Below are 113,185 nucleotides of genomic sequence, written 5' to 3' on the forward strand. Positions count from 1 at the left end.
CAGCCGGCGAGCAGGCCGTGGGCTCGACCATGTAATGATCAGCCATGACCAGAAAGCGGCGGTTGAGCTGGTCAATCTGCCGCGCCGTTCGCAGGTGATCCCCAATCACAAGCTAGCGGGCATGGGTGGGGGCACTCACGTTACGGTTGGCGTTGATCCCCGCACCGGCAACCTGATAGCCTTCACTGACGGCAGGATTGCCACGAACGCGCCTTCAGTTGCCAACCTCGGCGCGCAACAGGCACAGTTGATGGCAGCGCGCAGCGCTAGAAGGAGGGTGCGATAATGGAAGGGCGAACGGAAACTGACGCATGGCTGAAGGCGCTCACCATCGCCTTCTACGCCTTGTGCGACCAGCTAGAGCGCAAGGGGGCAATTAATCAGGACTTAGTGGCGGATGAAATGGCGCGCTACGATCCCGGCGATGACGACCGCCTCGCCGCCAATATGCAGGGAATTATGGCGTCGCTGCGCGCTCGCCCGTTCGCATTGCGCGGGCCGACGCTGGACGTGATCGAGGGCGGGAAGGCTGACTAAGTTACCCATGTGTAACCCAGCGCAATTGGGTAACATTCAAATTAGCTCTAACCCTTTGTAATTTGGCGCGCCCGGCAGGACTCGAACCTGCTGCCTCAAGATTAGAAGTCTCGCGCTCTATCCAGATGAGCTACGGGCGCGCGCCGGATGGGGCATTAGCGCGCTTTGCGTCCCAAGGGAATCGCGCTAACCGTTCCGGCGATGGAAAACACCGCCACGACGCAAAGCCCGCCCGATCCCGCCGCCGCCTTCGACCGCGATCCCGCAGACGGCATCCTCGCCACGGCCTACGCGCCGGCGACATTCCGCTTTTATGATCTGGTGATGGCGGGCTTCGTCACCATCCTGCTGCTCTCCAACATCATCGGTGCGGCCAAGCTGACCTTCGTGAGCGTGCCGTTCTGGCCGCAAGGCTGGTGGCCCGCACCCGACGGCACCTTCATCTACGGCGCCGGGATCCTGTTCTTCCCGCTGGGCTACGTGATCGGCGACGTGCTGACCGAGATCTACGGCTTTGCCAAAGCCCGCCGCGTGATCTGGGTGGGCACGGCGGCGATGGTTTTTCTGGCGTTCATGTCGTTCATCGTCACCGCCCTGCCCCCGTTTGCCGGTTGGGAGTGCGCGGCAAGCGGGTTCGGGGGTCAGCGTCCGCCCACCACGACCGCCGACTCCGCGATCCCTGGCGGGGCGATCTGCCAGATGACCTACGAAAGCGTGTTCGGCAGCACCTGGCGCATCGTCGCCGGATCGATCATCGCCTTCTGGGCGGGCGAGTTCGTCAATTCCTTCGTGCTCGCCAAGATGAAGGTCTGGACCAGGGGCCGCGCGCTGTGGAGCCGCACGATCGGTTCGACCTTCTTCGGGCAGGCGGTCGACAGCCTGATCTTCTATCCCGTCGCCTTCCTCGGCATCTGGACGACTGAGGCCGTGCTTACCGTGATGATCACCAATTGGGCGCTGAAGGTCGCGTGGGAAGCCGCGCTGACGCCGGTGACATACGTGGTGGTGAACCGGCTGAAGAAGGCCGAGGGCGTCGACCTCTACGACATCGAGACCGACTTCTCGCCCTTCGGCAGCGAAGAGAAGCGCGCCTAGAGCACGATCTGTTCGACGATATCGACCCGCCAGCCGAGCCCGAGCCGGCCGGCGAGGAGCTTCATGTCTTTCTCGGTCGGCTGGCCGAACAGCGCGGCGTGGCTGGCGGCAAGTTCGAGCACCAGCGCGCCCTCCTCGACCTTGAGGCGACTGACTTCGAGCGAGCGGGCCGACTGCGCGCCGAGCCTGCGCGCGAGCCACAGCGCAAGGCCCCAGCGCACCGCTTCCTCCAGCGCCTCCTCGCTGGCGAGCGCGCGCACTTCGGCGGGGAAGGCGAGCTGGTTGCCATTGGCCGCCACAGCCGCAGCGAGCATCGCGCGGCCCTTGCCATCGAGCCCGATCCAGCGCTTGTGCAGTGCCCAGTTGATCGCCTGCGGCAGCCGGATGTTGGGCTCGATCTGCATCGAGGCAAGCGCGAGCATGGTCGCTGCAAGGCGCAGCCGCTCGCTCCCGTGGTCGCGCGCGGGCGCGGCATCGAGGGTCCAGGCGGCCATCCGCGCCGCGAGCGTCGGCTGGGTCCCGCGCTGACTGGCGAACACCGCCACCCCGGCAAGCAGCGGGTCCTGCGTCCGGGTATGCTCGGGCAGGCGATCGTAAAGCAGCCCTTCACGCAGGCCCCAGGAGGAAAACACCACCCGCTCGGGCGCCAGTCGCGCCAGCAGCGCTTGCAGCAACACCGCGGCATCGGGGAGCTTTTCGGCGCGCATCGTGCTGATGCGTTCGCGGGTCCTGAGCGCGTCGGTCTCGCTCGCGGAAAGCGCAAGCGCCAGCTCCTGCGCGCCGGCGGCATCAAGCTCGAAGCCGTGCGGATCGCTCAGCGGCCAGCCCCTTGCGGCCATCGCATAAACCGCCATCGCCCGCCAGGTGCCGCCCACCAGATAGAGCGTGCCGTTATCCGCCGGGGGATTGGCGGCCAGATCCCAGCCGCCCTTGCGGATCGCCTTGTCGAGCGACTTCTTCATGTCGGTCCGGTTCTTGCCGCGATGTTCGGGCAGGCGCAGCGTGCCCAAGGGCAGCGAGCTTGCGTCCGCGCATGTCCCCTGTGCGACGCGCACCAGTTCGAGGCTGCCTCCGCCGAGGTCGGCGACGATCCCGTGCGCATCGGGAAAGGCGCCGATCACGCCGTGGGCGCTGAGCAGCGCCTCTTCCTCGCCCGAAATCACCCGCGGCTTCAGACCGATCGCGCGCAGTTCGGCGACGAATTCAGGGCCGTTGGCGGCATCGCGCACCGCTGCCGTGGCAACGGTCTCGATGTCCTTGATGCCCATATCGGCGAGCAGCAGTGCAAAGCGCCTCAGGCCGCGCAGTGCGAGCGCCATCGCCTCGTCCGCCAGCCGCCCCGTCACCGCGATCTCGCGTCCGAGCTTGGCGGTGACCTTCTCGTTCAGCAGCACCGTCGGCGCGCGCATGGTGCCGCCATAGACGACAAGGCGCACCGTGTTCGATCCGATGTCGATGATCGCACGCTCGCCCCCGGCGCCGCCCAGCGCGCCGTTGCGGTCTGCCCGCCGCTTGCCCCAGATCATGCCACCGCGCCCCGGCGCAAGCTGAGCTTGGGCACCGCGCCCGCCTCCAGCGATCCGCCGCGTCCCGACAACGACGGGTTGGTCATGAAATAGCGATGGCAGTTGAACGGCTTGACGCCCGCCTCGGTCTCGACCCGCGAATAGCTGCCGTCGGGATGCAGCCACCAGCTCTGCTCGCTGTCGAGCATGTTGGCGAGCAGCACCTGCTGGAGCACCTGATCATGGACCGTGCGGTTGAGGATCGGGATCAGCGTTTCCACCCGGCGATCAAGATTGCGGCTCATCATGTCGGCAGAGGCGATGAACACTGCGGCATGGGCGGATGGCATGGGGTGACCATTGGCGAAGGCATAGATGCGGCTGTGTTCAAGGAAGCGGCCGATCACGGATTTGACGCGGATGTTCTCGGACAGGCCGGCGATCCCGGGCCGCAGACAGCAGATCCCGCGCACCACCAGTTCGACCTGCACCCCGGCATTGCTCGCGGCATAAAGCCGGTCGATCACGCCTTCATCGGTCAGCTGGTTGCACTTCAGCCAGATCGCGGCGGGCTTGCCGTCCTGCGCATTGGCGATCTCGGTGTCGATGCGGTCGTAGATTTCCGTGCGCAGGTCGATCGGCGCGATGTGCAGCCGCTCCAGTGCGTGCGGTTCGACATAGCCGGTGACGAAATTGAACATCTTGGCCGCATCGCGCCCCATCTTGGCATCGGCGGTGAAGAAGGAGAGGTCGGTGTAGATCTTGGCGGTGACCGGGTGGTAGTTGCCGGTGCCGAAGTGGCAATAGGTGCGGAAGGTATCACCCTCGCGCCGCACCACCATCGCAACCTTGGCGTGGGTCTTCCAGTCGGTGAAGCCGTAGATCACCTGCACCCCGGCCCGTTCGAGCGCGCTCGCCCATTTGAGGTTCTGCTCCTCGTCGAAGCGGGCCTTCAGCTCGACCACCGCGGTGACCGATTTGCCGGCCTCTGCCGCCTCGATCAGCGCGCCGATCACCGCCGACTGGCTGCCTGCGCGGTACAGCGTCTGCTTGATCGCCACCACGTCGGGGTCGGCGGCAGCCTGCCGGATGAAGTCGACCACCACCTCGAAGCTTTCATAGGGGTGGTGGACGACGATGTCCTTCTCGCGGATCGCCGAGAAGGCATCGCCGTCATGCTCGCGGATGCGTTCGGGGAAGCGCGGGGAATAGGCGTCGAACTTGAGGTCGGGCCGGTCCTCGCGGACGATCTCGGCCAGCCCGTCGATGCCGATCATCCCGTCGGTCTTGATGAGCGCGGCCTCGTTGATGCCGAGCTGGTCGAGCAGCAGGCTTTCGGCCGCCGGATCGAAATCCTCGTCGATCTCGAGCTGGATGACCTGCCCCCGGCGGCGGCGCTGGATCGCGCTGCGGAAGGTGCGCACCAGATCCTCGGCCTCTTCGGCGATTTCGATGTCGCTGTCGCGCAGCACCCGGAACAGCCCGTCGCCTTCAATCGTGAAGCCCGGAAACAGCGCCTCGGCATAGCGCTGGATGAGCCGCGCGATCGAGATGTAGAGCGCCCCGCCCTTGCCGGACCCTGCGCCGGTCACACCGTCGGGCACGCGCACGAAGCGCGGCAGGGCGCTGGGGAGCAGCACCATCTCGATCAGCTGTTCGCCGGTCGCCTCGCGCTTGAGGGTGAAGAGCAGGCCCATGCCTTCGTTCTGGACGAAGGGGAACGGGTGCGCCGGATCGAGCGCCTGGGGGGTGATGATCGGCAGGATTTCATTGAGGAAATAGCGCCCCAGCCACTTGTGCACCTCGGGGCTCACGCGTTCCTCGTCGGCGACGTGGATGTCGGCCCCGGCAAGCCCGGTGCGCAGCTGGCGCCAGATCGCCTGCTGGCGCTGCGAGAGGATCGCGAGTGTCTCGCGGATCGCGGTCAGCTGCTGGGCGGGCGAACGCCCGTCGATCGAGGGGGCATCGAACCCGCGCTGCACCTGGCCGACGAGGCCGGCGACGCGAATCATCATGAATTCGTCGAGATTGCTGCCCGAAATCGACAGGAACCGCAGACGTTCGAGCAGCGGATAGGCCTCGTTGCAGGCCTCGGCCAGCACGCGCTGGTTGAACTGGAGCCACGAAAGCTCGCGGTTGAAATAGGGGGATTCGTCCGGCCCCAGAACCGCCATCTGGGTTGTGCCCGCCGCAGCGGCCGCGGGCGCGGGATCTGTGCCGGTCGGTGACGTGCTCATCGCTTCCCTGTCCTGCGCGGTGCCGCCTGTGTGCGGGCCGGGCTTTGTCCTGCGCGCCATGATGCGCCGGGCGCGCATGTGTTCGCAAGCGGCTTACGTGTAAATGCGGATGCGGGGATTGTCACATAATCGTCAAGCAGTTCGCACCGGCCAGCGCGAATATCAAACAAGCGAGCGGCTATCCGCGATTGCGGTGATCCCGCGCTTGCCGTTGGCATCGCGGCCGAGCTGGACGATCACGTCGATGACGCTGGCGGCATAGGCGATGGTGTCCGAACGGGTCAGGCCGATGCCGGTCTGCATCACCATCAGCGAGAGCTGCTCCAGCGCGCCCCGCAAGGAGTTGGCGTGGATCGTCGAAAAGCTGCCGGGGTGGCCGGTGTTGATCGCGCGCAGGAAGCTGACGCTCTCGCTCCCTCGCAATTCGCCCAGCACGATGCGATCGGGACGCAGGCGGAGCGCGGCCTGGAGCAGTTCGTTGGCGGTGACCTTGGCCTCGCCGAGTTCGCCCTTGACCGCGACCAGCCCGACCGCGTTCTCACCCGGGAACCGCAGTTCGGGCGTGTCCTCCACCAGCACCACGCGTTCTTCGGGCGGAATTTCGCCGAGCATGGCGTTCAAGAAGGTGGTCTTGCCGGTGCTCGTCCCGCCCGAGATCAGGATCGTGCGGCGCGCGCGGATCGCGGCGCGCAGGTAGGCGATCGGCTGGGCCTGCGGATCGGGCAGGTCGAATTGCATCTCGCCGACCAGCGGCCCGGTGTCATAGGCGTCCAGGGGCAGATCGAGCCGGCGATGGCGGCGGATCGCCATGACCCAGTGCTTGCGGCTGGCGGGGGGCCCGCAGAATTGCACGCGCGCGCCATCGGGCAGGGTTGCGCCCAGCAAGGGGTGTTCGCGGTTGATCCCCTGGTGGCTGACCCGCGCGACCTGTTCGGCAAGGCGCTGTACCAGCCGGTCATCGATCTCGGGCGTATCGAGCCGCTGCATCCCCGGGCTGGCGGCGTCCTCGATCCACACCTCGCCCGGGCGGTTGACCATGATCTCGGTCACGGTGTCGCGTTCGAGCCAGCGGCGGAAGGGCGCGAGATAGGCGTCGAGATAGACGCTGCGCTCGGGCGAAAGCGGCGTGCTGGCCGCCGTGCCCTCCGCCGCTTCCAGCCGGTGGATGTCCGCGGCCATGGCCGTCAGCCGCCGACCGCGGTGAAATCGAGATCGCGCGCGGTGTAGACGCGGATCGGCTCGCCCGCGCGCACCTTGATGGTGGGGCTGATCGGGCCCTGCGATTGCACCGCCGAATTGGCCGCGTTCTGCGCGCTGCTGCCGAGCAGAGCGCCGCCGATGCCGCCGGTCGCCACCGCGCCGAGGCCGCCGACCACCGACAGCAGCAGGCCCGATCCGAAGCGCTTGAAGAAGTGGCTGTTGACGTCGCCCTCGATCCCCGTCGCCCCGTCGAAGCTGACCGCCGGCGAGGCGAGGTTGACCGACACGCCATCGGGCCGGATCAGGCGTGTCCAGATCACGTAGGCACGGCGCTGGCCCTGCTCCACCCCGGCGCGGTACTGGCCGATCAAGCGCGAGGAGCGCGGGACGAGCACGCGCTTGCCATCGAAGCTGCGCACGTCCTGGTTGACGACCGCGCGGACATAGCCGGGCACATCGGTGTTGATCGCGGTCTCGAGGATCGCGGGGATCAACGTGCCCTCGGTCACGGTGGTCGAGGGGTTGGCCATCGCCCGCGCCTGCGCGGGCGCACCGCCGACGCCGCCGATGCTGCTGGCAAAGGCCGATGCGCCGCCGGTGCCGCCGACGCCCGCTGCGGGGGTTCCCGGCGGAGGCGCCGAGGGTCCTTCGGCCAGGCGCAGGCCCCGCGCCGATCCGCCATCGAACACCGTGATCGGGCTGTTGTACGGATTGGCCGCGGGCACGCTCATCGCGCCCGGATTGCCCGAATAGACCGGCATCGGCGCAGGATCGGCCTGCGGCACGACCGGCACGGCACCCGGCTGGACCTGCGCGGGATCGGTCACCGGCTGCAACTGCACCGGCGCCTGCTGGGCCGCCTGCGGTGCAGTGACGGCGGGGTTGCCGATGCCCTGCGGCTCGGCGGTGCGCGCGGCGTTCATCGCCCAGAAGGTCACCGCGCCGAGCAGACCGACCACGGCAACGCCCGCGGCAAGGCCCGCACCGTCACCCTTGGCCTTGCGGTCGGTGACCGCGGGGAAAGCCGCGCGGCTGGCAAGATCGATGATTTCGGCGCTCTCGCGGGTGCGCGGATCGACCGCCCCGTCATTCCCGTCTCCGCCACCCTTCTTGGGGGGCAAACGCATGGCCAGACGCATCAGATGCTCTCCTTGGCAGTTCGTATCGGTTGAACGGTCATTGCTTGCCCTTCCCGCGCGGGCCGGACAGCGCCGCCTGCCGCGAGGACGGCGGCATCGGGCCGGTGTTGGTGAGGGTCGCCGTGTCCTTGCCCGAGCGCAGGATGATCTGCGCGGGCACCCCGTCGACGACAACGGTATCACCGCGCGGCGTGTAGTTGACCGGGCCCTCGTCGCCTTGTGCATTGGTGATGAGGATCGCGGGGATCGGCGCACCGGGCGCCCAGGTCAGGAACACCGACTGGCCATCGTCATAGGTGCGCGCGGGCAGCAGTTCGGGCGAACCCGCGCTTGCCCAGGCGAAGTTGAACTTGGCCGGATCGGGGGCGGCCGCCGCGGATGGCTGCGGCTCGGCGGCCGCGCGGATCGCCTGCGCCTCGGCCTCGGCGATCGCGGCAAGGCGCGCTTCCTCGGCGGCCCTTTCGAGTTCGGGATAGCGGAATTGGAGAACGTAAAGCGCGTCGGCCCTGGGGCTCGCCACCAGGTCGAACAGGTAGGTCCGCTTGTCGGTCACCACCGTCATGTTGGTGCGCGCGGCAGGCTCCAGCGGCTTCACGAACAGGATCGTCTGCGCCTTGTTGGGCTGCACCTGCCAGGCCGCGCTGTCGCCGATCGCGACGTTCTCGATGATCTCGTCGGGGGCGAACTTGATGGTGGTCTGGACCTTCACGCGGCCATCGATGCGGACCACGGCATCGGCATTGTAGACGAGCGTCTGCAACCGGCTGTCCTGCGCGGCGGCAGGGGCGGCAAGGGGGCAGGCGAAGGCGAGTGCGAGGCCCATGAGGAGCGCGGCGCGGGTCATTGGTATGTCTCCGAAGGCGTCGTCGGCTTGGGGGCGGGCGCGGACGGGCCCGAGGCAGAAGTGGAGGTGGAGGTGGAGGTGGAGCGGAAGCGGTTCCCGATACCGCGGGTGCGCGCCGGGGCAGCGCCCAGCGCCGCCGCCTGCCCGCCCGTGCCGGTCGCAGCGATCACGCGGGTTTCGCGCGCCGCGCCGCCTGCCGCATCGGTGTCATTGGCGACCACCACCTGCGGCGGCGGGGCGACATCGGCACGGCGCGCGGTTGCAGCAGCGGCGACGGCCGGGGCGATGTTGGTATCGCGCGGCGCGCCGGCCGGGACCTGCGGCACGGCGACGGGGCGCGGGCCTTCGGCGGGGCGCTCGCGCTCCTTGCCCGGCACCAGGCCGAACACCTGCCAGCCGGCCACCATCGTCGAGGCGACCTTCAGCGCCAGCAGCATCAGCGCGACATGCACCGCGCCGATCAGGAAGAACGCCATCGCTGCTTGCTGGTCGATCTTGCCCGGCACAGCGACCAGCGCGGCGAGCACGGGGACCGAGATCTCGAGCATGATCGATCCGCCCAGCACCGCAAAGAGCGGCGCCAGCGCCATCATCGTCAGCCCCTTGAGCCAGCCAGTGAACAGCCCGCGCGTGCCGTCGAACAGCGCCATCACCACGAAGATCGGGCCGAGCGCGAGCAGCAGCGCCAGCGCAATGCGCGCGGTGACCAGCATGCCGACCGTGCCGAGCAGCAGCAGCATCGCCCCCAGCCACATCATCCCGGGCGGCGAAAAGGCGCTGATGTTGGAGGTATCCCCGCTCGCCTGCTGGATCGCGAGGAACACCACGTCGAGCTTCTGCGCGAAGACCATGGTGGCGGATTCGTTCTGCGTGCCCGTCAGGATGCCGGCGATCTGGTCGGGCCCGCCGATAAAGATGTTGTAGAACACGCTCGAGAAGGCGACGAAGCTGGTGGCGAAGGTCAGCACCAGCCCCAGCGTCATCATCTTCGGGACAAGCGCGCGCACCGAGATGTTCGAGCGGCCGAGCATCAGCGAGATGCCGAAGAAGCCCACGTAGAGCCCCAGCAACACCGTCAGCGCGAAGGCGAGCTGGCCATCGTCGCCGAACAGGCGGTTGAAGGCCTGTTCGCTGACGCCGCTGGCGATGCAATCGACCGCCGTCAGCGCCGCCGAAACGCCGGTGCCCATCGCCTGCGCGGCGGTATCGCAGCTCGCGCTCATTCGGCGGCCTGCCACATGGAGTCGTCTTCCGGGTCACCCGGACCGTCCGGCCACGCCCTCCCGGTTAGCGGCGGATACCAGGCCGAGGGCGAATCGCCGACCGCCTCGCGCAGCAAGTCGAGCCGCCGCACCGCGCTTTCGCGGCCCGACAGGATCGTCAGCACTTCCGGCGCGCCCGACAGGTCGAGGCGCACCACCACCGACGCATCGGGCTGGCGCACCAGGAAGCAGCGCGAATGCGCAGGGAGGCTGCGGATCAGGGCGAATTCGTGGGCCGTGAGGCCGAAGCCGTCGCAGTAATCCTCAGGCCGCGCGCGGCTGTTGGGCATGAACACCATCGTCGCGGTCTGCTCGACCAGTGCGGTCGCAATGCGGCTGTCGAGCGCGTCGCGCGCCGACTGGGTGGCAAAGCCGACCAGCGCATTGCGCTTGCGCAGGGTCTTGAGCCAATCGCGGATGCGCGCGGCAAAGACCTCGTCGTCCAGCGCCTTCCAGCCTTCATCGATCAGGATCATCGTCGGCAGCCCGTCCAGCCGCTCGTCGATGCGGTGGAAGAGATACATCATCGTCGGTGTGCGCAGGCGCGGGTTTTCGAGCAGCGCGGTCATGTCGAAGCCCATCACCCGGGTTTCGAGATCGAGCCGGTCGGCGGCATTGTCGAACAGCCAGCTGTGCTCGCCCTCACCGATCCACGCACCAAGCCGGTCCGCAAGGTCGCCCGGCTTGGGACGGCGCGCGCCTGCCAGCAGCTCCTTGAAGTGGCGCAGGCGGCGCAGCGAGGGATCGTTCGCGTAGGTCGCATCGACCGCGGCCGAGAGCGTCGCGAATTCCTCGGGCCCGTCGGCCTTGAGCAGCACGGCGAGCCAGTCGCGCAGGAAGGCGCGGTTTGCCGGCGTGTCCGACAGCGCAAGCGGATTGAACCCGGTCGGCTCGCCCGGCGCGATGCGGTCATAGCGCCCGCCGATCCCGCGGATGAACAGCTCCGCCCCGCGATCCTTGTCGAACAGGATGGTGCGCGGTTTGAATTTTTGCGCCTGCGCGGCGAGGAAATTCATCACCACGGTCTTGCCCGAGCCGCTCGGCCCGATCACCGAAAAATTGCCGAGGTCGCCGTGGTGGAAATTGAAGAAGAACGGCGTCGCGCTGGTCGTTTCCAGCAGCGTGACCGCATCACCCCAGTGGTTGCCGGCAGCCTGCCCCAGGGCAAACCCGTGGAAGCTGCCGAAACCGGCCATGTTCGCCGAGGAAATCAGCGCGCGGCGCACGATATACTCCTCGTTCCCCGGGAACTGCGCCCAGAAGGCGGGTTCGAGGTTGGTGTCCTCGCGCACCGCGATCGCGCCGGTATCCGCGAGCGCGGCCGCGCAGGCGGCCATCGCGTCGTCGAGTTGGGGAAGCGTGGCGGAGCGCACCAGCACGGTCAGGTGATGATCGCCGAAGCCCACCGCCCCGTTGCCGAGCAGATCGCGCGCGGCGAGCATGTCGGCGCGTTCGGCCGCGGCCTCCTCGTCCACCGAGCGCGAGCGGCGCAGCGCGAGGTCGATCCGCTCCTTGGCCGTGGTGCGCTCGTTGGGCGCGTAGCTTTCGGTGACGACCATCTCGTAGGGCAGGCGCAGCAGGTTATCGAGCAGGCCGGGCGAGGTCGCCTCGGGGTAATCCTTGAGGCCGAGGATGGCGGCGAAATCGGGCGCGGCGCTGCCGCGCAGCTCCATCGCATCCAGCCCGAAGCTCGCGCGGCGATAGGGCAGCATGTGGCCGATATCGGTCTCGGGGCTCGGCCGGCGCACCGGGCGCATCTCGCCGTTGTAGAGCGCGGAGAGCAGTTCGAGCATTTCCGAATTGGTGCCGCCACTGGCCGAGCCGGGTGCCTGGTAGTCCCCCAGCACCGCCGCGCCGTAATTCTGCAAGGATGCGACCAGCCCGGTGATCGCTGCCTTCAGGCTGCGCAGGTCCTTGGGATCGGCCTCCGGCTCGTCCTGTCCGGCGCGGCTGAACATCTTCGAAAGGCGCTCGGGCAGCCCGGTCTTGCCGCGCGCGGGCCGGCGGATCAGGGTGACGAACTGGTCATTGATGAACAGCGATCCGCCTGCCAGCCGCTGCTTCCAGCGCGCATCGATATGCCGGCTGAGCGCATCGGGGAACTCCGCGTCCAGCTCCACCTCGACCCGGCGGCGGATGACGTGGTGATACATCACGAAGCGCGCATCGAGCGTCGAGCGCAGCATCACCTCGCGCGTGGCGGCGTGGGCGTTCAGGGCATCGCTGTCCTCGGTCTCGAACAGGAGGCCGGGCACCTGGATCGCGCTCATCACCGAGCCATCGCGCAGCAGCACGGTGTTCTCGTCGACAAGGCGCGCATAGGGCAGGCGGTCGCCGACGCGGGCTTCCCTGGCGCTCCACGCGGCGGCTCCGATCCACTTCACCATGAGGCCCACCTTACCATGTCAGGATGTCCTTAAGGCGCATAGGAGTTGCACCCCCAGCGCTTGAAATTGGGCACGCGCGGGCACTTCGAAACCTTGGTGATCCACAGGTCGAAGATGCGCGGCTCGCGCAGGGATGCGAAATAGCCCACGCCGTGCATCACCGCCGGGATCAGCAGGAAGCCGAGCAGGAAAAGCCCGTTCTGGATCAGCAGGTTGCGCAGGATCAGGAAGGCGATTGTCGTCACCATCATGTTGATGATGAAGAAGTTCATCGTCACGCCCGCGAACATCTGCGGGCGGGTGAGCGCGCGGTGCACCGGGTTGCGGACGAGGTCGCTCATCAGACGCCCTTCAGCCTGCCGCGGCCTGGATACCGGCGACGATGGTGGTCGCGCCGAACAGGATGAAGACGCCGATGATGACGGTCGCGCCGAAGCGCCAGTTCATCCGGCCGGTGAGCATCATGAAGCCGATCGCGGCCACCGCCATCACCGCGATGGTGGTCGCCACCGTGCCGAGCAGCGTGCCCTGGAGCCACAGCAGCGCATTGTTGATCGGGCCCGAACCGGCCGGGTCGGCATTCTGCGCGAAGGCAGCGCTGTGCGCCGAGACAAGCGCAAGCGCGGCGGCGAGGCGGGCGGGGATACGGAATTGCGACATCATGTCTTTCCTGGTTTTCTCACATAGCGGTGCGGCGGCGCGGACGATCACCGGCCCGGCGCGCGCGCATGGTTGGACAGCCGCCCCATGATGGCGGCGACATATTGCTTCGTTTCGCGGATATTGGGAACGCCGCCCGAACGCTCGACCCGTCCGGGACCGGCGTTGTAGGCGGCGAGCGCCTTCTCGATATCGCCGCCGAACCGGTCAAGCTGTTCGCGCAGATACCGCGCCCCGCCCTCGAGATTGGCGAAAGGGTCGCGCGGGTCGACCCCGAGATAGCGCGCGGTGCCCGGCATCAGCTGGGCAAGGCCCTGCGCGCCGACGGGCGAGACCGCGTTCTCGTTCCAGCGGCTCTCCTGCCACACCACCGCTTCGAGCAGCGCGGACGAGAGGTCGAAGCGGGCGGAAAGCTCGGCGATCTTGGCGGCGTATCGCTGCGGCACCCCGGCAGCGTGGCGCGCGGGATCGGCGATGGCGTAGTCGGGGACGCCCGAAGCCCCGGCGAGCACGGGCAGATCGGCGGGCCCGGCGGCATTCGCAGGCGCGGGCGCGGCGTCCTGCCCGGCGAGCGGACCTGCCACCCAGCGGGCACCGCCAGCGTCCAGTTCCAGCACATCGGCGCGCGCCTGGCCTGCATGGCCGAAAGCAAGCCCGGCACCTGCAACAATTGTCATGACGCGGCAAGCCGCGGCGAGAATCATGTCTCGGCCCTCCAGAGTGTCCCGCTTTGTCTATCCTAAATGACAGACAGGTGACAGTACGAGGAAAGCCCCGGGGCGATGGCAGCGGATAGCCGGGACCCATCCTGCCGCTTTTTCGCGCAGGTGTGTCCCGGGCTCCACATCAAAGGATCATTGATCGCGCAGGCTCAGCTGGCCGGTCACGGCGCCAGCGCTGCGGAATTCGCCGCGATCGAGCATCTTGAGCGCCTTGCGCGCCAGCCGCCGCGAATCGGTAGCGGTGCCATCGGCGGTATCGAGCTCGATCACTTCCTCGTAGGCCAGCGCCTGTCGGAAGGCCTCGCGGGCGCGAACCTCGTCTCCGGTCTGGGCATAGGCGATGCCGAGATTGATCAGCACCGCGGCATCCTGCGGATCGGCGGCGCTGGCCTTCTGGAGCGCGGGAATGGCCTGTTCGGCGCGGCCGGCAGCGATGGTGCGCGCAGCGAGTTCGGGCGCGGCGTCGGGCGCGAGCTGCGCGGCGCCCGAGGGGGCGCCGGGAAGCGGGTTTGCAGCGGCAAGCGCCAGGGCAAGGAAGGCAACGGACATCGGCATGACTCCTCTTCAGCAGACACGCATGATGCCTGCGTCGCGGAGGGAATGCAATATAACTGTAACATTGGCTTTTATTTGTAATTTGATGGGCTATGTATCTGTTTTTGATAGATATTCATGTTACACGGGACAGGCCATCGCGGACTGTCCCATGGCGGAGGTTGGTCATAATAGTCTTTCTTCGGTCATATTACAGCAAATGCCACGCGGCTGTCATGCTGCAAGAATTCTGTCACGAACACCTCCTAGCGAGCCTCCAGCGCCTACCAAGATGCGCCTAACTCGATTCTCGGCTCAAGAGGGGACCCACGCTCGTGAAAAACATCCAACGCACTCTGATCCTGGGTTGCAGCCTGGCCGCTCTGGCGGGTTGCGGCGCAGACGAGATCGTCTCGCCCGGCACCGGCGGCAACATCATCATCAACAATCCGGCGCCCACCCCGACTCCGACCCCCACCCCGACGCCGACCCAGACCCTGGTCACCCCGGCTGCCGGCTGCCCGACCATCAACTCGACCGGCGGCCTCACCGACAGCGGCACCATCTCGGGCCCGACCGGCACCTACCGCGTTTGCAGCCTGCCGGCCGTGATCAACGTCAGCGACACCCTGCCCTACATCCAGGGTCTCCTCTACGCGCTTCCGGGCCGCGTCGACGTTGGCGTGGACCGCGGCTTTGCGAGCACCGGCAGCACCGTCACCCTGACCGTCGCGCCGGGCGTGATCGTGTTCGGTTCGACGGGTCGTTCCTACCTGCTCGTCAACCGCGGCAACGCGATCCAGGCCAACGGCACCGCCGCTCGTCCGATCGTCTGGACCAGCCGCGACAACGTGCTCGGCCTCGCCGATGACACCTCGATCGGCCAGTGGGGCGGCGTGGTGCTGACCGGCCGCGCGCCGGTTTCGGATTGCAACAGCGGCGGCGTGAACACCGCAGCCAACCCGACCAACAACGCGACCTGCCAGCAGTCGCTCGAAGGCGAGCCGGTGACCGTCAGCTTCGGCGGTGGCAACTCGGCCGACAGCTCGGGTTCGTTCACCTTCAACCAGATCCGCTACTCGGGCTTCAGCCTGGCACCGGGCAACGAATTGCAGTCGCTGACCACCGGCGGCATCGGTTCGGGCACCACCATTGCCAACCTCATGTCGTTCAACAGCTCGGATGACGGCCTTGAATCCTTCGGCGGCACCGTGCGCATGCGCAACGTTGCCGTAATCGGCCACGACGATGACGGTCTTGACGTCGACACCGGCGCGCAGTTCGATGCGCAGTATGTCGTGGTTGCCCAGCGCAGCCTCGGCGACAACCTGATCGAGCTCGACTCGCCCGACGGCGCGGCGACCCCGATCGGCGCCCTGCCGCAGACCGTGATGCGGGTGTCGAACTTCACCTTCATCGAGCGTTCGACCAACAACGACCAGGTCGTGCGTGCCCGCGGCGGTGCCAAGCTGGTGCTCGCCAACGGCGTGATCGACACCAACACCGAAACCTGCGTCCGCATCGACGAGGCCGCCACCCAGGCCGCCGGCCCGCAGTTCAACAGCGTCGTCGGCGATTGCGATCCGGCTGCGCCGGTCCGCGGCACCGCCAACGACGCCACGACCAACGCTGCCGTCGCCAACGCCTTCGACAGCAACTCGAACATCGCCTTCACCATCACCCTCACGGGCTTCGTGAACGGCACCGGCGAGAACGGCCGCACCGCTTTCAACGCCAACACGCTGTCGACCTTCTTCGAGACCACCACCTTCATCGGTGCTGCGAACGATGCGGCCGCCGCCAGCGCGCGTTTCGGCAGCTGGACCTGCAACTCGGCGACGCTGACCTTCGGCGGCACCACCAACCTGTGCAACAGGCTCCCGGTCTACTCCTGATCGCGCCTTTCGAAGTAAGGGGAGGCGCCGCACCTGCGTGCGCCTCCCCTGTTTCGTAATACCGGCCGCCCGTCGGCCAAATCGTTCAAAAAAGGCCTATTCATGAGGGGGTCTAGCATTATGTCGACCGGCAAGCGCCTGGCAGGGCTGCTGCTTCTCACCACGTCGCTCACGTTTCCGGTAGCGCTTCACGCGCAGGATGCCGAGCCGACCGACGCGCAAGCCGAAGAGCAGGCGGGCGATCCGCTGGCCGGCGACGTCCAGACCACCGAAGAACAGGCGATCGAAGATCCCGAGATTTCGGTCCCCGGCGGCGAGATCGTCGTCACCGGCCGTCGCAACCGCAATCCCGAACGCAATTCGACCCAGGTCCTCAACGTCCTCACCGAAGCCGACATCGCCCGCACCGGCGAAAGCGACATCGCCGGCGCGCTGAACCGCGTCACCGGCCTGTCGGTGGTCGGCGAGGGCCGCGTCTTTGTGCGCGGCCTTGGCGACCGCTACTCGCTGGCACTGCTCAACGGCCTCCCGCTGCCGAGCCCCGAGCCGCTGAGCCGCGTCGTCCCGCTCGACATCTTCCCGACCAGCGTGGTCGCCTCCAGCCTCGTGCAGAAGACCTATTCGGCCAACTACCCGGGCGAATTCGGCGGCGGCGTGATCAACCTCACCACCAAGGCCGTTCCGCTCGAGGATTATTTCGACATCTCGTTCAGCGGCAGCGGGGACACCGAGACCACGTTCGAGAACGGTCTGACCTATTTCGGCAGCCGCTGGGACACCTTCGGCTTCGACAACGGCAACCGCGATATCCCCTCGTTCCTCCAGCAATATTTCGACAGCGGGCTGCGCCTCGGCGATCTGCCGGTCAACTACAGTGCGACCAACCCCGCGCAGCTGACGCAGGAAGCCATCGCCGCGCAGCTGCTGCCGACCAACCTCGTCACGCTCCAGCGGCGCAGCCGCCTGCCGGCCAACTTTTCGGCCAATGCCACCGGCGGCCTGTCGATCGACCTGTCCGACGACATGACCTTCGGCATTGTCGCCACCGCAGGCATCCGCAATACTTGGCGCAACCGGTCGGTGATCAGCCAGGTCGGCAACACCGACCTGACCGCGCTCAACGAAGATTACACGACCTTCGTCACCGACAACAAGGTGCTGGTCAACGCGATGCTCGGCTTCGGGCTCGACTTTGGCGAGCACAAGGTGCGCTGGACCAACCTCTACATCCGCGACACCCTCAAGACCGCGCGTCTCCAGCAGGGCACCAACTTCACGCTGGGCCTCGACGGCTTCGATGTCGCCAACCAGCAGACCGCCTGGTTCGAACGCCAGCTGGTCGACACGCAGCTGGTGACCGAGCTGGATTTCGACGCGCTCAAGGTCGACCTGCGCGCAGGCTACGCCCGCACCGACCGCGAGGCGCCCTTCAACGCCAACATCCGCTATACCCGCACCAACCGTGCGGATAGCCCCTTCGGCAACTTCTTCGTCGCCTATTTCAACCAGGAATCCGACACCGGCGTCTCGACTGTCGCGTTCGAGGATTTGCAGGAAGACCTGTATTTCATCGGCACCGACGTGTCCTACGAGCTTGCCTCGGGTCTCGATCTGACGGTCGGTGGCACCTATAACGACACCGCCCGCGCTTCCTCGAACCGCGAGTTCCAGCCGCGCATCCAGGCCGATATCTCCAACCCGGTGCTCGGCCCGCTCGGCCCGTCGACGATCCCTGCCCTCGGCCTGCGCCGTCCGGGCGACATCATCAACGGGGCGACCATCGCCGGCTATGAAGTGTCGCTGACCGAAGTCACCGACTTCCCGGCCTTCGATGCCGCGCTCAAGGTCTATGCCGGTTACGGGCAGGTCCGCTGGCTGCCGACCGAGACGATCACGATCGACGCCGGCGTGCGTTACGAAGATGCCGAACAGACGGTCGCGCTCGACCAGACGATCTTCAATACGCCGATCACCAACTCGATCCCGACCAATCTGAACAACAACTACTTCCTGCCCGGCGGGACAGTGACCTGGCAGGCGACCGACAAGCTGCAACTGCGGCTTGCGGCCTCCAAGACCATCGGCCGCCCGCAGTTCCGCGAACTGGTCGAACAGACCTACTTCGATCCGGAATCGAACCGCCGCTACCAGGGTAACCCGTTCCTCAACGACACCGAGCTGCTCAACCTCGAAGGGCGCGCGGAATATTACCTGACCTCGAAGAACCGCCTGACGCTTGCCGGCTTCTACAAGAAGCTCGACAATCCGATCGAATCCTTCGTGTTCAGCCAGTCGGGCTTCGGCAACCTGCTGACCAGCTTCGCGAACGCGCCTGCTGCCGATCTTTACGGTGCGGAAGTCGACCTGTCCTACGGGATCGACCTCTACAATGCGGGCGGGTTCTTCGAGACCAAGCAGATCCTGATCCTCGCCAACTACACCTACTCGAAGTCGAGCCTGTCGGTCGCGGCGGGAGATCTGACCTTCCACCCGCTGGGCGGTCGCCAGACCGGGCAGCTCGCTGCCAACCAGCTGTTCCGCGACGGCGCCCCGCTGGTCGGCCAGTCGGACCACCTCGCCAACATCTCGCTCGGGATCGAGGACACCGAGAAGGTCCAGCAGCTGACGCTGCTCGTCAACTACGCCAGCAAGCGCGTGGTGAGCCGCGGCTTCAACCAGCCCGACGTGATCGAGAACCCCGGCTTCACCTTCGATGTGGTGGGCCGCACCGATATCAGCCTCGCCGGCCTCGCGCTCGAGCTGAGCCTCGAGGCGCGCAACATCTTCGGGCGCGACCACCTCGAATTCCAGCAGCTCGGGACGAACCGGGTGGAGTTCAACACCTATCAGGTGGGCACGTCCTTCTCGGTGGGCCTCAAGGCGCACTTCTGATCCGGCGCTGACCGCAAACGCAAAGGCCGCTCCCTTCGGGGGGCGGCCTTTTGCTTTGGGGGGCATTGCGGGCCGGAGCGTGGCTGCCTTCACAACTTGCCGGCAGAGCGCGGCAGCGAACCCGCAAGCGCGATGGCGCCCGCGCCGAAGCGGCCGCGCTTCGCGTCCTCAGTTCAGATCGAAGACATAGCCCAGCGAGCGCACCGTGCGCAGCGGGTTGCCGCCGCCGGCCGACTTGATCGCCCGCCGGAGCCGGCCGATCCACACATCGACCGTGCGCTCGTCGATCGGCGGTTCGCGCTTGCCGAGGCCGTTGATGAGGTCCTCGCGGGTCAGCACCCGGTTGGGATTTTCGGCGAGGAAGCGCAGCAGGCGGAATTCGTTGGGTCTGAGGACAATCGGCGCCTCGTTCCAGCGCGCCTGCAAGGCCGCCATGTCGATCGTCAGCGCGCCGAGCTCGAACCACCGCGTCGCCTGGCGCTCGACCCCGCGCGATTGCAGCGCCAGCACCCGGTCGAGCACCGCGGTGCGGGTGAGCGGCCCGATCACGTAGTCGTCCGCCCCGGCGCGCAAGGCGCGGCGGCGGTCCTCGGGGTCGTCTTCCTCGAGAACCATGGTGACATGGGCATCGACCGTGCGGGCATCGGCGCGCAGCCGGCGGCACATCTCAAGCCCCGCCAGCTCGGGCATCACCCAGTCGACAAAGGCCCACATCGGCCCCTCGACCAGCCTCCGCGGCCCCTCGGGCCCCAGCCGGTCGAAGGTGAAGCGGCGCTGGTCGTGAACGAAATCCTCAAGGCTTTCGCCCAGTTCGCTCGTCAGGAAGATATTGACGACATCCATATTTCAGCCAGCCCCGTTTTTTGTCGGAGTGGCGCAAGGGTGTGACGCGTTTGTGACTGGTTTTCAGTTGTAGGTAATCGTCCGGGACGAGGCTTGCGGACTGTCCCGGATGAGGTCAGGCGAGCGTCAGCCCGCCGTCGACCACCAGCGTCTGCCCGGTGATGTAGGCCGAGAGCGGCGAGGCGAGGAACAGCGCGGCGCCGGCCATGTCCTCAGGCGTGCCCATGCGCCTCAAGGGGATGCGTTTGAGGCTCGCTTCGAGCCGTTCGGGGTGGTCGGTGGTTACTGAGGTGAGCTTGGTCGGCACCAGCCCCGGGGCAATGCCGTTGACGCGGATGCCGTCCCTCGCCCAGGCCTCGCCCAGCGTCTTGGTGAGGCTCGCCGCGCCTGCTTTCGATGCCGCGTAAGCGGGGGTGCCGATGGTGGATTTGAACGCGGCGACGCTGGAGACGATGATGATCCTGCCCCCGGCCTCCGCCAGCGCGGGGTGGAAGGCGCGGGCGGCGTCCATCACCGAATTGAGGTTGATGTCGATGACCTGATCCCAGCCCTCGCGGGTGAACTCCTGCCGACCGTAGCGCACGGTGCCCTGACACAGCACCAACACATCGAGCGGGCCGAAATCCGCCGCCAAACGCCCCGCCGCCTCGCGGTCGGTCAGATCAAGCTGGCGGTAGTCGAGGCCGGTGAAGTCGGAGTCTTCGGCCTCGAGATAGTCCCCGAAATCGGGCCGCGTGCCGGTGACAGTCACGCTCGCCCCGCGTGCGCCGAAGCCGTGCGCGATGCCGTTCCCGATCCCGCTCGACCCGCCGATGACGAGAACGCGCGCACCGGTGAAGTCGAGGGGGTCGGTCATGGTCAAATGCTCCCTCAGATCGACCGCGAGATCACTTCCTTCATGATCTCGTTGGTGCCGCCGAAAATCCGCGTCACGCGCGCATCGCGCCACAGCCTCGCGATGGCATATTCGTTCATGTAGCCCGCCCCGCCGTGGAGTTGCAGCGCGGTGTCGCAGCATTCCCACTGGAGGTCTGTGTGCCACAGCTTGGCCGCGCTCGCCTCGTCGGTGGTGAGCTCGCCCGCGAGGTGCTTGCGGATCGCCCAGTCGAGGTGCGCCCAGCCCACTTGCAGCTTGGCCTTGAGGTCAGCGAGGGTGAACTTGGTGTTCTGGAACTCGAACACGGTCTTGCCGAAGGCCTTGCGGTCCTTGGTGAACTTCACCGCTTCATCAAACGCCCGCTGCGCCGCGGCCTGCGCGCCGACCGCGATGCCGAGGCGTTCCTGCGGCAACTCTTCCATCAGATGCACAAACCCCATGCCTTCCGCGCCGAGGATATTGGTCATCGGCACGCGGCAATCGTTGAAGAACAGCTCGGAGGTGTCGGCGGCGTGCTGGCCGATCTTGTCGAGATTGCGCCCGCGCTCGAAGCCGGGGGTGTCGGCGTCGACCAGCACGAGGCTGATGCCCTTGGCGCCCTTCTCGGGATCGGTCTTGGCGACCACGATCACGCAATCGGCGTTCTGGCCGTTGGTGATGTAGGTCTTCGAGCCGTTGATGACGAGGTGGTTGCCGTCCTTCTTCGCCGTGGTGCGGATGCCCTGCAGGTCGGAGCCTGCGCCCGGCTCGGTCATGGCGATCGCGGTGATGATGTCGCCGCTGACCATGCCGGGGAGATACTTGGCGCGCTGTTCGGGGTTGCCGAGGCGTTCGAAGTAATTGGCGGTGATATCGTTCTGGAGCGTGAAGCCCGCGGAAGATCCAAGGTAGGAGAGCTCCTCGGTCAGCACGCAATTGAACCCGAAATCGAGGCCGAGGCCGCCGTTTTCTTGCCTGACCGTCATGCACAGCATCCCGGCATCGCCCATCTTCTTCCACACGTCGCGCGGGACGATGCCGTTCGCCTCATGCTCGTCCATGTGCGGGGTCAGGCTTTCCGCGAAGACCTTGCGGACAGTGTCGCGGAAGGCCTCGTGGTCTTCGTTGTAGGCGGTGCGATAGGAGGTCGCGAGCATGGGGGTTCTCTCCGGCAGATGGGTTTTGATTTGCCACGATAGAACAGGGGGCGAGCGCGGGGGTCAAGCGCCAAAAGTGCAAGCGTCCCGGTCAATGCGGGATGAAACCGCGCCAGAATTCCTGCACGGCGGACGACCGGGCGACAGGTTCGAGAAGGATCATCCCCGCATTCGCCATCACCGCCAGCACCGTGGCAGGGTGCCGCAGCTTGCCGAACCGCCACGCGAACAGCAGCGTCAACGCGATGATGATCGCCTGACACAGATACAGCGGCACATCCATCGCGGCCTTGTTTTCCGGCACGAAGCCATAGGCCATGATCCAGACGTTCTGCATCCCCCGGCCGAGCGCGGGCATGATCAGGATGAAGGCGGTCGAGGCCATCCACCAGCCGTGATCCTCGGGCGATTTGCGCGTCACGATCGCCATCCCCACCGCGGCCGCGAAGGCGCTGATCAGCAGCATTTCGCTCTGCATGATCCAGAAGAAGAACCACGGCTCGAACGGCCCCCAATCCTGCGGATTGTCCCGCACGGAGTTGGCAAAGACGATGTCGCGGAACAGCTGCGAGATCGACAGCAGGATCATCGCACCTGCCAGCAACAATCCGAACAGGCCCCATGTCCGGTGCGCAGCGATCTTTCCCTTGGCCACAAACCGGGGCTGGAGGATCAGGAAGGCGTACCAGACGGTCGCGTTCCAGTAATGGACGTGTACGGCCCAGGTGTTGCTGGCGAAGTCACCCCAGTAATCCATGGCAATGCCGAGTTGCATGATCACCATCACGGCGATCATCCAGATCCACAAGGGCCGCAGATTGTCCATGTCCCATCCCCCCGGAGGGACGGGTATCACAAGCAGGCTTACCCCACAAACGCCCGCTCGATCACGAACTGCCCCGGCTTGCTGTTCGCGCCCTCTTCAAACCCGCGGCGTTCCAGATCGGCGGCGTGGTCCTTGATCATCGCCATCGAGCCGCACAGCATCACGCGGTCTTCGTCGGGCACGAAGCGTTGCGGGCCCTTGGACTGTTCGAACAGCCGGCCATCGTCGATCAGCTGCTGGATGCGCCCTTGTGTGCGGAAGCTTTCGCGGGTCACGGTGGGGACGTAGATCATCCGCGCGCGGTCTTCGTCCTCGAGCAGCGGATCGCCTTCGAGCTTCGATTCCAGCAGCTCGCGATAGGCGAGCTCGTTCACATTGCGCACGGAATGCACCACGATCACTTCCTCGAACATCTGGTAGACCTCGGGATCGCGCACGAGGCTCATGAACGGCGCAAGGCCGGTGCCGGTCGAGAGCATGAACAGCCGCTTGCCCGGCAGCAGCGCGTCGGTGACGAGGGTGCCGGTGGGCTTCTTGCCGAGATAGATCGGATCACCCACCTCAATGTGCTGGAGCCGCGAGGTGAGCGGGCCGTCCTGCACCTTGATCGACAGGAACTCCAATTCCTCGGCATAGGACGGCGAGGCGACCGAATAGGCGCGCAGCAGCGGCTTGCCGTTGTCACCGGGCAGCCCGATCATCACGAACTCGCCCGAACGGAAGCGGAAAGCGGCCGGGCGCGTCATCTTGAGGCTGAACAGCCCGTCGCACCAGTGGTGGACATCGGTGATGGTCTCGACCGAGAGCGCGGCGCTTTCGGTGAACTGGTCGCGGGTGAGAGCGGTTTGGGTCACAAGGGGCCTCGAATAGGGGTGCGCGCCGCCCGGCAGGGGCGGTCAGGATGGCGGCGCCAATGAACCAGCCAGCCCCGCGCTTCAAGCTAGATTAGCGATAGGGCGTGAAAGCGGGCCTTCCCTTGTGCTGGATCAATTCCACCCGGCCGCGTTGTAGAGCTCCACCGCGCGGGCCTCGTTCCGGCCGATCTCGGCCGCGGCGAGGGTGTCCGCCTTGAAGGCGCCGAGCTTCCCGACCGCCGAGGTCGGCGCGACGCCGGTTGCGGCGGGATATTCGTTGTTGCCGTTCGCCAGCAATTGCTGGGCCTTGTCCGAGCCGAGATATTCGAGGAGCTTCACCGCGTTCGCGCGGTTGGGGGCGGTCTTGACCAGCCCCGCGCCGCTCATGTTGACATGGGTGCCGGTGGTCGCCTGATTGGGGAAGATGATGCCGATGCTCTCGAGCACCTTGCGCTTTTCCGGCGTGTCGAAGCGGGCGAGGTAATAGGTGTTGACCAGCGCAATGTCGCACTCGCCCGCCGCCACGCTTTCGATGTTCGACATGTCGTTGCCCTCGGGCGGGCGCTGGAAATTGGCGGCGACGCCCTTGGCCCAGGCCGCCGCCCTGGCCTCGCCGTCATGGGCGATCATGCTGGACAGCAGGGCGATGTTGTAGGCGCTGGAGGAGGAGCGCATGCAGATGCGGCCCTTGAACTCCGGCTTGGCGAGGTCCTCGTAGGTCGCAAGGCCCGCGGGCGCGCCCTTGGCCTTGTTGTAGACGATGATCCGCGCACGGGTGGTGAGCGCGAACCAGCGGTTCTGCGGATCGCGCAAGGCGGCGGGGATGCGTGTCGCCAGCACCTGCGATTCCACCGGCGCGAGGAACCCCGCCTGCTCGGCGCGCCACAGCCGGCCGGCATCGACCGTGACGAACAGGTCGGCCTGGCTGTATTCGCCCTCGGCCGCGATCCGCTCGATCAGCGCGTCGGCATCGGCTTCGAGGCGGTTGACCTTGATCCCGCTGGTGCAGGTAAAATCCTCGTAGAGCGCAAGGTCGGTGTCGTAGTGACGCGAGGTGTAGACGTTGACGACGCCCGCAGGCGCGGCGCAGGCGGTCTTGCCCGCGGTGCTCTCGCTCTGCCCTGCGCAAGCGGACAGGGCGGCCAGACTGACGCTGGCGAGGGCGGCGAGGATCAGGTGCTTCATGTGGGGCAGGCTTTCGCGGGAGAAGTTGTTGCGAATGACTTGCAATATTATCGCCCGCCGCGCAAGCCCTATCCGCGCACGAACGCCCGCACGCTCCCGGGATCGGGGATGACACTGTAGGTCCGCGCAGGATCGACCGGCAGTGCGGTCTCGACCGTGATCGCCGCCCCGTCCGCACCGCCCAACAGCACGCGGGCGCGCGGGCCAACCGGGTGGATATCGCGCACCCGCCCGCCGCGCACATCGGCGACCGGCATCAGGCGGTCGGCCTGCACCAGAAGGTCGAGCCGGCTCGCCCCCTCGGGCAGATCGCCCATCAGGCTGACGAAGGGCCATAGCCCGAAGGCGGTGTCGAGGCCTCCTTCGGCGACCATCCCGGGCACCACCTGCGCGCCCGAGAAGATCGCGCCCACCGCCGCCGTGGCGGGGGCTTCGTGCAGTTCCAGCGGCGTGCCGAACTGGACGATGCGGCCCGCCTCCATCACCGCGATCCGGTCGGCAATGTCGAGCGCCTCGGCGGGGTCATGCGTCACCAGCACCACGGTCGATCCCGCCTCGCGCAGCAGAATGCGGCACTCGCGCCGCAAGGACCGGCGCAGCACGATGTCGACGCTGGCGAAGGGCTCGTCCATCAACAGCACCTGCGGCCCCGGCGCCATCGCCCTTGCGAGCGCGGCGCGCTGCTGCTGGCCGCCCGACAATTCATGCGGGAACCGCGCGCCCATGCCCGCAAGCCCCACCCGGGCGAGCCAGCCGTCCGCCTCCCCCGCCTGCTCGCGCGGCAGGCCGAAGGCGACATTGGCGGCAAGCGTCATGTGCGGGAACAGCGCGCCGTCCTGGAACACCAGACCCACCGGGCGCGCCTCGGGCGGAGGATTGCGGTGCATGTCGGCCAGCACCTCGCCGCCCAGCGCGATCTCCCCGTGCTGGACCCGCAACAAGCCCGCCGCGAGGCCCAAAAGCGTTGACTTCCCACAACCCGACGCGCCAAGCAGGCAGGTGATCTCGCCGCCGGGCGCGGTGAAGCTCACATCCTCCAGCGCCCGCACCGCACCGTAAGCATGGGCAATATGACGAAATTCGAGGCTCAATGGCGCTGCCTTCAGTTCTACCGCTAGGCCGCCTTAGGCAAATTGCAGGCGTCCCTGCAAGCAGCGCGGCGCGGGCGGAAGGCTGGACGCTCGCCGCGCTGGTGCTGGCCGGGCTCGCAGGGCTGCCGATTGCCGCGATCCTGTGGTCGGCGAGCGGCGGCGGCGGCGGGGAGGCCATCGGCGCGCTCGCAGGCACGGTGCTGCCCGCCTATATCGCCAACACCGGGCTGCTGATGCTGCTGGCCGGCACGATCGCGGGCGTCACCGGCACCGGCACCGCATGGCTGGTCGCCGCGACACGCTTCCCCGGGCGCGGCGTGCTCGGCTGGGCGCTGGTCCTGCCACTGGCGCTCCCCGCCTATCTTGCCGCCTATATCTACGCCGGCATCCTCGACTTCGCCGGGCCGGTGCAGAGTGCCCTGCGCGGCTGGACCGGCTGGAGCGCGGGCGATTACTGGTTCCCCGACATCCGTTCGCCCGGCGGCGGGGCCTTCGTGCTCGGCTCGGTGCTTTACCCTTACGTCTACCTCCTCGCGCGCACCGCCTTTGCGACCCAGAGCCGCAGCCAGTTCCGCGCGGCCCGCAGCCTCGGCGCAGCGCCCGCCCGCGCCTTCTGGAGAGTGGCGCTCCCCGCCGCGCGCCCCGCCATCGCGGGAGGCCTCGCGCTCGTCCTGATGGAGGTCCTCGCCGATTTCGGCGTTGCCGAATATTTCGCCATCCCCACCTTCTCGACCGGCATCTTCCGCGCGTGGCTGGCGATGGGCGACAAGGCCTCCGCCTTGAAGCTTGCCGCGGTCATGCTGCTGTTCGTGATCGCGCTGGTCGCCTGGGAAGCGCGCACCCGCGCGGCGCGCAGCGACAGCCGGGACGGGCTTGCCGCGCAGCGCAGTGACGAGCCGCTGGTCGACCTCTCCCCCGCAGCCAAGGCGCTCGCCTTGCTCGCCTGCCTGGTGCCGGTGCTGATCGGCTTCCTCATCCCGGCCGGCTATCTGCTCAGCCTCGCCCTCACCCCGATTGCGCAGGCCGCTGCGGGAGACCTCGCCACCTATCTCGGCGGCAGCCTGTGGCTCGGCAGCATCGCCGCCGCAGTCTGCGTGGCGGCCGCGCTGGTGCTCGCCTTCGCCCGCGCGCGCTCGGCCTCGCGGCTGACGGCGGGCGCGATCAGGCTGGCGACGCTCGGCTATGCCCTGCCCGGCGCGCTGCTTGCGGTAGGCCTGCTCGCGCCGCTCGGGGCGTTCGACATCGCGCTGACCCGCTTCGCGCGCGATCAACTGGGCTGGGACGGAGGCCTGCTGCTGACCGGCACCAGCGCGGTGCTGGTCTATGCGCTGGGCGTGCGCTTCATGACGGTCGCCTACAACACGGTCGGCGGAGGCCTTGCGCGCATCCCCCCGGGGCTCGATGCCGCCGCGCGCAGCCTCGGCGCGCGGCCATCGCGCGTGCTGGCGCGGATCTACGCCCCGCTGCTCGCCCCGAGCCTTGGCGGAGCCGCGGCGCTGGTCTTCATCGACACCCTGCGCGAGCTGCCCGCCACCCTGATCCTGCGCCCCTTCAATCTCGAAACCCTTGCCACCCGCACCTATCGTCTCGCGGGCGACGAGCGGCTGGTCGAGGCGGCGATTCCGGCGCTGATCTTGCTCGCGGCGGGGCTGCTCCCTGTTCTCGTGTTGAACCGTCTGGGGAAACGTTAATCAAATCTGTCAGGCCAGCCTGTCACTTTCCCTTGTCCAACGTCACCCAAAGGTTCACAAGCGCGAGCAATGGCACGCTTCCCCTTCTCCGCAATCGTCGGTCAGGACGAGATGAAACAGGCGCTGCTGATCGCGGCGGTGGACCCTGCGATCGGCGGGGTGATGGTGTTCGGCGATCGTGGCACGGGCAAGAGCACCGCGGCGCGCGCGCTCGCGAGCCTGCTCCCACCGATCATGGCGGCGGACGGCTGCCCCTATGGTGCCTCCAAGGAGGATCAGGCGCGCTATCCCGAGGTGTGCGGACGCGGCAAGCTGGTCAAGCGCCCGGTCCCCTTCGTCGACATGCCGCTGGGCGCGACCGAGGACCGGGTGATCGGCTCGCTGGATCTGGAACGCGCGCTGCGCAGCGGCGAGAAGGCGTTCGAGCCCGGGCTGCTGGCCAAGGCGCATCGCGGCTTTCTCTATATCGACGAGATCAACCTTCTGGAGGATCACCTTGTCGACCTGCTGCTCGATGTCGCGGCCTCGGGCGAGAACGTGGTCGAGCGTGAAGGCCTGTCGGTCCGCCACCCGGCCAAGTTCGTGCTGATCGGCAGCGGCAATCCCGAAGAGGGCGAATTGCGCCCGCAGCTGCTCGACCGCTTCGGGCTGTCGGTCGAGGTGCGCACCCCCAAGGATATCGAGACCCGCATCGCCATCATGAAGCTGGTTGCCGAGAACGAGGCTGACCCGGAAGGCTTTGCGGCGCGCTGGGCCGGGGCGGACGAGACGATCCTGGGGCGGGTCGCCAAGGGCAAGGCGCGCCTGCCCAAACTGACCCCGGGCGAAGATGTGCTGCGCGATGCCGCCGAGCTGTGCCTTGCCGTCGGCGCGGACGGCCTGCGCGGTGAGCTGACCCTGATGCGCGCCGCCCGCGCGCTGGCGGCGCTCGAGGGGGCGAAGAAGGTTGGCCGCAAGCACCTTGTTGCCATCGCACCCCTGGCGCTCCGGCACCGCCTCAGGCGCGACGTGCTCGACGAGACGGGCTCCACGGTGCGCATCACCCGGGCGATTGCCGAGCTGTTCGGATGACCTCCCCCGACCCCGCCGACCCGCTGGAAGACGCGGTGCTGGCGGCGCAGCTGTTCGTGCTGGCTCCCGCCACCTTCAAGGGTCTGACCCTGCGCGGCCACAGCCCCGCGCGCGAGGCGCTGGTCGCGGCGCTTGCCGAAGCCATGCCGCTGCGCCGCCTGCCCGGCCATGTCGATGACGAGCGGCTGCTGGGCGGGATCGATCTGGCCGCCAGCCTCTCCGCCGGACAGCCGGTGCGCCAGACCGGGCTGATCGAGGAGGCGCGCGGGGGCGCGCTGGTCGCCGGGATGGCCGAGCGGATGGACGCCGGCATCGCGGGGCGGCTGGCGCAGGCGCTCGATGAGGGCGGCACGGCGCTGGTCCTGCTCGACGATGCCGCGGAAGACGGGGAAGCGCCGCCCGCCAGCCTCACCGAACGCCTCGCCTTCGCCTGCGACCTCACCCGCTCGCGCCGCTGGCAGGGCGTCACGCTCGCCCCGCCCGCTGGCGCGCTCGCCACGGTAGCGCCGCTGGGCGATGACGCCCTGCGGGCGCTCGCCGCCGCGGCCGAGGCGCTGGAGGTGGATGCCCTGCGCGCGCTGATCCTTGCCGGGGAAGCCGCGCGCGGCCTTGCGGCGCTCGAGGGGCGCGCCGCGGCCGGGAAGGACGATCTGGCGGGCGCGGTGCGGCTTGTGCTTGCGCCGCGGGCCACGCGCCTGCCGCCGCAGGAGGCCGCCGCCCCGCCCCCTGATGGCCCTCCCCCTGATGGCCCTCCCCCTGAAGGATCGTCCGACGACCAATCCGACAGCGATCAGCAGCAACAGCCCGAGCCCGACCTGTCCGAAATCCTCGTCGCGGCCGCGAAGGCGGCGATCCCGGCGGGGCTGCTCGAACAGCTCGCAGCTGGCAAGGCCCCGCGCCGCGCGCAGGGCAACGGCACCGGGCAGAAGCGCAAGGCGGCGACGCGCGGCAAGCCGCTCGGCGCAAGGCCGGGGATGCCGCGCGGGGGGCACAAGCTGGCGCTGATCGATTCCCTGAGGGCCGCCGTCCCGTGGCAGGCGGTGCGGCGCAGGGAACAGGGCGGCGATGCAGGCTCTCCGATCATCATGCGCAAGGAAGACCTGCGCATCCGCCGCTTCGAGGCGCGCAGCCAGCGCGTCACGATCTTCGCCGTCGACGCCTCGGGCTCGGCGGCGGCGGCGCGGCTCGCCGAGGCCAAGGGCGCGGTCGAACTGATGCTGGGCCAGGCCTATGTCACCCGCTCGCAGGTCGCGCTGGTCGCCTTCCGGGGGACGAGCGCCGAACTGCTGCTGCCCCCCACCCGCTCGCTCACCCGAGCGCGCCGGACGCTTGCCGAACTGCCCGGCGGAGGCGGCACGCCGCTCGCGCTCGGGCTCGGCGCCGCACGCGAAGTGGCCGAGGCGGTCATCGCCAAGGGCCTGAGCGCGGCACTGGTGATCCTCACCGACGGGCGCGCCAATATCGCCGCCGACGGCTGGCCGGGCCGCCCGCAAGCCGCCAGGGACGCCGAGGCGGCGGCGAAGGCCATCGCCGCGCGGCAGATCGACGCGCTGGTGGTCGACATCTCGGCCCGCCCCGGCCCCGAGGGCGCGGCCCTCGCGCAAGCCTTGGGCGGGCGCTTCCTCGCCCTCCCCCGGGCCGATGCGCGGATGCTCAAGCAGGCGATCGACGCGGTGCAACCCCTCGGCAAGGCGGCATGAGCGCGCTCGACTGGAACCGCGACGGGCTGATCTGGCCGCACCGCGAGGCAAGCCGCTTCGTGCCGGCCGGAGCGGCGCGCTGGCACGTCCAGGTGATGGGGAGCGGGCCGCCTTTGCTGCTGCTCCACGGCACCGGCGCCTCGGTCCATTCGTGGCGCGGCCTGATGCCGCTGCTGGCGCACAGCCACACGGTGATCGCCCCCGATCTTCCCCGCCACGCCTTCACCACCGGGCACGATGCCTATGCGATGAGCCTGCCCGCGATGGCGTGCGAAGTGGCGCGCTTGCTGGCGGCGCTGGACACGCAGCCCGCCGCGATCATCGGCCATTCGGCAGGGGCGGCGATAGCGCTGCAAATCGCGCTGGACCACGGCTGCAAGAGCCCAGTCATCGGCCTCAGTGCCGCCTTGCGCCCCTTTCCGGGCGCCCTCGCGCAGATCTTCCCCGCCATCGCCAAGACGCTGTTCGTCAACCCGCTGGTGCCGCGCATCTTCACCGGCAGCATCGATCTGGTCGGCGGCGCGGAGAAGTTCCTGTGGCGCTCCACCCATTCGCGGATCGATCGCCAGGGGATCGCCTGTTACGCGCGGCTGCTCAAGCACCCCGGCCACGCCGGCGGCGCGCTCGCCATGATGGCGAACTGGGACCTGCCCGCCCTGCGCGAACGGATGGGCGAGGTGCGCAACCGCGTCCTCCTGCTCCACGGCCAGAACGACCCCGCGATCCCCCTCGACTGGGCGAGGGACGCGGCCCGATGGCTTCCCGACGCGCGGCTGGACGTGATGCCCGGCCTCGGCCATCTTGCCCACGAAGAAGCGCCCGAGGCCACCGCGATCCGCATCGCGGCGTTCCTTGCAGCGGCGCAGCAGGAGAGCACTCAGGCATGAACTTCGGCTGGATCGAGATCGGGCTGTTCTACGGCGTCGCTGTCGCCTTCGGGCTGTGGCAATATGTGGCGATGGACAGGAAGCTGAAGCAGACCCGCGCAGAGCGGGCCGCAAAGGACGCGGCCGAGCGCGACGGCACCGATCCGCCCGAGGCCTAGCCAGGCGGCAGCCTGCGCGGATTGACAACCTTCGCCTCGCCCTATATTTCGATAATTATCGAATCATTGGAATAACCAAGTGCAGGCCAACACCGTCATCCGCGCCATGGGCGCCCTTGCGCAGGAACACCGCCTCGCCGCCTTCCGGCTGCTGGTGCAGGCCGGCGCCGAGGGCATGGCCGCCGGGGCGATTGCCGAAAGGCTGGGCCTGCCCGCCTCATCGATGAGCTTCCACCTTGCCCAGCTTGCCCATGCCGGGCTCGTCACCCAGCGGCGCGAAAGCCGCTCGATCATCTACGCGGCCGATTATGCCGCGATGAACGGCCTGATGGCCTACCTCACCGAAAACTGCTGCGGCGGCCTGCCCTGCGAGGATGCCGCCGCCTGCCAGCCTGCCAGACCCGAGGAGACTGCCTTGTGAAGCGCTTCCACCTGCATGTCGGGGTGACCGACCTCGATGCCTCGATCGCCTTCTACACCCACCTGTTCGGCGCCGCGCCCGCCGTGACCAAGGCGGATTACGCCAAGTGGATGCTCGAAGACCCGCGCATCAACTTCGCGATCTCGATGCGCGAGGGCGCTGCAAAGGGCATCGAGCATGTCGGATTGCAGGTCGAAACCGGCGAGGAGCTTGCCGAGGTCTATGCCCGGCTCAAGGCCGCCGACCGCCCGGTGCTGGAAGAGGGCGCGACCACCTGCTGCTATGCCAGGTCCGAAAAGAGCTGGATCGCCGATCCCGACGGCGTGGTGTGGGAAGCCTTCCTGACCAGCGGCGGCAGCACCACCTATGGCGGCAGCCCCGATCTCGACCAGCTGGCCAATGCCGATGCGGCCACCGGGGCCTGCTGCGTGCCGCAGGCCGCTGCCGCTCCGGCCACGCCGGCCGCGACCACCACCGGCTGCTGCTGAACACACATCGCGGGGGCGACACATGAACATTCTGGTGCTGTGCACGGGCAATTCCGCCCGCTCGATCCTTGGCGAGGTGATCCTCGGCCGTCTCGGCGCGGGACGGGTGACCGCCTTCAGCGCGGGGAGCCAGCCCAAGGGCGCGGTCCATCCCGGCGCCCTGCGGCTGCTGGCGGCGCGCGGGATCGATCCTTCCGGCCTCGATTCCAAGAGCTGGAACACCTTTACCGGCCCCGATGCGCCCGTGATCGATCTGGTCATCACGGTGTGCGGCAGCGCGGCGGGCGAGGCCTGCCCGGTCTTCCCCGGCACGCCCCTGCGCGCCCATTGGGGCCTGCCCGATCCGGCGGCGGTGACGGGGGATGACGCGGCGGTCGATGCGGCCTTCGCGCAGACCTGGGACTGGCTGACGATGCGCGCCGAGGCCTTTCTGGCGCTCCCTTTCGAGACGATGGCGCGCGATGCCTTGCAGGCGGAGCTGGGGGCCATCGGCGCGATGGAAGGCGCTGCGTGAACCGCGCGCTGTTTGCCGAGGCCGTGGGGAGCTTCTTCCTGTTTGCGACCGTGGTCGGATCGGGGATCATGGCCGAAAGCCTTGCGGGCGGGAATGTCGCGGTCGCGCTCATTGGCAACACGCTGGCGACAGCGGCGATGCTGTTCGTGCTCATCACCATGCTGGGGCCGGTGTCGGGCGCGCATTTCAATCCGGCGGTGACGCTGGTTTTCGCGCTGCGGCGCGAGATCGGGGCGGGGCTGGCGCTCGGCTTCGTCGCCGCGCAGCTCGTGGGCGGCGTGCTCGGCGTGTGGACCGCGCACCTGATGTTCGATCTGCCGGTGCTGCAAGTCAGCGACACCGCGCGCAGCGGCGCCGGCCAGTGGACGGGCGAGGCGGTGGCGACCTTCGGGCTGGTGCTGACCATCCTCGCCACGATCGAGGCGCGCCGCGAGTGGGTGCCGGCGAGCGTCGCACTGTTCATTGCGGCCGGATACTGGTTCACCTCCTCGACCAGCTTTGCCAACCCCGCGATCACGCTGGCGCGCAGCGTTTCGGACACCTTCGCCGGGATTGCGCCGGGCGACGTGCCGGGCTTTGTCGCGGCGCAGATCGCCGGCGCGCTGGCGGGGCTGGGTGCGGCGCGGCTGCTGTTTCCGGCGGGCGCCGGTGCCGACGCCGGGCAGGACCGGGCAGGCAGCGCCTGACCGGCAGGGCCTGACCGGAAGGGCCCGGGCGCGCCGGCCTTGCGTGCGGGGGGTGCAGGACGAAAAACCGCTTTCCTACAAGGCCTTCGCCTGTCAGCTTGGGCGCATGACCCCTGCATGCCTCTTCCCCCGCCGCGCCGCCACGCATGTTGGTGCGCGTGTTGGTGCGCGTGTTGGCGCGGGGGTTGGCGCGGGGGTTGTGCGGGCGCCTGCGGGCGGTCTGGCAGGGCGCGGGATTTCCGCTCCAGGACAGTGTCTCATGTGTCTCCTACACGCCCGGCGGCCGGGCCGCGCCGGGCTCAGCGGGTGCGGCGCGGCATGCGGTAGGGGAGCATGAACTGGACGAGGCGGCTCGAGAAGCGGCGCATGTCGAGGCTCTCCTGCACCGCCACCACCTCCTCGCCCATGAAGCGCGAGGCGAGTTCGGAGCGGGCGTAGAAGGGGGTGTCCTCCCAGGTGCGGCGCACCTCGGCGACGCCGATGTCGGAACGGGTGCGGCGGGTGATGCCCCACGTGCTCGACGGGAGGGCGGCGATGGGGGGCAGCTCGACCGGCTCGGGCACGCCGTGGCGGTCGAACCTGAGGGCGCTGGCGAAGAGCGAGCCGTCTCCGCGCTCGCCCTCGTAGCACACCAGCGCGCCCGCCTTGAGGTGTGCGCGCGACCAGTGCCAGGTGTTGAAGCCGGTCTCGAGCGGCTCGGCCCCGCGGTTGTGATCGAGGTAGGCCTTGCCGCTCCACCGGCAGGCGGGCGAGGTCATCTCGACCTCGATGCGGGCGCAGGGCGCCAGGCAGTGCCAGATGTGGCTCTGCCGCGGATCGAGGGCGAAGGCGGCGGTGTTGAGCATCTCGGGGTAGACCCGCACCGTGCCCGCGACCTTGCGCTGCCAGGGGACGAACAGGCGGGTGTCACCCTCGATGATGTCGATGGCGAGCGCCCCGCCCTCCCAGCGCACGGTGCTGGGGCCGATGGCGAGGGTGGCGGCGTCGCGCTGGACGGCGCTGTGGCCGCGCTCGGTCATCACCCAGCGGTGCTGGGGGCCGTAGAGCGCGACGTTGAGGCAGGCGTGGTCGAGCGGGTCGTGGCGGCCGGAGCGCTTGTAGTAGGGCGAGAACACCGAGCCCAGAAAGGCGATGATGGTCAGCCCGTGCTGCCCGTCGTCGGAGATGGCATCGACATACCACCAGGTGTAGCCGCCGGCCGGGATCGTCTCGTCGAAGCGAGGTCCTTCGCGATGGCTCTCGCGGCCAGCTGCCCGGACAAGGCTGCCATGGGGACGCCGGCCGCCGGATGGGTCGCCCCGCCCGTGCAGTAGAGCCCGGGCAGCCGGGTCCTGGGCCCCTGCCGCTGGAAGGAGGCCGCCCAGCCGTGCGACGCTCGCCCATAGAGGGCGCCGCCCGTCGCCGGGAAGAGGTGCTCCCAGTCGGTAGGGGTCATGAGCCGATGCGGGAAGGACGGCTCCAGTGTCAGGCCGCAGCGCTCCAGCGTGGCCATCATGGCGCTTGTGCATCGCTCAGTCTCCTCGGGGGTGTAGGTGTGGACGTCGCCGTCGGCCGGGGCGTTGACGATGATCTGGAGCCGCTCGCGGCCCCCAGTCGCAGAGCCGGGCGGCGGCGCGGCATGGTGGTCCGCGCCGCGGTCGATGGCGCAGACGTAGACGGTCGGCTCGCTCGGGGATCGCCCGGCGCCGATCTCGGCGAACTCGCGGGCGTAGTCGCGCGAGAAGAAGACGTTGTGATGGGTCAACCCGGCCCCGCCCGTCCCGGCATGGGCATACCAGACCAGCGCGGAGAGCGAGCGCTTGGCCGGCGGGATCGCGGGGACGGCGCGCCGCGCAGCCGCGCCGAGCCGTCCGGTGGCGAGCGCGGAAGGATCGCCGTTGCAGATGACGGTGTCGGCAGGGATGACCTCGCCCGAGGCCAGCCGGACGCCGCTGGTGCGGCCCCTTGCCGTCAGCACCTCGGCGACCGCAGCGCCGCAGCGCACCCGCGCGCCCTGCCGCTCGGCAAGGCCGGCGAGCGCCCTGGCCAGCGCATGGATCCCGCCCTCGATCAGCCACACCCCGCGCGCTTCCAAGTGCGCGATCAGCATCAGCGTTGCGGGGGCCTTGAACGGCGAGGAACCGCAATAGGTGGCGTAGCGCCCGAACAGCTGCTGCAAGCGCGGATCGGCAAAGTGTTCGCCCAGTGCTGCCCACATGCCATCGAAGGGCCGCATCGCCAGCATCTCGGGCAGCCTCGCCAGCCCCATGTGCCACATCATAGGCAGCGGGGTCGAGGCCTTGTCGCCGTGGAGGAAGGGGTCTTCGAGCACTTCGAAGATCCGCCGCGCCTCGGCCGCGAAGGCGGCATAGCCGCGCGCGGCTGCGGGTCCGGCGAAACTGCCGACCGCAGCGACGCTCGCGTCATGGTCGGAGAAGAGATCGAGATGGCCGCCCGCATCGTCCCACCAGTGGCGGGCGAGCACCTCGGCCTTGCGCACGGTGACATGATCGTCGAGCCGCGCACCGCAGGCGGCGAAGACCTCGTCGAAGACGCCGCGATAGGTGAAGACCGTCGGCCCGCCGTCGATCTCGGCGCCGTCCACCGCGACGCGGCGCGCCTTGCCGCCGACCCAGGCCTCCTTTTCGAGCACGGTCACATCGCACCCGCGCGCGGCAAGCAGCGCGGCGCTCACCAGCCCGCCGATGCCAGCTCCGATGACGACGACTCGCCCGTTCACTGCCCTCGCTCCCGTCGATCCTCGCGATTATCATTGACCTTACGCGGCTTGCTGTCCAATTATTTAGACATATGGCCTGCAAAGCACCCAAGAAGTGAACCGTTGGGCCGCCTTCAGGCTCGGCTATGTGGCGCGCCGCAACCGGGTGTTCGCTTCCCCGCGATTCCAGCACTGGGCCGCCCGCCTGCCGCTGATCCGGTGGATCGCGCGCAGCCGGGCCAAGGGCGCCTTCGATCTGCTCGCTGGGTTTGCCTATTCGCAGGTGCTGCGCGCCTATGTGGAGGGGCGGCTGTTCGACATCCTCAAGGACGGGCCCCTCGGCGCAGGCGCGATCGCTGCGCGGATGGGGCTGCCCGAGGATGCCGCCCTCACCCTGCTGCGCGCCGGCCGCCCGCTGATGCTGTCGGAAGAGCCCGCTCCCGATCACTGGACACTGGGCGAGCAAGGCGCTGTTTTCGCGTCCAATCCCGGTGTACAGGCAATGGTGCGTCACCACCGCCTGCTCTATGCCGATCTCGCCGATCCCCTCGCGTTGCTGCGCGCCGACCGCAAGGAGCCGTCCGCGCTGTCGCGGTACTGGACCTATGCCGGCGCGCTCCAGGGGGTGACCGAAAGGGGCGAGGACACCGCCGAATATTCCGCGCTGATGGCCGCATCGCAGCACTTTGTCGCCGACGAGGTGCTGGCGACCGTGAGCTTCGGCAAGGTCGCAAGACTGCTCGATGTGGGCGGCGGACACGGAGCGTTTCTCCGGCACATCGGCACGGCATGGCCGCATCTGAAGCTCGGCCTGTTCGATCTGCCCGAGGTCGCCGCTAAGGGCGCGCAGCTGCTGGGCGAGGCGTTGGGGCCCGCCCGCGCCACCCCGCATCCCGGAAATTTCTTCAGCGATTCCATACCACAAGGCTATGACATGGTATCGCTTGTCCGGATCCTTCACGATCACGACGATGCCCCGGCGCAGGCGCTGCTTGCCAATATCCACAAGAGCCTTGCCCCCGGCAGCCGCCTGCTGATCGCCGAGCCGATGGCGCGCATTGCGGGCGCCGAGGCGATGGGAGAGGCGTTTTTCGGGCTCTACCTGTGGGCGATGGGCTCCGGCCGCCCCCGCAGCCCTGCCGAGATCATCGCCATGACCCGCGCGGCAGGGTTTGCATCCGCGCGCTTCGTCGCAACGGCGCAGGCCGTCAACGCAAGCGTGATCATCGCCACGGCCTGAGCATAATTTGTCCAAGTTGTTTGACAGTGTGGAACGTAAGGCGTAGCACACAGTCGGGAGAACGTAGCTGCGGGGTTTTCGACTCGGCGTTCGCGCCTCGAATCCACCCCTCAGGGAGACCGAGGACATGAACACACTGGCCGTCATTCTCGAAGCACCGGAGCGCCTCGCTCTCCGGGCGCTTGAGATGAAGCCGGCGGAAGCCTCGGACGTGCTTGTCGAAATCGCCTGGAGCGGGATCAGCACCGGCACCGAAAAGCTCCTCTTTACCGGCCGCATGCCGCCCTTCCCGGGCCTCGGCTATCCGCTGGTGCCGGGTTACGAATCGGTCGGCCGCATCATCGATGCTGGACCCGATGCCCGCGCCAGGATCGGCGACTGGGTCTTCGTTCCGGGAGCAAACTGCTACACCGATGCGCGCGGCCTCTTCGGCGGCACGGCGCGCCGCGTGATAGTGCCGTCGGCGCGGGCGTTGCCGATCCCCGAACACCTCGGCGAAGCCGGGGTGCTCTGTGCCCTCGCGGCGACGGCACTTCACGCGATCAAGGGCGGCTTTGCGCGGCGCGAGGCGCTGCCCGATCTGATTGTCGGCCACGGCGTCCTCGGCCGGTTGCTGGCGCGGCTGACGCTGGCGCTGGGCGGCGCGGCCCCGACCGTGTGGGAAGTGAACCCCGCCCGCCGTTCGGGTGCCACCGGATACGGCGTCATCGATCCTGCCGCCGACGAGCGCCGCGATTACCACGCAATCTATGACGCGAGCGGGGACGCGGGCCTCATCGACGATCTCATCATGCGCCTTTCCAAGGGCGGCGAGATCGTGCTTGCGGGCTTCTATTCCGAACGCGTCAGCTTCGCCTTTCCCGCCGCCTTCATGCGCGAGGCGCATTTCCGTGTCGCCGCCGAATGGCAGCCGGGCGACCTCGCCGAAACGCGGGCGCTGATCGAATGCGGGCGGCTCGACTTGAAGGGTCTCGTCACCAACCGGCGCTCTGCCGCAGAGGCGCTCGACGCCTACCCCCAAGCCTTCAGCGATCCCGATTGCCTGAAGATGGTCCTCGATTGGAGCGAATGCTGATGTCCGTGCTTGATACCCAGGCGGCCAACCTTCGCGACGAGGCAAGCCACGAACCCGATCCGGTCCACACGGGCGAGGTGAAGAGCGAGACGCAGATCATCGCGATCTACGGCAAGGGCGGTAGCGGCAAAAGCTTTGCGCTCGCCAACTTGAGCTACATGATGGCCCAGCAGGGCAAGCGCGTGCTGCTGATCGGCTGCGATCCCAAGAGCGATACCACCAGCCTGCTGTTCGGCGGCAAGGCGACACCTTCGATCATCGAGACTTCGAGCCGCAAGAAACTCGCCGGAGAGGAAGTGCGCATCGAGGATGTGTGCTTCCAGCGCGACGGCGTGTTCGCGATGGAACTGGGCGGCCCCGAAGTCGGCCGCGGCTGCGGCGGGCGCGGGATCATCCACGGATTCGAAACGCTCGAGAAATTGGGCTTCCACGACTGGGGCTTCGATTACGTCCTGCTCGATTTCCTCGGCGACGTGGTGTGCGGCGGCTTCGGCCTGCCGATCGCGCGGGACATGTGCCAGAAGGTGATCGTGGTCGGCTCGAACGACCTGCAATCGCTCTACGTGGCGAACAACGTGTGCCAGGCGGTCGAATATTTCCGCAAGATGGGCGGGAACGTCGGCGTTGCCGGCATGATCGTCAACAAGGATGACGGCACGGGCGAGGCCAAGGCCTTCGCCGAAGCGGTCGGCATTCCGGTGCTCACCGCGATCCCCGCCAACGAGGATATCCGCCGCAAGAGCGCCAATTACCAGATCATCGGCATGCCCGGCGGCGAATGGGCGAGCCTGTTCGAACAGCTCGCCGAAAATGTCGCCACCGCCCCGCCGCTGCGCCCCACCCCGCTCGATCAGGACGGGCTCCTCGGCCTGTTCAGCGCCGATGTGACGGGCGGCAATGTCGAGCTCGTTCCCGCAACCCAGGCCGACATGCGCGGCGGTGCGTTCGAAACCCGCCCGAGCCTCGAAGTGGTCTACGACGAGGCATGAGCGACCACGGCGCCTTTGACGCACCCCGGCGCGCGCCCGACCGGATCGACCTCGATCCGGATGCGGGCGCATGCGCGTCGAAGGACACCATGACCGAGGCCGCCCGCGCCGCCGGCAAGAGCGAGATCCTCGATCAATATGCGGCCGATTACCCCGTCGGCCCGCATGACCAGCCCCAGTCCATGTGCCCCGCCTTCGGGTCGCTGCGGGTGGGCCTCAGGATGCGGCGCACCGCGACCGTGCTCTCGGGCTCGGCCTGCTGCGTCTATGGCCTGACCTTCACCTCGCACTTTTACGGCGCGCGGCGGACGGTGGGCTATGTGCCCTTCTCCAGCGAGACGCTGGTCACTGGCAAGCTGTTCGAGGACATCAAGGAAGCGGTCGAGGGACTCGCCGACCCAGAGAACTACGACGCGATCGTTGTCACCAACCTGTGCGTCCCCACCGCGAGCGGCGTGCCGCTGCGTCTGCTGGGCAAGGCGATCAACGGCGTGCGGATCATCGGCATCGACGTCCCCGGCTTCGGCATCCCGACCCACGCCGAGGCCAAGGACGTGCTCGCCGGCGCGATGCTGCAATATGCGCGCGAGGAAGTGATGGCGGGCCCCGTTGCCGCGCCGCGCGAACGCTCCGACCTGCCGAGCGTTGCTCTCTTGGGCGAGATGTTCCCGGCTGATCCGGTGGTGATCGGCCAGATGCTCGCGCCCCTCGGGCTTGCCGCCGGCCCCGTCGTGCCCACCCGCGAATGGCGCGAGCTTTATGCCGCACTGGATTGCGCCGTGGTCGCCGCGATCCACCCCTTCTATACCGCCTCGATCCGCGAATTCGAAGCCGCGGGCCGCCCGGTGATCGGCTCGGCCCCCGTCGGCGCGGATGGCACCGCGGCCTGGCTGCAAGCGCTCGGCGACACGATGGGCCTGCCGCAGGCCAAGGTCGACGGCGTCAAGAACGCGATGGTCGCCGCCTGCAAGGGCGCGCTGGCGAACATGCCGGTCAAGGGGCGGATCACGGTCTCGGGCTATGAGGGCTCGGAACTGCTGGTCGCCCGCCTGCTGGTCGAAAGCGGCGCGGATGTGCGCTATGTCGGCTCGGCCTGCCCCAAGACGAAGTGGTCGGATGCCGATCGCGAATGGCTCGAAGCGCGCGGTGTCGAGGTGCGTTTCCGCGCCAGCCTCGAACAGGACATCGCCGCGGTCGAGGAATATCGCCCCGATCTCGCCATCGGCACCACGCCGGTGGTGCAGCACGCCAAGGCCAAGGCGATCCCGGCGCTCTATTTCACCAACCTGATCTCCGCGCGCCCGCTGATGGGGCCGGCAGGGGCAGGCAGCCTTGCCACGGTCATCAACGCCGCGATGGGCAACAAGGCGCGCTTCGATGCGATGCGCGATTTCTTCGAAGGCGTGGGCACCGAGCATGCCGCAGGCGTGTGGGAAGACCTCCCCGTCGACCGGCCCAAGTTCCGCAAGAAATATGCGGCCTTGAACGAAGCGGCGCGCAAGGCGTCGGAGGCGGTGGGAACATGACCCTCGTCCTCGATCATGATCGGGCAGGCGGCTATTGGGGCGCCACCTACGTCTTCACCGCGGTGAAGGGGTTGCAGGTGATCATCGACGGCCCGGTGGGCTGCGAGAACCTGCCGGTCACCTCGGTGCTGCACTACACCGACGCCCTGCCCCCGCATGAACTCCCCATCGTCGTCACCGGCCTTGGCGAGGAGGAGCTCGGCAAGACCGGCACCGAAGGCGCGATGAAGCGCGCCTGGCAGGCGCTCGATACCGAACTGCCCGCGGTGGTCGTCACCGGCTCGATCGCCGAGATGATCGGCGGGGGCGTCACCCCCGAAGGCACCAATATCAAGCGCTTCCTGCCGCGCACCATCGACGAGGACCAGTGGCAATCGGCTGACCGCGCGCTGACCTGGCTGTGGACCGAGTTCGGCCCCAAGAAGATGCCCGAGAAGCGCGACCGCCGCGACGGCGAGAAGCCCCGCGTCAACATCATCGGGCCCTCCTACGGCATGTTCAACATGCCCAGCGACCTTGCCGAGATCCGCCGTCTGGTGGAGGGCATCGGCGCAGAGGTCGGCATGGTCTTCCCATTGGGCAGCCACCTCGCCGATATCCGTGACCTGGCGACCGGCGACGCCAATGTCTGCATGTACCGCGAGTTCGGCCGCAACCTGTGCGAAACGCTCGAGCGGCCCTATTTTCAGGCCCCCGTCGGCCTCAGCCAGACCACCAAGTTCCTGCGCGCGCTGGGCGCCGAGCTCGGCCTTGATCCCGAGCCCTTCATCGAGCGCGAGAAGCACACCACCATCAAGCCGCTGTGGGACCTGTGGCGCTCGGTCACGCAGGACTTCTTCGGCACCGCGAGCTTCGGCATCGTTGCCAATGAAACCTACGCGCGCGGCATCCGCCACTTCCTCGAGGACGACATGGGCCTGCCCTGCGCCTTCGCATTCTCGCGCTGTGCGGGGGTGAAGCCGAAGAACGAGGACGTGCGCGCCGCGATCCGCGCCAATCCGCCGCTGGTGATGTTCGGCAGCTATAACGAGCGCATGTACATGGCCGAATGCGGCGCGCGCGGCATGTATATCCCCGCAAGCTTCCCCGGCGCCGCGATCCGCCGTCACACCGGCACGCCCTTCATGGGCTATTCGGGCGCGACCTATCTGGTGCAGGAAGTGTGCAATGCGCTGTTCGATGCGCTGTTCCACATCCTCCCATTGGGGACCGAAATGGACAAGGTCGAGGCCACGCCGCTGCGCGGCGAGGCGCAATTGACCTGGGACAATGACGCCAAGGCCAAGCTCGACCAGCTGGTCGAGGCCCAGCCGGTGCTGATCCGGATTTCCGCCGCCAAGGCCTTGCGCGACGCGGCCGAGCGAACCGCGCGGGCGCGCGGCGAGACCACTGTTACGGCCGACTGTCTTGCCGACAGCCTGCTCGAAGGAACGGGAGCATGACGATGATGCACCCCGCCCTTCACCACCCTTTGTCGCTGCTGCGGGTCATCCCCGCATCGGCACAAGCCCATGCCCCCACCAATAAGGGGGCTCTCCAATCCACGTGGGGGATCACGCGGGGATGCCGACGGGGGCCTTCGGGCTCCCAATCACACCCAACTGAACGGAGACAACCCAATGAATGAACGCATCGGGACTCACCTGACCCCTGAAGAGGCTCAGGAAATCCACAAGGGCTTCATGGGCACCTTCACCATCTACGTGGTGATCGCCCTCGTCGCTCACGCGCTCGTCTGGGCCGACAAGCCCTGGCTGCCGATCTGATCAATAGCCGGTTTGCTGGCGTGATGCCGGGGCGTGTCCCCGCGCATTGACGGCTGTTACCCCGACTATTTTTGCGAAACATTCGAAGGAATTCACCATGTGGAGACTTTGGTTCTACTTTGACATCCGCCGCACCCTCGTGGCGCTGCACGTTGGTCTCGCCGTCCTGGCGTTCACCATCCACTTCATCCTGCTCAGCACCGATCGTTACAACTGGCTCGAAGATGCCAGCGCTGCGCCGGCTGCGGCTGCTGTCACCTCGTCGGAAGCTCCGGCGGCGGGATAGACCTGCGAAATGTGAGGGGGCAGGTTCGCCTGCCTGCCTCCTAACACTCGTCGACAACCTTAGATACCCGCCCTTGCGGCGGGGAGGATGGACCTATGGCGCTCCTTAGTTTCGAGCGGAAATACCGCGTCCGCGGTGGCACATTGATCGGCGGCGACCTTTTCGACTTCTGGGTCGGGCCGTTTTATGTCGGATTCTTTGGAGTGACGACGGCAATCAGCGCCCTTTTGGGCACCATGCTGATCTTTGCCGCTGCAACCCAGGGGCCGACCCTCAACCCGTGGCTCATTTCGATCAACCCGCCGCCGATCGAATACGGCCTCAGCCTCGCTCCGATGGAGCAGGGCGGTTACTGGCAGATCATCACCTCCTGCGCTGTCGTTGCATTCAGTTCATGGGTGCTGCGGCAAGCGGAAATCTCGCGCAAGCTCGGCATGTCCTACCATGTGCCGATCGCCTTTTCCGTGGCGGTGTTCGCCTATGTCACGCTCAACGTGATCCGTCCCTTGCTGATGGGCGCGTGGGGCAACGGCTTCCCCTACGGCATCTGGACCCACCTCGAATGGGTCTCGAACGTCGGCTACGCCTTCGGCAACTTCCACTACAACCCCGTGCACATGCTCGCGATCACGTTCTTCTTCACGAACTGTCTCGCGCTCGCGCTGCATGGCGGCCTGGTCTTGTCGGCGGTCAACCCGAGCGGGGGCACCGACGTCAAGACGCCCGAATACGAAGACACCTATTTCCGTGACTTCATCGGCTATTCGGTCGGCACGCTCGGCATTCACCGGGTGGGGCTCTTCCTCGCGCTTAACGCCGCGTTCTGGAGCGCCATCTGCATCGTCATCTCCGGCACTCTGTATGTCGGCAGCTGGATCGAATTCTGGGATTTCTGGAAGAAGATCCCGATCTGGTCGTAAGGAGCACCTGAACCATGGCGACTTATCAGAACATCTTCACGCAGGTGCAGGTCAAGGGGCCACCCGAAATGGGTGTCCCGCTTGCTCCCGAGGAAGATATCCGCTTTCCCTACACGGGGTACAACTACTGGATGGGCAAGATCGGGCAGGCCCAGTTCGGGCCCGTCTATCTCGGCTGGACCGGCACGCTCAGCCTCGCCTTCGGCACGCTGGCGATCATGATCATCGGCCTCAACTTCTGGGCGCAGGTGAACTGGAGCCCGCAGGGCTTCATGCGCGAGTTCTTCTGGCTCTCGCTCAACCCTCCGGGGCCGGAATACGGCTTCAGCCCCTTCGTTCCGCTGGAAAAGGGCGGCTGGTGGATCCTTGCCGGCTTCAGCCTGACGGTCTCGATCCTGCTGTGGTGGGTGCGCACCTACACCCGCGCCCGGGCGCTGGGCATGGGGATGCACATTCCCTGGGCCTTCGCCTCGGCGATCTGGCTCTACCTGGTGCTGGGCTTCATCCGCCCGATGCTGCTGGGCCAGTGGTCGGAGGCGGTGCCCTTCGGCATCTTCGAGCACCTCAACTGGACGAACAACTTCTCGCTCACCTACGGGAACCTGTTCTACAACCCGTTCCACGCGCTCTCGATCGTCTTCCTCTACGGGTCGGCGGTGCTGTTCGCGATGCACGGGGCGACGATCCTGGCACTCGGCCGCTACGGCGGGGAGCGCGAGATCGAGCAGATCACCGACCGCGGCACGGCTGCCGAACGCGGCGCGCTGTTCTGGCGCTGGGTGATGGGGTTCAACGCGACCTTCGAATCCATCCACCGCTGGGCCTGGTGGTTCGCGGTGCTGACCACGCTCACGGGTGGGATCGGCATCCTGCTGACCGGCACCGTGGTCGATAACTGGTACCTGTGGGCCCAGGAGCACTACTACGCACCCGATACGATCAACTACGATCCGAGCGGCGCCGCGCAGGCTTCGCAAGGCGGCTGACACATCACCGGAGCGCCGGGCCTCGCGGGGGTCCGGTCCATCCGCAAGAATGCGAAACCCGGCCGGGCGGCAAGCCTGGCCGGGTTTTTCTTATGGGGTCGTGCAAGGGACGCCCGGCGCTCAGTCGTCGAGCCGGGTGAGCAGGTCCATCAGGTGGAGCGGCAGCGAGGCGGCGAGCGGCAGCGCTATCCACCACCACGCAGCCCCGGTCAGCGCCGCCCGCAAGCCCAGCACGATCAGCGCCGCAGGGCCGAGCAGCCCGGCGATCGCGCCCCACCGCCAGCCCCGCGCCATGCGCAGCCACGCCGCTTCGATTGCGAGCACGCCGAAGATCACATCGGCCGCCAGGCCGCCGGCGAAGAAGGCCTCGATCATGGCGCCAGCCTCCCTTCCTTTCGCACGCCTCTTGCCGGCTTCAGCAGAACGGCGCGTTGAGCTCGACCACCGCGCGGTTGAGCGCCGCGGCAAAGCTCACCCATGCCAGATAGGGCACCAGCAGCAGCGCGGCGGCGCGCGAGAAGCGGCCGCAAAAGAGGATCATCGCCAGGATCGAGAGCCACAGCACCGTCACCTCGTAGAAGGCCCAGTCGGGCCGCTGGAGGCGGAAGAACAGGATCGACCAGCTGATGTTGAGAAAACCGTTCAGGGCAAACAGCGCGATCACCCATTCGGCCTCAGCCGAGGTGCGCGCCGCGCGCCAGGCGGTGACGCCGGCCATGGTGATCAGCGCATAGATCAGCGTCCAGCCCATCGGAAAGGCCTGATCGGGCGGGTTCCACGCGGGCTTGGCGAGGCCCTGATACCACGGCCCCAGATCCGTCACCGTCGCGCCCAGCGCCGCCACGCACAGCGCGGCAATGGTCGCCACGATAACCGGGATGACGAGGGTCGGCTTCATAGCGAGAGGTCTAGGGCGCATCGCGGCCTCCTGCAACCGGTCCGCCCGCTCTTACCCCGCGTCAATGCGCCGGGCTGAGGCCGAGCAGGTGGGCGGTGTCCTTGAGGAAGATCTTGACGTGGGCCATGGGCTTGGCGCGCACCAGCTGCTTGTGCATGTAGGCCTGCCAGGTCAGCTCCTGCACGTCCTTGTCGTCGCACATGGTGACGAAGCGTTCGCGGCGCTTGTCGGAGGAATACCAGAAATACTGCATCACCCCGAGCACCCAGAACACCCGCCCGTGCTCCTTCATGAAGCGCTTGCGGGCCGTCCGCAGCTGCCCGGCCTCGCCGGTCTTGAGGAAGGCCGCAGCCGCCTCGCCGACCATGCGTCCGCCGACCATCGCGTAATAGATCCCCTCGCCCGAAGCCGGGGCGACGATCCCGGCGGCATCGCCGGCGACGATCACGTCGGCGCCATTGTCCCAGCGCTTCAGCGGCTTCAGCGGGATCGGCGCGCCTTCGCGCCGCACCGTCTCGCAGCGATCAAGGCCGAGATCGTCGCGGATCGTGGCGATCGCGCCGCGCAAGCTGAAGCCCTTGTTGGCGCTCCCCACGCCGATGCTCGCGGTCTCGCCGTGCGGGAAGACCCAGGCGTAGAAATCCGGCGAGAGGCGGCCCTGGTAATAGACATCGCAGCGCGAGGCATCGAACTGTTCGGTGTTGGCCCGCGGCGACTTGATGATCTCGTGATAGGCGAAGACGCACGGAATGCGTTCGGCGCCGACGAGGCATTGCTTGGCGACCGCCGAGCGCGCGCCGTCCGCGCCGATCACCACGCGGGCGCGCACGCTCTCGATCGGCCCTCCGCGGCTGCGGCGGAAGGTGACGAGCGGGTGGCGCTCGCCGTCGCGCTCGATCTTCTCGAAGGTGGCGGTCAGGCGTTCGGCGCCCGAAAGCCGCGCCCGCTCGCGCAGCCACTCGTCGAACTCCTCGCGGTCGACCATGCCCACGTAACCGATCTCGCCCACCGGCATGTCGACCGCGCGGCCCGAAGGCGCGATCATGCGGGCCGAACGCGCCTTGGCGACCAGCAGGCCTTGCGGAATGTCGAAATCGGCGAGCAGGCGCGGCGGCACCGCGCCGCCGCAGGGCTTGATCCGCCCCCCGCGCTCGATCAGCAGCACCGAATGACCGGCCAGCGCCAGATCGGTCGCAGCGGTCGCGCCCGAGGGCCCACCGCCGATCACCACCGCGTCATAGATAGTGTGGTTCATGCGAACTGCTCCCTCTTTCCTTGCGCTGCGCTGGCCCGGATCGCGCCTGCGCCCGTTGCCTTGACCGCGAGCAGACCCGCCCAGACGAAGGCCGCTGCCTCCACCGCAAACACCAGCTGGAAGGCCGCGCCGACCTCGCCCAGAGCAGCGCGCGCCAGATCGAGCCCGACCGCGCCGAGCAGGCCGCCGAGTCCGAAGGCGATCGCCTGGCTGGCGCCCCACACGCCCATGCGCACGCCCTCGCGCGTGGTCTCGCCGGCGCCGGCCAGGCCCATCATCGAGCCGATCGCCGCGACCGCGAAGACCCCGTTGCCGAAGCCCAGTACGAAAAGGTTGAGCGCGAAGGGCCACGGCGGCCCGCTGATCGCCGCGAGCCCGAGCGCACCGAGCGCCGCGCCCGAAGCAAGGCAGCCGCCTACCACCCAGGGGCGCAGGGACCCGGCCGAGCGCGCCGAGAAGGCGCTCCCGCCCACCCCGGCAACGATCATGCCGATCAGGATCCCGCCCTGGTGGAACTGGCCGACGGTCCTGGTCGAATCCCCCGGCGCCATCCCGAAGACGAGGCCCGCAAAGGGCTCGAGGATCAGGTCCTGCATCGAAAAGGCGATCATCGAGACGAAGATGAAGATCGTGAAGCGCCGCGCGGCCGGCTCGCGCCAGATCTCGGCCAGCGCCGCGCGCAAGTCGGGGGCGGGCGCGTCGTCCTGGGCGTCACGGAAATGGCCCGCCTGCTTCTCGAGCCGGAAGGTCGCCAGGACGGTCACCGCAATCATCACCGCGGCAAGACCGCCTGCGACCTCGACCAGCCGCCCGGGGCTGTAGGGCTTCAGGAGCGTGCCGACCGTGATCGCCGAGGCGACGATGCCGCCGACCATCATGATCCACGTCACCGCGGCGGCGGCCGCGCGGCGCTGCGGGGCAACGCCGCTCGCCAGCAGCGCCAGCGCCGAGGTTCCGCCCGCGCCCACCCCTGCGCCGATCAGCGCATAAGCAACAACGGCGAGTGCGAAGGCGGGCGCGAAGTTGCTTTCCATCAAGAGCGTCGCCTGCGTCGCCAGCATGCCGCCGGCGGCGAGCACCACCAGCCCGCCGATGATCCACAGCGTGCGGCTGCCGCCCCCATTGACCGCAGATTTGTCCGAGGCATGGCCCCACAGCGGGCGGCACAGCTGCACCGCATAATGCCAGGCGACCAGCCCTGCCGGGATCGCCGCGGCGAGCTCCAGTTCGACCACCATGATGCGGTTGAGCACCGTCGTCGCCAGCATCACCAGCGCGCCGATCGCGGCCTGCACCAGCCCGATGCGGATGATCGCCAGCCAGCCGAAGCCCTGCTTCGCCGTCACCGCGGGCGAGGCGAGCGGGGCGTGCATCAGATGTGCCCTCCCAGGCCCAGCGCCGCTGCCAGCATCCCGAGCACATAAAGCGTGACACCCACGCCATTATACCATGGCGCATACTTTGCCGGGTCGCGCAGCAGGCGCGGCATAGCGGCGATCTGCGCGGCAAGCACGAAGGTCACCGCCGCAGCGGAGATCGCGTGGCCCCACACGGCAAGCAGCGCGATGACGACCACCTGCGCTGCCGCCATGGTGACACAGGCCAGCCGCGCGGCGCTGCTCACGCCAAGCACCACGGGAAGCGAGGTGAGCCCGGTCTGCCGGTCACCCTCGACCGCCTTGAAGTCGTTCAAGACCATGATCCCGTGCGCGCCGAGCGAATAGAGCACCATCACCGCGATCACGCGGGCAGAGGGCATCGCGCCGAGCATCACGGCCGCGCCGGTGAACCACGAGAGGCCCTCATAGGTCAGCCCGCACACCAGTGGCCCCAGCCAGCCATTCGCCTTGAAGCGCAGCGGCGGGGCGGAGTAGGCCCAGGCAAAGGCAAGGCCCACGAGGCCGGCGACGAACACGATCGGGCCGAGCAACCAGGCGACACTCGCCGAGATCAGGCTCGCGATGATTGCGATATAGAGCCCCCAGCGGCCCGGGATGCGGCCGGAGGGGATCGGTCGGTGGGGTTCGTTGATGGCATCGACGTGGCGGTCGAACCAGTCATTGACCGCCTGCGAGGTGCCGCACACCAGCGGTCCTGCCAGCAGCACGCCGCCCGCGACGAACCACCAGCGCCCATCCAGCCCCGTGCCCGCAGAGACCGCGCCGCACAAGAAGGCCCACATCGGCGGGAACCAGGTGATGGGTTTGAGCAATTCGAGCACATCGCGGGCGCGCGGCGTGCCGGTCCGGCGGCGGGCCGGGGTGGGCACGGTGCGAGTCGAAGGTACCGAGTGCTCCATGTTGTAAGGCTATGCCTGACAAAGGTAAGCGTCAAATTCTTTTGACACTATGAATCCGCCAAAGCCCGATTTTCGCGTTCAAAATCGTCAACACGGATGATCAATGTCACTTCGGGACATGTCAGGCAGCTTGACACACGGGCAATCAGAGAGCCTCGCAGCAGGGGCGGGACGATTGTGCGATGCCGCAGATGAGCGTGAAGCCGGGCGCGTCGGGCCCGGATCTGCGGGGCTACTCGCCGTCGCCGGCCAGATTGCCGAGCCCGTAGCGATGGAGCTTGGAATAGAGGCTTTGGCGCGAAAGGCCGAGGATTTCGGCGGCCGAGGCGCGGTTGTCCGAGGTGTAGCTCAGCGCCGCCTCGATGCACAGGCGCTCGATCAGATCGGTGCTCTCGCGCACGATGTCCTTGAGGCTCATCCGGCCGACAAGCTCGGTCAGCTGCTCGACCGAACGCGGCAGGTCTTGCGAGCCAGGCGGCAAATCGCGCAGCCGGCGGCCCACGGGGCGGATCACGAAGGCATAATAGCCATCCTCGCCCGAGGTGCGAACGGCCGACAATTCAACCGGTTCGCCTTCGATATCATGGCCAACACGCAGCACCGTGGCGACATTGCGCGCCGCGCCATGCTGGTCGATCTGGCCCTCGATCAGGTCGAGATCGATCCCCGGCCGGCCGATCGATTCCGAAAGGTGCCGCCCGCGCAGCTGGTCGACGCTCGCGGCCTGGAGCATCTCGACAAAGGCGGCATTGGCGGTGACGATCTCGAGATTGCTGTCCGCGACCACGAAAGCGTCGGGCATCTGGTCGACAAGCGCGAGAACGGGGGAAAACTCGCCTGCGGGGCGATCGGTCGCGGGGACCAGCCGCACCAGCAGGAACTGGCCGCGATCCTGGGTAAAGCCGTTGATGCTTGCCATGACCTCGCGCTGGCCGCGGGCGATGCGGATGCGCGCGGGGCTCACCGTGTCGGAGACCAGCGCCGCGCCGACGAGCGATTGCAGGGCCTCCTGCGCGCTCTTGTCGATGAAGGTCGCCAGCTTCTTGCCCGGCAGCCCGCCGGGGCGTGCGCCGACCAGCGCATGGGCCGAAGGGTTCGCCTCGCGGATCCGCAGCGTGCCCGCCTCGACGATCATCACCGGCTCGGTCGAACGCTCGAACAGCATGCGGTAGCGCGCCTCGAGCTGACGCATCCTGAGATAGTCGCGCTCGAGCGATTGCTGGACCTGAAGCAGGCGCTGCTGGAGCTTGCCCGCTTCGCGCAGGTCGCGGCCGAAGGCGATGCGGTGCTCGCCCCCGTTGACGCTGAGCACGGCATAGCGGATCGGCACGTCACCATCGCGCGAGGGGTGGTTCACCTGCCGCCAGTGCTGCACCTCGCCGCGCCGGGCGGCAGCAAGCATCTCCATGATCTTGGGGCGGGATTCGTCGGTGACGGTCTCGATCCAGTTGGTCCCGACCATGCCCGCAAAGCCCGGGAACTCGCGCGGATCGAAGGCCGCATCGAGGATCGTGCCGGTATCGTCGAGCACCAGGGTGATATCGCCCGCGACCATCGCCAGCTTCATCGCCGCATCGGCATCGAGCGTGTTGAACAGCTCGGCCGCCTTCCCGAACGGGTGCTTGCCTTCGATCGAGTGTTTGCGGGTGAGCATCTGGTCCGAACCTACCCGAGGTTCAGATCACGGGCAGCAGCAGTCTTCACCAGGCCATTCGCAAGCTCGAGCGCGGCAAGCGCGTCTGCCCCTGTGCCGTCGGCCCCAACTTCCATCACCATTCCGGGATTCTCGTTGATCATTCGTCCGCCGACAAGCACGATGATGTGGGGATTGGCGGACACGTTGCGCACCGCCTTGATGAGATTGCTTAAAGCGGCGCTAGGGCAATCGCGGGCGAGCGTCAATCCTAGCAGGTCGAAGGGCTGGCGGGCGAGGCGATCGAGCAGTTCGCGGCGTTCGGGCTTGACCAGCGCCTCGCTGCGCCAGCCGCCGCGGGCGAAGACCTCATCCAGCATCAACGTGCCGAAATTGTGGTGATCGCCCGGCATCGGCGAGAACAGCGCGGAAAACGGGAGCGCAAGGCCCGCAAGATCCACCGGCGAGCGCACCGCGACTTCCCGCATCACTTCCTGAAGACGCCACAAACCCATTGTGACATCGAGAAAATCGCACTCGTCATGTTCCCACATCTCGCCCAGCTTGCGGGCGGCGGGGGCAAGCAGATCGAGGCAGATGGTCTCGACGCTTGCGCCCTTGGCGATGAAGGCGTCGACCTCTTCGAGGAGGCTGGCAGCCTCGAGCCGGAGCGGGAGTTCGGCAAAGCGCGAGGCTTCGTCCGGGGCGATCGCGCGCAGCCGGCGCGGGCGGGCGGGGGCTGCGGTGGCGGAATGGGCCATCAACAGGCGCGGGATGATCTCGCTCTCGATGATGGTGTTGACGGTTTCGATCTGGTCGACCTGCCCCGTTGCCCGGCGTCGCACCGCTTCGAGCGGGGCTGCGATGACCCCGCGCAAGCCGGCGCCGAACATCCCTGATGCCTTGGACTCTCCCATACGTCAGACCCTCCCAGGTCGTGCGGACGAACCTTCCGCAGGAGGTAGTGACCGCCCCTCCAGGCGGCCCAGGCTCTGATCCCGAAAAGCCAGCGACTCCTATCTACGCCTTTTTCCGCAGGCTGGCAAACGACCTTACCCATGATAGGCGAGTCGTCAACAGAACTGAACGTCCAATTCAGTTGACACATAGGTTGGAAAGCGTAAATCTCCGAGTCTGAGAGAAAAGGCTAACGCAACATAATGACTCGGACGGATCAGGCATCCCCGGTCGAACCTGGAACCCCGGTGAAAGCCACGGTGAAGGGGGCGGGCCACGAGAGGAACAGCGCCCGCGCGCTCTACACCGCGGAAGAGCGGCAGCGTCGCGATGCATCGGTCTGGACGATCGTGCAGGGCGTCCTTGCGCCGGTCCAGTTTCTCGTCTTCCTCGTCAGCCTCGGCCTTGTCCTGCGCGCGCTGGCAACGGGCGAAGGCGCCTGGGCGGCGGACCTCTCGATCGTGGTCAAGACCCTCGTGCTCTACACCATCATGATCACCGGCTCGATCTGGGAAAAGGTGGTGTTCGGCAAATGGCTGTTCGCCCCCGCCTTTTTCTGGGAAGACGTGTTCTCGATGCTCGTGCTGGCCTTGCACAGCCTCTACCTCGTGATGCTGTTTGCCGGGATCGGCACGGTGGAGCAGCGCCTGCTGGTCGCGCTTGCGGGTTACTGCGCCTATGTCGTCAACGCGGGCCAGTTCCTGTGGAAGCTGCGCATGGCGCGGGCCGAAGGCGGTGCAGGCGCACAGGCGGTGCCGGCATGAGCGCGGCGGCGATCCTCGATGGCTGCGCGGCCGAGCTGGCCCGCCCGGCGGTGGAAGCCCAGCGCCCCATTCTGCGCGAACGCGGACAAAGGGAAGTGTTCTGCGGGCTGACCGGCATCATCTGGCTGCACCGCAAGATGCAGGACGCCTTCTTCCTCGTGGTCGGCTCGCGCACCTGCGCGCACCTCCTCCAGTCGGCGGCAGGCGTGATGATCTTTGCCGAGCCGCGCTTTGCCACCGCCATCATGGAAGAGCGCGATCTTGCCGGCATGGTCGATGCGCAGGACGAGCTCGACCGGGTGGTCAACCGCCTGCTCGAACGCCGCCCCGACATCAAGACGCTGTTCCTCGTCGGCTCGTGCCCCTCGGAAGTCATCAAGCTCGACCTCGCCAAGGCCGCCCAGCGTTTGGGCGCGGTGCACATGCCGCGGGTGCGCATCCTCAACTATTCGGGCAGCGGGATCGAGACGACCTTCACGCAAGGCGAGGACGCCTGCCTTGCCGCGCTGGTGCCGGTGATGCCTGCGCTTCCCGCCGGCAGTCCGGCCGAACTGCTGATCATCGGCAGCCTTCCCGATATCGTCGAGGACCAGTTCCTGCGGCTCTTCGCCGATCTCGGCATGACCCGCGTGGGCTGCCTGCCCGCCCGCAATGCCCGCGCGCTTCCCGCCGTGGGTCCCGACACCCGCTACCTCCTGGCCCAGCCATTCCTCGGCGAGACGGCGATGGCATTGGAAGGGCGCGGAGCCAGGCGGATCGAAGCGCTGTTTCCCTTCGGGGTCGAAGGCACCTCGGACTGGCTGCGCGCCGCCGCTGCCGCCTTCGGTGTCGATCCCGCGCTGACCGAGCAGGTGCTCGCCCCGGGCCGCGAGCGCGCGCGCATCGCGCTTGCGAAGCTGCGCCCCCAGCTCGAAGGCAAGCGGATCACGTTCCTGCCGGATTCGCAGCTCGAAGTCCCCCTCGCCCGCTATCTACAGGACGAGCTCGGCATGGAGCTGGTCGAGGTCGGTACGCCCTACTTGCACCGCGCGCACCTCGCCCGCGAGCTGGAAAGCTTCGGCCCCGATGTGCGCCTGTCCGAAGGCCAGCATGTCGAGCGCCAGCTTGACCGCGTGCGCGCCGACCGGCCCGACATCACGGTCTGCGGGCTCGGCCTTGCCAACCCGCTCGAGGGCGAGGGGCTGACCACCAAGTGGGCGATCGAACTCGTCTTCTCGCCGATCCACGGCTTCGACCAGGCCGCCGATCTCGCCGAACTCTTTGCCCGTCCCTTGCGGCGGCGCGATCTGCTGGAGGTCTAGGCCCATGCAGCTCGCCGTCTGGACCTATGAAGGCCCCCCGCATGTCGGCGCGATGCGCGTGGCAACCGCGATGGAGCAACTCCACTACGTGCTTCACGCGCCGCAGGGCGATACCTATGCGGACCTCCTGTTTACGATGATCGAACGGCGCGGCAAGCGCCCGCCGGTCACCTATACCACCTTCGAGGCGCGCGACCTCGGCAAGGACACCGCGCAGATTTTCCAGGACGCCGCGAGGGAAGCCGTCACCCGCTTCAACCCCCAGGCGATCATCGTCGGCGCGTCCTGCACCGCCGAGCTGATCCAGGACGATCCGGCGGGCCTTGCCGAAGCGATGGGCCTGCCGATCCCGGCGATCCCGCTCGAACTGCCGAGCTACCAGCGCAAGGAAAACTGGGGCGCGGCCGAGACCTTCTACCAGATCGTGCGGCACCTTGCCGACACCACGGTGACGCGTGCCCCGCGTGAAGGCCGCAAGGCCCGCGCCAATATCCTCGGCCCCTGCGCGCTTGGCTTCCGCCACCGCGACGATCTGGTCGAGATCAGGAAGATTCTCTGCCTGCTGGATGTCGAGATCAACCTCGTCGCCCCGCTGGGCGCCACCCCGCAGGACATCGCGAGGATCGGCCATGCCGACTTCAACATCGTCCTCTACCCTGAAATCGCAGATGAGGCCGCCCGCTGGCTTGAGCGCACTTTCGCTCAACCCTGTGTGCGGACCATCCCTATCGGCGTGGGAGCAACTCGCTCTTTCATTGCCGACGTCGCCGAGCTGGCAGGTGCAGATCCCACGCCTGCCCTCGGCGACACCTCTTCCCGGCTCCCGTGGTGGAGCCGATCCGTCGATTCGACCTACCTCACGGGCAAGCGCGTCTTCATCTTCGGCGATGCGACCCACGCGGTCGCCGCCGCCCGGATCGCGCGCGAGGAGCTGGGCTTCGAGGTGTGTGGCCTCGGCTGCTACAACCGCGAATTCGCCCGCGAGATCAGGGCCGAGGCCGCGGCTTGCGGGGTCGAGCCGCTGATCACCGACGATCACCTCGCGGTCGAGGACGCGATTGCCGCTGCCTGCCCGGAACTGGTGCTCGGCACGCAGATGGAACGGCACATCGCCAAGCGCTTCGGCCTGCCCTGCGCGGTCATCTCCGCGCCGGTCCACGTGCAGGATTTCCCCGCGCGCCACTCGCCCCAGATGGGCTTCGAGGGCGCGAACGTGATCTTCGACACCTGGGTCCACCCGCTGGTGATGGGGCTGGAGGAACACCTCCTCACCATGTTCCGCGAGGATTTCGAGTTCTCCGACGAGGCAGGCGCATCGCACCACGCTGCGCATAGCCCGCGCAAGGCGCCGGTGGCCGATGCAGTTTCCGAGGCCCCGGTCGCGGATATCCCCGCGCCCGCCATGGCGGACGAACCCGGCTCTCTGTGGACCGCCGAGGCCGAGCGCGAGCTGAAAAAAATCCCCTTCTTCGTGCGCGGCAAGGCGCGCCGCAACACCGAGAATTTCGCCGCTGCCGAAGGGCGCCGCCAGATCGATCTCGAAACGCTCTACGATGCCAAGGCGCATTATGCACGGTAGTGTGCCCTCCGCTTCCTCGGTGAACCCGCAGGCCCCCGTCAGGGTGGTGATCGTCACGCTCGACAATCACCTCAAAGGCGCGGTCGACCGGGCCGAGGCGGCGCTGGCCAGGGAAGGTATCGACCTCAGCCTGCACGCCGCGAGCGAGTGGGGCAGCAATGCCGGCGACCTCGCAGCGGTCAGATCCGCCATCGCCAGCGCCGACATCGTCATCGCCACGATGCTGTTCCTCGACGATCACATCCGCATGGTCCTCCCCGATCTCGAAGCGCGGCGCGAGGATTGCGACGCGATGGTCTGCCTGATGAGCGCGGGCGAGGTGGTGCGCCTCACCAAGATGGGCGGCTACCGGATGGACGCGCCGGCCAAGGGGCCGCTCGCCCTGCTCAAGCGGCTGCGTGGTTCCTCGGGCAAGGACGGCAAGCCCAATTCGGGCGCAGGGCAGATGAAGATGCTGCGCCGCCTGCCCAAGATCCTGCGCTTCATTCCCGGCACCGCGCAGGACGTGCGCGCCTATTTCCTCACCCTGCAATACTGGCTCGCGGGCTCGGACGAGAACGTGGTGGCGATGGTGCGCGCGCTGATCGACCGTTATGCGGCCGGCGCGCGGATGTATCGCCGCGGCATCACCAAGGCCGACGCCCCGCTCGAATATCCCGAGACCGGGGTGTATCATCCGGCGACGCAGCAACGCATCTCGGAAAGCCTGCGCCTGCTGCCTGCAAGCAAGGGCCGCGAGGGCACCGTGGGCCTGATCCTGCTGCGCTCCTACCTCCTTGGCCGCGACTGCGCGCATTATGACGGCGCGATTGCCGCTTTCGAGGCAGCGGGCCTCAAGGTCGTTCCGGTCTTCGCCGCAGGCCTCGACGCGCGCCCGGCGATCGAGAAATTCTTCCTCGGCCCCGATGGCCGCCCGACGGTCGATGCGATCGTCAACCTCACCGGCTTCAGCCTGGTCGGCGGCCCCGCCTATTCCGACGCACAGGCGGCGCGCGCAATGCTGGGCGGGCTCGACCTGCCCTATCTTGCCGCCCACGCGATCGAGTTCCAGACCATCGAGGACTGGGCGCACCGTCCGCAGGGGCTGCTGCCGCTCGAATCCACCATGATGGTCGCCCTTCCCGAGCTTGACGGCTCGACTGTCCCGCACGTGTTTGGCGGACGCGCGGGACAGTCGGGGACAGGCTGTTCTGGCTGCGAGCGGCGCTGTCCGCGCCCGCAATCGCACGAGGCGCGGCCGATGCAGGCCTGCCCCGAACGTGCCGAGGCGCTCGCCGCCAAGACGCTGAAGCTGATCCGCCTGCGCCGCGCCGAGCGTGCGAGCCGCAAGCTCGCCATCGTCGTCTTCAACTTCCCGCCCAATGCCGGCGCGACCGGCACGGCGGCCTTCATGGCGGTGCACGAAAGCCTCTACGCCACCCTCGGGCGCCTCGCGGCCGAGGGCTACCAGGTCGAAGTCCCCGAAAGCCTCGATGCGATGCGCGTGAGCCTGCTCGAAGGCAACCGCGAGCGGTTCGGCAGCGACGCCAATGTCGCCCACCGCATCCCTGCCGACGAACACGTCCGGCGCGAGCCGCACCTTGCCGAGATCGAGGCTGCCTGGGGCCCGGCGCCCGGCAAGCAGCTTGCGGACGGCGGGCATATCCTCGTTCAGGGCGCGCACTTCGGGAACGTTTTCGTCGGCGTCCAGCCGGGCTTCGGCTACGAGGGCGATCCGATGCGGCTGCTGTTCGAGGGCACTTTCGCGCCGACCCACGCCTTCAGTGCCTTCTACCGCTTCATCCGAGAGGATTTCGGCGCCCATGCCGTGCTGCATTTCGGCACCCACGGCGCGCTCGAATTCATGCCCGGCAAGCAGGCGGGGATGAGCGGCAAGTGCTGGCCCGACCGCCTGATCGGCGACACGCCCAATTTCTACCTCTACGCCGCCAACAACCCGTCCGAAGGGATGCTGGCCAAGCGCCGCTCGGGCGCGACGCTCATCAGCTACCTCACCCCGCCGCTGGCGCAGGCCGGGCTCTACAAGGGCCTCGGCGAGCTGAAGGCGAGTGTCGAGCGCTGGCGGGCCACGATTGACGATGCCGACCATGCCGGCGAGCGCGCTGATCTGGCCGCATTGATCGCCGACCAGTGCGCTGGGCTCGACATCACCTATGCCGAGATCGGCGAGCTTCCCGCGCGGCTCTACGAGATGGAGCAGGCGCTGATCCCGCACGGCCTTCATGTCTTCGGCCGCAACCCTTCGGGCGCGGAGCGCGAGGACGTGCTCGACGCGATGATGGAAGCGGGCAGCCACGATGGCCCGACGCCTGACCGCGCACGCCTTGCTGCAAGGCTTGATTCCTCGGACGAGATGGCCGCGCTGATCCACGCATTGGATGGCGGCTACGTTGCGCCCGCCCCCGGCGGCGATGTGGTGGTGAACCCCGATGTGCTGCCTACCGGGCGCAACATCCACGGCTTCGACCCCTTCCTCATCCCCTCGCCCTTCGCCTGCCGGATGGGCAGCGAGCAGGCCGAAGAGCTGATCGCGCGCCATGTCAACGGCGGCCAGCCCTTCCCCGAAAGCATCGCGATGGTGTTGTGGGGCACCGACAACATGAAGTCCGAAGGCGTCCAGATCGCGCAGGCGATGACGCTGATGGGCGCGCGCCCGCGCCGCGACACCTATGGTCGCCTCGCGGGCGCGGAGCTGATCCCGCTCGCAGAGCTCGGCCGCCCGCGGATCGATGTGGTGGTGACGCTTTCGGGCATCTTCCGCGACCTGCTGCCGATGCAGACCAAAATGCTCGCCGAAGCCGCCTTGCTGGCAAGCCGCGCGCTGGAGCCCGAGGAAGCGAACTTCATCCGCAAGCACACCCTCATTGCGATGGACAAGCACGGCTGCGATCTCGAAACGGCGGCGCTGCGGGTCTTCTCCAATGCCGAAGGGGCCTACGGCGCCAACGTCAACCAGATGATCGAGGGCGGTGTCTGGGCCGATCCCGACGAACTGGCCAATGCCTTCGAGAGCAACAAGGGCTTTGCCTATGGTGTCTCGGGCAAGCCGGTGCAGCAGCGCGAACTGCTCCAGAGCGCGCTGGGCACGGTCGATTTCACCTACCAGAACCTCGAGAGCATCGAGCTCGGCATCAACGATGTCGACCAGTATGTCGATGGCCTGGGCGGCGTGACCCGTTCGGTCGCGCGGGCCAAGGGCGCCGAAACGCCGGTCTACATCCTCGATGCGACCCGCGGCAGCACCAAGGTGCGCACGCTTTCCGAACAGATCGACCTCGAGGCGCGCACCCGCACCCTCAATCCCAAGTGGTTCGAGGGCCTGCTCGAACACGGCTATGAAGGCGTGCGCCAGATCGAAGGACACGTGACCAGCACGCTGGGCTGGTCGGCCACCACCGGCCAGGTCGCGCCGTGGGTCTACCAGAAAATTTCCGAGACCTTCGTGCTCGATGCCGAAATGCGCCGGCGGTTGTCGCAGCTCAATCCCAAGAGTGCCGGGCGCGTGGCTGGGCGACTGCTCGAAGCCTGCGACCGCAATCTGTGGGCCCCTGACGAAGCGACGCTTGCCGCCTTGCGCGAAGCCAATGACGAGCTGGAGGACCGCCTCGAAGGCGTGTTCCCGGCTGAATGACCAAGGGATAGACCAAGATGAACCTGCACAACCCCCGCTCTGCCTTCACCCCGCCCGATGGCGAAGGCTCGGTGCAGGTCGCGCTCGACCCGGCCGACAAGATCAAGGGCGCCAAGGTCTTTGCGGTCTATGGCAAGGGCGGGATCGGCAAATCGACCACCTCGTCGAACCTGTCGGCGGCCTTCTCGAAGCTCGGCCACCGCGTGCTCCAGATCGGCTGCGATCCCAAGCATGATTCGACCTTCACCCTCACCAAGAAGCTGATGCCGACGGTGATCGACGTGCTCGAGACGGTCGAATTCCATGCCGAGGAACTGCGGCCCGAGGACTACATGTTCGAAGGCTATAACGGCGTGATGTGCGTCGAGGCCGGCGGGCCTCCGGCGGGCACCGGCTGCGGCGGCTATGTCGTGGGCCAGACGGTCAAACTCTTGAAACAGCACCACCTTCTCGAAGAGACCGATGTGGTGATCTTCGACGTGCTGGGCGATGTGGTGTGCGGCGGGTTTGCCGCACCCTTGCAGCATGCCGAACGCGCGCTGGTGGTGGCCGCCAATGATTTCGACAGCATCTTCGCAATGAACCGCATTGTCGCGGCGATCGGCGCCAAGTCCAAGAACTACGATGTGCGCCTTGCAGGCGTCGTCGCCAACCGCAGCCGCGAGACCGACGAGATCGACCGCTTCTGCGACAAGATCGGGATGCAGCGCCTCGCCCACTTCAAGGATGTCGATGCGATCCGCCGCTCGCGCCTCAAGAAATGCACCTTGTTCGAGATGGGCGATGATCCCGAGGTGATCGCGGCGCAGGACGAGTATCTGCGCCTTGCCGCGATGCTGTGGGCCGGCGTCGATCCCTCCACGGCCCAACCGATGAAGGACCGCGACATCTTCGATTTCCTGGGGTTCGAGTGATGGCGACCCGCAACCCTTCCGAATATGACGACCGCCGCGAGGCGCTGGCGACCTATTTCGACAGCACTGCGCGTCAGGCGTGGATCGACCTCACCTCGGACACCAAGGTCTCGGGCATCCGCGCCACGGTGCGCGCGGGGCGCGATGCGATGCGCAGCCTCCTGATGGGCTGGCTGCCGACCGACCTGAGGCGCACGCGTCTCCTCGATGCGGGCTGCGGCACGGGCTCGCTCGCGGTCGCGGCGGCCTGCCGCGGCGCGGAAGTGACCGGCATCGATATCGCCGCCGGCCTCGTCGAAGTCGCCCGCCAGCGCACGCCGTCATTCATCGGCCACGGACGGATTCATTGGCGTTCGGGCGACATGCTCGATCCCGAGCTCGGCACCTTTGCCCATGTGGTCGCGATGGATTCGCTGATCCATTACGAGCCCGAGGATCTGGTCGCCGCCCTCGCCAAGCTGGCGCAGCGCACCACCGGCTCGATCCTCTTCACCTTCGCCCCGCGCACCACGCTGCTCGCCGCGATGCACACGGTCGGCAAGGCCTTCCCCAAGTCCGACCGTTCGCCCGCCATCGTGCCGGTGGCCGAAGGCGAGCTGCGCGAGCGGCTGGCGCGCCTCAATGGCTGGAGCATCGGCCGCAGCCAGCGCATCTCGTCCGGATTCTATACCTCGCAGGCGCTGGAACTGGTGCGGCACGGATGAACCGCCCCGCTCGCCCCGATGCTCCGCAGAGCTTTGCCGAACTGCTGTTCCGGCTGCTGCCCTTTGCGGACGCGGCGAGTGTCGATCTGCCCCTGCCGCGCCTGTTGCGCCTGTCGCTGTTCCAGTTCAGCGTCGGCATGGCGACGGTGCTTTTGAACGGCACATTGAACCGCGTGATGGTGGTCGAGCTCGGCACGCCGACCTGGCTGGTCGCGCTGCTGATCGCGGTGCCGCTGCTCGCAGCGCCGTTCCGCGCGCTGATCGGCCACAAGTCCGACACCCACCGCTCGGTGCTCGGCTGGCGGCGGGTACCCTATATCTGGTTCGGCTCGCTGATGCAGTTCGGCGGCCTGGCGATCATGCCCTTCGCGCTGCTGTTGCTGAAGGGCGAGGAGAACTTCACGCTCGGCATGGTCGCGGCGGCGGCAGCCTTCCTGCTGACCGGCGTGGGCTTCCACACCACCCAGACCGCAGGTCTCGCGCTGGTCGCCGACCTTGCGCCCGAAGACAAGCGGCCGCGCGCGGTGGCGCTGCATTACGTGATGCTGCTGGTCGGCATGATGTTCTCGGCCTTCGTGATCGGCGGCGTGCTGGCGGATTTCTCGAACACCAAGCTGGTGCAGGTGATCCAGGGCTGCGCCGTGCTGACGGTCATCCTCAACACCGTCGCGATCTGGAAACAGGAAGCGCGCAACCCGCGCTTGACCAAGGGCCTCCAGCCCGGCGCACCCACCTTTTCGCAGCTGTGGCACGATTTCGTGAAGAGCGGGCGCAATGCCCGCCTGCTGACCGCGATCGGGATCGGCGCGGCGGGATTTGCGATGCAGGACGCGCTGCTCGAACCCTATGGCGGCGAGATTCTCGGCCTGTCGGTCGGGGCGACCACCGGGCTGACCGGCGCATGGGCGCTGGGATCGCTGCTGGGCTTCATGCTGTCGGGCCGGGCGCTGGCGCGCGGGTGGGACCCGCTGCGGCTGGCGGGCGCTGGCCTCGTGGTCGGGATCAACGCCTTCCTCGTCGTGCTCTTCGCCGGGCCCTTCGCTGCGCCGCTGATGCTTTATGCCGGCGCGCTCGGGATCGGGGTCGGGCTGGGGCTGTTTTCGGTCGGCACGCTGATGGAGGCGATGAACATCGCCGATGGCGAGACCGCCGGCCTTGCGCTGGGCGCATGGGGCGCGGTGCAGGCGACCTGCGCAGGCCTCGGCATTGCGGTCGGCGGGCTCCTGCGCGACGCGGTCGCCGCGCTTGTGCAAAGCCACGATGCCGCCGCCACGATGGCGATGCGGGCCACCGGCTATGGCACTGTCTACATTCTCGAAATCGCGCTGCTCCTGGCCGGCCTTGCCGCCATCGGGCCCCTTGTGGGCTACCAGCGCCAACCTGCCTCGGGGGAAGGGGATCCCCTCGCGCGGCCGTTCGGACTTGCGGAGTTTCCGACATGAATACCCGTGCCCGCCTGACAATCCCGTCCCTTTGCCCCGGCTTCGCCTCAGCCGGGCTCTTCCATGAGAGGAATATGAAATGAATGCTGCCTATATCGTCGGCACCTTCGATGTTGCCGAACTCGCCTTCCTGCTGTTCTTCGGCTTCTTCGTTGCGCTGGTCTTCTATCTCAACAAGGAAAGCCGCCGCGAGGGCTACCCGCTCGAAGACGAGGTGACCGGCACGGTCGAGCCCGACACCCGCCTGTTCGATGGCGCCAAGAAGAGCTTCCCGCTCCCCCATGGCCGCGGCACCTATGTGCCCGAGGACGTCGCGCGCGACGATGTGAACGTGCCTGCGGTCCAGGCCTTCCGCGCCGGCGGCGCGCCCTGGGTCCCGACCGGGGATGCCATGGCCGACGGCATGGGCCCGGCTGCCTTCGCCAACCGCGCGAAGTATCCCGATCTCACCTTCGACGGCCGCCCGCGCATCGTGCCGATCGCGCAGAGCCACGAGCTGGCGATCGCCCCCAATGATCCGCAGCTCGTCGGCTACCCCGTGGTCGCAGCCGATGGCGTCACCGTCGGCACGGTCACCGACATCTGGGTCGACCAGGCCGAGCACATGGTCCGCTATCTCGAAGTCGAGACGACCGGCGGCAAGAAGGTGCTCGCGCCGATGAACGTCGCGGTGGTCCACGGCAACAGCCTGCTTGCCAAGATCCTGCCGACCACCAGCGACGAGAAGCAATTCGTCGAGATCGACGCGATCACCGCCGCGCAGTTCGACGGCGTTCCCGCGCTCGAGACCGCCGGCACGATCACCCGCTACGAGGAAGATCGCATCCAGGCCTATTTCGGCGGGGGCTACATGTATGCGACGCCGGAAAGGTCGGAAGCATGGATCTGACAGCTGAGGCAAAGGTGACGGCAGCAGCGCGGGCAGCGGCGGAAACGCCGCTGCCCGCCGGCGGCTTCGATCACTCGGCGCTCGAAAATGACGGCCCCAAGGCCTTCGGTGACCGCATGGGCACCCCGCAGAGCGACGAGCGGGTGCTGTGGAAGGGCCGTCCGCAGCTCGGCCTGCTGGCGCGCACCGCGTTCCATGGCCGCAGCGCCGGCGCCTATATGGCAGCGCTGGTGGTGGTCGCCCTGGTGCTGGGCCGCAATGATGCCGCGATCGTCGCGGCGCTGCTTGGGGTGGCGCTCGCCGCGATCCTGCACCTGCTCGCCTGGGCGAGTGCGCGCTCGACGCTCTACATCCTCACCGACCAGCGCCTCATCATGCGCATCGGCATCGCGATCGAGACGCGGGTGAATATTCCGCTGAAGCAGATCACCGCCGCGCATCTCGCGGTGCTGACCAAAGACGGCCACGGCGATATCGCCTTCGAACTGGCCGGCGAACGCCTGCTCGGCACGCTGCTGCTGTGGCCGCATGTGCGCCCCTGGCACTATGCCATGCCGCAGCCGATGCTGCGCTCGGTGCCCGATGCCGCAGCGCTCGCGCAGATGATCGCCGAGGCCCGCGCACGGTTCGGCGCGATCGAACGCAATTTGAGCGAGATCAAGGAAGCCGCTCCCGCCGGCGGGCAGACCGCAGGCGCGGGCATGCCCGTGCCCCCGCGCCTTGCCCCGGTCATGGCCCGCGGCGAGCCGGGTCTGGAAGGAGCCCCCGCATGATCGTTCGCGAATACGAGAAGGACGAGATCACCGTCCACCGCGCACCGCTGATCCTGATGGGCGGGATCATCGCCATCTCGCTGGTGCTGACCGCATCCGTGACGCTGGGCTTCGTGCCCAAGCAGTCGGTCCCCGCCGAAGCGCGCGCTGCCGCCGGGATCGGCGCGGCGCAGGTGCGCAGTCTCAAGTTCTTCGACGAGCCCGACGGCACCGTGCGTGTCGAGGACGGCGCCAGCCGCGAAGTGCTCGCCCGCTTCGGCGAGGGCGAAGGCGGCTTCATCCGCGCCACCGTGCGCAGCCTCGTCCACCAGCGCCGCATCCGCAATATCGGCCCCGAGGTCGCCTTCACTCTCACCGAATGGGAGAACGGCAATCTCACCCTCGCCGATCCGGTGACGGGCCGCAGCGTCGAGGTCAGCTCGTTCGGGCCGGACAACCGCGCGGTCTACCAGAACCTGCTGCCGGCCAAGGGGGGCGCCCGCTGATGGCGCTCGCCTTCCTCACCTCGGAGAGCTTCGAGACCCCCTGCACGATCACGGTCGAGCAGAGTTCGGAAGCCTTCCACGCCCATGTCGAACTCGCCGAGACCATCGCGATCGAGCCGGGCGACAAGGTCCGCGTCCACGGCGCACCGATCCAGATCCCGTTCGGCACCCGGCAGGTGTTCGAACGCCGCGCCACGGTGACCCGCGCCAGCCCGCTGATGCGCGCCCTCACACGGGCGGCGGCCTATTTCGATCTCGCCGAACTCTACGAAGTCAGCTTCAACGCCGGGAGGATCAAATGAACGCCTACAAGCCGATGACCAGCGAAGAGGCGATGGCGCTGGCGACGCAGGACACGATGCTGACCCCGCGCTTCTACACCACCGATTTCGAGGCGCTCGACGCGATCGACGTCTCGCCCGTGCGGGCTGAATGGGACCAGCTGATTGCCGACATGGTGGGCGATCCCAACAAGCTCCACTTCAAGCACACCGACGCCTTCAAGGGCGTGATCGAGGGGCTGGAGCCGTCGCTCAGGCAGGAATTCACCGATTTCCTCGTCAGCTCGATGACGAGCGAGTTTTCGGGCTGCGTACTCTATGCCGAAATCGCCCGGCGCACCAGGAACCCCGACGTCAAGCAGCTGTTCCGCCTGCTCGCCCGCGACGAGAGCCGCCATGCCGGTTTCATCAACGAAAGCCTCAAGGATGCCGGCATCGGCGTCGATCTGGGCTATCTGACGAAGACCAAGAAATACACCTACTTCAAGCCCAAGTTCATCTTCTACGCGGTCTATCTGTCGGAGAAGATCGGCTACGCGCGCTACATCACCATCTTCCGGCACCTGGCGCGCAACCCGCAATACAGGTTCCATCCGATCTTCGACTGGTTCGAGGAATGGTGCAACGACGAGTTCCGCCATGGCGAGGCCTTCGCCATGCTGCTGCGCGCGGACCCCAAGCTGCTCGAAGGCGCCAACAAGCTGTGGGTGCGCTTCTTCCTGCTGTCGGTCTACGCGACGATGTATGTGCGCGATCACAACCGCCCGGTGTTCCACGCCGCATTGGGCGTCGATCCGACCGAGTATGACTACAAGGTCTTCGCGATCACCAACCAGATCGCCCGCCAGGTCTTCCCGGTCGAGCTCGACATCGATCATCCCGCTTTCCGCCGCCAGATGGAGAAACTGCGCCTTGCCGCCGAGCGCATCGAGGATGGCAAGGCGAAGGGCGGCATCGGCGGGATGCTGGCGCGCGCCTCGGGCATGGCGGGCGCGGGCCTCGCCTTTGCCCGCATGTATCTGATGTCGCCCAAGCCCAACGCGCTCCCCCGTTCGATCCGGCTGCAACCGGCATGGTGAGCTGGAGCGGCCATGTTGTGCCGTTCATGGTGACGGTGGCGATCTGGTTTGTCGCGACCGGGCTGATTGCCTGGGCCGACAACCGTGAACGCGCCACCTTCTTGCGCTCATTGCTGGTGGGGAGCGTGGCGGGGATTGCCGGGCTGCTGGTGATCCTCCTCTCCTCGCTCTCGGTCGAGGTGTGGGCGGTGTATCTGTCCTTCATTGGCGCGCTGATGGTTTGGGGGTGGCACGAACTCTCCTTTCTGACCGGAGCCTCCGCCGGCCCGCGCCGCGGCCCCGCCGACCCCTCGCTCACCGGCCTCGCCCGCTTCCGCCAGGCCGCCGCAACCGTGATGCACCACGAGGTCGCGCTGGCGGTGACGGCGCTGCTGCTGATCTCGCTCTCGTGGGACGTCCCCAACCAGATCGGCGCGACGGTGTTCGTGCTGATGTTCGGGATGCGGCTGATCTCGAAGATAAACCTCTTCGTCGGCGTGCCCAACTCGACCTCCGAGATGCTCCCCGACCAGCTTGCCTACCTCAAGACCTATTTCGGCCCCAACCGGCCCACACTGCTGCTTGCCGCCTCGCTCGCGGGGATCGCGGCGGTGACGGCGTGGTTCGCGCAAGTCGCGCTCGCCGCACCCGTGGGCAGCGCCGCGATGGTGGGCGCGAGCCTGCTGACCACGCTCGCGCTGCTGGGCGTGCTCGAACACCTGTTTCTCGCCCTCCCATTCCGTGACGGGATGCTGTGGGGCTGGGCCATGCCGAACAAGCGCCGCGCCGCGGCTGCGACACAACGAGATTGACGACAATGACGACGACAGAGGGAATGCGCATGGATTTCGAAGCCTTTTTCGCAGGCGAGCTGGACGCCGTGCGCGCCGATGGCCGCTACCGGGTGTTCACCGACATCAAGCGCCATCGCGGCCGCTTCCCCCACGCCACCCGCTTCGTCGAGAACGAGACGCAGGCAGTGACCGTGTGGTGCTCGAACGATTATCTCGGCATGGGCCAGCACCCCGCGGTGCTCGAAGCGATGCACCACTGCCTCGACGAATGCGGCGCGGGCGCGGGCGGCACGCGCAACATCTCGGGCACCAACCACTACCATGTGGAACTCGAAGCCGAACTCGCCGACCTCCACGGCAAGGAAGCCGCGCTGCTGTTCACCTCCGGCTACGTCTCGAACTGGGCGGGCCTCGGCACGCTGGCAAGCAAGATCCCGGGCTGCGTCGTGTTCTCGGACGCCTTGAACCACGCCTCGATGATCGAAGGCATCCGCCACTCCCGCGCGCCCTACAAGGTGTTCCGCCACAATGATGCGGCGCACCTTGACGAGCTGCTGTCGATGTATGGCCCCGAAGTCCCCAAGCTGGTCGCCTTCGAAAGCGTCTATTCGATGGACGGCGACATCGCCCCCATCGCCGACATCCTCGACGTGTGCGAGAAGCACGGCGCGATGAGCTATATCGACGAAGTCCACGCCGTCGGCCTCTACGGCCCGCGCGGCGGCGGGGTGGCCGAACGCGAAGGCCTGATGGACCGCATCACCGTGATCGAAGGCACGCTCGGCAAGGCTTACGGCGTGATGGGCGGCTATATCGCGGCTTCGACCAACCTCGTCGATTTCGTGAGGAGCTTTGCCAGCGGCTTCATCTTCTCGACCGCCCTGCCCCCCGCCATCGCGGCAGGCGCAGCGGCGAGCATCCGCCACCTGAAAACCTCAAGCGCCGAGCGCGAGCTTCAGCAGAAGCGCGTGGCGCAAGTCCGCCGCGCGCTCGACATCATGGGCATCCCGCACTTGGACAACCCGAGCCATATCATCCCGGTGATGGTCGGCGACGCCAAGAAGTGCAAGATGATCAGCGACTGGCTGATGGACAACCACGGCATCTATGTGCAGCCGATCAACTATCCGACCGTCCCTGTCGGCACCGAGCGTCTGCGCGTCACGCCCTCGCCGGTGCATTCGGATGGCGACATCGACCGGCTGATCAAGGCGCTGTCCGAGATCTGGTCGCATTGCGAACTGGCGCGGATGGAACAGGCCGCCTGAGCCTTCCCGACTGCCAGGATTACCGGCTCTCCCTTGGACGGGAGTGAGGGCGGCCGCCTTTGGGGGAAGGCGGCTGCCCTCTTTGCTTGGGCGACGCGGCGCTACCGCGCTTCCAGCTCGCGCAGACTGCGGCCTTGCGTTTCGCGGCCGAACCACGCGATCAGGCTGGCCGAGACCACCGTCGGCACCAGCAGCGTGACCGCCGCGCCCACCAGCGTCGGCGCAAAGCCCGCGAGCGCGGCGACCTGCACCGCGACCCCGCCGAACTTGCTGCTCCCGGCCACAAGCCCGGTTGCCCGCCCCCGTGTGCCGAGGGGATAATTCTCCGCCGTATAGGGCAGCAGCACCGCGATCGTGCCGTTGGTGCCGACAATCAGCACCGCGATGACCGCGACCAGCAGCGGCTCCCAGCTCAGCACCGCAGGCGGCAAAAGCGCACCCACGAGGCCGATGACGGTGAGGCCGACGGTGCCCACCAGCGTCCACTTGCTGCTGCGCCGCGCGTAGAAATAGGCGGCGAGCAGGATCGTGGGCAGGGCCAGCAGCGAGGATTTGGCGAGGATCCCGCTCGCCACCGCGGCGCTGTAGCCGCGCGCCTGGAGATCGGAGGGCAGCCACAGCAGCAGCCCGAAATTGACGAAGCTCCAGCACAGCGCGGTCGTCACCAGCGCGGCGGTGATGCGGCTGTGATCGGCCGCGGCGGGTGCGTCGGTGGGGGCGGATGGCGCCCGCGGCTTGGGCACCAAGCCGAAGCGCTGCTGCATCCGCGCGAGTTCCGCCAAGCGGCCGCGTTCGGCGAGGAAGCGCGGTGTCTCGGGAATGAAGCGGGCCAAGGCGAGCAGCAGCAGCCCGCTTGGGAAGCCCTGGAGCCACAGCGCACGCCAGCCGTAGACCGGTTCGAGCACATAGGCCGCGCCGCTCGCTGCGAGGTAGCCGCCCACCAGACCCGTGCCGCCGACCAGCACCAGCACCCAGCTGCGATGGCGCGGCGGCATGACTTCGGCAAGCAGCGTGTAGATCACCGGCAGCATTCCTCCGGCAGACACGCCCATCAGGAAGCACATCACAAGGTTCCACACGAAGGCCGGCATCGCGCCGCAAATCGCGGTCGAGACGAACAGGATGGTCGAAAGCAGGATCGAGACCCGCCGGCCATAGACATCGGCAAGCCAGCCCCACAGGAACGAGCCGACCGTCGTGCCGGTCAGCGCGACCAGCGGCAGCAGCGCGGCCTCGGTCTTGGCGATCCCGTATTCAGCGGAAAGCCCCGGCAATACGAAGCCGAGCGTCGCGGGCTTCATCACGTCGATCACGAGGCCGAGCGTCAGCACCAGCAGGGTTGCCGCGTGCCAGCGGCCGAGCGGCGTGCTGTCGGGCGCCTCGTAGTCGGTCTCCGCAGGGTCGCCGTGCTGGCCACGCCCCTTGGGCAGCGCACCGAAGCAGGCAAGCGGCACGCCCGCCGCGATCAGCGCCATGCCCAGCCACATGCCGCCATCCATCGGCATGCCGTTGAGATGGTTGCCCATGGAATGGGCCATCGCCAGCATCGGCAAATGCAGCAACACGCCCGCGCTGATCGCCGCGCACCCCGCCCAGAAGAACGCCGCGCGCTCCCCGATGATCGATATCCGTTCCGCTGCTGTCATCATGGCCGAGGCCTAGGGAGAACCTTTCGTACAGGCAAGCTACGCCGGCAGGGCGACTGCCGTGCTTGCGGGGGCCGCGTGCCGACTGACTTGCCGCGCCCCCGGCCTCACTTCACCGGAATGAACCGCACAGCCACCCCGCCCGAAGCCGCAAGGTGCACCGCAAAGGTATCGCCGCCGGTCACCACCTTTTCCTCGATCACGATGTCATAGGGGTTGTAGTCCCAATGCGCGTGGGGCCCGTCGCGGTAGATCTGGGCGCGGTATTTCTTGCCCGGTTCGAGAAAGGAGAGCGCCAGCGACACATCGCGCGGGTTCTCGTCGGTCAGCGCGCCCAAGAACCATTCCTTGGACTTCCTGCCCTGCCGCGCCATCGCGATCCATTGGCCGACCTCGCCGTCCAAGGCGATCGACTGCTCCCAATCGGCCTCGACGTCCTTGATGAACTGGAAGGCGTCCATGCGCTTCTCGTAGTTCTCAGGAAGATCGGCGGCCATCTGCAAGGGCGAGTAGATCGTCACATAGGTCGCAAGCTGCTTGGCCAGCGTGGTCTGCGGGCGGTTCTTGGGATCGCCGCGCGGCATGTCGGGGCGAACGGGTGCGCGCTCGTTGGGCCTGAGGTCGAAGATGCCGGGGGTGTAGTCGAAGGGCCCGGCGAGCAGCGCGGTGAAGGACAGCATCGCCTCGTGCGAAGGCGGATTGGGCGGCGTGCCCCAGGCGTTGAACTCCATCCCCCGCGCGCCTTCGCGGCTCATCCAGTTGGGGTAGGTGCGCCTGAGGCCCGTGTCCTTGACCGGCTCGTGGGTGTCCATGGCGATCTGGCGCTCGGCGGCGGCCTTGATCACGGTCATGTGGTGGTCGATCATCCGCTGGCTGTCGTAATATTCGTAGTGGCGGATGCCCTTGTCATCGACCCACACCGCATCGCCCGCGTCCGAGACATAGCCCGACTTCACATAGTGCGAGCCGATCTTCCGCACCAGATCAAGGCCCGCGGCGAGCTGCTTTTCGTAATTGGTAAGGTTGGCCGAAGTCTCGTGGTGGACAATCAGCTGCACGCCCTTGCTGGCGGCATATTTGCTGAGGGCCTCGATGTCGTAATCGGGATAGGCCTCGGTAAAGCTGAACACGTCGCCATTGTTGAACCACTCGCCGTCCCAGCCCTTGTTCCAGCCTTCGACAAGGACGCCGGAGAAGCCGTGCTTGGCGGCGAAATCGATATAGCGCCGGGTCTCGGCAGTGGTCGCGCCGTGGAACTTGTTGCTCGCCCAAGTGCGGTCGTTGATGTGCATCGCCCACCAGATGCCGATGTACTTGCCGGGCTTGGCCCAGGACACGTCGCCGAGTGTATTGGGCTCGTTCAGGTTGAGGATGATGTCGGAATTGATGAGGCCCACCGCCTTGTCGGCGATCTGGATGGTGCGCCAGGGGGAGTTGAAGGGCGCCTTGGTTTTTACCTTCGGCCCGCCCGCCCAGTTGCGCAAATTCGCCTGGAAATTGCCGGGGCGCAGCTGGTCCAAGGACATCGAGGAATAGTCGGTCAACGCCGCCTCGTGGATCGCCATGTACTTGCCGGTGACGGTGCGGAAGGTCGAAGGCGTGTGCGCATCGTCGACCTGCCCGGCGGGCGCGACGCGGTAGATATATTCGTTGCGGTTGAATTCGTCGGACGGGGTGTACCACATGGTGGTCTTCTCCCCGACGGCGAACTGGGTAAGCTCCTCGACGATGGCGAGGTCACCCTCGAGCGCGGGCTGCGCCTTCAGCTCGTAGCGGAAGCCGACGCCGGTATCAAAGGCGCGGAAGCGCACGGTGATGTCGCGCGCCGGGCCGTCCGTTTCGGTGCGGAAGGTGACGGCAAGCTCGTTGTGCTGGTCGCGCACCAGACGGCGCTCGCCCCAGGGCTGCTCCCAGCTATAGTCTTTGCTTGTGCGGGTCGAGCCGGCAATCACCATGCCGCGCTCGAAGCCGTGATGTTCGGCAAACAGCATGCCCAGCAGCGAGGGGGCGATCACCTGCTCGCCGTCATGGGCGATTGCATAGGTCGCGCGGCCGCCATCATCGCTGACGGTGACGGTGATCCGCCCGTCGGGTGAGGCAAGGGTGAGGCTTTCGGCGGCGGCGGGCGCGGCGGCCCACATGATCGCGGCCAGCGCCACAAGGGGTTTCCAGTGCTTGGTCATCTATCCTCTCCCGCGCCCATGCAGCGCCTCACTTGGTCTCGGTGTAAATCCGGTAGCCCCATGCGGGCAGATCGACCGTCTCGCCGCCGGCGAACAGGGCTGGCGCACCGGACAGGGCGTCGGTGTAGCTGCCGTGGTGGCGGGCGTGCCCGAAGGTCACCGCGTGCGGGCGGGGGCTGAGGTTGAAGACGGCGAAGACCCGCGTGCCCTTCTCACCCCTCGTGAAGGCATAGACATCGGCGGTCTGGCTGGTGGGCACTTCCGCCATCGCCGCCCCGAAGCGCCCGTTGTGGAGCGCTCGCTGCGCAGTCTTGAGCGCGATCAGCTTGGCCAATAGCGGAGCGAGCCGGCCCTCCTTCCAGACGATCGGATCGCGCTCGAAGAACTTCAGCTGGCGGTCATTGTCCGCCTCCTGACCATTGTAGACGAGGGGCAAGCCGGTGCCCACGAATGAGAGCGCGATCGCCGCCTCGTAGGCCGGGCCGTAGATGTCGCTCGCCACCGCGTCCCACGAATTCTGGTCGTGGTTTTCGGTATAGACCATGCGCATCGCCGCGCGCGGCCAGGTTTCCTGCTGTTCGTTGTAATAGCCGCGGATCGGCCCGGCGCCCTCGCCGCTCCTGACCAGCTTCTGCAGCGCCTCCTTCCACTTCCACGCATAGGTCGCATCGAAGGCGCGGGTGTGGAGATCGCGCTGCTCCCATTCGGCGAGCATGAAGACCGGTTTTATCGAGTCCAGCTCGCGCCGTGCCGTTTCCCAGAAGTCGGTGGGGACCCAGCCCGCGACATCGCAGCGGAACCCGTCCACGCCATATTCGCGCACCCAGAAGACGAGGCTCTGGGTCATGTATTGCCTGAGGCCCGGCTGGCTGTAGTCGAAGTCGGCGACGTCGCTCCAGTCGGTCCCGGCGGGGCTCATCAGCGCGCCTTCCGGGGTGCGGCTGTACCATTCGGGATGGCTCTGCGTGAGCGGATTGTCATAGGCCGAATGGTTGGCGACCCAGTCGAGGATCACCTTGAGGCCGAGCCGGTGCGCTTCATCCACGAAGGCGCGGAATTCGGCCTCGGTGCCCAGTTCCGGATTGACCGCGCGATAGTCGCGCACCGCATAGGGGCTGCCGAGCGTGCCCTTGCGGTTCGCCTCGCCGATGGGGTGGACCGGCATCAGCCAGATGATGTCGACGCCCATCGCCGCGAGGCGGGGGAGCTGTTTCTGTGCGGCCTCGAAGGTGCCTTCGGGGGTGAACTGGCGGGTGTTCATCTGGTAGAGCACCGCATCGGCCGTCCACGCGGCGTTCTCGATCCGGACGACATCGCGCGGCGCGTAATCGGGCTCCGCCAGTGCCGGGGACGCGGCAAGCGCGCCCGCCAGGAGTGCAATGGTCAACCGCATCACGCTTGCTCGGCCTTCAATTGCGGCGTCCGCGCGCCCTCGCCATCGGTGACGAAGAAGGTCGCGAGCGCGGCCAGCACCATGCTCGTCGCCGAAATGGCCATCGCCCAGATCGGGTGCCCGCCGAACAGGTTGGTGAGGAGGAAGCCGAGCAGGGTCGAGGCGAGCAGCTGCGGCACGACGATGAAGATGTTGAACACCCCCATGTAAATGCCCATCTTTTCCTGCGGCACGCAGCCGGCAAGGATCGCATAGGGCATCGAGACGATCGAGGCCCAGGCGATGCCGATGCCGATCTGCGGGATCCACAGCAGCGCCGGATCGCGCACCATCAGCACCGCGGCAAAGCCCGCCGCCCCCATGAGCAGGTTGACCCCATGCAAGCGGCAGCGGTCGATCCGCGCGGCGATCAGCACGAAGCCCAATGCGGCGGCAGCGGCAAGGCCGTTGCGCACCGATCCCATCAGGCTCCACCAGTCGGCCCCGTCCTGATAGGCGGCGCTGACGGTGTCGGTCACCCCGAAGTGGTATTCGGTCACCCCCGGCGTACCGAAGATCCACAGCCCGAACATCCCGAACCAGCTGAAGAACTGCACCACGGCGAGCTGGCGCATGGTCTTGGGCATGGCGAAGAGATCGGTGACGACCTCCATGAAGCCGCTCTCCTCTCGGCCCTGTTTGCGGAGCGAACCGGCGAGGAGTTGCACCACGCCGAAGCCCGCGACCAGCGCGGCAAGCACATAGATGTCCTTGGCGATCTCGACGGTGCCGAGCACGGCGGGGCGCGGCTCGCTGCGGGCGAAGGCGACGAAGGCGGCGATGGCAAGGCCGGCGATCACCCACAGCACCCCGCCGCGGGTGAACTGTGCGGCGCTGCGCGGGGCGCCCCTCCCGGTGTTGCGCGGCGCCTCGGCGCGGGCGGCCTCGAAACGCGCGAGCTCTGCCGGCGAATATTCCCTGGTCGTGAACACTGTCCAGGCAACCGCCGCCAAAAGCGCCGCGCCGCCGAGGTAGAAGGACCACTGGACGGTCTGCGGGATCATGCCCTCGGGCGCTGTATTGCCGAGACCCAGCCAGTTGGTCATCACCCACGGCAAGGCGCCCGCGATCACCGCGCCCGCACCGATGAAGAAGCTCTGCATCGCATAGCCCATGGTGCGCTGGCGATCGGGCAGATTGTCGCCCACGAAGGCGCGGAACGGCTCCATCGTGATGTTGAGCGAGGCGTCCATCACCCACAGCATCCCGGCCGCGATCCACAGCGCTGAGGCATTGGGCAAGACGAACAGCGCAAGGCTCGCCAGTAGCGCGCCGATCAGGAAGAACGGGCGACGGCGGCCGAAGCGCTCGCTCCAGGTCTTGTCGGACAGGTGGCCGATGATCGGCTGCACGATGAGACCCGTCATCGGCGCTGCGATCCACAGGATCGCCAGCTCGCCGACATCGGCGCCCAGCGTCTGGAAGATGCGGCTGACATTGCCGTTCTGGAGTTCGAAGCCGATCTGGATTCCGAGGAACCCGAAGCTCACGTTCCAGATCTGCGCAGCGTTCAGCGCGGGCTTGTGGCCGGCTTGCGTCATGGTCGCTCTCATCCCTCTCCCGCCGCGCACCGGCCCTCAGGCGTGACGCGGCCCGCCCTTGCATCTATGCTTGCGCCTCTGGTGGGCGGTAAAGCGATGCTCAAGGGCCGGCGCGCAGTCTGGACGCCCTGCAAAAATTTGCAAGAAACTTTGCGGCTGGCAGCAGGAAAAATCGGCATTCCGCCGCAAGGTCTAGCATTTTTCCAGCAAATCCTTTTATTTGGCTCAGGTCAAGGCGCCCGCAAACATGCGTCACAAAGATTTGCAAAAACCTTCCTAAGCTGTCACAAGCCGCTCCGGAGGGAGTTGGGTTATGAGGCGAATCTTCGCGAAGGCGGCGGCTGTGCTGTGGGCGGGCACCGCGATCACTGGAGCGCCGCTCGCGGCCCAGGCCACAGCCGCGCAGCCCCCTGCCGCACCCCCGATCGCCGAGCGCGGGCTCGAGGACGAGATCATCTATTTCGTCCTGCCCGACCGCTTCGCCGATGGCGACCCGAACAACAACCGGGGCAGCCTCAAGGGCGGGCCGTTCCAGCATGGCTTTGATCCCGCCCACAAGGGCTTCTACCACGGCGGCGACCTCAAGGGTCTGACCGCCAAGCTCGACTACATCCAGGGTATGGGCGTCACCGCGATCTGGTTCGCGCCGATCTTCAAGAACAAGCCGGTGCAGGGCATGCCCGGGCAGGAGAGCGCGGGCTATCACGGCTACTGGGTGACCGATTTCACCCAGGTCGATCCGCATTTCGGCACCAATGCCGAGTTCAAGGCCTTCGTCGATGCCGGCCATGCACGCGGGATGAAGGTCTACATGGACATCATCATCAACCACACCGCCGACGTGATCGACTATGCGGGCGGCAAATACGATTACCGCAGCAAGGGCGAGTATCCCTTCTCGAGAGCCGGCGGTATAGGCGGCAAGCCGATCAACGAGGGCTTTTCGGGCGACGACAATCCCGATCCTGCCAACTGGGCCAAACTCACCGACCCGGCCTTTGCCTACACCCCCGTGGTGCGCGAGGCCGAGAAGGACGTGAAAGTCCCCGCCTGGCTCAACGACGTGACGCTCTACCACAACCGCGGCAATTCGCATTGGGTGGGCGAGAGCAGCCTCTACGGCGACTTTTCGGGATTGGACGATCTCGCTACCGAGAACCCGCGCGTCGTCCAAGGCATGATCGACATCTTCGGGGCATGGATCGACGATTACGGGATCGACGGCTACCGCATCGACACCGCCAAGCACGTGAACCCCGAGTTCTGGCAGGCCTTCACCCCGGCGATCCTCGCGCGTGCCCATGCCAAGGGGATCAAGCACTTCCACATCTTCGGCGAGATCGCCTACGAGGAACCCACCGCCACCATCGCCGCACAGGTGATGGCGCAGAGCCACCTGCCCTATGCGCTCGACATGGGCTTTGCCAAGGCCGCGCAACTGGTCGCATCCGGCAAGGCGGGGCCGCGGCTGATGGCCGAATTCCTCGATCAGGACGCGATCTACCCCGGGGGTGCGAAGACCGCGCTGGGCCTGCCCACCTTCCTCGGCAACCACGATTTCGGGCGCTTTTCGATGTTCGTCGCGCAGATGAGCGGGTCGCGGGACGAGGGCAGGCTGCTCGCCCGCGTCAAGCTCGGCCATGCGATGATGTTCCTGCTGCGCGGGGTGCCGACGGTCTATTACGGGGACGAGCAGGGCTTCATTTCCGATGGCAACGACCAGCTGGCGCGCGAGGACATGTTCCCTTCCAGTGTCGCGGTCTACAACGACAATGACCTGATCGGCACCGATGCCACCACCGCCGAGGACAATTTCGACCCTTCCCATCCGCTCTACCGCCTGATTGCGGAGCTTTCGGCCGCGCGCACCGCCAGCCCGGCGCTGCGCCGCGGCCTTTCGAAGGTGCGCGCCTTCACCGAAACCGGCCCCGGCCTGCTTGCGGTCGAGCGCCACGATCCGGCCAGCGGCCAGCGCGTGCTGGCGGTGTTCAACTCCGGCGAAAGGCCACTTTCGCAAACCATCGAGGTCAGCTACGCGGCCCGCGGCATTTCGCCGCTGGTCGGCCCCTGCCCCGCCGCGCTCGCCGCGCCAGGCTCGGCAAAGGTCACCCTGCCCGCCTTCGGCTTTGCCGCCTGCATTCTGGAGACCGACAAGTAATGGCAACCGCTCTTGCCGAAATTGCCCCCGCGACCACCGGCATGCTCGCATGGTGGCGCGGCGCGGTCATCTACCAGATCTATCCGCGCTCGTTCCGTGACACCAACGGTGACGGGATCGGCGACCTTGCCGGCATTGCCGACGGCCTCGATTACATCGCCGGCCTCGGCGTCGACGGCATCTGGATCAGCCCGTTCTTCACCTCGCCGATGAAGGACTTCGGCTATGACGTGGCCGATTACTGCGGGATCGATCCGAGCTTCGGCACCTTCGCCGATTTCGACCGGATCATCGAGAAGGCGCACGCCCTCGGCCTGAAGGTGATCATCGACCAGGTCTATTCGCACACCTCGGATGAACACGCGTGGTTCCAGGAGAGCCGGCAGGATCGCACCAACCCCAAGGCCGACTGGTATGTCTGGGCCGATCCCAAGCCCTGCGGATCGCCGCCGTCGAACTGGCAATCGGTGTTCGGCGGATCGGCATGGCAATGGGATGGACCGCGCAAGCAGTACTACCTGCACAACTTCCTGACCTCGCAGCCGGACCTCAACGTCCACAACCCCGATGTGCAGAACGCGCTGCTCGATGTTGCGCGGTTCTGGCTGGCACGGGGCGTGGACGGGTTCCGGCTCGATGCGCTCAACTTCTCGATGCATGATCCCGAGCTGCGCGACAATCCGCCCTCGGGCACGCCGATGGAGCAGGTGACCCGGCCCTTCGACATGCAGATCAAGCGCTACAACCAGTCGCACCCCGATATCGTCGCCTTCCTTGAACGCATCCGGCAGACATTGGACGAGTTCCCGGGCCGCTTCACCGTCGCCGAAGTCGGCGGGCCTGAGCCGCTCGCCGAGATGAAGGCCTTCACCGCCGGCGGCAAGCGGCTCGATTCCGCCTACAACTTCGATTTCCTCTACGCCCCGCGCCTCACCGCAGCCCTGGTGCGCGCCAGCCTCTTGCAGTGGAGCGGCGAGGAGGGCGAGGGCTGGCCGAGCTGGGCCTTCTCGAACCACGATGCCCCGCGCGCGGTGACCCGCTGGACGCTCGACGGCGACATGGGCCGCATGGCGCGATTGAACCTGCTGGTGCTGCTGGCCTTGCGCGGCAATCCGATCATCTACCAGGGCGAGGAGCTGGGCCTGCCGCAGGGCGAGGTCGCCTTCGAGGACCTTCAGGACCCCGAGGCGATCGTCAACTGGCCGCACACTCTCGGCCGCGATGGCGCGCGCACCCCGATGCCGTGGGCGGCGAGCGCGCCGCAGGCGGGCTTTTCGAGCGCCAACCGCACCTGGCTGAAGCTCGATCCGGTCCATACCGGCTTTGCGGTCGACAAGCAGGCCGCCGACCCGGCCTCGACGCTTGCCTATGCGCAGCGCCTGCTCGCCGCGCGGCGCGCGCATCCGGCGCTGGCGCGCGGGACGATCACGCTGCTCGATTCCCCCGCGGACATCCTCGCCTTCGTGCGCGAGGATGCCGAGGGCAGCGTGCTGTGCGTCTTCAACCTCGGCGAGACGCCGGGACACTGGAGCGCGCCCGAGGGTCTCGGCGCGCTCGGCCTGATCGCCACCGAAAGCGATGTGGGCGGCGGCGCCGTCCCCGAAGCCCTGGCGCCCGGCACCGGCTACTGGGCACGCGTGCAGGGGAGCTGATGGCCGACCTCCCGCCCTCGCCTGCCGCGCGGCGCAGCGCCACGCTCGAGGACATCGCGCGCGAGGCGGGGGTCTCGATCTCGACCGTCAGCCGCGCGCTGAACGACAGCCCTTCGGTCAAGCGGCGCACCAAGCAGCAGATCTGGCAGATCGCCCGCGCCCATGATTACGAGTTCCGCGCGAGCATGCCGAGCGGGCCGATCGGCGCCGATGCGACCCTTGCCGTGGTCGTCCCCGCCCCGCAGGGCCGTGACGGGCGGGTGTCGGACCCCTTCTTCCTCGAACTCCTCGCCGGCATCGCCGAAGCCGCGCGCGAGCGCAACGCGGACCTCATCATCAGCCACCTCGCCCCCCGCGCCACCGGCGATCTCGACTACGCGATGAGCACGAGCCGCGCGACCGGGGTGATCTTCATCGGCCAGTCCTCGCTCCATCACGAGTTCAACGCCCTCGCCGCGCGCGACAACCGCTTCGTGGTGTGGGGTGCGGAGTTCCCGGACGCGCAGTATTGCGTGATCGGATCGGACAACCTTGCAGGCGGCCGCCGCGCCACCTCGCACCTTGCCCGGCTCGGACGGCGCCGCATCGCCTTCCTCGGCGACAGCGAGGCGCCCGAGGCCGAACAGCGCCTGCGCGGATACAAGCAGGCGCTGGAACAGGCCGGCATCGCCTTTGACGACGATCTGATCGTCCCTGCCCACTTCGAGGTCCACTCCGCCGAGGCAGCGGTGCGGAGCGCGCTGGCCCGCGGCCTGAGGTTCGATGCGATCTTCGCCGCCTCCGACCTCATCGCCATCGGCGCGATCCGCGCGCTGACCCGCTCCGGGATGCGGGTGCCAGAGGACGTGTCGGTGGTGGGATATGACAACATCCCCGCCGCGCGCCTCGTCACCCCGCAGCTCACCACCATCGACCAGGACGCCAACCTTGCAGGGCGCATGCTGGTCTCCAAGCTGATCGACAAGGGCGATGGCCCGGCGATCTCGCAGCGGCTCGAGACGAGCCTGTTGATCCGCGAGAGCTGCGGCGGATGACGGCAAGCCCTGCCCCCCTCAAGTCGATCACCATCGTCGGCGGCGGCAGCGCCGGGTGGATGACGGCGGCTGCACTGTCGCAGGCCGTGGGCGGGGCTTGCGCGATCACCCTCATCGAGAGCGAGGCGATCGGCACGGTCGGCGTGGGCGAGGCCACCATCCCTCCGATCCGCCACTTCAACCAGCGCCTCGGCATCGACGAGGCGACCTTCGTGCGCGAGACGCAAGGGTCTTACAAGCTCGGCATCGAGTTCGTCGATTGGGGCCGCAAGGACCACCGCTACTTCCACCCCTTCGGCCAGTACGGTGCCGAGTTCGACACCGTGCCCTTCTACCACCACTGGATGGCCGAGCATCTCGAAGGCCGCGCGCCGGGCCCGATCGACGACTTCTCGATGTGCTGGGCGATGGCGAAGGCCGGCAAGTTCAGCCATCCCTCGCCCGACCGCCGTCTCATCCAGTCGACCTTCGACTACGCCTACCACTTCGATGCCGGGCTCTACGCCGCCTTCCTCAGGCGCTATGCCGAGGCCCGCGGGGTGACGCGGATCGAGGGCAAGGTCGTCGATGTCACCCTGAGGGGCGCGGACGGCTTCATCGAGGCGGTCACCCTCGACAACGGCGCACGCGTCACGGGTGAGCTGTTCGTCGACTGCTCGGGCTTCCGCGGCCTCTTGATCGAGGAGGCGCTCGAGGCAGGCTACGACAACTGGCAGGCCTGGCTCCCCTGCGACCGCGCCGTCGCGGTGCCCTGCGAGCGGGGGGAGTTCACCCCCTTCACCCGCTCCACCGCCAGGGAGGCCGGGTGGCAGTGGCGCATCCCGCTCCAGCACCGCACCGGCAACGGCTATGTCCATTGCAGCCAGTTCATCTCCGAGGACGAGGCCGCTGCCACCCTGCTCGCCAACCTCGACGGCAAGGCGCTCGCCGACCCGCGCCCCTTGCGCTTCGTCACCGGCAAGCGCCGGGAGTTCTGGAAGCGCAACTGCGTCGCCATCGGACTGGCCGCCGGGTTCATGGAGCCGCTCGAATCGACCAGCCTCCACCTCATCCAGTACGGCATCCTGCGCCTCATCGCGCTCCTGCCCGACGCCGCCATGTCGCCGCTGCTCGCCCGCGAGTACAACGCCCAGACGACGCGCGAGTACGAGCTGATCCGCGACTTCCTGATCCTCCACTACAAGGCAACCACCCGCGACGACAGCGAGCTGTGGCGCTACTGCGCCGCCATGCCGATCCCCGACACCTTGCAGTACAAGATCGACCACTTCCGGTCCCACGGCATGCTCGTCGCCGAGAGCCACGAGCTGTTCGCCAACCCCAGCTGGATCGCGGTGTATCTCGGCCAGGGCATCGTGCCCGGGCGCGCCCCCGCGCTGGCGCAGCTGCGGCCGGGCGTGCCCGTGGCCGAGCGCTTGGCCCAGATCCGCAGCGCGATGGACGAGGCGGTGGCCGCCATGCCGTCACACGGCGAGTTCATCGCCCGCCACTGCGCCGCCCCGACGCTGGCGGCCTGAGGACGCCCGCCGGCGGCGCTTCCCCCTGCCCGTCGCCTGCGCGTGTAGGAGACACATGAGACACTGTCCTGGGGCGGAAATCCCGCCCCCGCGATGGCGCTTGCGAGCGGGGTCACAGACAGGGGCGATGCGCAGGTCATCCTTTCGTGTCTGGCACATCCGGCACCCTGTAGGAAAGCGCTGCCTCGGCCCCCGTGTGCCGCGTCCTGTTCCAACGCAAAAGGGGCCCGCCATCGCTGGCGAGCCCCTGCCTTGCCCCGGTGCGACCCTCAGGCCGCAGCGATCAGAAGGTCTTGCGGATCGTGAAGTTGAAGGTCCGCCCGTAAAGCTCGTGACGGCTCGGGAAGGTCCCGATCTGCTGCCCGCCGGCATTGAACAGGGCGTTCTCGGTCACGAACGGCTCGTTGGTCAGGTTGAACACTTCGGCCAGCACCTGCACCCCGTTGAGGACACTGCCTTCCTTGCTGAAGGTGTAGCCAATCTGCGCGTCGAGGATCGTTTCGGGCTGCGCCTGCGCACCCGAGAGCGAACCGTCGAAGTTCTGCACTTCCGACAGGAAGCCCGAACGGTAGCGCGCGGCGAGCTTGGCGCGGAAGCCGTACTTTTCGTAGAAGATGTCGCCCGACCAGGTGACATCCGAATAGCCCGGAATAGAGATCGGGTTGAAGTTCTGGTTCTGCACCTCGGCATCGGCATAGGTGATGCTGGCAAAGCCGCCGAAGCCGTCGAGGGTTTCGGAGACATCGCCGAAGTTCACGCGCACCGTGCCTTCGATCCCGGTGATCGAACCGTCAGCGAAGTTGACCGGACCGTTGAAGATGCCGACCGCAACCCGCGGATCGGTGGCAAGGATGCCGCCCGCGCCGAAGTTCTGGATCGACTGGGTGAGGTCCTTCAGCTCGCTGAAGTCGATGACCCAGTCCGACAGGTCCTTGTAGAACGCTGCGACGATGATCGCGCTGCCGGGCGAGAAGTACTTCTCGAGGCTGATGTCGTAGGAGGTCGACTTGTAGGGCTCGAGCTGCGGGTTGCCGCCGCCGAGGTTGAAGCAGACCACCGACGGCGGATTGAAGGCGATCACCCGGTCGGGGCGCTGGTCGTTGTTGGTGTCGACACAGCTCAGCGCGTTGAACCCGATGTTCTGGTTCGCCGTCATCTGGTCGAGCCGCGCGCGGGTGATGGTCTGGGCAAAAGCGACACGGATGAAGGTGTCTTCCATCACCTCGAAGCTGAGGTTGGCGCTCGGCAGCCAGTTGCTGAAGCTGTGGTCGACCGCGTTGGTGCCGCCGGCGATGGTGCCGGTCGAACCCTGCTTGGTGTCGGCATAGCGCAGACCGATATTGCCGCGCACCGGCACCGATCCGAGATCGCCGTCGATGTCGGCCTGGATGTAGAAGTTGTGGACCCGCTCCTCGACGACCCACTGGGTGTCGAAGGTCGCCTTCTCGACGCGGTAGGTGCCGTCGGTCAGGAAGCTTGCAGGGTCATAGGCAAGGATGTCCATGCCCAGGCTTTTGGTGTTGGTGGCCCCGACGATCGCACCGGCCGGCACGGCAAGGCCGTTGCCGAAGGCTGCGGTGGGACGCAGGAAGGATTCGTTCGAATCGAAGTCCTTGCTGCGGTCGGTATAGAGCCAGCCCACGGTGATCTTGTCGAGAAGGCCACCGTCGAACTCCCAGTAGGTTTCGGCGCGCAGCTGGTGCAGCTCGTCATTGATCTGCGGCTGCTTGATGAAGCCGACCTGGCCCCACCCGCCCGGATCGGTGAGCAGGACGTTGGCGGGGTTGGTGTAATCGAGCTGGCTGGCGATGGTGTACTGGCCGTCGCTCGGGAAGGTGAAGGTCAGGCGGTCCTGCGCGCCGCTGCGGGCGCGGCCGGTGCCGGCGTAGCTTTCGTAGTCGATGTCGTTGCGATCGAGCGTCGAATAGCCGTAGTCGAGCACGAAGCCGAGGTTGTCGGTCGCCTTCCATTCCATGTTCGCGCCGACCGCGAAGATCTGGCTTTCCGCGCCTTCGGTGTCGGTGCGCAGGATCGGCACGACCGCGTTGTAGGTGGCGCTGTCGGCAAAGGGCCCGCTGCCGGTCGCGCCGCCGAAGGTCGCGCCGCTCCACGAGGCGATCGGGGTTTCGGTGCCGCGGAAGATGCCGCTGTCGCTGGTGTCGGTGAAGAAGCCGTCAACCGTCAGCGAGAAGCTGTCGGTGGGCTCGAACTGGAGGGTGCCGGCCAGCGAGGTGCGCTCGAACGAGCGGCTGACGACGCCCTGGCGCGGGTTGTCGGCGGGGTAGATGACGCCCTGCGCGGTGCGGCCGATCTGGAACTGGTTGGTCTTCAGCTCGCGGCTGATGAACTGGGTCGGGTTCGACTGGACGGTGACGCCCAGCGCCCAGCCCACGGTGCCCGCTTCGTTCTGGTCGATGTAGCTGCCGAAGAAGCGGTAGCCGTCAGCCGCGAAATCGGGGTTGAGCTTGCCGCTGTCGTTGATGGTGTAGGTCGCCGAAGCGGTGATCTGGCGCTTCTTGGAATCGAGCGGCTTGATGGTGCGCAGGTCGACCGCGCCGGCGATGCCGATCGCGGCGAGCTGCGCATCGCCGGTCTTGTAGACGATGCCCTGGCCGATCAGTTCCGAGGGGAACTGGTCGAATTCGATCCCGCGGTTGTTGCCCGCCGAGACAACTTCGCGGCCGTTGAGGAGCGCGAGGCTGAAGTCCGGGCCGAGGCCGCGGATCGAGACCTGCTGCGAACGGCCGCGCACGCGCTGGGCGGTGACGCCGGGCAGACGCGCGAGGGTATCGGCGATCGACAGGTCGGGCAGGAGGCCGATGTCTTCGGCCGCGATCACTTCGACGATCGAGGTCGAATTCTTCTTGGCATCGAGCGAGGACTGGATCGACCCGCGGATACCGGTGACGACGATCGCATCGCCTTCCTCGTCGACGGCAGCCTGTTCTTCGGCCGGTGCGTCCTGAGCCATGACCGGCGCACCGGTGACGGCGAGCGCCAGAAAGGTCGCGGCCCCGCACAGCAGGCGCGCGCTTGCATTGATCCCGTTCATTTTCATCAGAAGTCCCCTCCCGCAAGCACCGTTCGGCGGCGCTTTGCAGATTTTTTCATAGCCGAACCTGAACCTCAGGTAAATCGCCAAATGGCAGGCTTTTGCAGAGACCCCGAAAATCTTATGTTTTCGTTCTTGTTCATGTGCTTGCTTGAGAATGTGGGGGTCAATCGGGCCGATGATAACGCTATCATCGGCATCAATGTTGCGCGATTGTCACAGTTTTTCCGGATGCCGCGGTGCAGCATGGCGATCCCCCCTCGACGAACGGCCGCCACGCGCCGCCCAAGGCCGGGGATAACGGTCCTTTTCAAGCGATTTCATGAACTTGTTTGCAGGGCTTGGAGCCGGGCGGCGAGTTTGTTAGGCTCCCGTGCATGGCCAGCCAGCCCGTCTCGCCCGGACCCGACTCCCCTGCACGCTGGGGAATTGCCCCTGCAAACTGGCAGGACGTGGAATTTCCAGAACGAGATCAGCGTCTTATCGGCATCGACAATTTTCTCGTCGACCCCGCACACGCCATCTCGCAAGCAGTTTTGCAAAAATTTGCAAAAATCACGCCGCAATATCCGGGAGTTCGCGCGGCGCTTGATCCGCAGGTGTGCCGCGCATGGCTGCGGGTCCTCGGCCCGCTGCTCGATATGTGGTTCGGCAATCCTGAGGGGCGGCCCTGGGCGATGCAGGCGTGGTATTCGCTGGTCACCACCCCGCCCGCGCACCTCGCCCCGATGCAGTGCCTGCCCCATGTCGACGGCACCGACCCGCAGCAGATCGCGATGATGCTCTACCTCAAGCGCACCGGGCCCGGTGCCGGGCAGGCGGGCGGCACCGCCTTCTTCCGCCACCGTTCGACCGGCCTTGCCGCGCTGACCGCCGAGACCTACCCGCGCTATGCCGCCGCGGTGCAGGCCGATTACGGCCGCACCGGGCTCCCCGCGGCCGCCTACCCCACCGACGGCGCGCCGCATTTCGAGCGCATCCACATTGCCGAGGGGCGCTTCAACCGCGCGGTGTTCTATCGCGGCAACCTGCTGCACAGCGGGGTGATCGACAACGACGCCCCCTTGCGCGCCGACCCCCGCGAGGGGCGGCTGACGATCAACGCCTTCTTCCGCCCGGCCCCGGGCTGAGCGGCGCATCAGGGGATGACAGACATGGAAAGGCCACAGGTGAACAAGCTGGTGATCGTCGGCGGGGGGACCGCCGGGTGGATCACCGCGGCGGCCTTCGCGCGGCTGCTGGGGGGGCGCCTCGCCATCGAACTGGTCGAGAGCGAGGCGATCGGCACGGTCGGCGTCGGCGAGGCGACGATCCCGCAGATCATCCGCTTGAACGCCATCCTCGGCCTCGACGAGAACGCCTTTCTCAGCGCCACATCGGGCACCTTCAAGCTCGGGATCGAGTTCGTCGACTGGGGCGCCAAGGGCAGCCGCTACCTCCACACCTTCGGCGATACCGGCATGAGCCTCGGCAATGTCGCCTTCCACCACTACTGGCGGCGCAGCGCCGGCAGCGCGCCCGAACCCAAGGGCCTGTGGGACTATTCGCTCCACCAGATGGCGGCCTCGGCGGCGCGCTTCGGCAAGCTCGACCGGGTCGGCAACACCAGCATGACCGGCCTTGCCTATGCCTACCATTTCGATGCGAGCCGCTATGCCCTGTTCCTGCGCGCCTATGCCGAAGGGCGCGGCGTCACCCGCACCGAGGGGATCGTCGAGACCGTCCGGCGCGACGGGACAAGCGGCGATATCCGCGCGATCACGCTGAAGGGCGGCAAGGAGGTCACCGGCGATTTCTTCATCGACTGCACCGGCTTTCGCGCGCTGCTGCTGGGCGAGACGCTGGGGGTGGGTTACGAGGACTGGTCGAAGTGGCTCCCCTGCAACCGCGCGCTGGCGGTTCCCTCGGAGCGGCTCGAGACCCTCGTGCCCTATACCCGCGCGACCGCGAAGGAGGCAGGCTGGCAGTGGCGCATCCCGCTCCAGCACCGCACCGGCAATGGCCACGTCTATTCGAGCGGCTTCACCAGCGACGAGGCGGCGGCAGACACGCTGATGGCGGGGCTCGACACCAGGCCGCTTGGCGATCCGCGTCCGATCCGCTTCACCACCGGCCGCCGCCATGCCTTCTGGGCGCATAACTGCGCTGCGATCGGCCTTGCCAGCGGGTTCCTCGAACCGCTCGAATCCACCTCGATCCACCTCATCCAGTCGCATGTCAGCCGGCTCATCCAGCTCTTCCCGCGCGAGGGTGATCCGGCAGCGATGCGCGCCGAATACAACCGCCGCTGCGAGGAGGAGTTCGCGCAGATCCGCGATTTCCTGATCCTCCACTACCACCAGACCGCGCGCGAGGACACGGAGTTCTGGCGCTATTGCAAGCACATGGAGGTGCCCGACAGCCTCACCCACAAGATCGCGCTGTTCGCCGCATCGGGCCGCGTGGGCCGCGATGTGGACGATCTGTTCCGCGATGCGAGCTGGATGCAGGTGATGCTGGGGCAAGGGGTGATGCCGGCGGATTACGACCCGATGGCCGACCAGGTGAGCGACGCGCAACTCGCCGAATTCCTCGCCAATGTGAAGACCCTTACCGCGCGCGCGGTGGGCAGCCTGCCGCGCCACGAGGATTACCTCGCGCGCCACTGCCCGGTCGACGAAAGGCTGCTCGCCGCAGCCTGACCACACCCCGAAAACCCACGAAAAAGGGCGGCGCAGCCATGCTGCACCGCCCGTTTTTCTTGGCCCTGAGGCGCCCGTCTTACTTGGACTGGGCTTCCAGATAGGCGACCAGGTCGGCGCGCTTCTGGTCGTCCTTGACGCCCGGGAAGTTCATCTTGGTGCCCGGGACATAGGCCTTCGGGTCCTTGAGGTATTCGAACAGAACCTGCGGCGTCCAGGTGATGCCGCTGTTCTTGTTGGCGTCCGAATAGGCGAAGCCGGCGACCGAGCCCGACTTGCGGCCAACGATCTTGTGCAGCGACGGGCCGACGCGGTTCACGCCGTCATCGAAGACGTGGCAGGTGCGGCACGCGGCGAAGACCTTTTCGCCGGCGGCGGCATCGCCCGTGTAGCTGGCATATTCGAGCTTCGCGCCGGTATCGGCAGCAGCCGCAGCCGGAGTGGCGGCAGCCGTTTCGGCCGGAGCGGCCGCTTCGGGCGCCGCCGGAGCAGCAGCTTCTTCTTCCTTCTTGCCACCGCAAGCCGAAAGAGTGGCGAGTGCTGCCAGCGCAGCTGCGCCCATCAGGAAATTACGCTTCATAGTCGTTTGTCCTCTGAACAACTTGTTCCTCCCGCATCCTCGCGGGCCTTACTCCAGATTCTCGGGCAAGAAAAGCGGGACTTCACGCATCGCACGCGCCCCTCTCCACAGGTCCGCATAGCCATAACGCATGACGATCGCAGGCGGTTCCGGCGGGCCGTGCGGCAGGCTGCATTGCGGGCGATCCGCACCGCCCTTGAGGGCAGCCGTGCCGGGCATTGCCATGCGCGCGCGGCCCGCTATGCTCGCGGCCCATGACCCGTTTGCCCAGATCGACCAAGCTCACCCTCGCCCTTCTCGTGATCGTGCCCGTGTGGTTCGTGATCGCAGCGCTCGGCACCCGTTTCGGGGTGTGGGACTGGAAGTTCGGGCTGATGACGCTGACGCTGACGGCAGGGCTGATCCTGCTGGTCGTGCTGGGCCTTGCGGCGCTGGTCGCGCTGGTGCTGGCAATCCGCAGCAAGCCGCGCCGGCTGGTCCCGCTGGCAGTGGCGGGCGCGGGCCTCGTGGCGGTGGGCGCTGCGGCGGTGTTTGTCGGAACGGTCGGCGGCAAGGGCGCAGAAAACCCGATCCACGACATCGCCACCGATACCGCCAACCCGCCGGTCTTCTCGGCCGAGACGCTGGCCGAGCGCGCGGCGGCCAAGGCCAATCCGGTGAGCGATTACCAGACCCCGCTCGGCGAGCTTGAACCTTACAAGGCGCGCGCTTCCAAGGAGCTTGCGGTCAAGTCCTACGCGCAGATCATCACCGCCAGGTCCGATCGCCCCGCCCCGCTGCCGCTGGGCGGCGCGACCCGCGAACAGGGCGTGGCGGCGGTGGCTGCGGCGATGGAGGCGATGGGGCTTCAGGACATCCGCCAGGATGCCGCCGCGGGCACGGTCGAAGGCGTGGCGCAGAGCTTCTGGTTCGGGTTCAAGGACGATGTCGTCGCCCGGGTCGGCGAGGCGCAGATCGACTTCCGCTCGGTCAGCCGCGTGGGCGTGAGCGATCTGGGCGCCAACACCGCGCGCATCAACGACCTGCGCGCCCGCACCGAGACGCTGCTGGGGACAGCGGCGCGTTAATTCCGGAACGCACCCGCGGCCATCGCGCTCCTCTGGAACACGGTGAGGACGCAGAGTCCCGCATAGCCATAGGCGATGGCGGCGAACCCTGCCGGCCACAGGCACATGGCGATGAATACGGCGATGGTCTCGCCCCCCTCGGCCAAGCCCGTCGAATAGAAAAAGCTCTTCTTGCCGTGCGCCTCGGTCGTCGCACCGCGCGTGGCCGCGATCACCGCGAAGGCGAGGAAGCTGACCCCGGTGAGCACGAAGCTGGCGACCAGCACCAGCGCCGGCAGCGTGTTGGCGGGGGCAAGGATGCCGAAGCCGAGCGGTATGCTCACGTAGAACGCGAAGTCGGCAACAATATCGAAATAGCCGCCGAGGTCGGAAGGCCCCCGAGCGCGCGCCACCGCCCCGTCGAGCCCGTCAAGGAGGCGGTTGGCGCAGATCAGCGCGAGGCCCCAGCCGATGTGCCCAAGGGCGATGGCGGCCGCCCCGCCGAGGCCCACGGCAAGGCCGGCAAAGGTCAGCGCATTGGCGGTGATCCCCGCGCCCGACAGCACGCGTCCGACGGCGTTCAATGGCGGGTCGATCAGCGGGCGGAGTCTGGCGTCGAGCATCCCCTCACCCCCACGTCACCAGCCCGATCCACGCGCCCGTCAAGGCGCTGGCGATATTGCCCGCAAGCCAGCTCTTCATCCCCAGCCCCGCCGCCTCGGCACGGCGTTCGGGGGCAAGCGTGCCGATGGTCGTGACCAAGAGGCCGACGCTCGCGAGGTTGGCAACGCCGCACAGCGCATAGGTGACGATCAGGCTCGCCCTCGCGCCCAAGGTTCCGGCAGGCAGCGCGGCAAGTTCGAGATAGGCGACATATTCGTTGAGCACCGCCTTGGTGCCCATCAGGCCGCCCGCCGCCTGCGCCTCGTCCCAGGGGACGCCGATCAGCCACATCAGCGGCGCGGCGGCCCAGCCGAGCAGGCGCTTCAGGGTCAGCGGCGCGCCCTCGATGGCGGGGAGCGCTGCGAGCATCCCGTCGACCAGCGCGACGAGCGCGAAGACCGTGATGATCACTGCGATGACGCTGAGGAACAGCTGGAGCCCGTCTGCCGTGCCGCGCATGATCGCATCGATACTGCTCTCGTACCGCAGGCCCGGGTCGGCGGCATCGACGTCGGTCGCGGCATCATCGGGGCCGGGCGGGACGATCAGGCGCGCGGCGAGCAGGGCTGCCGGGATCGAGACCAGCGAGGCGGCGATCATGTGACCCACCGCATCGGGCACGACATTGCGCAAGGTCGTCGCATAGAGCACCAGCAGCGCGCCGCTGATCGTCGCCATCGCCAGCACCATCAGCTGGAACAGCTCGGACCGGCTGACCCGGGCGAAATAGGCGCGGGTGACGAGCGGCGTCTCGACCACGCCGAGGAACAGCGCCGCGCCGCCTGCCAGACCCACCGGCCCCGACACCCCCAAGGAACGGCGCAGCAGGAAGCCGAGGCCGTTGACCATCCAGCGCAGCACCCCCCAGTGCCACAGCAGAGCGGAGAGCGCGGAAAAGACGATCACCAGCGGCAGGATCTGGAAGGCGATGACAAGCGGCGGCTGCGCGCCCGGCTTCAGCGCGAAGGGCAGTTCCGCCCCGCCGAGATAGCCGAACATGTAAGCCGATCCCTTGAGCGTCGCCGCCTCGACCGCGCTCACGGCATTGTTGACGAGGCCGACCGCCGCCCACACGATCGGCACGCGCACGATCACGACCGCGAGCAGGCCCTGCATCAAGAGCGCACCCAGCATCCAGCGCCAGCCGGGCAGTGCCTTGCGGTTCTCGCTGAAAGCCCAGGCGATCCCGATCAGCACCGCGATGCCGATGATCCCGCGCAACTGGTCGAACAGTTCCACCCCGCCCTAGCCCCGCATCCAGGCGTGATAGCGCTCGACCCACGCAAGCAGGCCTTCGGGCTTGTGCGCCTTTTTCCAGTTGCCGGCGGCAAACTTGTTGGCCTCCACCATCGTCGGATAGGCGTGGATCGTGCCGAGGATCTTGTTCAATCCGATCCCGTGCTTCATCGCCAGCACATATTCGGCGAGGAGCTCGCCCGCGCCCGCACCCACGATCGTCGCGCCCAGCACCGTGTCCTTGCCGCCCGCCGGGGTCAGCACTTTCACAAAGCCCTTCGTCTCGCTCTCGGCAATCGCGCGGTCGAGATCGTCGAGATCGTAGCGGGTGACCTCCACCGCGATCCCCTGTTCGGCCGCCTCGCGCTCGTTCAATCCGACGCGGGCGACCTCGGGGTCGAGGAAGGTGACGGCGGGGATGACGCGGTAATCGGCCTTGAACTTGCGGAAGGTCCCGAACAGCGCGTTCACGCTCGCATACCACGCCTGGTGGCTGGCGGTATGGGTGAACTGGTAGGGCCCGGCAACATCGCCAGCGGCGAAGATATTGGGGAATTTGGTGGCGAGGAATTCATCGGTGACGACGGTTTTCGCCACGTTCACGCCGATTTCCTCGAGCCCGAAGCCGGTCAGCCGCGCCTTGCGGCCGATGGCGACGATAAGCGCATCGAAGGGCACTTCGACTTCCGCGCCCTGCGCCTCGGCGACAAGCGAGCGCCCTTCGATCCGCACCGCCTTGTGGCCGACAAGCACCCGCACCCCCGATTCCTCGAGCGAAGCGCGGGCGAGCGCGGAGACGTCATCGTCCTCGCGCGCCAGCACCCGTTCGCCGCGCTCGATCTGGGTGACCTCGCAGCCCAATCGCGCGAAGGCCTGCGAAAGCTCGCACCCGATCGGGCCGCCGCCCAGCACCGCGATCCGGCGCGGGGCTTCGTCCAGCGCGGCGAAGGTGGTCCACACGGTTTCGCTGGTGACGTAGCCGCTGTCCTCGATGCCGGGAATGTCGGGCACCACCGGCTCGGCCCCGCTGGCGATGATGATCGAGCGGGTGGTGAGACGCTGGGTGCCGCCATCATTGCGCGCGATCTCGACCGTCCAGGGGTCGAGGATTGTCGCGTAACCCTTGACCACATCGACGCCCAGCCCGGTGTAGCGCTCGACAGAATCATGCGGCTCGATGGTCTTGATGGTTTCGAGCACCCGCGCCATCACCGCCTTGAACGGCACCTGCGGTTCCTGCGCCGACAGGCCATACCTGTCCGCATGGCGCATCTGTCTGGCGACCTTGGCGCTCTTGATGATCGCCTTCGACGGTACGCAGCCGGTGTTGAGGCAATCGCCGCCCATTTCATGCGCCTCGACCAGCGTGACCTTGGCCCTGACCGTCGCCGCGATCAGCGCCGAAACCAGCCCCGCCGACCCCGCGCCGATCACCACCAGATTGCGGTCGAATTTGCGGGGACGCTTGAACCCTGCGTAAACCTTCCGGCGCTGGAGCGCGCCGATGATGCCCTTGGTGATCCACGGGACGATGCCGAGCAGGACGAAACTGCCCAGCACCGCCGGCGAGGCGATCCCCGACAGGCTGTCGATCCGCGCCAGCTGCGTGCCCGCGTTCACATAGACCACCGTGCCCAGCAGCATGCCGAGCTGGCTTACCCACATGAAGGTCAGGGTGCGAATGCGGGTCAGGCCCATCACGAGGTTGACGATGAAGAACGGGAAGACCGGGATCATCCGCAAGCTGAACAGATAGAACGCCCCGTCGCGCTCGAGCCCGGCGTTGATCGCCTTCAGCCGCTCGCCGAAGCGCGCCTCGATCGTGTCGCGCAGCACGTAGCGCGAGGACAGGAAGGCGAGCGTCGCGCCGAGCGTCGAGGCGAAGGAGACGATCACCGTGCCCTCCACCACCCCGAACAGCGCGCCCGCCGCCAGCGTCATGATCGCAGCGCCCGGCAGCGATGCCCCGGTGACCGCGACATAGGCAAGGAAGAACCCCGCGATCACCGCAATCGCGTTGTCCTGCTGGAAGGCAGCGATATCGGCCGACAGCGCCTTGATCCCCGCCAGCGTCAGATATTGCCCCAGCCCGAAGGCGAAATAGGCAGCGACCAGCGCGGCCAGCACGGCGATGATGGCGAGTTTCTTCACGAGACGATCCCCTTTGCGGCCCGGTTCGCTCCCGGGCCTCGTGCCGTTACGCCTTGACTGCAAGCGCCGCGTATCTCGCGATCCATGCTTTGTCGATCCGGTGCTTGAGCGCAAGCACCCATCGTCCCTCGGCGCTGATCGGGCCGTAGCTGAGGATCGCCGAGCCGTCGCCGGTGTTCATCAGGTAGAGGCTGCGGGGGCGCGGGCGGTAGGCGGCGCGCGGGCTCTTGCCGGCACTCATGGCGCGCAGGTTGGCGGCGAGCACCGGCCCGGCGAACACCGCATGGACCCCCGCATGGGCGAGCGGCCGGTCGGTGCGCGCGGCGACGTCGCCCGCGGCAAGGATATGCGGGTGCGAGACCGAACGCTGGTGCGCATCGACCGCGAGGAAGCCCGCCGCATCGCAGGCGATCCCGCTCGCGCGCACCCAGCCAGGCGCAGCACTACCGGTCGCGGCGATGACCATGTCGGCGGGTTCGAGCGACGCGCCGCCTGCCGTCAGCGCCCCGCCCGCAAAGCGCGCGTCGCCCGCGATCACCGCGATTCCCTGCCGGGCCAGCGCGCGCGCCGCGCGCTCCTGCACGCCTTGCGCAAAGCCGGGGAGCAGGCCTGCTTTTCCGGTCGCCAGCGTCACCTTGGGGCGCGGCGATGCGCCCGCGAGGTTGCGAAGCCCGAAGGCGAGCTCCACGCCCCCCGCCCCGCCGCCCGCCACGACGATGCGCGACAGGTCCCGCCCGCAGGCGCGCAAAGCCGCGAGGCTCTCCACGAAAGCACCGATGGGCCGCACCTCGATGAGGCGCGGGTCGTCACCGACGAGCGTCCTGCCTTGCCCCTCCCCGCCGGTATCGAAGCTGGCGATGGTGAAGGCGATCTCGCGCCCGCCCGCGGTGGTCACCACGCGGCGCTCGGGATCGAGCGCGGCGCAGCGGCCCGGCACCAGCTCCACCCCCGCGCGCGCGGCCAGCGCTGCCAGATCGACCAGCCCGTCGGCCTCACCGTGCTGCCCCGCCAGCCAGCCCGGCACCATGCCCGAATAGCGCAAGGCCGGCTCGGGTGTGAGCAGCACGGCGCGGCCGCGGCCCGGCACTCCGCGCGAGGTCCAGTCGGCCAGCACCGCAACATGGGCATGCCCGCCGCCCACCAGCACGATATCGGCGCTGCTGCGCGCATTATGTGCAAGCAAAGCCGCCATCATCCGTGCTTCATTGCAAGCGGTTCATCTGCCCGCAAGCTTTGGGCGCTATCGGAGCGCGATACTTTATTACCTCTCATTATCTGCCAAACCTCGTATCCTCGCGAATTTGCACATTTTGTCGCCCACGGAACCGCCGCGCCTCTGGACCATTGTTCGCTTGCGGCGCGGGGCGGTTGCAATAGAGGCAAGCTTCGTCGGCAGCGCTTCAGCCCCTGGGCAGCAGATCGCTTGGACACGGGTTTCGCAACGGAAAGGCTGACATGGCAGGGGAAGGCCAAAGTTACGGCTCGAAAATCAGTCTCGCCAAGTTCTTCAGGATCTTCTTCGACATCCTGAAGCCCGAGGCCAGTTTCTACTGGCTCGCCGCCGTCTACGGCATCGGCATCAGCCTGCTTTCGCTGGCCACGCCGATTTCGGTGCAGATGCTGATCAACACCATCGCCAACACCGCATTGACCGCGCCGCTGGTGGTGCTCTCGCTCACGCTGTTCGGCCTGCTGACGATCTCGGTGCTGCTCTACGCCTTGCGCGTCCACCTGATGGAGATCTTCGCCCGCCGCTTCCACGCGCGCATGGTGGCCGAGATCGCGCTGATTTCGGTCTATGCCCAGAACCCGTTTTTCGGCGACGCGAAGAAGGGCTCGCTGTTCAACCGCTATTTCGACGTCGTCTATGTCCAGACCGCGATCCCGATCCTGATGATCGGCGGCTTCACCACCCTGCTCCAGATCGCGGTGGGGTTTGTGCTGGTCAGCCTCTACCACCCCTATTTCCTCGGCTTCACGCTGGTGATGATCGCCATGATCTGGGCGGTGTGGCTGATCTGGGGCGCGCGGGCGCTGCGCACCGGGGTCGACGTGAGCCACGCCAAGCACGCCACCGCCGCCTGGCTGGAGACAATCGGCGGTTCCAACGGCTTCTTCAAGTCGCAGCGCCGCATCGATTACGCGCTCGACAAGACCGACGATTTCACCCGCGTCTACATCAACGAGCGGCGCCGCCACTTCCGCCATCTCTTCGCGCAGACCCTCGCTTTCCTGCTGATGTATGCCGCCGCAAGCGCCGCGCTGCTCGGGCTTGGCGGGTGGCTGGTGATCCAGAACGAGCTGACCCTCGGCCAGCTGGTCGCGGCCGAGCTGGTGCTGTCGGCCGCCTTTGCCGGGGTCTCGCAGCTCGGCAGCTATCTGGGCTATTTCTACGATCTCTTCGCGGCCGTGGAAGAAATCTCGCAGTTCTACGATGTCGAGCAGGAACAGCCCAAGGGCGCCGATCCCTTCGACGGGCCCGATCACACGCTGGTGATGAAGGGCGTCATGGGCCGCGCGCGCAACGAGGACGTGCGGTTCGATCTCGAAATTCCGGCCGGCACGATCATTATGGCCGCAGCCAGCCAGGACGGGGTGCAGCGATTGTTCACCAATCTGCTCAAGATGCACGCCCTGCCGCAAGGGGGCATCGCCACGCTGGGCGGGATCGACATGAAGGCGATCGAGGCGCACCATCTGCGCAAGAACATCCACGTGCTCGAACGGCCGAGCACGGTCGAGATGACGATCCGCGAATATCTTGCCCTGTCCTGCCCCGACACCGCGCCGCAGCGGATGCTCGGCGCGCTCGAGACGGTGGGGCTGGCGGGCACTGTCACGGCGCTCGAAAAGGGGCTCGATACCCCGCTCGCGGCGACCGGCTATCCGCTCTCGGCGGTGGAACTCCAGCAGCTCAAGCTCGCCAACGCGCTGCTTGAACGCCCGCGCATCCTGGTGCTGAGCCGCCTGTTCGACCTGCTCGATCCCGAACCCATCGAACGCGCCGTCGCCGAGCTGCGCGCACAGGCCTATACGACCGTGATCTACTTCTCGAACCGCCGCATCGACCTGGGCTTCGACCGCTTCCTCTATCTCGAGGCGCAGCGGCAGCGCTCCTTCGCCAGCTTCGAGGAATTCACCGCGGCGATTGCCGAAGGGGGGGCATGACCATGGCCACGCTCAAGGAAGACATGGCGCACTTCACCACCTTGGCATCGATCAGGGTGCCGCGGGTGATGCGGGTGATCTTCTACATGATCCTCGCCGCGATCATCATCGCGGTCGCGTTCCTCGTCTATGTCCCGTGGGTGCAGACCACCTCGGGCAGCGGCGTGGTGACGACGCTCAGCCCCAACGAGCGCAAGCAGGACATCAACGCGCTGGTGCCGGGCCGGATCGAGGAATGGTATGTGCGCGACGGTTCCTCGGTGAAGAAGGGCGATCCGATCGTCCGCATCGCCGATATCGACCCCCAGCTGATCGAACGCCTCCAGGCCGAACGCGCGCAGATCGAACTGCAACTCGAAGCCGCCAAATCCGCGCTCGCCACCGCGCGGCTTGACGAGCGCCGCAGCCGCGAGCTGTTCGAGGCCGGGCTTGCCGCAAGGCGCGATTTCGAGGCCGCACAGATCCGCATCGCCGAGCGCGAAGGCCAGGTCGCCGCCGCTACGGCCGCGCTGAACCGCGCCGACGTGAACCTCTCGCGCCAGTCCGAACAGATCGTGCGCGCCCCGCGTGACGGCTTCATCCAGAGCCTCAACGCTGGCGATGCGGCGACTTTCATCAAGGCGGGCGACGTGCTTGCGACCTTCGTGCCCGACGGCGCGGGGCGGGTGATCGAGATCTTCATCGACGGGCGCGATGTCGCGCTGGTGCGGCCGGGCGATCAGGCGCGCATCCAGTTCGAAGGCTGGCCTGCGGTGCAGTTCTCCGGCTGGCCCTCGGTGGCGGTCGGCACCTTCGGGGGCCGCGTGATCGCGGTCGACCGTTCGGCGCAGATCGACGGGCGGTTCCGGGTGCTGATCGCCGAGGAAAAGCTCGACGGCTATGGCTGGCCCGAGGAACGCTACGTCCGCTTCGGCGCGGCGGTGCAGGCCTTTGTGCTGCTCGAGACGGTTCCGGTGGGCTACGAAATCTGGCGCCAGCTCAACAACTTCCCGCCGCAGCTGCCGGCACCCGAAAGCACCGGGACGGCGAAGTGAGACGCAGCCGACGGCCCCGCCTGCTGCTGCCCGGCGCGGCGCTGGCGCTGCTGTGTGCCGCGCCTGTCCCGGGAATCGCGCAGGATATCGTCCCCAATCCCGAACCGATGGAAACCGCGCTCAAGGCAGGGCCGCTGACGCCCGAGGACGTGCTGCGATCCTCGGCGCTCACCTTCCCCGCGATCCTCGAAGCCTTCGAGCGCGAGGCCGCCGCGCGCGCCGACCAATTGGGGGCCGACGGCGCCTTCGACCTGATGCTCAAGGGCGAATATTACGACCGCCTCACCGGCTTCTATTCGGGCGGCTACGGCAAGGTCGAGGCGCGCCAGCCGCTCAGGCCCTATGGCGCCGAGGTGTTCGGCTCCTACCGCGTCTCCAATGGCACCTTTCCGACTTACGAGAACTACAACTACACCAACAACCTCGGCGAGGTGAAGGTCGGCGCGCTGTTCTCGCTGCTCAGGAACCGCGACATCGACAGCCGCCGCTTCGCGATCGAGGACACGCGCCTCGCGGCCTCGCAGGCCCGGCTCGATGTCATGCTGGTGCAGCTCAACGTCCAGCACGAGGCGCTGCGTGCCTATTGGCGCTGGGTTGCGGCGGGCGAGGAAATCCGCGTCTTCGAGGAACTGCTTGAAATCGCCGAAGCGCGCCAGATCGGCCTGACCCGCGAGGTGAACGAAGGCGCGCGCGCGCGGATCGCCCTCACCGAAAACGAACAGAACCTGCTGCGGCGCCGCACGCTGCTGGAACAGGCCCGCCGCGATTTTCTCACCGCGTCCAATTCATTGGGCTTCTACCTGCGCGGCGAGAGCGGCGAGATGATCGTGCCGACCCGCGAGATGCTGCCCGAACTGGCGCGGATGCGCGCGGTGCCCCGCCCCGAGGCGCTCGCCGCGACGCCGGTGAGCGCGGTGATCGCAAGCCGGCCCGAACTGCAAACCTTCAGGATCGCGCTCGAACGCGCCACCAACAGGCTCGCGCTGCGGCAGAATGACCTTCAACCTTCGCTCAACGCCTCGGTCGAACTGTCGCGCGATTTCGGCCAGATCGGGCCCGGGGGGCCGGGCTTCGATTCGACCGACACCGTGGTCGGCCTCACCTTCTCGGTCCCGCTCCAGCGCCGCACCGCGCAAGGCGCGGTCCAGCGCGCCGAGGCCGAACTGCGCGAGACCGAGCTGCGCCAGCGCCGCATCACCGACCAGCTCACCACCGATGTCGCCAATATCCTCGCCGGCCTTGGCGCGGCGATCAAGCTCGCCGATCTGGCCGATGCCGAGGTCAAGCAGGCCAACGCCATGGTCGCCGCCGAGCGCACCCGCTTCCGGCTGGGGGCGGGCGAGTTCTTCCTGGTCAATGCGCGCGAGGAAACCGCCGCCAACGCCCGCATCAGCGCGATCCGCGCGCAGCTGGCCGGGCGCCTCGCCGAAGCGAGCTACAATGCGGCGACGATGAACCTCAAGGCGCTGGGGCTGGATTAGCCCCGGCGCTGCGAAAGGGTCAGAACGTCACGCTCGCCATGATCTTCTCGACTTCGGCCTGGTCGCGCTCGAAGAAGTGGGTGGCGGGCGCGAGGAAGTGGATCAGGTAGAGCTGCCCCTTCACCATCGTCCCGATCCCCACCCCGCGGCGCTTCAGCGGGCTGCCCTCGACCGAATATTCGAAGGTGAACTTGACCGCGTCCTGCCCGCCCATCTTGGCCGGCTCCACCGCGGTCATCTGGAACACCGAGGTGTTGAGCACCAGCCGGGTCGAGCTTTCGTAGAACTCCGGGATCTCGGTCAGATCCATCTTGGCCGACAGCTTGGGGAGCGGGCGCTCCTTCTTCTGGGTGTCCTTGTAGAGCGTCATCCCGGCGGGCAGGCCGGTGACGAAATAGAGCTCGTTGAGGTTGGTGCCGTCACGCGTCCAGACCTCGCCCTGCTTGACCGGGCGGACGCTCCAGCGGTTCCACTTTTCCGACGCGGTGACCTTCATCGCGCTCTTGCCGACCGCGACGGGCGCACCCGGTTCGACAAGCTTCCACCCGGCAATGACCGGGGCGGCGGGCAGCGCGACAAGCGCCGCGGCAAGGGCAAGGACGGACAGCCTCTTCATCATTGTACTCCTGCTAGGATGCTCACCATGGCGCGATCGGGGGCGTTCGGGACGCGGCCCAGATATTCGAGAAAATCGGCGCGGGATTCATCGGTCCGGCCTGCCTTGCGCAGTGCATAGCCGCGGCCGCGCCAAAGCTCGGGCAGATCGCCGCCGCGCGCGATGGTGTCGGTGTAGAAACCGATCGCGGCCTCCGCATCGCCTGGCGCGCCGCGGCGGCGGTGGAATTCGGCGCGGGCAAAGCCGGTCCACGCGGTCCAGCCGTTGATTTTGTCGATCGAATCGATGAGGAACATGCTGCCGCCGTCGTCATTGAGCTTCAGCTGGTCGTCGAGGAACTGCGGCCACCATGCCGCCAGCCGCGCGCGGTAGCGTTCCAGACCGCTTTCGGCGGCCGGGCTGATCGTCTGCCCGGCGATCGCGCGGCGCAGATAATCGATCCGCGCCTGGCTCGGCGGGTGGGTGGCGAACATCCCGGCCTTGGCCTTGCGCTTGTCCTTGTCGCGCCCGCGCGCCACCAGCGTCGCATCGCGCTCGTCGAGCATCTGCTCCCAGATCAGCGGGACCTGCGCCGGGTCATAGCCTGCATCGATGACGAGCTTGAGGCCATCGCGGTCAGCCTCCTCCTCCATCTCGCGCGAGAAGGCGTAGAGGGATTCGATCAGTCCGATCGACAGCAGCAGACCCACCCCGGTGAAGGACAGGAAGGCCGCCGCGCTGCTCTTTTCCTTGGCCTCTCGGAACAGCTGGAGGCTGTGGCGGCGCTTGAAATGGGCGAATTCATGGCCGAGCACCGCGGCCAGCTGCGCCTCGTTCTGGGCGCGCAGCAACAGGCCCGACCACACCGTCATCGCCCCGTTGGGCGCCATGGTCGCGTTGAAATAGGGCGAGCGCAGGACATAGAGCCGGATGTTGGCGCATTCGGGGCCGACCGTGCGGCACAGCACCTCGCGCAGATAGGCGTTCAATTCGGGATCGCGGATCACCTGCTTGGAGATGCGCAGCGAACGCTCGGCCTCTTCCATCTGGTGCCACAACCCGCGCTCCAGATCGTCGGAGGGCTGGTAGGGGCCCTCGAACGTCCCTTCGACCGCGGGCGTCACCCCAGCAGGCGCGGGGGCCGGCGCGGCGTCCTGCCCGGCCAGCGGGCTCGCCGCGCTCAACGCCAGCAGGGGCAGAGTGGAAAGGAGAAGGCTGCGCATCGCTGCATGTCCGCGGCGGCACCTGCCTCGGCAGGCCGCCGCCATCGGCCGGGGCCCGGGGCCCGCGGCCTCAGCCCGGCGCCTTGGGCAGCACCACGCCGGGGCGCAGCGGAAAGCCGTCCATCAGCTGGCCGACGCGCTTTTCCGCCCCGTCCGCCTCGCGCGGGTCGCCGCCCATCGCAAGGTCGGTGTTGAACCACACCACATCGCCGCTCGAAAGCTCGACCAGACCCGCATAGCCGACATGGATGCCCGAAGGCACGATCACGCAGACCCCGATCAGGCAGCCGAGCATCCCCGCCGCCTGCGCCGCCTTGCGCCCGCTGTCGCCATAGGCATCGTTGGTGAAGACGAACATCGCATAGTCCGCCCCGGTCGCCTCGCGCAGCTTGGCCGCGCCCGCACCGAGCGTCCAGTCGAGCTGGTTGACCTTCTTCGGGCGCGATCCGGGCACCTTGGGATCGCTCACCAGCTTCTGCTTGGTGGCGAGGCTGTCACCGATCGTGACGTGGGTGAAAATCGCGCCCGACACCGCTTCGAACAGCGCACGGTATTCGGTCAGCACCTCGGCGTTCTCGCCCTCGAGCTCGTCGACGAACTGGAGCTGGGCATTCATCAGCGCCGCGCGTTCGACCAGTTCGGCCTTGATGTTGGTGCGCGCGGTCTCGGTCCAGTCGGCATTGGGCTCGATGATGCCGCCCGCCTTCTGCGAGCCGACGCTGACATCGGGGCGGAAGACGACGATCTTCATGCTGCCGTCAGCGGGGAAGACGAAGCCTTCGTGGGTGGTATCCCCGGCCATGGCCGGTGCCGAAAAGGCAAGCAGGCTCGCCCCCGCAAGAGCCGCCAGGCCCGCACGCACACTCTTCACAATCATTGATTCCGCCCCCGATCTGGTAGTCAGGTATGAAATATCACATGATCTTGGCGCCGCAATGGCTTTCTGGGATCACAAGGCCATTTCGCCGGGGCGAGGCGAGCGCGCCACAGTCCGGGTCAGATTTTCCCGCGCAGGGCCTGATAGGCGGCCGCCGCGACGGTGTTGGCAAGGTTCAATGAGCGGATCACGCCCGAACGCATCGGCAGCTTGAACAGGCGATTGGGGTGCCGGTCGATGATCGGCTTGGGGATGCCCTTGGTCTCCTGCCCGAAGACGAGGAAGGCATCGTCGGGATAGTCGGGCTCGTAGAAACTGCGCGCGCCGAATTCCTCGAACAGGAACAATTGGTCCGCGCGCGGCGTGCGGGCGGCGAGGAAGGCGTCCCAGCTCGCATATTCCGTCAGGCGCACATGCGGCCAGTAATCGAGGCCCGAGCGCTTGACCCGCTTGTCGTCGATGGTGAAGCCCAAGGGGTGGATCAGGATCAGCTCCATGCCCAGCGCCACACAGGTCCGCCCCACCGCGCCGGTGTTGCCGGGGATCTCGGGCTGGACGAGGACGATGGCGAGTTTGGGGGCGGTCATGGCCTCACACCACCTCGATCCGCGTGTGCCGTTCGATCCGGTGCGCATCGACCAGCCGCGCGCCGTTCGCCTCGGGCATGGCCGAGTGCGCGAGGATTTCGGCATAGCGCCGCCACAGGTCCTCGGTCCGGCTGCGTGCGCTGATCGCATCCTTGCGCGGCACGTTCTTGCTGGCGATGGCATCGACCAGCGACCACACCGTCTCCCACCGTCCCGTATAGCCGCCGCGGTCGAACATGCTGAGCATGCCGGCGCCGAACAGGGTGAGGCAGCCAGCGGCGAAATCGACCTGCCACCACATCAGCGGCGCGCCGATCACCCCGACGAGCACCATCGCGCAGCCCAGCCAGCCGACCTCGTCATCGGGCATGGCGAGCCCCGACTCGCGCGCGAGCCGTTTCCTGAGCCGTTTGGGCGAGAGGCGCGCAAGGCCCTTGAGCCGCGTCGAAGGGGTGATGGCCGTGCCCGGGCTCAACCGCTCGAAATTGCCGCGCAACCGGAAGAACAGCATCGCGGCATCGCACCGGACGCCCGTCTCGCTGCCCGCGCGGCGATACATCACCTCCTCGAACAGGTCCTCGGCGGTGTAGAAGACATCGAACCCGTGAAGCGAGGTCACCCCGAAGCTGCGCCCGATGAGATCGAGTGTGACCCCGGTGAATTCGTCCCGCTCGATCCGGATCGCGCCCTGAGCCAAGCCCTACCCCAGCTTGCCCTTCAGGAGCTGGTTCACCAGCTGCGGATTGGCCTTGCCCTGCATCGCCTTCATCGTCTGGCCGACGAAGAAGCCGAACAGCGCTTCCTTGCCGGCGCGGTATTGTTCGACCTTGTCGGCATTGGCGGCGATGATCGCGTCGACCGCAGCCTCGATGGCGCCGGTGTCGGAGACCTGCTTCAGCCCCTCGGCCTCCGCGATTTCAGCGGGATCGCGGCCGGTCTTGAGGACGATTTCAAAAATCTCCTTGGCCTGCCCGCCGCTGATCTCGGCCTTGTCGGCCATCGCGAGGATGCTTGCCTGCGCAGCTGCCGTGGCGTTGGCCGGGTCGCCCTCGTCCCCGAGCGCCTTCAACACCCCCGGCGCGACCGAGAGCGACCAGTTGGCGACCTGCGTGGCGACGTCCGCATCGCCCTTGCCGGTGGCTTTGGCGGTTTCGGACAGCAGCGTCTCGAACCGCGCGAAGGTTTCCACCTCGGCAGTCAGCTCGCGCGCGTTGTAGGGGGTGAGACCCAGCACCTCGACATAGCGCTTACGCTTGGCGTCGGGCAATTCGGGCAAGCTCGCGCGGCATTCGGCGAGGAAGTCGTCCTCCAGCACCAGCGGCAGCAGGTCCGGATCGGGGAAGTAGCGGTAATCATGCGCGTCTTCCTTCGAACGCATGGTGCGCGTGGTGCCGGTGCCCGGGTCGAACAGGCGGGTCTCCTGCACGATCTTCCCGCCGCTTTCGAGCACATCGACCTGGCGCATCGCTTCATGCTCGATCGCCTGCATGACGAAGCGCACGGAGTTCACATTCTTGGTCTCGGTGCGGGTGCCGAAGGGCTCGCCCGCCTTGCGCACGCTGACATTGACATCGGCGCGCATCGAGCCTTCTTCCATGTTGCCGTCGCAGCTTCCGACATAGCGCAGGATCGCGCGCAGCTTCCTCAAGTAAGCCCCGGCTTCGGCGGGCGAGCGCATATCCGGGCGGCTGACGATCTCCATCAGCGCCACGCCCGAGCGGTTCAAGTCGACATAGGACATGGTCGGGTGCTGATCGTGCATCAGCTTGCCAGCGTCCTGCTCGACATGGATGCGCTCGATGCCGATGACCTTGTCCTCGGCGATCCCCGCCTTCTCGTCCGCCTCGATCAGCAGCGAGCCTTCGCCGACGATGGGATGGTAGAGCTGGCTGATCTGGTAGCCCTGCGGGAGGTCGGCGTAGAAGTAGTTCTTGCGGTCGAACCGGCTCCACGCGTTGATCTGCGCCTCGATCGCCATCCCGGTGCGCACCGCCTGGCGGATGCACTCGCGGTTCGGCACGGGCAGCATCCCCGGCATCGCGGCATCGACGAGGCTCACCTGCGCATTGGGCTCCGCCCCGAAGGCGGTCGCCGCGCCGCTGAACAGCTTGGCGTTGGAGGTGACCTGCGCGTGGACTTCAAGGCCGATCACGACCTCCCACTCGCCGGTGGTGCCCTGGATGCGGTAGTTGCTCATTTCCTGTCCTCGTCCTCAATCACCTGTCCATCCGGCCCGAAGCGCATTTCGCCGTGATCGACGTGCTTTCTCACCCAATTGGCGACCATGAAGGTCAGCGGCACCGCCAGGATGATGCCGATCCCGGCGATCACGAGCGGCGTGTCGGCGATCACCACCACTTCTCCGGCTTGGCGGTGAAGCCTGCGCGCTGCTGGATGGCGAGGCCCGCATTGAGCACCCCCTGCTCGTCGAAGGGTTTGCCGACCAGCTGGAGGCCCAATGGCAACCCGTCGGCGTTGATCGTTGCAGGGACGCTCATCGCCGGGAGCCCTGCGAGGCTGGCGGGGACCGCGAAGACGTCGTTCAGATACATCGTCAGCGGGTCTTCGTTCATCGAGCCCAAGGGGAAGCTCGCGGTCGGCGTGGTGGGGGCGAGGATCACGTCGCACTGCTCGAAGGCCAGCGCGAAGTCGCGGGCGACCAGCGCGCGGACCTTCTGGGCCTGGGTGTAATAGGCATCGTAGAAGCCGGCCGAGAGCACATAGGTGCCGATCAGGATGCGGCGCTTGACCTCGTCGCCGAAGCCGGCGGCGCGGGTGGCGGCATACATGTCCTGAAGGCCGACGCCCTCGGGCAGATCGCGCAGGCCATAGCGCACCCCGTCATAGCGCGCGAGGTTCGACGACGCTTCGGCGGGGGCGACGATGTAATAGGCGGGCAGCGCATATTTGGTGTGGGGCAGCGAGACATCGACGATCTCCGCGCCCGCGTCCCTGAGCCACGCCTTGCCCTGCTCCCACGATTCGAGGATCGCCTGATCGGTGCCCTCCATCCGGTATTCGCGCGGGATGCCGACCTTCTTGCCCCTGAGGTCGGAGTTCAGCGCCGCTTCCCAATCGGGCACGTCCATCTGGAGACTGGTCGCATCCTTGGGATCGAACCCCGCCATCGCGCCGAGCATGATCGCGCAATCTTCGACCGAGCGGGCCATGGGGCCGGCCTGATCCAGGCTCGAAGCGAAGGCGACGATGCCCCAGCGCGAGCAGCGGCCATAGGTCGGCTTGATCCCGCAGATGCCGGTGAAAGCGGCAGGCTGGCGGATGGAGCCGCCGGTGTCGGTGCCGGTCGCAGCCGGCGCGATGCGCGCGGCGACGGCGGCGGACGAACCGCCCGAGGAGCCGCCCGGCGACATGGCGGCGTTGCTCCCGGCCTTTTTCCACGGCGAGGTGACGTTGCCGAAAAAGCTCGTCTCGTTCGACGAGCCCATCGCGAACTGGTCAAGGTTGAGCTTGCCCAGCATCCCCGCGCCCGCGTCCCACAGCTTTTGGCTGACGGTGCTTTCATAGCGCGGCGTGAAGCCTTCAAGGATGTGGCTCGCGGCGGTGGTCTGGACGCCGTTCGTGGCGAACAGATCCTTCATGCCGATCGGCACGCCCGCCATGCGGCCCAGCGCCTCGCCCGCCGCGCGCGCGGCGTCCACCTTGTCGGCAGCGGCGAGCGCGTGGTCGGGGGTGGTGACGATGAAGGCGTTGAGGTGTGCTGCCTCGGCCACGGCGGCATTGAAGCTTGTCGCCACTTCGCGCGCAGTGAAATCGCCCTTGGCGACACCATCGCGGATGTCCTTGACGCCGAGAGAGGTAAGGTCGGTCATTCTGTCTCCCCTCCCGCTGGCGGGTGCGGCCGGGGGTGGGCCTGTCCGCATGCGGGGGTCTGGTTGTTCGTGCCCGCCCCGCCCCGCTCCCCGCCAAGGGGAGAATGGCAGGCGGACCAATCCGAAATCACTCGATCACCTTGGGCACGCCGAAAAAGCCGTGCTCGGCCGCCGGCGCATTGGCGAGCACGTCCTCGCGCTTGCCGCCGCCGGTCAGCGGGTCGGCATCGACCACGTCCTCGCGCAGGCGCAGGGTGTTGGGGATCACCGCCGCCATCGGCTCGACCCCTGCGGTGTCCACCTCGCCGAGCTGCTCGACCCACTGGAGGATGCCGTTCAGTTCCGGCACCATCCGCTCAAGCGCGGCATCATCCATGCGGATGCGCGCGAGGCTGGCGATCTTGGCGACGGTTGCCTTGTCGACCGACATGCTTGCGTCCGCCCTTACTGGCCCGGAGCGCCCTGCGGAGCGCCGCCCGCCGGTGCCTCGTCCGCCGGTGCCCCACCCCCCGGTGCCCCGCCCGCGCCGCCGCCTGCGCCCATCTGCGCCTGCATCTGCTGCTGGAGGATCTGGAAGTTACGCTCCACCGCGGCGCGGGTCATGATGCCGGTCACCTCGATGTCGAATTCGAGATCGGCATTGGCCGGGATCGACGAGCCCTGCGGCGGGGTTGCCCCATAGCCGAGTTCGGCGGGGATGAAGATCGTGTACTTGCCGCCCTTCTGGACGTTCTTGAGGCCCTGGTAGAAGCCGGGGATGATCTGGCCTTCCTGGAACAGCAGCGGGGTGCCTTCGGGGAACAGACCCTGCACCGGGAAGGGGCTTTCCTGCGCGTCCTGGAAGACCGAGCCATCGGCGGCGAGCTTGCCGGTGTACTTGACGAAGATCACCTCGCCATCCTTGGGATTGGGGCCGGTGCCGGCCTGCACCACATCGACGCTCAGCCCGCGCGGGATCGCGGCCCACGCGAGCCCTGCCCCCACCAGCACGGCGAGGATCACCCCGATCCACAGCTTGGTCAGCGAGCCCTTGGCAACGGGCTGAATCGGAACGCGGGTAATCTCGGTCATGGTCTTGTCCTGTTGGACCGCGGGCAAATCGGCGCGGCGTTATGACGACAAAAGGGCGCGGGTTTCAAACCGCGCCCTGATGGCTGATCGGAAAGGGTGTTTCAAGCGGCTTCCTTTGCCGGAGGCGCGCCTGGCGACGGGATTACTTGCTCCCGTCGCGCTCCATCCGCTTGCGCTCCATCTTGCGGGCGCGGCGCACGGCGGCCGCCTTTTCGCGGGCGCGCTTTTCCGAAGGCTTCTCGTAGTGGCGACGCAGCTTCATTTCGCGATAAACGCCCTCGCGCTGCAACTTCTTCTTGAGCGCGCGCAGGGCCTGATCGACATTGTTATCGCGAACCATGATTTGCATAAACGACGATTACCTCATGTCCAAACGCCAGAGCCTTGCACGATTCTGCGCAAGGGTACGCGGTGAATTTCCAATGAAATACGGGCGATTCCCGAGGGGAGCCGCCCTTCAAACCGCGCCCCCCTAGTCCAAGCCGGGCAAAATGGCAAGTCGCCACAGCGCCTGGTGCCGGGAAGCCTGCCTAGCCACGACGCGCGAGCCTCGCTATGGCCGCGCCATGGACGCTGTGATCTCTCCCCTGAAGGCAAGCCTTTATGTCGCCGCCGGCGGCGCGGCCGGTTCGGTGCTGCGCTATCATGCGGGCCGCTGGGCGGGCATGCTGGCGGGCGAGGGCAATGCCTTCCCGTGGGGCACGCTCGCGGTCAACATCACGGGCAGCCTCGCGATGGGCGCGCTGGTCGGCTGGTATGCGCTGCGCGCGCCGGGCGAAGCGGCGGCCGAGACCACGCGCCTGCTGCTGGGCGTCGGCCTGCTCGGCGGTTTCACCACGTTCAGCGCCTTCTCGTCCGAGCTGGTGACGATGCTCCACCGCGGACAGGCCGGGCTCGCATTCGGCTATGCCGCCGCCTCGCTCATTGCCGGGATGGCGGCGGTGATCGTCGGCCTTGTCGCCATGCAGGGAGGCCCGCGATGAGCGAGGTGCCCGCTGCTTCCGACAACGTCCGCCAGTTCACCGTCGGCGAGGATGACGACGGCATCCGCCTCGACCGCTGGTTCAAGCGCAACCTGCCGCAGGTCGGCTTTGCGACCGTCTCGCGCTGGGCGAGGACCGGCCAGATCCGCGTCGACGGCAAGCGCGCCAAGCCGGAGGATCGGCTGAGCGCCGGGCAGGTGCTGCGCGTTCCCCCCGGCGGCGACGAACCCGCGCGCGAGGCCCCGAGGCCCCGCGCCCGCGCGCTCGGCCCCGAACAGATCGCCGAGGCAAGGGACATGGTGATCCGCGAGACGCCCACCGCAATCGTCCTCAACAAGCCCCCCGGCCTTGCCACGCAGGGGGGAAGCAAGACGACCAAGCACGTCGACGGCCTGCTCGATGCTTTCGTCCAAGGCAATGCGCCCCGCCCGCGCCTCGTCCACCGGCTCGACAAGGACACCTCGGGCGTGCTGCTGATCGCCCGCACGCCGGGGAGCGCGGCGAGTTTCTCCAAAAGATTTGTGAGCCGGAGCGCGCGAAAGGTCTATTGGGCGCTGGTGGTCGGCAAGCCCGACCTCGCCGAGGGCGTGATCGACGCGCCCCTCGCCAAGCAGCCGGGCACGGGCGGCGAGAAGATGCATATCGACGAGGAGAACGGCGCGGCCGCCAAGACCCGCTACCGCGTGGTCGACAGTGCCGGACAGCGCGCCGCGTGGGTCGAGCTGGAGCCGCTGACCGGGCGCACCCACCAGCTGCGCGTCCACATGGCGGCGATCGGCCACCCGATCGTGGGCGATGGCAAGTATGGCGGGCAAGATGCCTTCCTGACCGGCGCGGTGAGCCGCAAGATGCACCTCCACGCCCGCCGCCTGATCATCACCGAGCCCAAGGCGGGCGAGGGATCTGGCGGCAAGCTCGACGTCACCGCCGAACTGCCCCCGCACTTTGCCGCGAGCATGGAGGTGCTGGGCTTCGACCCGGCGATGTCGGATGCCTCCCCCTTGCGCGAGGATGTGCCCGAGAAGACCGCCGAAGAGAAGAAGCAGGCCGCGCGCCGCCACTTCAAGCAGGCCCGCAAGGAAGAGCGCGCCCCCCGCCGCGCGCGCGGGGCGGCCAAGGCGGGAGCCAAGCCCAAAGCGAAGGGCAAGGGCAAGCCCGGGTCCGGGGGCAAGCCGCCCGCCAGAGGAGCAGGCCGCAAGCCGACCCGCTGATGCATCCCGACCCGCTCTACCGCACAAAGGATCGCGCGCTTTGCGAGAGCCTGATCGACGAGGTCGGCTTCGGCATGGTCTTCGCCGCCACGCCCGACGGGCTGCGGGCGGCGCACACGCCGGTGCTGTCGACAGGCGATGGCCCTGAGAAGCCTTGGGCCGTGCAGTTCCACCTGGCGCGCGGCAATGCCCTCGCCCGCCATCTCGACGGCAGCCCCGCGCTGGTCGTGGTCAACGGCCCCGACGCCTATGTCAGCCCTCGCTGGTATGCGAACCGCGACACGGTGCCGACGTGGGACTATGTCGCGCTCGAGCTCGAGGGCCGGGTGCGGCGGATGGATGACGCGGGGCTCGAGGCCTTCCTTCACACCGCGATCCTCAAGCACGAAGGGCGGCTGGAGGGCGCGCCGTGGCTGGCGGAGGAGACCTCCGGCAAGACGTGGTCCGGGCTGCTGCGCGGCATTACCGGCTTCGAGCTCGAGGTGCTGGCGTGGCGGCCGACCCTCAAGCTCTCCCAGAACAAGACGCCCGAGGAGCGCGCGGCAATCGCGCTCGGTCTCAAGACCGCGGGCCATGCCGCGCTCGCGCACCTCGTGCGGGAGCTGCCCGAATGACCCGGCTCCCCATGCGCTTGGCCGTGTTCGACTGCGACGGCACGCTGGTCGATGGCCAGGCCGATGTGTGCTGGGCGATGGAGCGCGCCTTCACCCGCGCCGGCCTTGCCGCGCCCGACCCGCATGCGGTGCGCCGCATCGTCGGCCTGAGCCTGCCGGCCGCGGTCCGCAGCCTTGCCCCTGCGCTCAGCGAGGCGGACAACCGTGCGGTCACCGAGTTCTACCGCTCCAGCTACCGCGCGCGGCGCGAGGAAGGGCTGCTCGACGAGCCGCTGTTCGAGGGCATCGCCGCGCTGCTCCACAGCCTCCACGCGGGCGGATGGAGCCTTGCGGTCGCCACCGGCAAGTCCGACCGCGGGCTGGCCGCCTGCCTGGCGAGCCACGGGATCACCCACCTGTTCACCTCGCTCCAGACCGCCGACCGCCACCCCTCCAAGCCCCACCCGGCGATGCTTGAGGCCGCGCTGTTCGAGGCCGGCGCGCTGCCGTCGGAGGCGGTGATGATCGGCGACACCAGCTTCGACATGCTGATGGCGCGCAGCATCGGGGTCGCCGCGATCGGGGTCGGCTGGGGCTACCACGAGGCCCCCGAACTGCTCGCCAGCGGCGCTGCCTGCGTGGTGGAGAGCGCCCCGGACCTCGCCGCCGCGCTTGAGGAGGCGCTGCCATGACCGACACCCGCGCCCGCAACGGCTTCATCATCATCACCGCCGTCCGCTTCCTCTCTATCGCCCTCATCATGCTCGGCTTTGCGATCGTGCGCGGGGTGATCGACCTGCCGTGGGAGGTGGGCGCTGCCTTCGCCGTGTTCGGCTTCCTCGAGTTTGTCTTCCTCCCCCGCTTCATCGCCCGGCGCTTCCGGGACGACCGCCGCCGATGATCCGCCGCTTCTACACAGCCGTCACCCTCTCCGAGCGCCCGGAGGGCTGGCAGGTCATGCTGGACACCCGCGGCGTCAGGACCGTCGGCGGCGCCCCCCAACTGCTCCCCACCCGCGCGCTCGGCGAAGCCCTTGCCGCCGAGTGGCGCGGACAGGGCGAGACCATTGACCCGGCCAGCCTGCCCTTGCGCGACATGGCCGACTACGCCATCGACATCGTCGCGGCCGACCCGCCGGGCCTAGCCGAGGGCCTCGTCGGCTATGCCGAGACCGACACCCTGTGCTACCGCGCCGACCCGGACGAACCGCTCCACGCCCACCAGCTGGCGGTGTGGGAGCCGCTGCTTGCCGGTTTCGAGGCCGCCCACGGCGTCACCTTCACCCGGGTCAGCGGCGTGCTCCACCGCCCGCAGCCGCCTGCCACCCTCGCGACCTTGCGCGCGCGGCTGCTCACCCTCACCCCCTTCCAGCTTGCCGGGCTCGAGGCGATGACCAGGCTCGCCGCCTCGCTCACCATCGGACTGTGCGCGCTGGATGCGGCCCACGCGGACGAGCCGCTCGCCCTGTGGCAGGCTGCCTGCCTCGAGGAGGCGTGGCAGGCCGAGCTGTGGGGCCGCGACGCCGAGGCCGAGGAGCCCCGCCAACGCCGCGAGGCCGATTTCCTGCGCGCCGCCGCCTTCGCCCGGCTGGCCGGCACCGCATAGGCACCCGCGCCGCCCGTGTAGGAGACAATGAGACACTGTCCAGAGACAGAATTGTCTCCCGCCCCGCGCGGCTCGGATTCCGGGACAAAAAGGGGCGCGATGCGAGTCATGCGCGCATCTTGTCATGCCCGAATCATGTAGGAAAGCGGGGAGTTACGCGGGGGCGCGGGCGGGGCTCCCCCTATCCGGGCGCGACCCACTCCGCCACTTGCGCCGCCACCGTGTTCGCGGCCGCATTCAACCCCGCGCCGACCGAGCGCGCATCGGGCGTCACGCCGCTCTGCTTGGCCTCGAAGCGGCGGGTGGCGACCGCGCCATCCTTGGCAATCCGCACCGCATCGAAGCGCACCACCGCCTCGCCGGTCGCCGCGTCATAGCCCATTTCGGTGAGCGTGCCCTGCAAGGTCACACCCGGCGTGCCCGCCACATCGTCGCCATCCACGACCATCGCTGTCCCGCGCGCGCGGATCGTCTCGCCGACCACGCGGCGGAACAGGCGGGCGGGCTTTTCGACCCAATACGCCTCCTGGAGATAGGCAAGCTCGGTATCGCTCACCGCCACCGGCACGCGCAGCACATCGAGCTTGGCCGGGGTATCGAAGGGCAGCACCGCGATCACCGCGCGCTCGGCCCCGCCGGCAACGCCCGGCCCGGCGGGCGCACGTGCGGACGGGCTCAGGGTCAGCAGGCTTTCGGGCGGCTCTCCGCCAAGGCTGATGCAGCCGCTCAGCGCAAGCGCCAGCGCCAAAACCGGAAGGCGCGCAAGGAGGGCGGGCCGGAAACTGGTGGTCATGCGGTCTTCCCTCTCACTCGGGCTTGTAGTCGGGCAGCGACTTGCCGCCCACCAGCGCGCCCGCGCCTTCGCTTTCGAGCTTTTCGGTAATCGCGCGCAGGGACCGGCTGGTGGCGCGCAGGTCCTGCAAGGTCGCCTCGGCGTTCGGGAGCGTGCCCGTGCGCAGCTGGCGGATCGCCGGGCGCGTGTCCTCGAGCGTCGCGGACAGCGCAGCGAGCGTCGTATTGGCGCTTTTCAGGGTCGCGCGCAGTTCGGCCGCCAGCGGCTCGCCTTCCTCGCCGACGAGGCCGTTGGTGTTGTCGGCCAGCCGCTCGACCGCGTCGAGGGTCTGGTTGAATTCCTGCATGGTGACGCGGAAATCCTTGAGGTTCTGGGTCAGCTCGGGGGTCGCATCGACGAGGCCTGCGGTCAGCCGGTTCGAATTCCTGAGGATGCCGGCCAGTTCCTTCTGGTTTTCAGGGCCAAGGATCAGGTTCAATTGCTCGGTCAGGGTCGCCAGCCGCTCCAGCAGCAGCGGCGCATTCGCCACGATCTCGCCGAAGCCGCCGCGCCCCGGGGGGATCACCGGGCGGCCTTCAGGGCAGGCGGTGGTTTCGCAGGTAATCGGCGGATTATCCTTGCGCGCGCCGTCCAGAAGGATCGTCGAGACGCCGGTGAAGCTCGCCTGGATGGTCGCCTGCGTGCCGACGAGGATCGGCACATCATCCTTCACCTTGACGCGCACGCGGACGAATTCGGGATTGTCCTTGGCCAGCGCGATTTCGGTCACCTGCCCCACCGGAACGCCCGCGAAGGTCACCTGGCTGCCCTGGTTGAGGCCCGAGACCGACTGGTTGTAGAAGATGTCGTATTCGTCCTTGGCGCCTTCATTGAGGCGCGCGATCCAGACGATGAACGCCGCCAGCGCCGCCAGCAGCACCAGCGTCACCGCACCGACCCACAGATGATTGGCTCTGGTTTCCATGTGCGCTTCCTATGCGGCCCCGCAGGCGGGGTTGTCCAATGTTCTGTCATGCGCCGGGGGCCTCATGGCGCTTCTCCGTGGAGATGCGTCGCATGGGCGCTGCGCCCGCGCGGGCCGTTGAAATATTCCTCGATCCACGGGTGGCCGGTGGCGACCAGTTCGGGGATGGTGCCGACCGCGATGACCTTTTTGTCGGCGAGCACCGCGACGCGGTCGCAGATCTCGTAAAGCGTATCGAGATCATGGGTTATGAGAAACACCGTGAGGCCGAGGGTTTCCTTCAATTCGCGCGTCAGCCGGTCGAACTTGGCCGCGCCGATCGGATCGAGGCCGGCGGTCGGCTCGTCGAGGAACAGCAGTTCGGGATCAAGCGCGAGCGCGCGGGCGAGGCCGGCGCGCTTCTTCATGCCGCCCGAAAGCTCGGACGGGAATTTCTTGACCGCATCTTCGGGAAGGCCGGTCAGCATCACCTTGTAGCGCGCGATTTCGGCGCGGAAGGCGGGGTCGAGATCGGGGTAGTATTTCTTGAGCGGCACCTCGACATTCTCGCCCACCGTCAGGGTCGAGAACAGCGCGCCGCCCTGGAACAGGATGCCCCAGCGCCGCCGCACGCCGATGCCCTGGTCGAGATCGAGTTCGGTGATGGTCCTGCCCAGCACGTCGATCCGCCCGGCGGTGGGCTGCTGCAAGCCGATGATCGAGCGCATCAGCACCGACTTGCCGGTGCCCGACCCGCCGACCACGCCGAGGATCTCGCCGCGCCGCACGGTAAGGTCGAGCCCGTCGTGGACGGCGAAATCGCCGAAGGTGTTGACGAGGCCTTCGATCTTGATGACCGGTTCGTCGTTCG

Annotated in this window: 104 protein-coding genes and 1 tRNA gene (1 of these 105 cut by a window edge); 53 read left to right on the forward strand and 52 right to left on the reverse strand. The window is 67.6% G+C overall.

What is annotated here, in order from left to right:
- A partial coding sequence (locus D620_RS0104905) for a hypothetical protein (protein ID WP_233991977.1) occupies nt 1–286 on the forward strand: 286 nt, incomplete at its 5' end.
- A complete protein-coding gene (locus D620_RS0104910; protein WP_017664676.1) occupies nt 286–537 on the forward strand; it encodes a hypothetical protein in 252 nt (83 codons plus the stop codon). The genes D620_RS0104905 and D620_RS0104910, both read left to right, overlap by 1 nt.
- 63 nt (nt 538–600) lie before the next feature.
- On the opposite strand, the gene D620_RS0104915 is transcribed toward D620_RS0104910, so the two are convergent.
- Nucleotides 601–677 (reverse strand) — tRNA-Arg (locus D620_RS0104915).
- 61 nt (nt 678–738) lie between these two features.
- Between D620_RS0104915 and D620_RS0104920 the strand changes: the two genes are divergently transcribed.
- Nucleotides 739–1,632 carry a queuosine precursor transporter gene (locus D620_RS0104920; protein WP_017664677.1) on the forward strand — a complete coding sequence of 298 codons (894 nt, stop codon included), beginning with the start codon at nt 739–741 and terminating at the stop codon, nt 1,630–1,632.
- Here the strand turns inward: D620_RS0104920 and D620_RS0104925 are convergent.
- The 11 genes from D620_RS0104925 to D620_RS14710 all read right to left on the reverse strand — a co-directional run bounded on the left by D620_RS0104925 (nt 1,629) and on the right by D620_RS14710 (nt 14,137).
- Entirely contained in the window at nt 1,629–3,158 is a 1,530-nt protein-coding gene (locus D620_RS0104925) for a Ppx/GppA family phosphatase (protein WP_017664678.1), read from the reverse strand. The two genes, D620_RS0104920 and D620_RS0104925, sit on opposite strands and share 4 nt — an antisense overlap.
- Complete coding sequence (locus D620_RS0104930; RefSeq protein WP_026091960.1) at nt 3,155–5,311, reverse strand: RNA degradosome polyphosphate kinase; 2,157 nt, start codon at nt 5,309–5,311, stop codon at nt 3,155–3,157. The genes D620_RS0104925 and D620_RS0104930 overlap by 4 nt, the downstream gene beginning before the upstream one ends.
- Before the next feature lie 225 nt (nt 5,312–5,536).
- Entirely contained in the window at nt 5,537–6,553 is a 1,017-nt protein-coding gene (gene virB11, locus D620_RS0104935) for a P-type DNA transfer ATPase VirB11 (protein ID WP_017664680.1), read from the reverse strand.
- A 5-nt stretch (nt 6,554–6,558) separates the two neighbouring features.
- Nucleotides 6,559–7,713 (reverse strand): TrbI/VirB10 family protein, encoded by a 1,155-nt coding sequence (locus tag D620_RS0104940; protein ID WP_233991979.1) that lies wholly within the window; start codon nt 7,711–7,713, stop codon nt 6,559–6,561.
- Nucleotides 7,714–7,750: 37 nt separating this feature from the next.
- On the reverse strand, nt 7,751–8,557 hold the full coding sequence (locus D620_RS0104945; protein WP_017664682.1) for a TrbG/VirB9 family P-type conjugative transfer protein: 807 nt from the start codon (nt 8,555–8,557) through the stop codon (nt 7,751–7,753).
- On the reverse strand, nt 8,554–9,780 hold the full coding sequence (locus tag D620_RS0104950) for a type IV secretion system protein (protein ID WP_017664683.1): 1,227 nt from the start codon (nt 9,778–9,780) through the stop codon (nt 8,554–8,556). Before D620_RS0104950 ends, D620_RS0104945 begins: the two co-directional genes overlap by 4 nt.
- The gene (locus D620_RS0104955; RefSeq protein ID WP_026091961.1) at nt 9,777–12,206 is read right to left on the reverse strand and encodes a VirB4 family type IV secretion/conjugal transfer ATPase; all 2,430 of its coding nucleotides are present in this window, start codon (nt 12,204–12,206) and stop codon (nt 9,777–9,779) included. Before D620_RS0104955 ends, D620_RS0104950 begins: the two co-directional genes overlap by 4 nt.
- A gap of 29 nt (nt 12,207–12,235) precedes the next feature.
- Nucleotides 12,236–12,547 carry a type IV secretion system protein VirB3 gene (locus D620_RS0104960; protein ID WP_017664685.1) on the reverse strand — a complete coding sequence of 104 codons (312 nt, stop codon included), beginning with the start codon at nt 12,545–12,547 and terminating at the stop codon, nt 12,236–12,238.
- Nucleotides 12,548–12,557: 10 nt separating this feature from the next.
- On the reverse strand, nt 12,558–12,869 hold the full coding sequence (locus tag D620_RS0104965) for a TrbC/VirB2 family protein (RefSeq protein ID WP_017664686.1): 312 nt from the start codon (nt 12,867–12,869) through the stop codon (nt 12,558–12,560).
- Nucleotides 12,870–12,913: 44 nt separating this feature from the next.
- Nucleotides 12,914–13,543, reverse strand: a complete 630-nt coding sequence (locus D620_RS0104970) for a lytic transglycosylase domain-containing protein (RefSeq protein ID WP_017664687.1) — start codon at nt 13,541–13,543, stop codon at nt 12,914–12,916.
- A 177-nt stretch (nt 13,544–13,720) separates the two neighbouring features.
- Nucleotides 13,721–14,137, reverse strand: coding sequence for a tetratricopeptide repeat protein (locus D620_RS14710; protein WP_196795256.1), 417 nt, complete (start codon nt 14,135–14,137; stop codon nt 13,721–13,723).
- 320 nt (nt 14,138–14,457) lie between these two features.
- On the opposite strand from D620_RS14710, the gene D620_RS0104980 reads away from it, so the two are divergent.
- Both D620_RS0104980 and D620_RS0104985 read left to right on the forward strand, forming a co-directional pair.
- Nucleotides 14,458–16,017, forward strand: coding sequence for a hypothetical protein (locus tag D620_RS0104980; RefSeq protein ID WP_017664689.1), 1,560 nt, complete (start codon nt 14,458–14,460; stop codon nt 16,015–16,017).
- Between the two features lie 120 nt (nt 16,018–16,137).
- Entirely contained in the window at nt 16,138–18,909 is a 2,772-nt protein-coding gene (locus tag D620_RS0104985; protein WP_017664690.1) for a TonB-dependent receptor domain-containing protein, read from the forward strand.
- A gap of 168 nt (nt 18,910–19,077) precedes the next feature.
- Here the strand turns inward: D620_RS0104985 and D620_RS0104990 are convergent, their stop codons facing one another.
- The 7 genes from D620_RS0104990 to D620_RS0105020 form a co-directional block, all read right to left on the reverse strand.
- Nucleotides 19,078–19,752, reverse strand: coding sequence for a response regulator transcription factor (locus D620_RS0104990; protein ID WP_017664691.1), 675 nt, complete (start codon nt 19,750–19,752; stop codon nt 19,078–19,080).
- A gap of 115 nt (nt 19,753–19,867) precedes the next feature.
- Nucleotides 19,868–20,608, reverse strand: a complete 741-nt coding sequence (locus D620_RS0104995; protein ID WP_017664692.1) for an SDR family NAD(P)-dependent oxidoreductase — start codon at nt 20,606–20,608, stop codon at nt 19,868–19,870.
- Nucleotides 20,609–20,622: 14 nt separating this feature from the next.
- Nucleotides 20,623–21,765, reverse strand: coding sequence for an acyl-CoA dehydrogenase family protein (locus tag D620_RS0105000; protein WP_017664693.1), 1,143 nt, complete (start codon nt 21,763–21,765; stop codon nt 20,623–20,625).
- Nucleotides 21,766–21,856: 91 nt separating this feature from the next.
- Nucleotides 21,857–22,591, reverse strand: coding sequence for a hypothetical protein (locus D620_RS0105005; RefSeq protein WP_017664694.1), 735 nt, complete (start codon nt 22,589–22,591; stop codon nt 21,857–21,859).
- Between the two features lie 38 nt (nt 22,592–22,629).
- A complete protein-coding gene (locus D620_RS0105010; protein ID WP_017664695.1) occupies nt 22,630–23,445 on the reverse strand; it encodes a ferredoxin--NADP reductase in 816 nt (271 codons plus the stop codon).
- Between the two features lie 132 nt (nt 23,446–23,577).
- A complete protein-coding gene (locus D620_RS0105015; protein ID WP_017664696.1) occupies nt 23,578–24,630 on the reverse strand; it encodes an extracellular solute-binding protein in 1,053 nt (350 codons plus the stop codon).
- A 68-nt stretch (nt 24,631–24,698) separates the two neighbouring features.
- Nucleotides 24,699–25,721 carry an ABC transporter ATP-binding protein gene (locus D620_RS0105020; RefSeq protein ID WP_033376225.1) on the reverse strand — a complete coding sequence of 341 codons (1,023 nt, stop codon included), beginning with the start codon at nt 25,719–25,721 and terminating at the stop codon, nt 24,699–24,701.
- On the opposite strand from D620_RS0105020, the gene D620_RS0105025 reads away from it, so the two are divergent.
- The 9 genes from D620_RS0105025 to D620_RS0105065 all read left to right on the forward strand — a co-directional run bounded on the left by D620_RS0105025 (nt 25,721) and on the right by D620_RS0105065 (nt 33,337).
- Nucleotides 25,721–27,412 (forward strand): ABC transporter permease, encoded by a 1,692-nt coding sequence (locus D620_RS0105025; protein WP_081596528.1) that lies wholly within the window; start codon nt 25,721–25,723, stop codon nt 27,410–27,412. The genes D620_RS0105020 and D620_RS0105025 overlap by 1 nt on opposite strands.
- Before the next feature lie 69 nt (nt 27,413–27,481).
- A complete protein-coding gene (gene bchI, locus D620_RS0105030; RefSeq protein WP_017664699.1) occupies nt 27,482–28,483 on the forward strand; it encodes a magnesium chelatase ATPase subunit I in 1,002 nt (333 codons plus the stop codon).
- The gene (locus D620_RS0105035) at nt 28,480–30,183 is read left to right on the forward strand and encodes a magnesium chelatase subunit D (RefSeq protein WP_017664700.1); all 1,704 of its coding nucleotides are present in this window, start codon (nt 28,480–28,482) and stop codon (nt 30,181–30,183) included. The genes bchI and D620_RS0105035 overlap by 4 nt, the downstream gene beginning before the upstream one ends.
- Nucleotides 30,180–31,070: an alpha/beta fold hydrolase BchO gene (bchO, locus tag D620_RS0105040; protein WP_017664701.1), complete on the forward strand. Its 891-nt coding sequence runs from the start codon at nt 30,180–30,182 to the stop codon at nt 31,068–31,070. Before D620_RS0105035 ends, bchO begins: the two co-directional genes overlap by 4 nt.
- Nucleotides 31,067–31,228: a hypothetical protein gene (locus D620_RS16315; protein WP_017664702.1), complete on the forward strand. Its 162-nt coding sequence runs from the start codon at nt 31,067–31,069 to the stop codon at nt 31,226–31,228. The genes bchO and D620_RS16315 overlap by 4 nt, the downstream gene beginning before the upstream one ends.
- A 79-nt stretch (nt 31,229–31,307) precedes the next feature.
- Complete coding sequence (locus tag D620_RS0105050) at nt 31,308–31,649, forward strand: ArsR/SmtB family transcription factor (RefSeq protein ID WP_017664703.1); 342 nt, start codon at nt 31,308–31,310, stop codon at nt 31,647–31,649.
- Nucleotides 31,646–32,137 (forward strand): ArsI/CadI family heavy metal resistance metalloenzyme, encoded by a 492-nt coding sequence (locus D620_RS0105055; RefSeq protein WP_017664704.1) that lies wholly within the window; start codon nt 31,646–31,648, stop codon nt 32,135–32,137. Before D620_RS0105050 ends, D620_RS0105055 begins: the two co-directional genes overlap by 4 nt.
- A gap of 22 nt (nt 32,138–32,159) precedes the next feature.
- A complete protein-coding gene (locus D620_RS0105060; RefSeq protein ID WP_017664705.1) occupies nt 32,160–32,651 on the forward strand; it encodes an arsenate reductase ArsC in 492 nt (163 codons plus the stop codon).
- Complete coding sequence (locus D620_RS0105065; protein WP_017664706.1) at nt 32,648–33,337, forward strand: aquaporin; 690 nt, start codon at nt 32,648–32,650, stop codon at nt 33,335–33,337. Before D620_RS0105060 ends, D620_RS0105065 begins: the two co-directional genes overlap by 4 nt.
- 299 nt (nt 33,338–33,636) lie before the next feature.
- Here the strand turns inward: D620_RS0105065 and D620_RS0105070 are convergent, their stop codons facing one another.
- Entirely contained in the window at nt 33,637–34,452 is an 816-nt protein-coding gene (locus D620_RS0105070) for a hypothetical protein (protein WP_017664707.1), read from the reverse strand.
- 23 nt (nt 34,453–34,475) lie between these two features.
- Complete coding sequence (gene crtD / locus D620_RS0105075) at nt 34,476–36,056, reverse strand: 1-hydroxycarotenoid 3,4-desaturase CrtD (RefSeq protein WP_017664708.1); 1,581 nt, start codon at nt 36,054–36,056, stop codon at nt 34,476–34,478.
- A gap of 94 nt (nt 36,057–36,150) precedes the next feature.
- Between crtD and D620_RS0105080 the strand changes: the two genes are divergently transcribed.
- From D620_RS0105080 to pufM, 9 genes are all read left to right on the forward strand, one after another.
- Complete coding sequence (locus tag D620_RS0105080) at nt 36,151–37,275, forward strand: methyltransferase (protein WP_017664709.1); 1,125 nt, start codon at nt 36,151–36,153, stop codon at nt 37,273–37,275.
- Nucleotides 37,276–37,402: 127 nt separating this feature from the next.
- The gene (gene bchC / locus D620_RS0105085; RefSeq protein ID WP_017664710.1) at nt 37,403–38,350 is read left to right on the forward strand and encodes a chlorophyll synthesis pathway protein BchC; all 948 of its coding nucleotides are present in this window, start codon (nt 37,403–37,405) and stop codon (nt 38,348–38,350) included.
- The gene (locus D620_RS0105090; RefSeq protein ID WP_017664711.1) at nt 38,344–39,339 is read left to right on the forward strand and encodes a chlorophyllide a reductase iron protein subunit X; all 996 of its coding nucleotides are present in this window, start codon (nt 38,344–38,346) and stop codon (nt 39,337–39,339) included. Before bchC ends, D620_RS0105090 begins: the two co-directional genes overlap by 7 nt.
- On the forward strand, nt 39,336–40,865 hold the full coding sequence (bchY, locus tag D620_RS0105095) for a chlorophyllide a reductase subunit Y (protein WP_017664712.1): 1,530 nt from the start codon (nt 39,336–39,338) through the stop codon (nt 40,863–40,865). Before D620_RS0105090 ends, bchY begins: the two co-directional genes overlap by 4 nt.
- Nucleotides 40,862–42,307, forward strand: a complete 1,446-nt coding sequence (bchZ, locus tag D620_RS0105100) for a chlorophyllide a reductase subunit Z (RefSeq protein WP_017664713.1) — start codon at nt 40,862–40,864, stop codon at nt 42,305–42,307. Before bchY ends, bchZ begins: the two co-directional genes overlap by 4 nt.
- Nucleotides 42,308–42,484: 177 nt before the next feature.
- Nucleotides 42,485–42,631, forward strand: coding sequence for a light-harvesting antenna LH1, beta subunit (pufB, locus tag D620_RS15955; protein ID WP_017664714.1), 147 nt, complete (start codon nt 42,485–42,487; stop codon nt 42,629–42,631).
- A gap of 97 nt (nt 42,632–42,728) precedes the next feature.
- A complete protein-coding gene (gene pufA / locus D620_RS0105110) occupies nt 42,729–42,917 on the forward strand; it encodes a light-harvesting antenna LH1, alpha subunit (RefSeq protein WP_017664715.1) in 189 nt (62 codons plus the stop codon).
- A gap of 95 nt (nt 42,918–43,012) precedes the next feature.
- Nucleotides 43,013–43,837: a photosynthetic reaction center subunit L gene (pufL, locus tag D620_RS0105115; RefSeq protein WP_017664716.1), complete on the forward strand. Its 825-nt coding sequence runs from the start codon at nt 43,013–43,015 to the stop codon at nt 43,835–43,837.
- A gap of 14 nt (nt 43,838–43,851) precedes the next feature.
- On the forward strand, nt 43,852–44,823 hold the full coding sequence (pufM, locus tag D620_RS0105120) for a photosynthetic reaction center subunit M (RefSeq protein WP_017664717.1): 972 nt from the start codon (nt 43,852–43,854) through the stop codon (nt 44,821–44,823).
- A gap of 120 nt (nt 44,824–44,943) precedes the next feature.
- Here pufM and D620_RS0105125 read toward each other — a convergent pair whose 3' ends face one another.
- From D620_RS0105125 to D620_RS0105155, 7 genes are all read right to left on the reverse strand, one after another.
- The gene (locus tag D620_RS0105125) at nt 44,944–45,198 is read right to left on the reverse strand and encodes a hypothetical protein (protein ID WP_017664718.1); all 255 of its coding nucleotides are present in this window, start codon (nt 45,196–45,198) and stop codon (nt 44,944–44,946) included.
- 40 nt (nt 45,199–45,238) lie between these two features.
- Entirely contained in the window at nt 45,239–45,721 is a 483-nt protein-coding gene (locus D620_RS0105130; protein WP_017664719.1) for a TspO/MBR family protein, read from the reverse strand.
- Nucleotides 45,722–45,782: 61 nt separating this feature from the next.
- Nucleotides 45,783–46,976, reverse strand: coding sequence for a geranylgeranyl diphosphate reductase (locus D620_RS0105135; protein ID WP_017664720.1), 1,194 nt, complete (start codon nt 46,974–46,976; stop codon nt 45,783–45,785).
- A complete protein-coding gene (locus D620_RS0105140; RefSeq protein WP_017664721.1) occupies nt 46,973–48,349 on the reverse strand; it encodes a BCD family MFS transporter in 1,377 nt (458 codons plus the stop codon). The genes D620_RS0105135 and D620_RS0105140 overlap by 4 nt, the downstream gene beginning before the upstream one ends.
- Nucleotides 48,349–49,275 carry a chlorophyll synthase ChlG gene (gene chlG / locus D620_RS0105145; RefSeq protein WP_081596529.1) on the reverse strand — a complete coding sequence of 309 codons (927 nt, stop codon included), beginning with the start codon at nt 49,273–49,275 and terminating at the stop codon, nt 48,349–48,351. Before chlG ends, D620_RS0105140 begins: the two co-directional genes overlap by 1 nt.
- A 232-nt stretch (nt 49,276–49,507) precedes the next feature.
- Nucleotides 49,508–50,929, reverse strand: a complete 1,422-nt coding sequence (gene ppsR, locus D620_RS0105150) for a transcriptional regulator PpsR (RefSeq protein ID WP_017664723.1) — start codon at nt 50,927–50,929, stop codon at nt 49,508–49,510.
- Between the two features lie 11 nt (nt 50,930–50,940).
- Nucleotides 50,941–51,801: a cobalamin B12-binding domain-containing protein gene (locus D620_RS0105155; protein ID WP_017664724.1), complete on the reverse strand. Its 861-nt coding sequence runs from the start codon at nt 51,799–51,801 to the stop codon at nt 50,941–50,943.
- 267 nt (nt 51,802–52,068) lie between these two features.
- Between D620_RS0105155 and bchF the strand changes: the two genes are divergently transcribed.
- The 14 genes from bchF to hemA all read left to right on the forward strand — a co-directional run bounded on the left by bchF (nt 52,069) and on the right by hemA (nt 67,748).
- On the forward strand, nt 52,069–52,629 hold the full coding sequence (bchF, locus tag D620_RS0105160; protein WP_081596530.1) for a 2-vinyl bacteriochlorophyllide hydratase: 561 nt from the start codon (nt 52,069–52,071) through the stop codon (nt 52,627–52,629).
- Complete coding sequence (locus tag D620_RS0105165) at nt 52,626–53,930, forward strand: ferredoxin:protochlorophyllide reductase (ATP-dependent) subunit N (protein WP_017664726.1); 1,305 nt, start codon at nt 52,626–52,628, stop codon at nt 53,928–53,930. Before bchF ends, D620_RS0105165 begins: the two co-directional genes overlap by 4 nt.
- Nucleotides 53,931–53,934: 4 nt before the next feature.
- Nucleotides 53,935–55,509, forward strand: coding sequence for a ferredoxin:protochlorophyllide reductase (ATP-dependent) subunit B (gene bchB, locus D620_RS0105170; RefSeq protein WP_017664727.1), 1,575 nt, complete (start codon nt 53,935–53,937; stop codon nt 55,507–55,509).
- A complete protein-coding gene (locus D620_RS0105175) occupies nt 55,499–59,140 on the forward strand; it encodes a magnesium chelatase subunit H (protein WP_081596531.1) in 3,642 nt (1,213 codons plus the stop codon). The genes bchB and D620_RS0105175 overlap by 11 nt, the downstream gene beginning before the upstream one ends.
- Nucleotides 59,141–59,157: 17 nt before the next feature.
- Entirely contained in the window at nt 59,158–60,054 is an 897-nt protein-coding gene (gene bchL / locus D620_RS0105180; protein ID WP_017664729.1) for a ferredoxin:protochlorophyllide reductase (ATP-dependent) iron-sulfur ATP-binding protein, read from the forward strand.
- Nucleotides 60,054–60,758: a magnesium protoporphyrin IX methyltransferase gene (bchM, locus tag D620_RS0105185; protein WP_017664730.1), complete on the forward strand. Its 705-nt coding sequence runs from the start codon at nt 60,054–60,056 to the stop codon at nt 60,756–60,758. The genes bchL and bchM overlap by 1 nt, the downstream gene beginning before the upstream one ends.
- A complete protein-coding gene (locus D620_RS0105190) occupies nt 60,755–62,200 on the forward strand; it encodes a BCD family MFS transporter (protein ID WP_017664731.1) in 1,446 nt (481 codons plus the stop codon). Before bchM ends, D620_RS0105190 begins: the two co-directional genes overlap by 4 nt.
- A gap of 79 nt (nt 62,201–62,279) precedes the next feature.
- Nucleotides 62,280–63,089, forward strand: a complete 810-nt coding sequence (gene puhA / locus D620_RS0105195) for a photosynthetic reaction center subunit H (RefSeq protein WP_017664732.1) — start codon at nt 62,280–62,282, stop codon at nt 63,087–63,089.
- Complete coding sequence (gene puhB, locus D620_RS15720) at nt 63,080–63,862, forward strand: photosynthetic complex putative assembly protein PuhB (protein WP_017664733.1); 783 nt, start codon at nt 63,080–63,082, stop codon at nt 63,860–63,862. Before puhA ends, puhB begins: the two co-directional genes overlap by 10 nt.
- Complete coding sequence (puhC, locus tag D620_RS0105205; protein WP_017664734.1) at nt 63,859–64,347, forward strand: photosynthetic complex assembly protein PuhC; 489 nt, start codon at nt 63,859–63,861, stop codon at nt 64,345–64,347. The genes puhB and puhC overlap by 4 nt, the downstream gene beginning before the upstream one ends.
- Nucleotides 64,347–64,649, forward strand: coding sequence for a hypothetical protein (locus D620_RS0105210; protein WP_017664735.1), 303 nt, complete (start codon nt 64,347–64,349; stop codon nt 64,647–64,649). The genes puhC and D620_RS0105210 overlap by 1 nt, the downstream gene beginning before the upstream one ends.
- Nucleotides 64,646–65,707 carry a magnesium-protoporphyrin IX monomethyl ester (oxidative) cyclase gene (gene acsF, locus D620_RS0105215; protein ID WP_017664736.1) on the forward strand — a complete coding sequence of 354 codons (1,062 nt, stop codon included), beginning with the start codon at nt 64,646–64,648 and terminating at the stop codon, nt 65,705–65,707. Before D620_RS0105210 ends, acsF begins: the two co-directional genes overlap by 4 nt.
- Nucleotides 65,701–66,498: a putative photosynthetic complex assembly protein PuhE gene (gene puhE, locus D620_RS0105220; protein ID WP_017664737.1), complete on the forward strand. Its 798-nt coding sequence runs from the start codon at nt 65,701–65,703 to the stop codon at nt 66,496–66,498. The genes acsF and puhE overlap by 7 nt, the downstream gene beginning before the upstream one ends.
- A gap of 29 nt (nt 66,499–66,527) precedes the next feature.
- Complete coding sequence (gene hemA / locus D620_RS0105225) at nt 66,528–67,748, forward strand: 5-aminolevulinate synthase (RefSeq protein WP_017664738.1); 1,221 nt, start codon at nt 66,528–66,530, stop codon at nt 67,746–67,748.
- Between the two features lie 101 nt (nt 67,749–67,849).
- Here the strand turns inward: hemA and D620_RS0105230 are convergent, their stop codons facing one another.
- The 4 genes from D620_RS0105230 to D620_RS0105245 all read right to left on the reverse strand — a co-directional run bounded on the left by D620_RS0105230 (nt 67,850) and on the right by D620_RS0105245 (nt 74,550).
- Nucleotides 67,850–69,397 (reverse strand): MFS transporter, encoded by a 1,548-nt coding sequence (locus D620_RS0105230; RefSeq protein WP_233991984.1) that lies wholly within the window; start codon nt 69,395–69,397, stop codon nt 67,850–67,852.
- 104 nt (nt 69,398–69,501) lie between these two features.
- Nucleotides 69,502–71,577, reverse strand: coding sequence for a glycoside hydrolase family 97 protein (locus tag D620_RS0105235; protein ID WP_017664741.1), 2,076 nt, complete (start codon nt 71,575–71,577; stop codon nt 69,502–69,504).
- A 28-nt stretch (nt 71,578–71,605) separates the two neighbouring features.
- Complete coding sequence (locus D620_RS0105240) at nt 71,606–72,970, reverse strand: alpha-amylase family glycosyl hydrolase (RefSeq protein ID WP_017664742.1); 1,365 nt, start codon at nt 72,968–72,970, stop codon at nt 71,606–71,608.
- Nucleotides 72,970–74,550 carry an MFS transporter gene (locus tag D620_RS0105245; RefSeq protein ID WP_017664743.1) on the reverse strand — a complete coding sequence of 527 codons (1,581 nt, stop codon included), beginning with the start codon at nt 74,548–74,550 and terminating at the stop codon, nt 72,970–72,972. The genes D620_RS0105240 and D620_RS0105245 overlap by 1 nt, the downstream gene beginning before the upstream one ends.
- Before the next feature lie 313 nt (nt 74,551–74,863).
- On the opposite strand from D620_RS0105245, the gene D620_RS0105250 reads away from it, so the two are divergent.
- The 4 genes from D620_RS0105250 to D620_RS0105265 are packed head-to-tail and all read left to right on the forward strand — an operon-like array spanning nt 74,864 to nt 80,911.
- Nucleotides 74,864–76,708, forward strand: a complete 1,845-nt coding sequence (locus D620_RS0105250; RefSeq protein ID WP_017664744.1) for an alpha-amylase family glycosyl hydrolase — start codon at nt 74,864–74,866, stop codon at nt 76,706–76,708.
- Complete coding sequence (locus tag D620_RS0105255) at nt 76,708–78,360, forward strand: alpha-amylase family glycosyl hydrolase (RefSeq protein WP_017664745.1); 1,653 nt, start codon at nt 76,708–76,710, stop codon at nt 78,358–78,360. Before D620_RS0105250 ends, D620_RS0105255 begins: the two co-directional genes overlap by 1 nt.
- The gene (locus D620_RS0105260; RefSeq protein WP_017664746.1) at nt 78,360–79,394 is read left to right on the forward strand and encodes a LacI family DNA-binding transcriptional regulator; all 1,035 of its coding nucleotides are present in this window, start codon (nt 78,360–78,362) and stop codon (nt 79,392–79,394) included. Before D620_RS0105255 ends, D620_RS0105260 begins: the two co-directional genes overlap by 1 nt.
- A complete protein-coding gene (locus D620_RS0105265; protein WP_017664747.1) occupies nt 79,391–80,911 on the forward strand; it encodes a tryptophan halogenase family protein in 1,521 nt (506 codons plus the stop codon). Before D620_RS0105260 ends, D620_RS0105265 begins: the two co-directional genes overlap by 4 nt.
- A gap of 283 nt (nt 80,912–81,194) precedes the next feature.
- On the opposite strand, the gene D620_RS0105270 is transcribed toward D620_RS0105265, so the two are convergent.
- Nucleotides 81,195–83,963, reverse strand: coding sequence for a TonB-dependent receptor (locus tag D620_RS0105270; protein ID WP_017664748.1), 2,769 nt, complete (start codon nt 83,961–83,963; stop codon nt 81,195–81,197).
- Nucleotides 83,964–84,415: 452 nt separating this feature from the next.
- Here D620_RS0105270 and D620_RS0105275 point away from each other — a divergent pair, with 452 nt between their 5' ends.
- The gene (locus D620_RS0105275; protein ID WP_017664749.1) at nt 84,416–85,093 is read left to right on the forward strand and encodes a DUF6445 family protein; all 678 of its coding nucleotides are present in this window, start codon (nt 84,416–84,418) and stop codon (nt 85,091–85,093) included.
- Nucleotides 85,094–85,108: 15 nt separating this feature from the next.
- A complete protein-coding gene (locus D620_RS0105280; RefSeq protein WP_017664750.1) occupies nt 85,109–86,644 on the forward strand; it encodes a tryptophan halogenase family protein in 1,536 nt (511 codons plus the stop codon).
- A gap of 79 nt (nt 86,645–86,723) precedes the next feature.
- Here D620_RS0105280 and D620_RS0105285 read toward each other — a convergent pair whose 3' ends face one another.
- Complete coding sequence (locus D620_RS0105285) at nt 86,724–87,224, reverse strand: c-type cytochrome (RefSeq protein WP_155800029.1); 501 nt, start codon at nt 87,222–87,224, stop codon at nt 86,724–86,726.
- A gap of 254 nt (nt 87,225–87,478) precedes the next feature.
- On the opposite strand from D620_RS0105285, the gene D620_RS0105295 reads away from it, so the two are divergent.
- Nucleotides 87,479–88,291: a DUF1499 domain-containing protein gene (locus tag D620_RS0105295; protein ID WP_017664753.1), complete on the forward strand. Its 813-nt coding sequence runs from the start codon at nt 87,479–87,481 to the stop codon at nt 88,289–88,291.
- On the opposite strand, the gene D620_RS0105300 is transcribed toward D620_RS0105295, so the two are convergent.
- From D620_RS0105300 to D620_RS0105315, 4 genes are read right to left on the reverse strand one after another with little or no spacing between them, the layout of a single operon-like run.
- Complete coding sequence (locus tag D620_RS0105300; RefSeq protein WP_017664754.1) at nt 88,288–88,893, reverse strand: CDP-alcohol phosphatidyltransferase family protein; 606 nt, start codon at nt 88,891–88,893, stop codon at nt 88,288–88,290. The two genes, D620_RS0105295 and D620_RS0105300, sit on opposite strands and share 4 nt — an antisense overlap.
- 4 nt (nt 88,894–88,897) lie before the next feature.
- Complete coding sequence (locus tag D620_RS0105305; protein ID WP_017664755.1) at nt 88,898–90,172, reverse strand: NupC/NupG family nucleoside CNT transporter; 1,275 nt, start codon at nt 90,170–90,172, stop codon at nt 88,898–88,900.
- A 6-nt stretch (nt 90,173–90,178) separates the two neighbouring features.
- The gene (locus D620_RS0105310; RefSeq protein ID WP_017664756.1) at nt 90,179–92,320 is read right to left on the reverse strand and encodes an FAD-dependent oxidoreductase; all 2,142 of its coding nucleotides are present in this window, start codon (nt 92,318–92,320) and stop codon (nt 90,179–90,181) included.
- Nucleotides 92,321–92,366: 46 nt separating this feature from the next.
- Nucleotides 92,367–93,515: an FAD-dependent oxidoreductase gene (locus D620_RS0105315; protein ID WP_017664757.1), complete on the reverse strand. Its 1,149-nt coding sequence runs from the start codon at nt 93,513–93,515 to the stop codon at nt 92,367–92,369.
- A gap of 260 nt (nt 93,516–93,775) precedes the next feature.
- Here D620_RS0105315 and D620_RS0105320 point away from each other — a divergent pair, with 260 nt between their 5' ends.
- Genes D620_RS0105320 through D620_RS0105330 form a run of 3 tightly spaced genes read left to right on the forward strand, consistent with a single transcriptional unit; the run spans nt 93,776 to nt 98,003 of the window.
- Nucleotides 93,776–95,488 carry an ABC transporter transmembrane domain-containing protein gene (locus tag D620_RS0105320; protein WP_017664758.1) on the forward strand — a complete coding sequence of 571 codons (1,713 nt, stop codon included), beginning with the start codon at nt 93,776–93,778 and terminating at the stop codon, nt 95,486–95,488.
- Entirely contained in the window at nt 95,485–96,522 is a 1,038-nt protein-coding gene (locus D620_RS0105325) for an HlyD family secretion protein (protein ID WP_017664759.1), read from the forward strand. The genes D620_RS0105320 and D620_RS0105325 overlap by 4 nt, the downstream gene beginning before the upstream one ends.
- Nucleotides 96,519–98,003 (forward strand): TolC family protein, encoded by a 1,485-nt coding sequence (locus D620_RS0105330; protein ID WP_017664760.1) that lies wholly within the window; start codon nt 96,519–96,521, stop codon nt 98,001–98,003. The genes D620_RS0105325 and D620_RS0105330 overlap by 4 nt, the downstream gene beginning before the upstream one ends.
- 19 nt (nt 98,004–98,022) lie before the next feature.
- Here D620_RS0105330 and D620_RS0105335 read toward each other — a convergent pair whose 3' ends face one another.
- The 11 genes from D620_RS0105335 to rpsU all read right to left on the reverse strand — a co-directional run bounded on the left by D620_RS0105335 (nt 98,023) and on the right by rpsU (nt 106,535).
- Complete coding sequence (locus tag D620_RS0105335) at nt 98,023–98,622, reverse strand: hypothetical protein (protein ID WP_026091972.1); 600 nt, start codon at nt 98,620–98,622, stop codon at nt 98,023–98,025.
- The gene (locus D620_RS0105340; protein WP_017664762.1) at nt 98,619–99,821 is read right to left on the reverse strand and encodes a M48 family metallopeptidase; all 1,203 of its coding nucleotides are present in this window, start codon (nt 99,819–99,821) and stop codon (nt 98,619–98,621) included. Before D620_RS0105340 ends, D620_RS0105335 begins: the two co-directional genes overlap by 4 nt.
- Before the next feature lie 70 nt (nt 99,822–99,891).
- Entirely contained in the window at nt 99,892–100,698 is an 807-nt protein-coding gene (locus tag D620_RS14720; protein WP_017664763.1) for a hypothetical protein, read from the reverse strand.
- 119 nt (nt 100,699–100,817) lie between these two features.
- Complete coding sequence (locus D620_RS0105350; protein WP_017664764.1) at nt 100,818–101,285, reverse strand: tRNA (cytidine(34)-2'-O)-methyltransferase; 468 nt, start codon at nt 101,283–101,285, stop codon at nt 100,818–100,820.
- A gap of 4 nt (nt 101,286–101,289) precedes the next feature.
- On the reverse strand, nt 101,290–101,982 hold the full coding sequence (locus D620_RS0105355) for a hypothetical protein (RefSeq protein ID WP_017664765.1): 693 nt from the start codon (nt 101,980–101,982) through the stop codon (nt 101,290–101,292).
- 3 nt (nt 101,983–101,985) lie between these two features.
- Nucleotides 101,986–103,482: an Asp-tRNA(Asn)/Glu-tRNA(Gln) amidotransferase subunit GatB gene (gene gatB / locus D620_RS0105360; protein WP_017664766.1), complete on the reverse strand. Its 1,497-nt coding sequence runs from the start codon at nt 103,480–103,482 to the stop codon at nt 101,986–101,988.
- Nucleotides 103,479–103,640, reverse strand: a complete 162-nt coding sequence (locus tag D620_RS0105365; RefSeq protein WP_233991988.1) for a glutamyl-tRNA amidotransferase — start codon at nt 103,638–103,640, stop codon at nt 103,479–103,481. Before D620_RS0105365 ends, gatB begins: the two co-directional genes overlap by 4 nt.
- Nucleotides 103,634–105,115, reverse strand: a complete 1,482-nt coding sequence (gene gatA / locus D620_RS0105370) for an Asp-tRNA(Asn)/Glu-tRNA(Gln) amidotransferase subunit GatA (RefSeq protein ID WP_017664768.1) — start codon at nt 105,113–105,115, stop codon at nt 103,634–103,636. Before gatA ends, D620_RS0105365 begins: the two co-directional genes overlap by 7 nt.
- A 127-nt stretch (nt 105,116–105,242) precedes the next feature.
- Nucleotides 105,243–105,545: an Asp-tRNA(Asn)/Glu-tRNA(Gln) amidotransferase subunit GatC gene (gatC, locus tag D620_RS0105375; protein WP_017664769.1), complete on the reverse strand. Its 303-nt coding sequence runs from the start codon at nt 105,543–105,545 to the stop codon at nt 105,243–105,245.
- Between the two features lie 14 nt (nt 105,546–105,559).
- Nucleotides 105,560–106,186 carry an FKBP-type peptidyl-prolyl cis-trans isomerase gene (locus D620_RS0105380; RefSeq protein WP_017664770.1) on the reverse strand — a complete coding sequence of 209 codons (627 nt, stop codon included), beginning with the start codon at nt 106,184–106,186 and terminating at the stop codon, nt 105,560–105,562.
- A gap of 142 nt (nt 106,187–106,328) precedes the next feature.
- Complete coding sequence (rpsU, locus tag D620_RS0105385; protein WP_017664771.1) at nt 106,329–106,535, reverse strand: 30S ribosomal protein S21; 207 nt, start codon at nt 106,533–106,535, stop codon at nt 106,329–106,331.
- Between the two features lie 217 nt (nt 106,536–106,752).
- Here rpsU and crcB point away from each other — a divergent pair, with 217 nt between their 5' ends.
- The 6 genes from crcB to D620_RS0105415 are packed head-to-tail and all read left to right on the forward strand — an operon-like array spanning nt 106,753 to nt 110,578.
- On the forward strand, nt 106,753–107,169 hold the full coding sequence (gene crcB / locus D620_RS0105390) for a fluoride efflux transporter CrcB (RefSeq protein WP_017664772.1): 417 nt from the start codon (nt 106,753–106,755) through the stop codon (nt 107,167–107,169).
- Complete coding sequence (locus D620_RS0105395; protein ID WP_017664773.1) at nt 107,166–108,380, forward strand: RluA family pseudouridine synthase; 1,215 nt, start codon at nt 107,166–107,168, stop codon at nt 108,378–108,380. Before crcB ends, D620_RS0105395 begins: the two co-directional genes overlap by 4 nt.
- A complete protein-coding gene (locus tag D620_RS0105400) occupies nt 108,380–108,994 on the forward strand; it encodes an FMN-binding negative transcriptional regulator (RefSeq protein ID WP_017664774.1) in 615 nt (204 codons plus the stop codon). Before D620_RS0105395 ends, D620_RS0105400 begins: the two co-directional genes overlap by 1 nt.
- Nucleotides 108,991–109,665 (forward strand): HAD-IA family hydrolase, encoded by a 675-nt coding sequence (locus D620_RS0105405; RefSeq protein WP_017664775.1) that lies wholly within the window; start codon nt 108,991–108,993, stop codon nt 109,663–109,665. Before D620_RS0105400 ends, D620_RS0105405 begins: the two co-directional genes overlap by 4 nt.
- Complete coding sequence (locus D620_RS0105410) at nt 109,662–109,874, forward strand: hypothetical protein (RefSeq protein WP_017664776.1); 213 nt, start codon at nt 109,662–109,664, stop codon at nt 109,872–109,874. The genes D620_RS0105405 and D620_RS0105410 overlap by 4 nt, the downstream gene beginning before the upstream one ends.
- Nucleotides 109,871–110,578 (forward strand): ATP12 family chaperone protein, encoded by a 708-nt coding sequence (locus D620_RS0105415; protein ID WP_017664777.1) that lies wholly within the window; start codon nt 109,871–109,873, stop codon nt 110,576–110,578. Before D620_RS0105410 ends, D620_RS0105415 begins: the two co-directional genes overlap by 4 nt.
- Nucleotides 110,579–110,759: 181 nt before the next feature.
- Here D620_RS0105415 and D620_RS0105420 read toward each other — a convergent pair whose 3' ends face one another.
- The 3 genes from D620_RS0105420 to D620_RS0105430 form a co-directional block, all read right to left on the reverse strand.
- Complete coding sequence (locus D620_RS0105420; protein ID WP_017664778.1) at nt 110,760–111,371, reverse strand: ABC-type transport auxiliary lipoprotein family protein; 612 nt, start codon at nt 111,369–111,371, stop codon at nt 110,760–110,762.
- A gap of 13 nt (nt 111,372–111,384) precedes the next feature.
- On the reverse strand, nt 111,385–112,335 hold the full coding sequence (locus tag D620_RS0105425; RefSeq protein ID WP_017664779.1) for an MlaD family protein: 951 nt from the start codon (nt 112,333–112,335) through the stop codon (nt 111,385–111,387).
- A 62-nt stretch (nt 112,336–112,397) separates the two neighbouring features.
- A protein-coding gene (locus D620_RS0105430) for an ABC transporter ATP-binding protein (RefSeq protein ID WP_033376236.1) crosses the window boundary here: on the reverse strand, nt 112,398–113,185 show its 3' portion. The gene runs 22 nt beyond the window's last position; the window shows 788 of its 810 coding nt (coding positions 23–810); its start codon lies off the right edge, out of view; its stop codon occupies nt 112,398–112,400.

Source organism: Porphyrobacter sp. AAP82 (genome assembly GCF_000331285.1).
GTDB lineage: Bacteria > Pseudomonadota > Alphaproteobacteria > Sphingomonadales > Sphingomonadaceae > Erythrobacter.

Excerpts from the sequence above, each read along its gene's own strand:
- D620_RS16315 (WP_017664702.1), top strand. The coding sequence starts at position 31,067 with ATGAACTTCGGCTGGATCGAGATCGGGCTGTTCTACGGCGTCGCTGTC.
- D620_RS0105295 (WP_017664753.1), top strand. The coding sequence starts at position 87,479 with ATGACCCGTTTGCCCAGATCGACCAAGCTCACCCTCGCCCTTCTCGTG.
- D620_RS0105175 (WP_081596531.1), top strand. The coding sequence starts at position 55,499 with ATGCACGGTAGTGTGCCCTCCGCTTCCTCGGTGAACCCGCAGGCCCCC.
- D620_RS0105255 (WP_017664745.1), top strand. The coding sequence starts at position 76,708 with ATGGCAACCGCTCTTGCCGAAATTGCCCCCGCGACCACCGGCATGCTC.
- D620_RS0105325 (WP_017664759.1), top strand. The coding sequence starts at position 95,485 with ATGACCATGGCCACGCTCAAGGAAGACATGGCGCACTTCACCACCTTG.
- D620_RS0105315 (WP_017664757.1), bottom strand. The coding sequence starts at position 93,515 with ATGATGGCGGCTTTGCTTGCACATAATGCGCGCAGCAGCGCCGATATC.
- D620_RS0105005 (WP_017664694.1), bottom strand. The coding sequence starts at position 22,591 with ATGGACAATCTGCGGCCCTTGTGGATCTGGATGATCGCCGTGATGGTG.
- D620_RS0105410 (WP_017664776.1), top strand. The coding sequence starts at position 109,662 with ATGACCGACACCCGCGCCCGCAACGGCTTCATCATCATCACCGCCGTC.
- D620_RS0105235 (WP_017664741.1), bottom strand. The coding sequence starts at position 71,577 with ATGACCAAGCACTGGAAACCCCTTGTGGCGCTGGCCGCGATCATGTGG.
- D620_RS0104990 (WP_017664691.1), bottom strand. The coding sequence starts at position 19,752 with ATGGATGTCGTCAATATCTTCCTGACGAGCGAACTGGGCGAAAGCCTT.
- bchZ (WP_017664713.1), top strand. The coding sequence starts at position 40,862 with ATGACCCTCGTCCTCGATCATGATCGGGCAGGCGGCTATTGGGGCGCC.
- D620_RS0105340 (WP_017664762.1), bottom strand. The coding sequence starts at position 99,821 with ATGCGCAGCCTTCTCCTTTCCACTCTGCCCCTGCTGGCGTTGAGCGCG.
- bchF (WP_081596530.1), top strand. The coding sequence starts at position 52,069 with ATGACTCGGACGGATCAGGCATCCCCGGTCGAACCTGGAACCCCGGTG.
- D620_RS0105425 (WP_017664779.1), bottom strand. The coding sequence starts at position 112,335 with ATGGAAACCAGAGCCAATCATCTGTGGGTCGGTGCGGTGACGCTGGTG.
- D620_RS0105300 (WP_017664754.1), bottom strand. The coding sequence starts at position 88,893 with ATGCTCGACGCCAGACTCCGCCCGCTGATCGACCCGCCATTGAACGCC.
- D620_RS0105000 (WP_017664693.1), bottom strand. The coding sequence starts at position 21,765 with ATGCTCGCGACCTCCTATCGCACCGCCTACAACGAAGACCACGAGGCC.
- virB11 (WP_017664680.1), bottom strand. The coding sequence starts at position 6,553 with ATGGCCGCGGACATCCACCGGCTGGAAGCGGCGGAGGGCACGGCGGCC.
- D620_RS0105380 (WP_017664770.1), bottom strand. The coding sequence starts at position 106,186 with ATGACCGAGATTACCCGCGTTCCGATTCAGCCCGTTGCCAAGGGCTCG.
- pufA (WP_017664715.1), top strand. The coding sequence starts at position 42,729 with ATGTGGAGACTTTGGTTCTACTTTGACATCCGCCGCACCCTCGTGGCG.
- D620_RS0104920 (WP_017664677.1), top strand. The coding sequence starts at position 739 with ATGGAAAACACCGCCACGACGCAAAGCCCGCCCGATCCCGCCGCCGCC.
- D620_RS0105420 (WP_017664778.1), bottom strand. The coding sequence starts at position 111,371 with ATGACCACCAGTTTCCGGCCCGCCCTCCTTGCGCGCCTTCCGGTTTTG.
- D620_RS0105350 (WP_017664764.1), bottom strand. The coding sequence starts at position 101,285 with ATGACCGCCCCCAAACTCGCCATCGTCCTCGTCCAGCCCGAGATCCCC.
- D620_RS0105190 (WP_017664731.1), top strand. The coding sequence starts at position 60,755 with ATGAACCGCCCCGCTCGCCCCGATGCTCCGCAGAGCTTTGCCGAACTG.
- bchI (WP_017664699.1), top strand. The coding sequence starts at position 27,482 with ATGGCACGCTTCCCCTTCTCCGCAATCGTCGGTCAGGACGAGATGAAA.
- D620_RS0105015 (WP_017664696.1), bottom strand. The coding sequence starts at position 24,630 with ATGAAGCACCTGATCCTCGCCGCCCTCGCCAGCGTCAGTCTGGCCGCC.
- rpsU (WP_017664771.1), bottom strand. The coding sequence starts at position 106,535 with ATGCAAATCATGGTTCGCGATAACAATGTCGATCAGGCCCTGCGCGCG.
- D620_RS0105260 (WP_017664746.1), top strand. The coding sequence starts at position 78,360 with ATGGCCGACCTCCCGCCCTCGCCTGCCGCGCGGCGCAGCGCCACGCTC.
- D620_RS0104950 (WP_017664683.1), bottom strand. The coding sequence starts at position 9,780 with ATGAGCGCGAGCTGCGATACCGCCGCGCAGGCGATGGGCACCGGCGTT.
- gatC (WP_017664769.1), bottom strand. The coding sequence starts at position 105,545 with ATGTCGGTCGACAAGGCAACCGTCGCCAAGATCGCCAGCCTCGCGCGC.
- D620_RS0105250 (WP_017664744.1), top strand. The coding sequence starts at position 74,864 with ATGAGGCGAATCTTCGCGAAGGCGGCGGCTGTGCTGTGGGCGGGCACC.
- D620_RS0105245 (WP_017664743.1), bottom strand. The coding sequence starts at position 74,550 with ATGACGCAAGCCGGCCACAAGCCCGCGCTGAACGCTGCGCAGATCTGG.
- D620_RS14710 (WP_196795256.1), bottom strand. The coding sequence starts at position 14,137 with ATGTCCGTTGCCTTCCTTGCCCTGGCGCTTGCCGCTGCAAACCCGCTT.
- bchY (WP_017664712.1), top strand. The coding sequence starts at position 39,336 with ATGAGCGACCACGGCGCCTTTGACGCACCCCGGCGCGCGCCCGACCGG.
- bchO (WP_017664701.1), top strand. The coding sequence starts at position 30,180 with ATGAGCGCGCTCGACTGGAACCGCGACGGGCTGATCTGGCCGCACCGC.
- D620_RS0105210 (WP_017664735.1), top strand. The coding sequence starts at position 64,347 with ATGGCGCTCGCCTTCCTCACCTCGGAGAGCTTCGAGACCCCCTGCACG.
- D620_RS0105230 (WP_233991984.1), bottom strand. The coding sequence starts at position 69,397 with ATGATGACAGCAGCGGAACGGATATCGATCATCGGGGAGCGCGCGGCG.
- D620_RS14720 (WP_017664763.1), bottom strand. The coding sequence starts at position 100,698 with ATGATTGTGAAGAGTGTGCGTGCGGGCCTGGCGGCTCTTGCGGGGGCG.
- D620_RS0105125 (WP_017664718.1), bottom strand. The coding sequence starts at position 45,198 with ATGATCGAGGCCTTCTTCGCCGGCGGCCTGGCGGCCGATGTGATCTTC.
- bchB (WP_017664727.1), top strand. The coding sequence starts at position 53,935 with ATGCAGCTCGCCGTCTGGACCTATGAAGGCCCCCCGCATGTCGGCGCG.
- D620_RS0104965 (WP_017664686.1), bottom strand. The coding sequence starts at position 12,869 with ATGATGTCGCAATTCCGTATCCCCGCCCGCCTCGCCGCCGCGCTTGCG.
- crcB (WP_017664772.1), top strand. The coding sequence starts at position 106,753 with ATGGACGCTGTGATCTCTCCCCTGAAGGCAAGCCTTTATGTCGCCGCC.
- D620_RS0105130 (WP_017664719.1), bottom strand. The coding sequence starts at position 45,721 with ATGAAGCCGACCCTCGTCATCCCGGTTATCGTGGCGACCATTGCCGCG.
- bchM (WP_017664730.1), top strand. The coding sequence starts at position 60,054 with ATGGCGACCCGCAACCCTTCCGAATATGACGACCGCCGCGAGGCGCTG.
- D620_RS0104940 (WP_233991979.1), bottom strand. The coding sequence starts at position 7,713 with ATGCGTCTGGCCATGCGTTTGCCCCCCAAGAAGGGTGGCGGAGACGGG.
- D620_RS0105035 (WP_017664700.1), top strand. The coding sequence starts at position 28,480 with ATGACCTCCCCCGACCCCGCCGACCCGCTGGAAGACGCGGTGCTGGCG.
- D620_RS0105090 (WP_017664711.1), top strand. The coding sequence starts at position 38,344 with ATGCTGATGTCCGTGCTTGATACCCAGGCGGCCAACCTTCGCGACGAG.
- puhE (WP_017664737.1), top strand. The coding sequence starts at position 65,701 with ATGGTGAGCTGGAGCGGCCATGTTGTGCCGTTCATGGTGACGGTGGCG.
- D620_RS0105395 (WP_017664773.1), top strand. The coding sequence starts at position 107,166 with ATGAGCGAGGTGCCCGCTGCTTCCGACAACGTCCGCCAGTTCACCGTC.
- puhB (WP_017664733.1), top strand. The coding sequence starts at position 63,080 with ATGGATCTGACAGCTGAGGCAAAGGTGACGGCAGCAGCGCGGGCAGCG.
- D620_RS0104995 (WP_017664692.1), bottom strand. The coding sequence starts at position 20,608 with ATGACCGACCCCCTCGACTTCACCGGTGCGCGCGTTCTCGTCATCGGC.
- D620_RS0105270 (WP_017664748.1), bottom strand. The coding sequence starts at position 83,963 with ATGAACGGGATCAATGCAAGCGCGCGCCTGCTGTGCGGGGCCGCGACC.
- gatB (WP_017664766.1), bottom strand. The coding sequence starts at position 103,482 with ATGAGCAACTACCGCATCCAGGGCACCACCGGCGAGTGGGAGGTCGTG.
- puhA (WP_017664732.1), top strand. The coding sequence starts at position 62,280 with ATGAATGCTGCCTATATCGTCGGCACCTTCGATGTTGCCGAACTCGCC.
- D620_RS0105240 (WP_017664742.1), bottom strand. The coding sequence starts at position 72,970 with ATGCGGTTGACCATTGCACTCCTGGCGGGCGCGCTTGCCGCGTCCCCG.
- chlG (WP_081596529.1), bottom strand. The coding sequence starts at position 49,275 with ATGGAGCACTCGGTACCTTCGACTCGCACCGTGCCCACCCCGGCCCGC.
- D620_RS0105140 (WP_017664721.1), bottom strand. The coding sequence starts at position 48,349 with ATGCACGCCCCGCTCGCCTCGCCCGCGGTGACGGCGAAGCAGGGCTTC.
- bchL (WP_017664729.1), top strand. The coding sequence starts at position 59,158 with ATGAACCTGCACAACCCCCGCTCTGCCTTCACCCCGCCCGATGGCGAA.
- D620_RS0105320 (WP_017664758.1), top strand. The coding sequence starts at position 93,776 with ATGGCAGGGGAAGGCCAAAGTTACGGCTCGAAAATCAGTCTCGCCAAG.
- D620_RS0105155 (WP_017664724.1), bottom strand. The coding sequence starts at position 51,801 with ATGTTCGGCGCCGGCTTGCGCGGGGTCATCGCAGCCCCGCTCGAAGCG.
- D620_RS0105265 (WP_017664747.1), top strand. The coding sequence starts at position 79,391 with ATGACGGCAAGCCCTGCCCCCCTCAAGTCGATCACCATCGTCGGCGGC.
- bchC (WP_017664710.1), top strand. The coding sequence starts at position 37,403 with ATGAACACACTGGCCGTCATTCTCGAAGCACCGGAGCGCCTCGCTCTC.
- acsF (WP_017664736.1), top strand. The coding sequence starts at position 64,646 with ATGAACGCCTACAAGCCGATGACCAGCGAAGAGGCGATGGCGCTGGCG.
- D620_RS0104970 (WP_017664687.1), bottom strand. The coding sequence starts at position 13,543 with ATGACAATTGTTGCAGGTGCCGGGCTTGCTTTCGGCCATGCAGGCCAG.
- D620_RS0104955 (WP_026091961.1), bottom strand. The coding sequence starts at position 12,206 with ATGGTGAAGTGGATCGGAGCCGCCGCGTGGAGCGCCAGGGAAGCCCGC.
- hemA (WP_017664738.1), top strand. The coding sequence starts at position 66,528 with ATGGATTTCGAAGCCTTTTTCGCAGGCGAGCTGGACGCCGTGCGCGCC.
- D620_RS0105135 (WP_017664720.1), bottom strand. The coding sequence starts at position 46,976 with ATGAACCACACTATCTATGACGCGGTGGTGATCGGCGGTGGGCCCTCG.
- D620_RS0104945 (WP_017664682.1), bottom strand. The coding sequence starts at position 8,557 with ATGACCCGCGCCGCGCTCCTCATGGGCCTCGCACTCGCCTTCGCCTGC.
- D620_RS0104930 (WP_026091960.1), bottom strand. The coding sequence starts at position 5,311 with ATGGCGGTTCTGGGGCCGGACGAATCCCCCTATTTCAACCGCGAGCTT.
- D620_RS0104910 (WP_017664676.1), top strand. The coding sequence starts at position 286 with ATGGAAGGGCGAACGGAAACTGACGCATGGCTGAAGGCGCTCACCATC.
- D620_RS0105415 (WP_017664777.1), top strand. The coding sequence starts at position 109,871 with ATGATCCGCCGCTTCTACACAGCCGTCACCCTCTCCGAGCGCCCGGAG.
- pufB (WP_017664714.1), top strand. The coding sequence starts at position 42,485 with ATGAATGAACGCATCGGGACTCACCTGACCCCTGAAGAGGCTCAGGAA.
- D620_RS0105280 (WP_017664750.1), top strand. The coding sequence starts at position 85,109 with ATGACAGACATGGAAAGGCCACAGGTGAACAAGCTGGTGATCGTCGGC.
- D620_RS0104925 (WP_017664678.1), bottom strand. The coding sequence starts at position 3,158 with ATGATCTGGGGCAAGCGGCGGGCAGACCGCAACGGCGCGCTGGGCGGC.
- pufM (WP_017664717.1), top strand. The coding sequence starts at position 43,852 with ATGGCGACTTATCAGAACATCTTCACGCAGGTGCAGGTCAAGGGGCCA.
- pufL (WP_017664716.1), top strand. The coding sequence starts at position 43,013 with ATGGCGCTCCTTAGTTTCGAGCGGAAATACCGCGTCCGCGGTGGCACA.
- D620_RS0105400 (WP_017664774.1), top strand. The coding sequence starts at position 108,380 with ATGCATCCCGACCCGCTCTACCGCACAAAGGATCGCGCGCTTTGCGAG.
- D620_RS0105025 (WP_081596528.1), top strand. The coding sequence starts at position 25,721 with ATGGCGCTGCCTTCAGTTCTACCGCTAGGCCGCCTTAGGCAAATTGCA.
- gatA (WP_017664768.1), bottom strand. The coding sequence starts at position 105,115 with ATGACCGACCTTACCTCTCTCGGCGTCAAGGACATCCGCGATGGTGTC.
- D620_RS0105335 (WP_026091972.1), bottom strand. The coding sequence starts at position 98,622 with ATGATGAAGAGGCTGTCCGTCCTTGCCCTTGCCGCGGCGCTTGTCGCG.
- D620_RS0104985 (WP_017664690.1), top strand. The coding sequence starts at position 16,138 with ATGTCGACCGGCAAGCGCCTGGCAGGGCTGCTGCTTCTCACCACGTCG.
- D620_RS0105405 (WP_017664775.1), top strand. The coding sequence starts at position 108,991 with ATGACCCGGCTCCCCATGCGCTTGGCCGTGTTCGACTGCGACGGCACG.
- D620_RS0105165 (WP_017664726.1), top strand. The coding sequence starts at position 52,626 with ATGAGCGCGGCGGCGATCCTCGATGGCTGCGCGGCCGAGCTGGCCCGC.
- D620_RS0105285 (WP_155800029.1), bottom strand. The coding sequence starts at position 87,224 with ATGAAGCGTAATTTCCTGATGGGCGCAGCTGCGCTGGCAGCACTCGCC.
- D620_RS0104960 (WP_017664685.1), bottom strand. The coding sequence starts at position 12,547 with ATGAGCGACCTCGTCCGCAACCCGGTGCACCGCGCGCTCACCCGCCCG.
- D620_RS0105060 (WP_017664705.1), top strand. The coding sequence starts at position 32,160 with ATGAACATTCTGGTGCTGTGCACGGGCAATTCCGCCCGCTCGATCCTT.
- ppsR (WP_017664723.1), bottom strand. The coding sequence starts at position 50,929 with ATGCTCACCCGCAAACACTCGATCGAAGGCAAGCACCCGTTCGGGAAG.
- puhC (WP_017664734.1), top strand. The coding sequence starts at position 63,859 with ATGATCGTTCGCGAATACGAGAAGGACGAGATCACCGTCCACCGCGCA.